The 112,201-nt window shown below is 55.7% G+C and carries 113 protein-coding genes, 1 tRNA gene, 1 other RNA gene and 1 pseudogene (1 of these 116 cut by a window edge); 46 read left to right on the top strand and 70 right to left on the bottom strand.

What is annotated here, in order from left to right:
- From addA to ahcY, 7 genes are all read right to left on the bottom strand, one after another.
- Positions 1-347 carry the beginning of a double-strand break repair helicase AddA gene (addA, locus tag ACIQZK_RS01240; RefSeq protein ID WP_397574547.1) on the bottom strand. Its footprint begins 3,088 nt before the window's first position, so the window shows 347 of its 3,435 coding nt (coding positions 1-347); its start codon is at positions 345-347; its stop codon lies off the left edge, out of view.
- Complete coding sequence (addB, locus tag ACIQZK_RS01235) at positions 344-3,316, bottom strand: double-strand break repair protein AddB (RefSeq protein ID WP_397574546.1); 2,973 nt, start codon at positions 3,314-3,316, stop codon at positions 344-346. The genes addA and addB overlap by 4 nt, the downstream gene beginning before the upstream one ends.
- Entirely contained in the window at positions 3,303-4,031 is a 729-nt protein-coding gene (locus tag ACIQZK_RS01230) for a nucleotidyltransferase family protein (RefSeq protein WP_397574545.1), read from the bottom strand. Before ACIQZK_RS01230 ends, addB begins: the two co-directional genes overlap by 14 nt.
- Positions 4,024-4,998: an aminoglycoside phosphotransferase family protein gene (locus ACIQZK_RS01225; RefSeq protein WP_397574564.1), complete on the bottom strand. Its 975-nt coding sequence runs from the start codon at positions 4,996-4,998 to the stop codon at positions 4,024-4,026. Before ACIQZK_RS01225 ends, ACIQZK_RS01230 begins: the two co-directional genes overlap by 8 nt.
- Position 4,999: 1 nt before the next feature.
- Positions 5,000-5,431: a tRNA (adenosine(37)-N6)-threonylcarbamoyltransferase complex ATPase subunit type 1 TsaE gene (tsaE, locus tag ACIQZK_RS01220; RefSeq protein ID WP_397574544.1), complete on the bottom strand. Its 432-nt coding sequence runs from the start codon at positions 5,429-5,431 to the stop codon at positions 5,000-5,002.
- Positions 5,428-7,788 carry a PAS-domain containing protein gene (locus ACIQZK_RS01215; protein ID WP_397574543.1) on the bottom strand — a complete coding sequence of 787 codons (2,361 nt, stop codon included), beginning with the start codon at positions 7,786-7,788 and terminating at the stop codon, positions 5,428-5,430. Before ACIQZK_RS01215 ends, tsaE begins: the two co-directional genes overlap by 4 nt.
- Positions 7,789-7,902: 114 nt before the next feature.
- Positions 7,903-9,297, bottom strand: coding sequence for an adenosylhomocysteinase (gene ahcY, locus ACIQZK_RS01210; RefSeq protein ID WP_397574542.1), 1,395 nt, complete (start codon positions 9,295-9,297; stop codon positions 7,903-7,905).
- Positions 9,298-9,506: 209 nt separating this feature from the next.
- Here ahcY and ACIQZK_RS01205 point away from each other — a divergent pair, with 209 nt between their 5' ends.
- From ACIQZK_RS01205 to ACIQZK_RS01195, 3 genes are all read left to right on the top strand, one after another.
- Positions 9,507-9,986 carry a peroxiredoxin gene (locus ACIQZK_RS01205; protein ID WP_397574541.1) on the top strand — a complete coding sequence of 160 codons (480 nt, stop codon included), beginning with the start codon at positions 9,507-9,509 and terminating at the stop codon, positions 9,984-9,986.
- Positions 9,987-10,079: 93 nt separating this feature from the next.
- A complete protein-coding gene (locus ACIQZK_RS01200) occupies positions 10,080-11,525 on the top strand; it encodes an AMP nucleosidase (RefSeq protein WP_397574540.1) in 1,446 nt (481 codons plus the stop codon).
- Between the two features lie 62 nt (positions 11,526-11,587).
- Positions 11,588-12,049 (top strand): hypothetical protein, encoded by a 462-nt coding sequence (locus ACIQZK_RS01195; RefSeq protein ID WP_397574539.1) that lies wholly within the window; start codon positions 11,588-11,590, stop codon positions 12,047-12,049.
- Positions 12,050-12,094: 45 nt separating this feature from the next.
- Here ACIQZK_RS01195 and ACIQZK_RS01190 read toward each other — a convergent pair whose 3' ends face one another.
- From ACIQZK_RS01190 to ACIQZK_RS01175, 4 genes are read right to left on the bottom strand one after another with little or no spacing between them, the layout of a single operon-like run.
- Positions 12,095-13,969, bottom strand: a complete 1,875-nt coding sequence (locus ACIQZK_RS01190; protein ID WP_397574538.1) for a M2 family metallopeptidase — start codon at positions 13,967-13,969, stop codon at positions 12,095-12,097.
- 54 nt (positions 13,970-14,023) lie between these two features.
- Entirely contained in the window at positions 14,024-14,551 is a 528-nt protein-coding gene (locus tag ACIQZK_RS01185) for a hypothetical protein (protein ID WP_397574537.1), read from the bottom strand.
- Positions 14,544-15,122 carry a GNAT family N-acetyltransferase gene (locus ACIQZK_RS01180; protein WP_397574536.1) on the bottom strand — a complete coding sequence of 193 codons (579 nt, stop codon included), beginning with the start codon at positions 15,120-15,122 and terminating at the stop codon, positions 14,544-14,546. The genes ACIQZK_RS01185 and ACIQZK_RS01180 overlap by 8 nt, the downstream gene beginning before the upstream one ends.
- Positions 15,116-15,871, bottom strand: coding sequence for an alpha/beta fold hydrolase (locus ACIQZK_RS01175; protein WP_397574535.1), 756 nt, complete (start codon positions 15,869-15,871; stop codon positions 15,116-15,118). The genes ACIQZK_RS01180 and ACIQZK_RS01175 overlap by 7 nt, the downstream gene beginning before the upstream one ends.
- A gap of 137 nt (positions 15,872-16,008) precedes the next feature.
- Between ACIQZK_RS01175 and ACIQZK_RS01170 the strand changes: the two genes are divergently transcribed.
- Genes ACIQZK_RS01170 through ACIQZK_RS01160 form a run of 3 tightly spaced genes read left to right on the top strand, consistent with a single transcriptional unit; the run spans position 16,009 to position 19,016 of the window.
- Positions 16,009-16,449: a MarR family winged helix-turn-helix transcriptional regulator gene (locus tag ACIQZK_RS01170; RefSeq protein ID WP_397574534.1), complete on the top strand. Its 441-nt coding sequence runs from the start codon at positions 16,009-16,011 to the stop codon at positions 16,447-16,449.
- A complete protein-coding gene (locus ACIQZK_RS01165) occupies positions 16,442-17,485 on the top strand; it encodes an HlyD family secretion protein (RefSeq protein ID WP_397574533.1) in 1,044 nt (347 codons plus the stop codon). The genes ACIQZK_RS01170 and ACIQZK_RS01165 overlap by 8 nt, the downstream gene beginning before the upstream one ends.
- Positions 17,460-19,016 carry a DHA2 family efflux MFS transporter permease subunit gene (locus ACIQZK_RS01160; protein ID WP_397574532.1) on the top strand — a complete coding sequence of 519 codons (1,557 nt, stop codon included), beginning with the start codon at positions 17,460-17,462 and terminating at the stop codon, positions 19,014-19,016. Before ACIQZK_RS01165 ends, ACIQZK_RS01160 begins: the two co-directional genes overlap by 26 nt.
- 9 nt (positions 19,017-19,025) lie before the next feature.
- On the opposite strand, the gene ACIQZK_RS01155 is transcribed toward ACIQZK_RS01160, so the two are convergent.
- The 7 genes from ACIQZK_RS01155 to ffh all read right to left on the bottom strand — a co-directional run bounded on the left by ACIQZK_RS01155 (position 19,026) and on the right by ffh (position 24,605).
- Positions 19,026-19,673 (bottom strand): 2-hydroxychromene-2-carboxylate isomerase, encoded by a 648-nt coding sequence (locus tag ACIQZK_RS01155; protein ID WP_397574531.1) that lies wholly within the window; start codon positions 19,671-19,673, stop codon positions 19,026-19,028.
- Positions 19,674-19,677: 4 nt separating this feature from the next.
- On the bottom strand, positions 19,678-20,703 hold the full coding sequence (locus ACIQZK_RS01150) for an aspartate-semialdehyde dehydrogenase (protein ID WP_397574530.1): 1,026 nt from the start codon (positions 20,701-20,703) through the stop codon (positions 19,678-19,680).
- A gap of 172 nt (positions 20,704-20,875) precedes the next feature.
- The gene (rplS, locus tag ACIQZK_RS01145; protein WP_125230085.1) at positions 20,876-21,268 is read right to left on the bottom strand and encodes a 50S ribosomal protein L19; all 393 of its coding nucleotides are present in this window, start codon (positions 21,266-21,268) and stop codon (positions 20,876-20,878) included.
- Between the two features lie 7 nt (positions 21,269-21,275).
- Entirely contained in the window at positions 21,276-22,016 is a 741-nt protein-coding gene (gene trmD / locus ACIQZK_RS01140) for a tRNA (guanosine(37)-N1)-methyltransferase TrmD (RefSeq protein ID WP_395637876.1), read from the bottom strand.
- Positions 22,013-22,519, bottom strand: a complete 507-nt coding sequence (gene rimM / locus ACIQZK_RS01135; protein ID WP_397574529.1) for a ribosome maturation factor RimM — start codon at positions 22,517-22,519, stop codon at positions 22,013-22,015. The genes trmD and rimM overlap by 4 nt, the downstream gene beginning before the upstream one ends.
- Positions 22,520-22,522: 3 nt before the next feature.
- Positions 22,523-23,062 (bottom strand): 30S ribosomal protein S16, encoded by a 540-nt coding sequence (gene rpsP, locus ACIQZK_RS01130; RefSeq protein WP_397574528.1) that lies wholly within the window; start codon positions 23,060-23,062, stop codon positions 22,523-22,525.
- Positions 23,063-23,108: 46 nt separating this feature from the next.
- A complete protein-coding gene (gene ffh, locus ACIQZK_RS01125; RefSeq protein ID WP_397574527.1) occupies positions 23,109-24,605 on the bottom strand; it encodes a signal recognition particle protein in 1,497 nt (498 codons plus the stop codon).
- A 52-nt stretch (positions 24,606-24,657) separates the two neighbouring features.
- Between ffh and ACIQZK_RS01120 the strand changes: the two genes are divergently transcribed.
- The 5 genes from ACIQZK_RS01120 (at position 24,658) to ACIQZK_RS01100 (ending at position 28,510) form a co-directional block, all read left to right on the top strand.
- Entirely contained in the window at positions 24,658-24,795 is a 138-nt protein-coding gene (locus ACIQZK_RS01120; protein ID WP_397574526.1) for a hypothetical protein, read from the top strand.
- A gap of 94 nt (positions 24,796-24,889) precedes the next feature.
- Complete coding sequence (dapF, locus tag ACIQZK_RS01115) at positions 24,890-25,696, top strand: diaminopimelate epimerase (RefSeq protein WP_397574525.1); 807 nt, start codon at positions 24,890-24,892, stop codon at positions 25,694-25,696.
- Positions 25,693-26,958, top strand: a complete 1,266-nt coding sequence (mtaB, locus tag ACIQZK_RS01110) for a tRNA (N(6)-L-threonylcarbamoyladenosine(37)-C(2))-methylthiotransferase MtaB (RefSeq protein WP_397574524.1) — start codon at positions 25,693-25,695, stop codon at positions 26,956-26,958. The genes dapF and mtaB overlap by 4 nt, the downstream gene beginning before the upstream one ends.
- On the top strand, positions 26,955-27,884 hold the full coding sequence (gene ftsY / locus ACIQZK_RS01105; protein WP_397574523.1) for a signal recognition particle-docking protein FtsY: 930 nt from the start codon (positions 26,955-26,957) through the stop codon (positions 27,882-27,884). Before mtaB ends, ftsY begins: the two co-directional genes overlap by 4 nt.
- Positions 27,881-28,510 carry an inner membrane-spanning protein YciB gene (locus tag ACIQZK_RS01100; protein WP_397574522.1) on the top strand — a complete coding sequence of 210 codons (630 nt, stop codon included), beginning with the start codon at positions 27,881-27,883 and terminating at the stop codon, positions 28,508-28,510. Before ftsY ends, ACIQZK_RS01100 begins: the two co-directional genes overlap by 4 nt.
- A 2-nt stretch (positions 28,511-28,512) precedes the next feature.
- Here the strand turns inward: ACIQZK_RS01100 and ACIQZK_RS01095 are convergent, their stop codons facing one another.
- Entirely contained in the window at positions 28,513-29,133 is a 621-nt protein-coding gene (locus ACIQZK_RS01095; RefSeq protein WP_397574521.1) for a superoxide dismutase, read from the bottom strand.
- Positions 29,134-29,299: 166 nt separating this feature from the next.
- Between ACIQZK_RS01095 and ACIQZK_RS01090 the strand changes: the two genes are divergently transcribed.
- Positions 29,300-29,863, top strand: a complete 564-nt coding sequence (locus ACIQZK_RS01090) for a urate hydroxylase PuuD (protein WP_397574520.1) — start codon at positions 29,300-29,302, stop codon at positions 29,861-29,863.
- 51 nt (positions 29,864-29,914) lie between these two features.
- Here ACIQZK_RS01090 and pspF read toward each other — a convergent pair whose 3' ends face one another.
- Positions 29,915-30,952, bottom strand: coding sequence for a phage shock protein operon transcriptional activator (gene pspF, locus ACIQZK_RS01085; RefSeq protein ID WP_397574519.1), 1,038 nt, complete (start codon positions 30,950-30,952; stop codon positions 29,915-29,917).
- 167 nt (positions 30,953-31,119) lie between these two features.
- Between pspF and ACIQZK_RS01080 the strand changes: the two genes are divergently transcribed.
- The 10 genes from ACIQZK_RS01080 (at position 31,120) to ACIQZK_RS01035 (ending at position 34,584) form a co-directional block, all read left to right on the top strand.
- Positions 31,120-31,308, top strand: a complete 189-nt coding sequence (locus ACIQZK_RS01080; RefSeq protein ID WP_397574518.1) for a hypothetical protein — start codon at positions 31,120-31,122, stop codon at positions 31,306-31,308.
- A gap of 107 nt (positions 31,309-31,415) precedes the next feature.
- The gene (gene pspA, locus ACIQZK_RS01075) at positions 31,416-32,099 is read left to right on the top strand and encodes a phage shock protein PspA (protein ID WP_324476826.1); all 684 of its coding nucleotides are present in this window, start codon (positions 31,416-31,418) and stop codon (positions 32,097-32,099) included.
- Positions 32,100-32,103: 4 nt separating this feature from the next.
- Entirely contained in the window at positions 32,104-32,391 is a 288-nt protein-coding gene (gene pspB / locus ACIQZK_RS01070) for an envelope stress response membrane protein PspB (protein WP_397574517.1), read from the top strand.
- 1 nt (position 32,392) lies between these two features.
- Positions 32,393-32,776, top strand: coding sequence for an envelope stress response membrane protein PspC (gene pspC / locus ACIQZK_RS01065; protein ID WP_395636121.1), 384 nt, complete (start codon positions 32,393-32,395; stop codon positions 32,774-32,776).
- 27 nt (positions 32,777-32,803) lie between these two features.
- Entirely contained in the window at positions 32,804-32,962 is a 159-nt protein-coding gene (locus tag ACIQZK_RS01060; protein WP_397574516.1) for a hypothetical protein, read from the top strand.
- Positions 32,959-33,258, top strand: coding sequence for a hypothetical protein (locus ACIQZK_RS01055; RefSeq protein WP_397574515.1), 300 nt, complete (start codon positions 32,959-32,961; stop codon positions 33,256-33,258). The genes ACIQZK_RS01060 and ACIQZK_RS01055 overlap by 4 nt, the downstream gene beginning before the upstream one ends.
- Positions 33,259-33,276: 18 nt before the next feature.
- Entirely contained in the window at positions 33,277-33,603 is a 327-nt protein-coding gene (locus ACIQZK_RS01050; protein WP_395636124.1) for a hypothetical protein, read from the top strand.
- A gap of 10 nt (positions 33,604-33,613) precedes the next feature.
- Entirely contained in the window at positions 33,614-33,886 is a 273-nt protein-coding gene (locus tag ACIQZK_RS01045; protein WP_397574514.1) for a hypothetical protein, read from the top strand.
- Positions 33,887-33,912: 26 nt separating this feature from the next.
- Positions 33,913-34,155 carry a hypothetical protein gene (locus tag ACIQZK_RS01040; RefSeq protein WP_183940990.1) on the top strand — a complete coding sequence of 81 codons (243 nt, stop codon included), beginning with the start codon at positions 33,913-33,915 and terminating at the stop codon, positions 34,153-34,155.
- A 24-nt stretch (positions 34,156-34,179) separates the two neighbouring features.
- On the top strand, positions 34,180-34,584 hold the full coding sequence (locus tag ACIQZK_RS01035; RefSeq protein ID WP_397574513.1) for a SufE family protein: 405 nt from the start codon (positions 34,180-34,182) through the stop codon (positions 34,582-34,584).
- Here the strand turns inward: ACIQZK_RS01035 and ACIQZK_RS01030 are convergent.
- The 14 genes from ACIQZK_RS01030 to ACIQZK_RS00965 all read right to left on the bottom strand — a co-directional run bounded on the left by ACIQZK_RS01030 (position 34,572) and on the right by ACIQZK_RS00965 (position 47,587).
- Positions 34,572-35,912, bottom strand: coding sequence for a PepSY-associated TM helix domain-containing protein (locus tag ACIQZK_RS01030; RefSeq protein WP_397574512.1), 1,341 nt, complete (start codon positions 35,910-35,912; stop codon positions 34,572-34,574). The two genes, ACIQZK_RS01035 and ACIQZK_RS01030, sit on opposite strands and share 13 nt — an antisense overlap.
- 10 nt (positions 35,913-35,922) lie before the next feature.
- On the bottom strand, positions 35,923-37,896 hold the full coding sequence (locus ACIQZK_RS01025; RefSeq protein WP_397574511.1) for a TonB-dependent receptor family protein: 1,974 nt from the start codon (positions 37,894-37,896) through the stop codon (positions 35,923-35,925).
- Between the two features lie 51 nt (positions 37,897-37,947).
- Positions 37,948-38,340, bottom strand: coding sequence for a hypothetical protein (locus ACIQZK_RS01020; protein WP_397574510.1), 393 nt, complete (start codon positions 38,338-38,340; stop codon positions 37,948-37,950).
- A 304-nt stretch (positions 38,341-38,644) separates the two neighbouring features.
- On the bottom strand, positions 38,645-39,178 hold the full coding sequence (locus ACIQZK_RS01015; RefSeq protein WP_397574509.1) for a J domain-containing protein: 534 nt from the start codon (positions 39,176-39,178) through the stop codon (positions 38,645-38,647).
- A 51-nt stretch (positions 39,179-39,229) separates the two neighbouring features.
- Positions 39,230-39,865, bottom strand: coding sequence for a Yip1 family protein (locus ACIQZK_RS01010; RefSeq protein WP_397574508.1), 636 nt, complete (start codon positions 39,863-39,865; stop codon positions 39,230-39,232).
- Positions 39,866-40,064: 199 nt separating this feature from the next.
- Positions 40,065-40,444, bottom strand: an RNA gene (gene rnpB, locus ACIQZK_RS01005) — RNase P RNA component class A.
- Between the two features lie 6 nt (positions 40,445-40,450).
- Complete coding sequence (locus ACIQZK_RS01000; protein ID WP_397574507.1) at positions 40,451-41,143, bottom strand: N-acetylmuramoyl-L-alanine amidase; 693 nt, start codon at positions 41,141-41,143, stop codon at positions 40,451-40,453.
- A 64-nt stretch (positions 41,144-41,207) separates the two neighbouring features.
- Positions 41,208-42,044: a CheR family methyltransferase gene (locus ACIQZK_RS00995; protein ID WP_397574506.1), complete on the bottom strand. Its 837-nt coding sequence runs from the start codon at positions 42,042-42,044 to the stop codon at positions 41,208-41,210.
- Positions 42,041-43,123: a chemotaxis-specific protein-glutamate methyltransferase CheB gene (gene cheB / locus ACIQZK_RS00990; RefSeq protein ID WP_397574505.1), complete on the bottom strand. Its 1,083-nt coding sequence runs from the start codon at positions 43,121-43,123 to the stop codon at positions 42,041-42,043. The genes ACIQZK_RS00995 and cheB overlap by 4 nt, the downstream gene beginning before the upstream one ends.
- Positions 43,124-43,132: 9 nt before the next feature.
- Positions 43,133-43,498, bottom strand: a complete 366-nt coding sequence (locus tag ACIQZK_RS00985; RefSeq protein ID WP_395636268.1) for a response regulator — start codon at positions 43,496-43,498, stop codon at positions 43,133-43,135.
- A gap of 88 nt (positions 43,499-43,586) precedes the next feature.
- Positions 43,587-44,024: a chemotaxis protein CheW gene (locus ACIQZK_RS00980; RefSeq protein WP_397574504.1), complete on the bottom strand. Its 438-nt coding sequence runs from the start codon at positions 44,022-44,024 to the stop codon at positions 43,587-43,589.
- Positions 44,021-46,399: a chemotaxis protein CheA gene (locus ACIQZK_RS00975; protein WP_397574503.1), complete on the bottom strand. Its 2,379-nt coding sequence runs from the start codon at positions 46,397-46,399 to the stop codon at positions 44,021-44,023. The genes ACIQZK_RS00980 and ACIQZK_RS00975 overlap by 4 nt, the downstream gene beginning before the upstream one ends.
- Positions 46,400-46,464: 65 nt before the next feature.
- A complete protein-coding gene (locus ACIQZK_RS00970; protein WP_397574502.1) occupies positions 46,465-47,115 on the bottom strand; it encodes a histidine phosphotransferase family protein in 651 nt (216 codons plus the stop codon).
- 64 nt (positions 47,116-47,179) lie between these two features.
- Positions 47,180-47,587 carry a Mov34/MPN/PAD-1 family protein gene (locus ACIQZK_RS00965; RefSeq protein ID WP_397574501.1) on the bottom strand — a complete coding sequence of 136 codons (408 nt, stop codon included), beginning with the start codon at positions 47,585-47,587 and terminating at the stop codon, positions 47,180-47,182.
- 16 nt (positions 47,588-47,603) lie between these two features.
- Here ACIQZK_RS00965 and ACIQZK_RS00960 point away from each other — a divergent pair, with 16 nt between their 5' ends.
- The 3 genes from ACIQZK_RS00960 to mtgA all read left to right on the top strand — a co-directional run bounded on the left by ACIQZK_RS00960 (position 47,604) and on the right by mtgA (position 50,276).
- Positions 47,604-48,545, top strand: a complete 942-nt coding sequence (locus ACIQZK_RS00960; RefSeq protein WP_397574500.1) for an RluA family pseudouridine synthase — start codon at positions 47,604-47,606, stop codon at positions 48,543-48,545.
- A gap of 72 nt (positions 48,546-48,617) precedes the next feature.
- On the top strand, positions 48,618-49,523 hold the full coding sequence (gene rpoH, locus ACIQZK_RS00955; protein WP_324476873.1) for an RNA polymerase sigma factor RpoH: 906 nt from the start codon (positions 48,618-48,620) through the stop codon (positions 49,521-49,523).
- Between the two features lie 105 nt (positions 49,524-49,628).
- A complete protein-coding gene (gene mtgA, locus ACIQZK_RS00950) occupies positions 49,629-50,276 on the top strand; it encodes a monofunctional biosynthetic peptidoglycan transglycosylase (RefSeq protein ID WP_397574499.1) in 648 nt (215 codons plus the stop codon).
- 51 nt (positions 50,277-50,327) lie between these two features.
- Here the strand turns inward: mtgA and ACIQZK_RS00945 are convergent, their stop codons facing one another.
- From ACIQZK_RS00945 to gatC, 8 genes are all read right to left on the bottom strand, one after another.
- Positions 50,328-52,967, bottom strand: coding sequence for a TonB-dependent receptor (locus ACIQZK_RS00945; RefSeq protein WP_397574498.1), 2,640 nt, complete (start codon positions 52,965-52,967; stop codon positions 50,328-50,330).
- Positions 52,968-53,229: 262 nt separating this feature from the next.
- Positions 53,230-54,501, bottom strand: coding sequence for an ATP-dependent Clp protease ATP-binding subunit ClpX (clpX, locus tag ACIQZK_RS00940; protein WP_397574497.1), 1,272 nt, complete (start codon positions 54,499-54,501; stop codon positions 53,230-53,232).
- A gap of 134 nt (positions 54,502-54,635) precedes the next feature.
- On the bottom strand, positions 54,636-55,268 hold the full coding sequence (locus ACIQZK_RS00935; RefSeq protein WP_395637218.1) for an ATP-dependent Clp protease proteolytic subunit: 633 nt from the start codon (positions 55,266-55,268) through the stop codon (positions 54,636-54,638).
- A gap of 265 nt (positions 55,269-55,533) precedes the next feature.
- A complete protein-coding gene (tig, locus tag ACIQZK_RS00930; RefSeq protein WP_397574496.1) occupies positions 55,534-57,039 on the bottom strand; it encodes a trigger factor in 1,506 nt (501 codons plus the stop codon).
- 94 nt (positions 57,040-57,133) lie between these two features.
- Positions 57,134-57,218, bottom strand: a tRNA-Leu gene (locus tag ACIQZK_RS00925).
- Positions 57,219-57,322: 104 nt separating this feature from the next.
- Positions 57,323-58,789, bottom strand: a complete 1,467-nt coding sequence (gatB, locus tag ACIQZK_RS00920) for an Asp-tRNA(Asn)/Glu-tRNA(Gln) amidotransferase subunit GatB (protein WP_397574495.1) — start codon at positions 58,787-58,789, stop codon at positions 57,323-57,325.
- Position 58,790: 1 nt separating this feature from the next.
- The gene (gene gatA, locus ACIQZK_RS00915; RefSeq protein WP_397574494.1) at positions 58,791-60,275 is read right to left on the bottom strand and encodes an Asp-tRNA(Asn)/Glu-tRNA(Gln) amidotransferase subunit GatA; all 1,485 of its coding nucleotides are present in this window, start codon (positions 60,273-60,275) and stop codon (positions 58,791-58,793) included.
- Positions 60,275-60,562 (bottom strand): Asp-tRNA(Asn)/Glu-tRNA(Gln) amidotransferase subunit GatC, encoded by a 288-nt coding sequence (gene gatC / locus ACIQZK_RS00910; RefSeq protein WP_395635784.1) that lies wholly within the window; start codon positions 60,560-60,562, stop codon positions 60,275-60,277. Before gatC ends, gatA begins: the two co-directional genes overlap by 1 nt.
- A gap of 127 nt (positions 60,563-60,689) precedes the next feature.
- Between gatC and ACIQZK_RS00905 the strand changes: the two genes are divergently transcribed.
- From ACIQZK_RS00905 to ACIQZK_RS00890, 4 genes are all read left to right on the top strand, one after another.
- Positions 60,690-61,799, top strand: a complete 1,110-nt coding sequence (locus tag ACIQZK_RS00905) for a DUF3089 domain-containing protein (protein WP_397574493.1) — start codon at positions 60,690-60,692, stop codon at positions 61,797-61,799.
- Entirely contained in the window at positions 61,796-62,257 is a 462-nt protein-coding gene (ruvX, locus tag ACIQZK_RS00900; protein ID WP_183941040.1) for a Holliday junction resolvase RuvX, read from the top strand. Before ACIQZK_RS00905 ends, ruvX begins: the two co-directional genes overlap by 4 nt.
- Before the next feature lie 76 nt (positions 62,258-62,333).
- Complete coding sequence (locus tag ACIQZK_RS00895; RefSeq protein WP_395635786.1) at positions 62,334-63,329, top strand: aspartate carbamoyltransferase catalytic subunit; 996 nt, start codon at positions 62,334-62,336, stop codon at positions 63,327-63,329.
- Complete coding sequence (locus tag ACIQZK_RS00890) at positions 63,326-64,543, top strand: dihydroorotase family protein (protein ID WP_397574492.1); 1,218 nt, start codon at positions 63,326-63,328, stop codon at positions 64,541-64,543. The genes ACIQZK_RS00895 and ACIQZK_RS00890 overlap by 4 nt, the downstream gene beginning before the upstream one ends.
- A gap of 35 nt (positions 64,544-64,578) precedes the next feature.
- On the opposite strand, the gene ACIQZK_RS00885 is transcribed toward ACIQZK_RS00890, so the two are convergent.
- From ACIQZK_RS00885 to hisI, 5 genes are all read right to left on the bottom strand, one after another.
- The gene (locus tag ACIQZK_RS00885; protein WP_397574491.1) at positions 64,579-65,931 is read right to left on the bottom strand and encodes a tetratricopeptide repeat protein; all 1,353 of its coding nucleotides are present in this window, start codon (positions 65,929-65,931) and stop codon (positions 64,579-64,581) included.
- Positions 65,932-65,962: 31 nt separating this feature from the next.
- On the bottom strand, positions 65,963-66,610 hold the full coding sequence (locus ACIQZK_RS00880) for a hypothetical protein (RefSeq protein ID WP_397574490.1): 648 nt from the start codon (positions 66,608-66,610) through the stop codon (positions 65,963-65,965).
- 21 nt (positions 66,611-66,631) lie between these two features.
- A complete protein-coding gene (locus tag ACIQZK_RS00875; RefSeq protein ID WP_395635790.1) occupies positions 66,632-67,348 on the bottom strand; it encodes an AAA family ATPase in 717 nt (238 codons plus the stop codon).
- 107 nt (positions 67,349-67,455) lie between these two features.
- Positions 67,456-67,980, bottom strand: coding sequence for a hypothetical protein (locus ACIQZK_RS00870; RefSeq protein ID WP_397574489.1), 525 nt, complete (start codon positions 67,978-67,980; stop codon positions 67,456-67,458).
- Complete coding sequence (hisI, locus tag ACIQZK_RS00865; RefSeq protein ID WP_397574488.1) at positions 67,977-68,336, bottom strand: phosphoribosyl-AMP cyclohydrolase; 360 nt, start codon at positions 68,334-68,336, stop codon at positions 67,977-67,979. The genes ACIQZK_RS00870 and hisI overlap by 4 nt, the downstream gene beginning before the upstream one ends.
- Before the next feature lie 128 nt (positions 68,337-68,464).
- On the opposite strand from hisI, the gene purF reads away from it, so the two are divergent.
- Together purF and ACIQZK_RS00855 are read left to right on the top strand one after the other, a co-directional pair.
- Positions 68,465-69,922 carry an amidophosphoribosyltransferase gene (gene purF / locus ACIQZK_RS00860; RefSeq protein ID WP_397574487.1) on the top strand — a complete coding sequence of 486 codons (1,458 nt, stop codon included), beginning with the start codon at positions 68,465-68,467 and terminating at the stop codon, positions 69,920-69,922.
- 3 nt (positions 69,923-69,925) lie between these two features.
- Complete coding sequence (locus ACIQZK_RS00855; RefSeq protein ID WP_397574486.1) at positions 69,926-70,636, top strand: SDR family NAD(P)-dependent oxidoreductase; 711 nt, start codon at positions 69,926-69,928, stop codon at positions 70,634-70,636.
- A gap of 119 nt (positions 70,637-70,755) precedes the next feature.
- Here the strand turns inward: ACIQZK_RS00855 and ACIQZK_RS00850 are convergent, their stop codons facing one another.
- The 4 genes from ACIQZK_RS00850 to ACIQZK_RS00835 form a co-directional block, all read right to left on the bottom strand.
- On the bottom strand, positions 70,756-72,153 hold the full coding sequence (locus ACIQZK_RS00850; protein ID WP_397574485.1) for a cryptochrome/photolyase family protein: 1,398 nt from the start codon (positions 72,151-72,153) through the stop codon (positions 70,756-70,758).
- Entirely contained in the window at positions 72,150-73,112 is a 963-nt protein-coding gene (locus ACIQZK_RS00845; RefSeq protein ID WP_397574484.1) for a metal-dependent hydrolase, read from the bottom strand. Before ACIQZK_RS00845 ends, ACIQZK_RS00850 begins: the two co-directional genes overlap by 4 nt.
- 139 nt (positions 73,113-73,251) lie before the next feature.
- The gene (locus tag ACIQZK_RS00840; protein WP_397574483.1) at positions 73,252-74,298 is read right to left on the bottom strand and encodes a 2-oxoacid:ferredoxin oxidoreductase subunit beta; all 1,047 of its coding nucleotides are present in this window, start codon (positions 74,296-74,298) and stop codon (positions 73,252-73,254) included.
- The gene (locus ACIQZK_RS00835) at positions 74,298-76,166 is read right to left on the bottom strand and encodes a 2-oxoacid:acceptor oxidoreductase subunit alpha (RefSeq protein ID WP_397574482.1); all 1,869 of its coding nucleotides are present in this window, start codon (positions 76,164-76,166) and stop codon (positions 74,298-74,300) included. The genes ACIQZK_RS00840 and ACIQZK_RS00835 overlap by 1 nt, the downstream gene beginning before the upstream one ends.
- A gap of 146 nt (positions 76,167-76,312) precedes the next feature.
- Between ACIQZK_RS00835 and ACIQZK_RS00830 the strand changes: the two genes are divergently transcribed.
- Both ACIQZK_RS00830 and ACIQZK_RS00825 read left to right on the top strand, forming a co-directional pair.
- Entirely contained in the window at positions 76,313-77,272 is a 960-nt protein-coding gene (locus ACIQZK_RS00830) for an alpha/beta hydrolase (protein WP_397574481.1), read from the top strand.
- The gene (locus ACIQZK_RS00825; RefSeq protein ID WP_397574480.1) at positions 77,269-77,754 is read left to right on the top strand and encodes an RNA pyrophosphohydrolase; all 486 of its coding nucleotides are present in this window, start codon (positions 77,269-77,271) and stop codon (positions 77,752-77,754) included. The genes ACIQZK_RS00830 and ACIQZK_RS00825 overlap by 4 nt, the downstream gene beginning before the upstream one ends.
- A gap of 32 nt (positions 77,755-77,786) precedes the next feature.
- Here the strand turns inward: ACIQZK_RS00825 and ACIQZK_RS00820 are convergent, their stop codons facing one another.
- From ACIQZK_RS00820 to ACIQZK_RS00800, 5 genes are read right to left on the bottom strand one after another with little or no spacing between them, the layout of a single operon-like run.
- Entirely contained in the window at positions 77,787-78,314 is a 528-nt protein-coding gene (locus ACIQZK_RS00820; protein WP_397574479.1) for a hypothetical protein, read from the bottom strand.
- A 35-nt stretch (positions 78,315-78,349) separates the two neighbouring features.
- A complete protein-coding gene (locus ACIQZK_RS00815; protein WP_397574478.1) occupies positions 78,350-79,531 on the bottom strand; it encodes an RsmB/NOP family class I SAM-dependent RNA methyltransferase in 1,182 nt (393 codons plus the stop codon).
- 3 nt (positions 79,532-79,534) lie between these two features.
- Positions 79,535-80,995: an IMP dehydrogenase gene (guaB, locus tag ACIQZK_RS00810; protein WP_397574477.1), complete on the bottom strand. Its 1,461-nt coding sequence runs from the start codon at positions 80,993-80,995 to the stop codon at positions 79,535-79,537.
- 54 nt (positions 80,996-81,049) lie between these two features.
- A complete protein-coding gene (locus tag ACIQZK_RS00805) occupies positions 81,050-82,534 on the bottom strand; it encodes a M28 family peptidase (RefSeq protein ID WP_397574476.1) in 1,485 nt (494 codons plus the stop codon).
- Between the two features lie 16 nt (positions 82,535-82,550).
- A complete protein-coding gene (locus ACIQZK_RS00800; RefSeq protein ID WP_397574475.1) occupies positions 82,551-83,378 on the bottom strand; it encodes an HpcH/HpaI aldolase/citrate lyase family protein in 828 nt (275 codons plus the stop codon).
- A gap of 136 nt (positions 83,379-83,514) precedes the next feature.
- Between ACIQZK_RS00800 and ACIQZK_RS00795 the strand changes: the two genes are divergently transcribed.
- Positions 83,515-84,429 carry an SPFH domain-containing protein gene (locus tag ACIQZK_RS00795; RefSeq protein ID WP_397574474.1) on the top strand — a complete coding sequence of 305 codons (915 nt, stop codon included), beginning with the start codon at positions 83,515-83,517 and terminating at the stop codon, positions 84,427-84,429.
- Positions 84,430-84,622: 193 nt separating this feature from the next.
- The gene (locus ACIQZK_RS00790) at positions 84,623-85,075 is read left to right on the top strand and encodes an NfeD family protein (protein WP_397574473.1); all 453 of its coding nucleotides are present in this window, start codon (positions 84,623-84,625) and stop codon (positions 85,073-85,075) included.
- Between the two features lie 43 nt (positions 85,076-85,118).
- On the opposite strand, the gene ACIQZK_RS00785 is transcribed toward ACIQZK_RS00790, so the two are convergent.
- A complete protein-coding gene (locus ACIQZK_RS00785; protein ID WP_397574472.1) occupies positions 85,119-85,571 on the bottom strand; it encodes a hypothetical protein in 453 nt (150 codons plus the stop codon).
- A gap of 39 nt (positions 85,572-85,610) precedes the next feature.
- Positions 85,611-87,212 (bottom strand): phosphoenolpyruvate carboxykinase, encoded by a 1,602-nt coding sequence (locus ACIQZK_RS00780; protein WP_397574471.1) that lies wholly within the window; start codon positions 87,210-87,212, stop codon positions 85,611-85,613.
- A 192-nt stretch (positions 87,213-87,404) separates the two neighbouring features.
- Between ACIQZK_RS00780 and ACIQZK_RS00775 the strand changes: the two genes are divergently transcribed.
- From ACIQZK_RS00775 to ACIQZK_RS00745, 7 genes are read left to right on the top strand one after another with little or no spacing between them, the layout of a single operon-like run.
- The gene (locus ACIQZK_RS00775; protein ID WP_397574470.1) at positions 87,405-88,112 is read left to right on the top strand and encodes a response regulator transcription factor; all 708 of its coding nucleotides are present in this window, start codon (positions 87,405-87,407) and stop codon (positions 88,110-88,112) included.
- Positions 88,093-89,661 (top strand): ATP-binding protein, encoded by a 1,569-nt coding sequence (locus ACIQZK_RS00770; RefSeq protein WP_397574563.1) that lies wholly within the window; start codon positions 88,093-88,095, stop codon positions 89,659-89,661. The genes ACIQZK_RS00775 and ACIQZK_RS00770 overlap by 20 nt, the downstream gene beginning before the upstream one ends.
- Positions 89,661-90,125, top strand: a complete 465-nt coding sequence (locus tag ACIQZK_RS00765; protein ID WP_397574469.1) for an HPr kinase/phosphorylase — start codon at positions 89,661-89,663, stop codon at positions 90,123-90,125. The genes ACIQZK_RS00770 and ACIQZK_RS00765 overlap by 1 nt, the downstream gene beginning before the upstream one ends.
- Entirely contained in the window at positions 90,092-91,087 is a 996-nt protein-coding gene (gene rapZ, locus ACIQZK_RS00760) for an RNase adapter RapZ (RefSeq protein WP_397574468.1), read from the top strand. The genes ACIQZK_RS00765 and rapZ overlap by 34 nt, the downstream gene beginning before the upstream one ends.
- The gene (locus tag ACIQZK_RS00755; RefSeq protein WP_397574467.1) at positions 91,084-91,488 is read left to right on the top strand and encodes a PTS sugar transporter subunit IIA; all 405 of its coding nucleotides are present in this window, start codon (positions 91,084-91,086) and stop codon (positions 91,486-91,488) included. The genes rapZ and ACIQZK_RS00755 overlap by 4 nt, the downstream gene beginning before the upstream one ends.
- A complete protein-coding gene (locus ACIQZK_RS00750) occupies positions 91,485-91,763 on the top strand; it encodes an HPr family phosphocarrier protein (RefSeq protein WP_183941099.1) in 279 nt (92 codons plus the stop codon). The genes ACIQZK_RS00755 and ACIQZK_RS00750 overlap by 4 nt, the downstream gene beginning before the upstream one ends.
- A complete protein-coding gene (locus tag ACIQZK_RS00745; protein WP_397574466.1) occupies positions 91,763-92,575 on the top strand; it encodes a TrmH family RNA methyltransferase in 813 nt (270 codons plus the stop codon). The genes ACIQZK_RS00750 and ACIQZK_RS00745 overlap by 1 nt, the downstream gene beginning before the upstream one ends.
- A gap of 12 nt (positions 92,576-92,587) precedes the next feature.
- Here the strand turns inward: ACIQZK_RS00745 and ACIQZK_RS00740 are convergent, their stop codons facing one another.
- The 3 genes from ACIQZK_RS00740 to ACIQZK_RS00730 are packed head-to-tail and all read right to left on the bottom strand — an operon-like array spanning position 92,588 to position 95,487.
- Entirely contained in the window at positions 92,588-93,931 is a 1,344-nt protein-coding gene (locus tag ACIQZK_RS00740) for a DNA recombination protein RmuC (RefSeq protein ID WP_397574465.1), read from the bottom strand.
- A gap of 54 nt (positions 93,932-93,985) precedes the next feature.
- Positions 93,986-94,753, bottom strand: coding sequence for a CDP-alcohol phosphatidyltransferase family protein (locus ACIQZK_RS00735; RefSeq protein ID WP_397574464.1), 768 nt, complete (start codon positions 94,751-94,753; stop codon positions 93,986-93,988).
- Complete coding sequence (locus tag ACIQZK_RS00730) at positions 94,753-95,487, bottom strand: phosphatidylserine decarboxylase (RefSeq protein WP_395637857.1); 735 nt, start codon at positions 95,485-95,487, stop codon at positions 94,753-94,755. Before ACIQZK_RS00730 ends, ACIQZK_RS00735 begins: the two co-directional genes overlap by 1 nt.
- Positions 95,488-95,638: 151 nt before the next feature.
- Between ACIQZK_RS00730 and ACIQZK_RS00725 the strand changes: the two genes are divergently transcribed.
- Positions 95,639-96,859, top strand: a complete 1,221-nt coding sequence (locus ACIQZK_RS00725; RefSeq protein ID WP_397574463.1) for an NADP-dependent isocitrate dehydrogenase — start codon at positions 95,639-95,641, stop codon at positions 96,857-96,859.
- A 102-nt stretch (positions 96,860-96,961) separates the two neighbouring features.
- Positions 96,962-98,722, top strand: a complete 1,761-nt coding sequence (locus tag ACIQZK_RS00720; RefSeq protein WP_397574462.1) for a cation:proton antiporter — start codon at positions 96,962-96,964, stop codon at positions 98,720-98,722.
- On the opposite strand, the gene alaS is transcribed toward ACIQZK_RS00720, so the two are convergent.
- The 8 genes from alaS to dapA all read right to left on the bottom strand — a co-directional run bounded on the left by alaS (position 98,719) and on the right by dapA (position 108,862).
- The gene (gene alaS / locus ACIQZK_RS00715; RefSeq protein ID WP_397574461.1) at positions 98,719-101,361 is read right to left on the bottom strand and encodes an alanine--tRNA ligase; all 2,643 of its coding nucleotides are present in this window, start codon (positions 101,359-101,361) and stop codon (positions 98,719-98,721) included. The genes ACIQZK_RS00720 and alaS overlap by 4 nt on opposite strands.
- A gap of 63 nt (positions 101,362-101,424) precedes the next feature.
- The gene (locus ACIQZK_RS00710) at positions 101,425-102,051 is read right to left on the bottom strand and encodes a glutathione S-transferase family protein (protein WP_397574460.1); all 627 of its coding nucleotides are present in this window, start codon (positions 102,049-102,051) and stop codon (positions 101,425-101,427) included.
- Between the two features lie 2 nt (positions 102,052-102,053).
- Positions 102,054-102,872, bottom strand: a complete 819-nt coding sequence (speB, locus tag ACIQZK_RS00705; RefSeq protein ID WP_397574459.1) for an agmatinase — start codon at positions 102,870-102,872, stop codon at positions 102,054-102,056.
- Between the two features lie 164 nt (positions 102,873-103,036).
- Complete coding sequence (gene recA / locus ACIQZK_RS00700; RefSeq protein ID WP_395637312.1) at positions 103,037-104,116, bottom strand: recombinase RecA; 1,080 nt, start codon at positions 104,114-104,116, stop codon at positions 103,037-103,039.
- A gap of 126 nt (positions 104,117-104,242) precedes the next feature.
- Entirely contained in the window at positions 104,243-106,651 is a 2,409-nt protein-coding gene (locus tag ACIQZK_RS00695) for a response regulator (protein WP_397574458.1), read from the bottom strand.
- A gap of 290 nt (positions 106,652-106,941) precedes the next feature.
- Positions 106,942-107,508 carry a DUF2062 domain-containing protein gene (locus ACIQZK_RS00690; RefSeq protein ID WP_397574457.1) on the bottom strand — a complete coding sequence of 189 codons (567 nt, stop codon included), beginning with the start codon at positions 107,506-107,508 and terminating at the stop codon, positions 106,942-106,944.
- The gene (smpB, locus tag ACIQZK_RS00685) at positions 107,505-107,987 is read right to left on the bottom strand and encodes an SsrA-binding protein SmpB (protein ID WP_125230014.1); all 483 of its coding nucleotides are present in this window, start codon (positions 107,985-107,987) and stop codon (positions 107,505-107,507) included. The genes ACIQZK_RS00690 and smpB overlap by 4 nt, the downstream gene beginning before the upstream one ends.
- Positions 107,987-108,862 carry a 4-hydroxy-tetrahydrodipicolinate synthase gene (gene dapA / locus ACIQZK_RS00680; protein ID WP_397574456.1) on the bottom strand — a complete coding sequence of 292 codons (876 nt, stop codon included), beginning with the start codon at positions 108,860-108,862 and terminating at the stop codon, positions 107,987-107,989. The genes smpB and dapA overlap by 1 nt, the downstream gene beginning before the upstream one ends.
- 87 nt (positions 108,863-108,949) lie before the next feature.
- On the opposite strand from dapA, the gene ACIQZK_RS00675 reads away from it, so the two are divergent.
- Together ACIQZK_RS00675 and ACIQZK_RS00670 are read left to right on the top strand one after the other, a co-directional pair.
- On the top strand, positions 108,950-110,980 hold the full coding sequence (locus ACIQZK_RS00675; RefSeq protein ID WP_397574455.1) for a lytic transglycosylase domain-containing protein: 2,031 nt from the start codon (positions 108,950-108,952) through the stop codon (positions 110,978-110,980).
- Between the two features lie 12 nt (positions 110,981-110,992).
- The gene (locus ACIQZK_RS00670) at positions 110,993-111,478 is read left to right on the top strand and encodes a GreA/GreB family elongation factor (RefSeq protein ID WP_395635603.1); all 486 of its coding nucleotides are present in this window, start codon (positions 110,993-110,995) and stop codon (positions 111,476-111,478) included.
- On the opposite strand, the pseudogene ACIQZK_RS00665 reads toward ACIQZK_RS00670, so the two are convergent.
- Positions 111,460-112,201 (bottom strand): annotated as a pseudogene (locus ACIQZK_RS00665) (polyphosphate kinase 2 family protein); the annotation flags it as partial. The gene ACIQZK_RS00670 and the pseudogene ACIQZK_RS00665 sit on opposite strands and share 19 nt — an antisense overlap.

The following is a 112,201-nucleotide window of genomic DNA, read 5'->3' as shown; positions in this document are numbered from 1 at the left end:
AACACCTTTGCAAAAAGCTGACGTGCGCGTTTTCGGGCATCTGGTCCCGCGTTCGCGCCAATGGCTTCAAGGTCGTGAAACAGCGCGCCATCTTCGCGCTGCACCCAAGACGCTAAAAGTTCATTAATTCGGTCCGCCATTTCGGACGCGCCAGCCTTGGTGAAGGTGATGCACAACAGATTTTCAGGTTCGACATCGCTTTCCAACAGCAACCGGATCACGCGCGCAGTTAAAACCTGCGTTTTGCCCGTTCCTGCAGATGCGCTCAGCCAGATGTTATCGCCAGGGATGACGGCGCTGCGTTGCGCCGGAATGAGTGGTTTCAGCGTCGATGATTCAGAGGTCATGCCTGCCCCTCCGAAATCGATTGTCGGCCGTTCCATTCCTGCAACCGCATCAATTGGTCATAGTCACCATAATGCGCAAATTCAGGATGCAGCTTTGCGGTGAAGGGCGCGTCGCCCAAAATCCATTGCGCGATAGCCTCTTCCGCTTGCGCGACGGCAAAGGCCACAAACTCCGTGCTTGCAGGCTTGTTATCGTTCGTCCGCGTGCTCGTCGGGAATGCGATATGTCCGAACTTCTGATTGTTTTTTGCAAGGCTCCAATATTCAAACTTCGTCGCCAATCCCGCCACACCTTTGATCGCCATCTGCTCGGCCATATAGCCGATGAGGCCAAGCTGGAGGGCAAAGCCCGCGTTCACTTGCTTGGTCGATGGTGGCATGCCGGTTTTGTAGTCAACGATCACCAAACTTCCGTCCGCAAGCCTATCAATCCGGTCGACGCGCCCATTCACCGTTATGCCCATGATGTCGATCTTGCCGGGTTGTTCGGCCACCGCGACAACGCGCCCATGGTCGTTCATTTGCCGCTTGGTTTCTTCGGCGACCCAGCGCAGGCCAGCGGCAATGCGGGGTTGCCACAAGGCACGTAACAACGGATCCGTTGCCTCTTGTGCCAGCAAGTCATCCACGCGCTCCACGAGCTTATCGACGGCGCAATCGTCTTGTTTGAACCACTGCTCCAACAAATCATGCACCAACGATCCGCGCCACGCGAAGCTGGGTTCAGCATCGACCTTTTCCAGCACACGGAGGCCGAGGATACGTTTCGCGTAAAAGGAATAAGGATCGGACTTTAGCTGATCGAAATCCGTGACGGACAGACTAACCAATCGCTGCTGTGCCGAGGGACGCGGCAATGGGCGACTTTCAAACGGAATCTTATTGGCGGGTTCATCCAGCTGTGCCGCCAACGCAAGTGACTGTTGGTCCTGCTCCATTTTGTCCGCCGTAAGCGCCTTAATCCGCAGCAGAAAGCGCGAGGCCACGGTTGGCCCGCCACGGTCACGCCGCGCGCGGGTTAACAGCACTTCGCGACCACCCAATGCGGTCGCAAGATCATGCGCCGACAGTCCGATATTCCGGTCCAATGTCGGCAGTTTCAAATGCCGCCGAATGGCGGGCGCGAGCCAAGGGTCCGGCTGCGCTATCTGCGGCCATGTGCCCTCATTCAACCCCGAACAGATGATGAGGTCCGCCTGCTGCAATCTTGCTTCCAACAGACCGTAAATGGCCACACGCGGATGACCGCCATATGGCGGACGCACCACCGCGCAGGAGAAGATTTCGTTAAACGTCGCCGCCAACCCTGTGGCATCGATACGGCCAAGCGTCGAAAGGTCACCGCCGCTTACTTCTTCCCACATCCGCCCAAGTTCGCGACCACTTGCCCCGCGCCACACTGCGCCATCGGTCAAATTCGTCGCAACATCGCGCAGTGCATCGATAATAAAGCTAAAGGGTTGCCCATCGACATTTTCGAGCGGCGCAAGAATTTGGACAAAGCTCTGCCACCATTCAACCAGCTCTGGCTTCACTTTGCGGCCATTTTCCAACCGCCGCGTGATGGCACCCAGCCCGACACCGTTGGCTGTTCCGCGTAATTCCAGATCTAACAACCGCACCTTATCCAGCCAATCGAGCCTGTCGGAACCTGCATGCACCAACGGATGCTTGGCAATCGCCAATACCGATGTACCGGAAAACCGGCTCGAAATCGCGTCAACCAAAGCGAGCGCCAGCGAGCCATTTGGCGTTTGCAAAAGCGGTATACCCGCACTGTCGTCGACATATATGTCCCAACGACGCAACTGCGCCGCAACGCGAACCGCCAGTTCACGATCCGGCGTAATCAATGCGATCCGTTTTTCGGCTTGCTCCAATTCCCCGCGAATACGCACCGCAATGGCCTTTGCTTCCAGCGCGCTATCATCGGCCTCAAACCATTGCGTATGTGATAGTGCCTTGCGCGACGGTGCCAGTTCTTGCCACCCGACGCTATGTTCCGGCAGGCAGAAAATTTCCGAAATGGTGTCGGCCACCCGTTCGACGCGTGCCGTTGGCAAGATATCGATTTCGCTTCGGTCGATCCCCATGAGGTCGAGCAAATGTTTCAGGTGGAATTGGGGATGCACCTCAAAATTCCGGCGGCGCGTTGGCACATTATCGGCTTCAACTGCGGCAGACAGACTGTCCCAGCAATCCTCAGCCAAGTCGAGGTCGACACCGGGCAGGATAACGCGGCCATTTGGAATGAGGGCAACACGGCGCAGCAATTTTGCGACCGCTTTTGCTGACGTGGTGATGCCAACCGCAACGATCGGCATGTCAAAACTGCTTTCAACCAGACGGCGCTCCAAGCTGGCCAGAAGCTTGTTTCGGCGCTCCGCAGGGCCCATCAATTTTCGCGCAGAAAGTTCGGCGCGATAGGCAGGCAAAATCGTCAAAAGCTGACCATAAGCACGTTGCCAATGCCCGGCGAGGTCAGCCTCAATTTTGATGTCTGACCATGCATCGAAATCGACCAAATCAACCTCAAGCTCATCAATGAGCTCGGCCAGTTTGCGCGCCAAGCGCAACGCTTCAGCAGACGATAGAAATGTGCCTTGCGGCCGATGTTCCTGCGCCAAACGCGCCAACAGCATGAGCCGGTCAAACGATCCAATGACGGGCCAGATGACGTCTTCTGACGATATGGGGTCCAGCAACGGCCCCAATGCCTCATCGAGTTGCATATCGCCCACCGCCACCATGCGCGGCAAAAGCAAACCCGGTGCAGCCTGCCGGACGAACGCCTCCGTCATGGCCTTAATGGCGCGGTTATTGGGCAACAGCAATATGGTGCTGCTAACCGTGAGCGGATCCTGTCCCGATGTCTGCAATATCCACTGCGCAGTTACGTCGCACAAATCATTCCCGAGCGGGACGTTAAACACGCGGACGCGTTGCGCAATAGGGTTATCCGACGCCATGCAGCCCCAAACGTTCTTCCGTGGCGGTAATTGCCGCGGGATAGCCGACGTCAAACCACATTCCCTCGTGCACCAACCCCATGCACCGGCCGTCTGCAATCGCGCGATCCCAAAAAACGTTGGTTGAAAAAACGTCTGACGGTGGGTCAACAATCAGCTTTTTGGAAAGCAGCTGAATACCGGTCCAGACATAAGGCGCAGGCGCGTCACCCACGCGACGCGACAGCCGGCCATCTGCATCCATGTTAAAGTCACCAATGCCCTGACTGTTATAGGCCGTCGCCAAAGGCACCAGCAGCATCAGCACATCCATGCGTGCAGCATCCCAATGCGCCATCAGGCGTGCAATCGCATTCTGCCCGTCATTGGTCCACCAATTGTCTGCGTTCACGCAGATGAACGGATCGTCGGAAATCATTGGCAATGCCTGAACTAGGCCGCCACCTGTATCGCGCAGCAAATCGCGTTCATCGGATATCGACACGTCAAAATCCGTCGCATGGGCGGCAAGATGCGCTTCAACCTGGTCAGCGAAATAATGTGCGTTAACGACAATCTTGCCAACACGGGCATCACGCAAATGATCCAGAACATGATCGAGCAAGGCAACGCCGCCGACCTCAACCAATGGCTTTGGGCGGTCAGCGGTCAACGGCATCATCCGCGTCCCCTTGCCCGCCGCCATAATCATTGCGGTGTTCACATGCTTAACCATGCGCGATGTCTAATGGGCTAAGGCTGCGCACTTCGGAGGGTATATGGGTGTCAAACCATTGCTTGACGTTCGCCAGCGCGGGGTGCGCCAAATCGCGTTCCAGCAAGCCCCACATCCGCGGCAGGAATGACAAATATCGCTCTTTACCATCGCGCTTCCACAGCCGCGTAAATATACCGATAATCTTGGTATTCCGCTGCGCACCCAGCAACGCGTAATGCGCGTCAAAGTCAGGCCCCGGATTGGCCGCCGTCAGATAATATGCCAGCATGTCTGCCTCAAGCTCTGGGCGGACATCGCGCCGCGCGTCTTGCAGCAATGATACCAAATCATATGCCGGATGCCCCACCAGCGCATCTTGAAAATCGATGATGCCTTGCTCCCCATCATCAAGCAGCATGATGTTTTCGGCATGATAATCCCGCAAGACAGTTACATTTTGGTAAGATGCCAATGGAGCCAGCGCATCAACCCACATCTGGTCAAATGCGTTCGCGTCACAGGAAAGCCCCATAGCCGGCATATACCATTCAGTAAGCAGCTGCACTTCGCGCAGATATGTGGCCATGTCATATGGTTGCGCATGCGCTGCAGGGGTGCCTGCCAATCGCACGATCGTATCAATAGCGGCGCGGTATATCTCGGCTTCATCCTCTGGGTGGTCATCCAGATGCTCGCGCATCCTGCGGTCGCCAAAATCTTCAAGCAACACGAGCCCACGCGTCAAGTCCGTGCCGTAAATCTCTGGCGCACGAAATTGATGCCCGGTCAAATATTGGGCAATGTCGAGAAAAGGCTGCGGGTCCTCATGTGGTGGCGGCGCGTCCATCAATATGGCTTTGCCGCGCGTAGCGGAATTGACGCGGAAATAGCGACGGAAGGACGCATCGCCCGCCACCGGGGATATGTTCGCATCATTCCAGCCATGGCGCGTTAAAAATTCGTCCAGTCCAGCGGGCGGGACCATATCAATTACGGGTGTCATCATTATCCATTTTCAAAGTCAAAATTCTGCTGCCGTCCGCTTGCGGAACGATATCGATTAAATGGCTGGGCCGCACATAGTCGCCGCCGAAGCGTTCGGCCCACTCCACCAGCGTGACGCGATCGCTCCGTTCGGCTATGAGCCCTAATTCGTCCAAGTCGTCGATATTGTCCAAGCGATACAAATCGACATGGGCAACGGCAACCAAAACCTCTGGCGGGTCATAGCTATGCACTATGGCATAGGATGGGCTCGCCACTTCGCCTTCAAATCCTAGGCCGGCCAATATGCCCGCGCACAATACGGTCTTTCCAGCGCCCAGCGGCCCGTTGATCGCGACCCAATCTGATGGCGACAATGTCTTCGCCAATCCGCGGCCATATTCCCGCATATCCAAATCGGTCGCGATGATCATGGCCGCGGCAACACCATGATAACCGTCGTGCCCTCGCCCGGTGCACAATGCAGTTGCAGCGTCCCCCCGTGCGATTCAATAATTTGACGCGCCAAAGGCAAGCCTAAACCCTGCGTGATTGAACCGTTGCTATCCAACCTCTTTGGAACCGCATTGTCCGACGAGACGCGCAGGACGTCGGTCTCGCGCATACCCGGCCCATTGTCTGACACGACGAGTTCAAGGGCATCGCCTTGCCAACGTGCAACCATTAAAACCTGCCCGCCGCTTTCGTTATACCGGATCGCATTGTCCAGAACCTGCACCACCGCTTGCGTAATCCGTTTCGGATCAAGCGCCATCTCTCCAGCGCCGTTGCCCAAATCGACTTGTAGATCGACCCCAGCCGCCTGTGCCATCGCCGCTTTACCGTCCACAATTTGCGCGACCAATTTTGGAACATCTGTTTGCTCGAGCGCAAGCGGCAACGCGCCGGCTTCAATCTGGCTATAATCCAGAACGGTGTTAATCTGTTCGGACAAGCGGTCAGCGGATTGCAGAATGGCATCCACATATTCCTTCGCCTGATCGCTAAGGTCGCCAGCAATGCCTGCCTTCAGCAAGTCGGCAAATCCGCTGATAGACGTAAGTGGCGTACGAAATTCGTAGCTCATATTTGCAAGGAATTTGCCCTTAATCGCATCAGCCTCCTGCAGTGCGCTATTCCGGTCGCGCAATGCTTGCTCGATTTTAAGGTTGTTCGACATATCCAACATGGTGAAAAGCGTATTGCCGTCGGGTAGCGGTATCGTCGCAATCTGGAACATACGTCCGTCGGCGAAGACCGCTTTGCTCTTGTGCCGTTCGCGGTTTGACGACGTCGTCCGGATGAGTTCATCCAAGATGCTAATCTGCAATGGCTTTTGCAAATGCCGCGCGAGCGAGGGCAATAGTTCATCCAAACGCGGATGTTGAAGCAGCAAGTCGTCGTTCAGTTCCCATGTTTCGGCAAATAAGCGGTTCCAGATGCTCAGCCGGCCATCCGCCGAAAACACCGCAATCGCTTCAAAAAAATTGTCAAAGGTCGCGGTCCGCACGCGCAGCAATATGTCCCGCGCGCTGGCCAGTTGCGCCTGTTCGGTGCGGTCTTCAAAAATCATCAACAGGCCGCCGTCAGGAATTGGCTGCGCAAGCACCCGCAAATGCGTTCCGTCCGGCAGCAGCCAGTTCTCTTCGGTGGGATCGGAGGATCTAAACCAATCTTCACGCTCTTGACGCCAGGCCGGGAAGTCCCGGACCTCCGGCACTTTCCCGTTTTCGCGCATACGGTCCAGCACACGCGCGAATTCTGGCTTTTCAGACAGCCATTGGTCCCGGAAAGTGAAGAGGCTTTGGAAGGGCAAATTTGCGAAGCTCAACCCATGGCGCGCGTCAAACTGGGCAACGCCGGCGGACATCATGTTCAAAAGGCCGCGCTGTGCTTCCGAAAGTTCCCGCACCTCCGACCGAGCATCAATCAAATCCTGAACATCGATTGCCAGCCCTGCAACACCCGATTGACCCAAGGGAATATCAAACACGCGCAACTGGCGCCTTTCCCCATTCAAGGTAGCGGAAACAACCCGCTCGCGACGGACGTCCGCAGCGGCGGCTTCAGCGGCCCAGTCAGATGGACTTTTACCGTTTTCAGGTTCCAGTAATTCAAGACCTTCTTCAACCACGTGAAGGCCATCGTTTGCGCCGACCGCATTAACATATGCATGGTTGACGAAGTGCAGGCGCATATCCGGGCGTCGATGCCACATCGGAAGCGGCGCGGCTTCGATTAAGCCCGCCAGTGCAGCAAATGCAGCGCGGGCCTCTTCCGATTCCTGCGTCCGCTTCTCAAGCTCTCGCAAACTATCGGTGGAATCGAAAAACCATAACAAAGCTGCGCCATTGGGAAAGACAGCAACATCGGCGATATTTCCGACAACCGTCAAACGCCGTTCGGACCCTTTAATGGCCAACGCAAGGACAAAGGATTTTCCCGTCCGCTGGGTCTCGCGCACTTTTGCCTCAAGTGCCGTCGCATCATCTATGGTAAGGCCAACATCCTCATGACCGCCCAAATCCGAAAGCGTTGTCGCTGGCGTCATCAGCCCAAGCAATCTCGAAAATCGGTCTGGCGCCTCAATTCGCCCGTCGCCCTTCACCACGACCGGAAATGCCGGAGCGGCTTCCAGCAGCCTTCTGAGCCGCGACATCTGAACTAAAATTTTGCGCGATTTATTGCGCAGGGACAGCCCAATCCAGATAGCGACTATGGCTCCTACCAGCCACAGCGCCATTAAAACCCCGATCAGTGCAATTGGCAGGCCGGTGCCTGTCATCGTCATGAAGCCCTTTAATTTACCCAGAACAAGCTAATGCCCAAATGCTTGCGCCGCGCAACGAAAAAAGCCCGCCACGTTTCCGCAGCGGGCTTTTCTTAAGTCTCGAAAGACCACGAATTAATAACGATAATGGTCTGGCTTGAATGGCCCTTCGGTCGATACGCCGATGTAACGCGCCTGCTTGTCGGTCAGCTTGGTCAGCTTAACGCCAAGCTTTTCGAGGTGCAGCGTCGCAACCTTCTCGTCCAAATGCTTCGGTAAAACATAGACTTGGTTCTTATAGTTCGCACCGTTGGTCCAAAGCTCTATTTGCGCGAGCACCTGATTGGTGAAGCTTGCCGACATGACAAAGCTGGGATGGCCGGTTGCACAGCCGAGGTTGACTAAGCGGCCCTTTGCAAGAACGATGATCTGCTTACCGTCTGGAAATTCAACCAAATCCGTGCCGGGCTTAACTTCATTCCAATTGTAGTTCGACAACGCCGCAACCTGAATTTCGCTGTCAAAGTGACCGATGTTGCACACGATGCTCATGGGCTTCATGTTCATCATATGCTCGGCCGTGATCACGTCGGCGTTGCCCGTGGCGGTGCAGAAAATGTCCGCGCGCTGCACGGCCTCTTCCATCGTGACGACCTCAAAACCTTCCATCGCGGCCTGCAATGCGCAGATCGGGTCAATTTCAGTGACCATAACGCGGGCGCCACCATTGCGAAGCGACTGGGCAGAACCCTTGCCGACATCACCAAAGCCAGCAACACATGCAACCTTACCGGCCAACATGACATCGGTGGCACGGCGGATGGCGTCTACAAGCGATTCCTTGCAGCCATAAAGATTGTCGAACTTCGACTTGGTAACGCTGTCGTTTACGTTGATCGCAGGGAACGGCAGCTCGCCCTTCTTCGCGATTTCGTAAAGGCGATGCACGCCAGTTGTTGTTTCTTCCGAAACACCCTTCAAGTTCTTAACGGTTTGAGTCAAATAACCCGGCTTCTTGGCAACAAATTCCTTCAGCGCGCGCTGGAATTCGACTTCTTCTTCATTTTCAGGCTCGCCAAAGCTTTCGCCGCGCTCAAGCTTTGCACCCCAAAGCGCAAACATTGTCGCGTCGCCGCCGTCGTCGAGGATGATGTTCGCCGTGGTGTCGTCACCCCAATCGAAGATGCGACCGACATAGTCCCAATAATCGGCAAGGCTTTCGCCCTTAACCGCGAACACAGGAATGTTTTGCGCGGCAATTGCCGCAGCGGCGTGATCCTGCGTCGAGAAGATGTTGCATGTTGCCCAACGGACATCTGCGCCAAGCGCGGTGAGCGTTTCGATTAGCACAGCAGTCTGAATGGTCATGTGCAGCGAGCCGACAATCCGCGCACCCTTCAATGGCTGCGATGCGCCGAATTCTTCGCGCAGCGCCATAAGGCCGGGCATTTCCGTTTCGGCAATGTTTATTTCTTTGCGACCGAAATCGGCCTCGTTGATATCGGCAATGACATAATCGTTGAAAGCCACAGGCTTGGTCTCCGGGAGGTTTTTGACGCCCCTGCCCTTAGCCCTAGCTTTCAACGAAATCAAATATAAAGATTGCTTTATATGGCAATGGAGATGGCTATTTCGTGATTTGAGGAACGCAATTTACGACTGAAGAGGAACCGCTACTTGACTTGCCCGAGCGGGTCCCGGAATATGCAACCAACCCCACTTTTAAAAGGAATCCAAATATGAGCATCTCCGTTGGCGACAAAATCCCTGACGTTAAGTTGGTAAAAGCGACTGCCGAAGGCCCGCAGCCTGTCCAGTCCGCAGAATATTTCGCTGGCCGCCGCGTTGCCCTGTTTTCGGTTCCCGGCGCATTTACGCCAACTTGCTCTGCCCGTCACCTTCCCGGCTTTGTTGAAAAGTCCGCTGAGCTTGCAGCCAAGGGCATTGATGAAATCGCCTGCACCGCAGTGAACGACGCCTTCGTCCTTGGCGCATGGAACAAGTCTGGCGGATCAGACGCGATCACCATGTTGGCAGATGGCAATGGCGATTTCGCCGCTGCACTTGGCCTTGAGATGGACGGAACGGCATTTGGCATGGGCAAGCGCGGTCAGCGTTTCTCGCTCGTGGTTAACGACGGCGTAGTCGAACATGTGAATGTCGAAGCGCCCGGTGACTTCAACGTCAGCTCGGCTGAATATATGCTCGGTCAGCTTTAAGTTTACGAAATCTTGCCCTTTTGGGTATTTAAAGGGAGGGGCAACCCTCCCTTTTTTTGTTGCGAAAATTGGAAATTTCGGTGATGTGTATCCATGCCTAGTGAACAAGCTCAAAACATCATTAATCAACTCGTTACCGAATATGACGCCTCGGTAAAACGCTTACAAACCGCACTCGCACATTATCTGAAGGACCGAACGCCGCCTTCGGCCGATCAACGCGCCAGCAATGATTTCTGTTATCCCGAATTGGTCATAACCTACGCCGGTAAACAGCGTGAGACGCAGTCGAACCTTGCATTTGGTAAGCTTGAAAAAGTTGGAACATTCCGGACGACATTTACCAAGCCGGATTTGTTTGCCGACTATATCGGTGAGCAACTCGATCTGCTGATGGAACAATATGAGCTGGAGATTTCCGTTGGCCGCAGCAAACAGGAAATTCCCTTCCCTTATGTTCTCGACGGATCGGCGGATTTGGAACTGGGTACGGTCAGCCCCAATGAGCTCGCACGCCATTTCCCCACGACCGAACTTGCCGACATTGGCGATGAAATCGCCGATGGATTGCTGCGTATCAAGGGCAATGCCAGCGCGCCACTTGCTTTGTTTGACGGCCTGCGCACAGATTTTTCGCTCGCGCGCCTTCGCCATTATACCGGCGCGCCCGCCGAGGATGTTCAGCATTATATCCTGTTCACCAACTACCACCGTTATGTAGATGAGTTTGTCAGTTGGGCATGCACACAGGTTGGCAATGGCCGCTACACTGCCTTGTCGGGCGCGGGTGGCCTGTATGTGGACAAACCTACCGACAACGCAGCGCAGCTGGTTGCCGACAGCACATGGCGGAGGCACCAGATGCCTGCCTACCATCTCATCGCGCCAGACAGGTCGGGGATTACCCTTGTGAATATCGGCGTTGGTCCGTCGAACGCCAAGACCATCTGCGACCATTTGGCGGTGCTACGCCCCGAAGCATGGCTGATGATTGGCCATTGCGGTGGCCTTCGTGAAACGCAGCGAATTGGCGATTATGTCCTGGCGCATGCCTATCTGCGCGACGACCATATCTTGGATGACGTACTGCCACCCGAAATTCCCATTCCACCAATCGCCGAAGTGCAGCAGGCACTGGCAAGCGCGGCAGAGCATGTTTCGGGGACCAGCGGCGCCAATCTGAAACGCCGCATGCGCACCGGCACGGTTGTCACGACAGACGACCGCAATTGGGAGCTGCGTTATTCGGCATCGGCCCTGCGCTTTTCACAAAGCCGTGCGATTGCTATCGACATGGAATCCGCGACCATCGCGGCCCAAGGATATCGCTTCCGCGTACCTTATGGCACATTGTTGTGCGTGTCTGACAAGCCGCTGCACGGTGAAATCAAGCTACCGGGGCAAGCCAACCGTTTTTATGAAGAAGCTATCGCCGCCCATTTGCAAATCGGCATCCAAACATGCGAACTGCTTCGGGAGGCGGGAAATAGCCTGCACAGTCGCAAACTTCGCGCCTTTAACGAACCACCCTTTAGATAGGGTCAGGAACGAAAACTGAACCAACTGATTATCCCTAAAATCTAACCAAGGAGGTACGGCCCATGCCGAAGAAACCCGAAAACACCGGACCGCTCAACAAGTTGTTGAATGCATTCCGCGCATTCGCCGACGGTTTGACAGGTAGCGCGCGTTCGGTCGCGCAATCCGCGTCGACAACGGCAAAATCCGCAGTCGATCAAGCGTCTACCGCAGCTGCGACCGCTGGATCCGTGATCAAGGAAAACCCCGGCAAAACTGCTGCCGTCGCAGGTGCAGTCATCGCAACTGCCGCTGCCGCCGTTGCGGGCAAAAAGGTTTATGATCGCAAAGCAGGCGCAAAAAAGGCTCCGGCAAAGAAGCCAGCAGCCAAAACACCCATCGCCAAAAAACTTGCGGTAAAGAAGCCCGCTCCGAAAGCTGCAGCGAAACCGGCAGCAGCAAAGACATCTAAGCCCGCCGCAGCCGCAAAGCCTGCAGCTAAAAAGGCAGCACCCGCTAAAACCCCACCGAAGACCGCAGCTTAATCAAAAACCAAATGGCCCCGCCTATGACGGCAGGGCCTATTTTGATTACCAGCCCTTCTTAGCGCCCTTGTTCTGCGCTTTGAGCCATTTCATGAGTGGGGCGAAATATTCCAGCATGGGCTTGCCTGACATTTCGCGTGTTCCCGTGAATGCTTGCAACGCATCTGGCCAAGGCTTTGACGCGCCCATTTCCAGCATTGCATTCAATCGCGAACCCACTTCTTTATTCCCATAGAATGAGCAACGATGAAGAGGGCCTTTCCAGCCCGAAATGTCGCACGCAGCCTTGTAGAATTGGAACTGCAAAATCCGCGCGAGGAAGTAGCGGGTATATGGCGTGTTGCCGGGAATATGATATTTCGCACCGGCGTCGAAACGGTCCGCTGGGCGCTCCACGGGCGGTACAATGCCCTGATATTGCAAACGCAAGTCGGTCCAGCCCTTGTTGTAATTAGCTGGCATGATGGAGCCATTGAAAACACCCCAGCGCCATTTGTCGATCAGCAGTCCAAATGGCAGGAACGCGACCTTGTCCATGGCTTGGCGCAGCAATAGTCCATTGTCCTTATCCGCCCCGGGAACCTTGCTGGCATCCAACAGGCCGATCTGCACCAGATAATTTGGCGTAATGGACAAAGCGACGGCGTCACCGATCGCTTCATGGAAACCATCATTCGCGCCATTCAAATATAAATATGACTGCTTGTTATATGCACGCTGGTAATAATTATGCCCAAGCTCGTGATGGATAGTCACGAAGTCATCGGATTTAACCTTGATGCACATCTTAATACGCAGATCGTCAACATTATCGATATTCCATGCAGAGGCATGGCAGACAACTTCGCGGTCTGCTGGCTTGATAAACTGCGCGCGATCCCAAAAGGTTTTGGGCAGCGGGGCAAAGCCAAGCGACGAGAAAAAGCCTTCGCCGACCTTGACCATGTCCTTTTCCGCCTTACCGCGATTGGCGCTGAAATCCCCGGCTTCGGTTTGTTTATAACCCTTGGCAACCAGCAACGCGCCAATATCATAACCGATATCGCCAGCGCCGGGAGGCGCGACGACGTCATAAATGTTGCCCCATTCCTGCGCCCACATATTGCCCAACAGATCGGCGCGAATGGGCCCTGTCTTCGATTGGACCGCATCACCATATTTCTTGTTCAACTGCGTGCGCACATAGGTGTGCAATTCGTCATAGAGCGGCTTCACCTCAAGCCACAATTTGTCCGTCAGCTTGGCAAAATCATCGGCTGGCATATCATAGCCTGAACGCCACATCGCGCCGACATCTGCATAGCCCAGCTCGGCCGCGCCTTGATTGGCGATTGCGACCATCCGGGCATAATCCTTGCCCATGGGCGCGCCGACATTGTCATGCCAGCTCACCCACATTTCTTTCAGTTCTTCAGGGTTGCGACTTGAACCCATCGCAGCCTCAATATCGGAACCGTTGATTTCCTTGCCATTAAGCGTGCCACGCCCTTTGCCATAAGCCGACTGCAGCTTGGTGGTGATGGTCGCAAGTTCAGCCGCTGCACCCGCTGTTGTCGGTGCGGGCAGCACGATTCCACCGCGTAAGATATCAAGCTTGCGCTTGGTGTCATATGATAGGCCAGGAAGCGCCTGATACTTCGCCGCGTCCAACGCGTACCGGACTGCTTTCTCGGTTCCAATTTCGCCATAGCGCGCCGCCAGAGCATCGGTGTCGTCGGTAATATGGGTGGAGTTAATCCACGCAACACGCCCCGCCTCAATCGAAAAATCAAACAGATCCTTTTCCGCAGCGGCGACGAAGGCATCTGCCTCAGCCACTGTCGGTGCAGATGACGCCGTGGCGGAATCCTGTGCCATGACGACGGTTGGAGTGGAAAGTGAGGCAAATGCCAGTGCGGCAATCGATACAAGATTCTTCATGAAGGGTTCCCAGAAAACAATATGTTCCGTTGGTGAAACTTTCATGCAGCGGCGTCAACCCGTGCGGCGCGTTGTTCGTCGAATGTATAACGCCATCAGCAGACCAAAAAACGTCACGAGAAATGCTATGGTTTTAACCGGCTGCGCAGTGGCTGCGACTCCAGCCAAAAGATCGCTGCCTTTAAGCATCATTATCTGCGCAAATTGGCATGATGTTTCGATGACGTCAGCCGCGCCGCCGATAATGGCTGCCGCAACAATGACCCAACCCAGCCGCCGCAACACTGGCTTTGGTGATTGGGAAAATAGCCGCCCACCGCAATAGGCCCCGAACGCATAAATCGCGATGTAGACCAGGTCGGTGGCCATGCCAAATCTCGCCAGATTCAAAACTCCGGTTGCTTGCCAAGCCCATTGAATGGCATCCACCCGCAGAGCAGTTCCTGCGGTTTGATGGTCCCGCATTCCCAATGGCGAAATCTCGTTCGAGAATGCTGGATCCATGGCGATCATCAGTGCAAGCAGCAACAGACCACTCAACCAGAACCGCCAGAAGCGGCGTTCCAATTTGCTTTCAGCCATTGTGCTGCGATTCCAAAAGCATGTCCGCCGCTTCGGCCTCAGCGCGGCTTATACGGTAAATGACATGCGGCACTGGCGGCACACCATTGATCGCTTCTGGCACATATTCACCATCCAGACGGGCGCCGATTTTCTCAATGGCGCGGCGCGAGCGCACATTTGTTGCACCAATATTGAACCGAACGCTGTCGAAAAATTGAAATGCGTGGAAAAGCATGAGCGACTTCATCTCACGGTTATAGGCTCCGCCCCAATATGTGCGCGCAAGAAAGCTCCAACCAATTTCAATCTCATTGCGATCAGGTGCGTAATTGCCATATCGGCTGCCGCCAATGATGCTGTTGGTCGCGCGGTCGATCACGGCCAACGCTCCGCGCGATGCCATCGCGCCCACAAAATATTCACGAAACACCGGTTCTTTATATCGATCCCATGCGGGGTGGACTTCCCACACCAACGGGTCAGACGCCACCGCATACATCGCGTCCCAGTCGTTTTCGGTCAGTGGACGCAGCAATAGTTTGTCGCCAACCAATATTGGTTGCAAATCGGCGTGGTCGGGCATCACCATGTCGTCGTCAACGCCGCTACAAACGCCTGACCAAGTTCAGGCTTGGTGACTGCGCTCATGTGGTTGCCGGGGACGGCGAACAACTTCCCGTGCCGCAGGAGCGCAGCAAGAGCCGCGGCAGACCCGTTGTCATCATCTTGCTCGCCACACACTATGCCCACCGGCAGCTCCCAGCTGGCAATCTCGGCTTCGCTGGTGTCGACAAAGGTCTCCAATATATTGCGCAACGCCAATGGATCGCCGCCCGTTGTCTTCAGAAATGCCTCGGCCATCCACGCTGCCGTCCCTTTTTCATGATGCCCCAAATTGTCGAAGACCTCACGAAAATGCGCGCCGCGATTTCCGGTTTGCGTAAGCCCTTGTAGACCCATTCCGGAAATGATTGCCTTCCCGGGCTGCGCGCCGCGCGCCAACATCCGCGCCACGGTTCGCCCGCCCAATGAATAACCGCCAAGGTCATAATCTTCGATCCCCAAATGCGCGAGTAATGCGAATTGGTCATCGGCGAGGATATCGGCGGGGTAACAGCTTGGCGCATGCGGCTTACCGCTGAGGCCATGGGCACGCAGGTCAGGCATGATAACGCGATACCCTGCGTCCGCCAAAGCTGCCGCATGGCCATATTTGATCCAATTGGTGCCGGCCTCGGACATGAACCCATGGATGAGCAATAAGGGCCGCCCCTGCCCCATCTCACGCCAGGCGATTTCAATACCGTCGTCTGTATGGAAGCTATTGGATTCAATCATATGTTGGGTCGTTCTTCTGTCGTCAGTGGATGCCGCTGGTTTGGCACGCGCTGACTAATCGGGAAAGTGTTTTCCATATGATGTGCGCCCACCCCAAAATCATTGCACATAATAAGCATAGCTACTATATCAACGGCATGAGCGATGATTTAGGCTTTCTATTGGGTGATGCGGCGCGTTTGCTGCGGCGTTCTTTCGATGAGCGTGCCCGCGCCGTTGGCGTGACACGGCCCCAATGGCGGGTGCTGGCGCTGCTGAAGCGCTTCGACGGAAGCGCGCAGGTTACCATGGCCGATATGCTTGATGTCGAACCGATCACGCTTGGAAGAATGGTGGATCGCCTTCAGGACGCCGGGCTCGTCGAACGCCGCGCGGACCCCAATGACCGCCGCACGTGGCGGCTGCACTTAACGGCCGAAGGCGAACAGAAAATTGAAGCTCTGCGACCGACGGCCCTTGCATTGTTTGATGATGCATTAGCCGGCTTGGACGCACCGCAACGGATAGAATTGGAAGCGATGTTGAACGTCATTCGTGCAAACTTAACCCGTAAACCGCTTGAGGTGTCGCATGGCTGAGGCTGATCCAAAAATTGATGCTGTAACAACGAAGACAAAGTCGCGGCGCTTTGGCCGATTGGCGTTGATGGCTTCTGTCCCGTTGGTGCTCGTTGGCGGGGCGACCGCATATTATATTGCCAACGACCATTATGTGTCGACCGACAATGCCTATGTCCAACAAGACAAGGTATCCATTTCAGCTGAAGTGGGCGGACGCATCATCGATGCTGCTGTCCGTGAAAATGACGTGGTGAACGAAGGCGATCTTTTGTTTCGGATCGATCCAGAGCCTTATCGTATTGCGATTGAGCAGGCTAACGCGGCCATTGCCGCTGCCCAAGTCCGCGTTTCGGCGCTCGAGACCGAATTTCAAACCACGGGTATCGATATAGACAGCGCACGTGAAGATGTCGCTTTTTATGAAAAGGAATATCAGCGGCAATCCTCTCTGATGCAGGCTGGCTTTACCACGCGTGCAAGGTTGCAGGCCGCAGAGCATGCCTTGTCCAATGCGCGCAGCCGCGTTGCTTCTGCTCAGGCTGGTGCGACCAAAGCGCGCGCCGCACTCGCCACAGGATCAGCAGCACCGGGGATAAATCCAGCCATTAAGGCAGGCCAAGCACAACGCGATCAAGCGATGCTTAACCTTTCACGCACGGAAGTGCGCGCGCCTGTCTCCGGCATCGTAAGTCAGGCCGATCGTTTGCAGCCTGGCCAAATGATGGTGCAGGGATTACCCGGTGTGACGATTGTCGCCAGCAACAAAAGCTGGATTGAAGCCAATTTCAAGGAGACCGACCTTGCGCATATGCGCGTTGGCCAACCTGCAGAGATAACCTTCGACGCCTATCCCGACCTAAAGGTCCGCGGTAAGGTATCAAGCATTGGCGCCGGCACGGGGTCAGAATTTTCGGTCCTTCCCGCGCAAAATGCCAATGGCAATTGGGTCAAGGTAACGCAGCGCGTCCCTGTACGGATATCGATTACCGACAAGCCGAAGCGTGCAATGATTGCAGGATTGTCGGCCCATGTCCGCATCGACACCAATAAGTAATCCGCTCGATCAAGCCGCTTATACGGTCAAGAACAAGGCGCTGCTGACGCTTGCCGTCATGGGCGCGACGATTATCCAAATTCTGGATTCGACAATTGCCAATGTCGCTATCCCGCACATGCAGACCAGCCTTGGCGCGACGATGGATACCATCACGTGGGTCCTGACGAGTTACATCGTCGCCAGCGCAGTGGCCATGCCCATCACGGGTTGGCTTGCCGACAGGATCGGTTCACGCAATCTGTTTCTCGGCGCTGTTGCCGGGTTCATTTTCGCATCTATGCTGTGCGGCATTGCGACAAGCCTGACCGAGATGGTCGCTTTCCGTATTTTCCAAGGTGTGTGCGCCGCATTCATTGGGCCGCTTTCCCAAACGATCATGCTGGATATTAATAAGCCGTCGGAGGCACCGCGGGCGATGTCCATCTGGGGCATGGGCATCATGATTGCGCCCATATTGGGCCCGATGATTGGCGGCTGGCTGACCGAGAATTACAACTGGCGCTGGGTGTTCTACATTAACCTGCCCATCGGCATTCCGACGCTGGCCCTATTATGGTGGTTACTGCCTTCACGCCCCATAAATCGCCGAGAACTAGATCGTTTCGGCTTTGCAATGCTCGCCATCGGCCTAGCAACGTTACAACTGCTGTTGGATCGCGGCCAACAGGAAGATTGGTTGCAAAGTTGGGAAATTATCATCGAGCTGTTGGTTGTCGTGGCTGCGCTCTGGATGTTTGCGATGCATCAATTAACAACCAATCGCCCGATGTTCGAACGGCTTTTGGTCACGGATCGGAACTTTTTCATCTCGCTGAACATGATGCTGTTGGTTGGCATGATGATGTTCGGCATCTTTGCATTGTTGCCCCCAATGCTACAGAATCTCTATGGCTATTCGGTATATGATACCGGCATATTGTTGGCACCCAGAGGTGTCGGCATCGTGTTCGCAATGTTCATCGCGGCGAAAATTGGCAGCAAGGTGGATCCGCGCATCGTTGTTTTTACCGGCTTTTTAATGACCGCGGCATCGATGTGGGTCATGACGCGCTGGTCTTTGAATATGGACTGGCACTGGATTGTGTACACGGGCTTGTTTCAGGGTTTTGGTATGGGCCTTGTCTTCATTCCGCTTAATGGCGTCGCGTTTTCGACATTGCCGATGCGCCTGCGGACAGATGGCTCCAGCCTGCTGTATCTCTTCCGCAGTCTGGGCGGCAGCTTTGGCATCTCGATCATGACGACCATGTTGGCGCGCAACATGCAGACGAGCCATGAAGACCTGGCATCGCACGTCACATCTTCGTCTATAAGCGCAATTGACCCCGCGAGCGCCGACCGCCTTGGCGGGATCGGAGAGGCTGCCTTGCAAGTGATGAACCTTGAAATCAACCGGCAGGCCGCGATGATTGCCTATCTCGATGATTTCAAACTGATGATGATATTGCTGATCGTCATCAGCCCGCTGATCTTCTTTTTGAAGCCGGGCACAGCCGCCCCCGGACAGCAACCCGCTATGGCCGACTAACGATAAGGCTTATCGCGCAACAAGACCCTTTTGCTGCATCCGCCATACCGCCATATCAATGCGGTCCTGTCCAAAAAACGGCTCGCCATCGAATACCAAAGTCGGGACACCCCAATGCCCCGATGCTTCGAGAGACGCTTGATTGGCTGCAATCTCGGCGTCGAGCGTATCGGCATCGCTGAGGGCCTCAGCATCCAGTTCAGCCAAATCGAGCCCAGCGCGCGTCGCTGCGCCGGCCAGATGGTCCCCTTCATGCCAGTTTTCAGCACCACCCCAGATCAGGCGTGATACCTCGTCACAAAATGCCAGACTCTGACCACGCCGCGCCGCCGCCTGCCCCAACCGAGTCAGGCGGAAGATATAAGGCTGCTCGTCCGCAATTTTACGGGTCAGCACGTCTTGTACAATGGGGTCGGGTCGCGGCGGTCCAAACGGAATGCCATGAAACTGAGCAACGCGGAACATATCGGTAAAGGTATAGCGCAACCAATTCGGGTGGCTGCGTTCAAAAAAGTCCGGTTCGCGGATCGCCAAAGGATAGACCGGACGCAAATTGATCGTCAGGTCATATTGTTCCGCAAGCGCACGATAACGGCGCGTCGCCAGATAGCTATAGGGGCTGCGAAACGACCAAAAAACATCGGCTTGCAGCCCCATATATTTATCCCTTTTTCAAATGCCGCCGTCCAAGAAGTTCGGCAATTTGCACCGCATTCAGCGCGGCTCCCTTGCGCAAGTTATCGGAGACGCACCAGAACGCAAGACCATTGTCTACGGTCGGATCTTCGCGCACGCGGCTTACATAAGTCGCATCGTCACCAGCGGCTTCGACGGGCGTGGTGTAGCCGCCATCTTCACGCTTATCGATGAGCATGATGCCAGGCGCTTCACGCAGGATGTTCTGCGCAGTCTCTGCAGACATTTCGCGCTCATATTCGATATTGACCGCTTCGCTGTGGCCAACAAAGACAGGAACGCGCACGCAGGTCGCGGTAAGCTTGATTTTGGGATCGAGGATTTTCTTCACCTCGACCATCATCTTCCACTCTTCCTTGGTATAGCCGTCGTCGAGGAAGCTATCGATGTGCGGAATGACGTTAAACGCGATCTGCTTTGTGAACTTCTTGGCGTCTGCGCTGTCACCGACAAAGATGTTGCGGCTCTGCTCGAACAATTCATCCATGCCCTCTTTGCCAGCGCCAGAGACGGACTGATATGTCGAGACAACGACGCGCGTGATTTTGGCATAATCGTGCAGCGGCTTGAGCGCGACGACGAGCTGGGCTGTCGAGCAGTTCGGGTTCGCAATGATATTCTTGCGCGTGTACGTGTCGATCGCGTCTGGGTTAACCTCAGGCACGATCAAAGGAATATCGGGGTCCATGCGATGGAGCGAGCTGTTGTCGATCACAACACAGCCAGCAGCCGCAGCAATGGGTGCATATTTCTTTGTCGCTTCTGAACCAATGGCAAAAATCGCCATGTCCCATCCTGACCAATCGAAATTCTCGATATTTTGGACCTTCAGCATCTTTTCGGTATCGCCATATTCGATTTCGATGCCCTGGCTGCGCGATGACGCCAGCACAGCCACTTCATCGGCAGGGAATGCGCGCTCGGCCAGAATATTGACGACCTCTCGGCCAACATTGCCCGTCGCGCCTGCAACTACGATACGATAACCCATGTTAACTTCCTTTTTGTGTTCCCCAGCGAAGGCTGGGGTCCAGCTATTGCTGGAGGACTATGCCAAAGTCTGGACCCCGGCCTGCGCCGGGGCACACACAATAAAAAAGGCCGGGCTCTTTGTGGGAGCCCGGCCTTTTGTGTTTGGTTAGAAACGCAACGCGGCTCCTGCCTTATTCGGCAGCCTCGGTGGTTTTAATAGGACGCGGGTCGCGGCGTTCGGCAATACGTGCCTTCTTACCGGTCAAGCCACGCAGATAGTAAAGCTTCGCACGACGTACGACGCCCTTACGGACAACTTCAATGCTGTCGATATTTGGGCTGTACAGTGGGAATACGCGCTCAACACCTTCGCCGAACGACATTTTGCGTACGGTGAAGTTGGAGCCCATGCCCTTGTTCGAACGTGCGATGCATACACCTTCGTAATTCTGAATACGCGTGCGCTCACCTTCGATGACCTTCACGCCCACCTTGACGGTGTCACCTGCACGGAATGCAGGAATTTTTTTGTTTTCTGACAAAGCTGCAATAGCTTCGGCTTCGAGTGTTTGGATGAGGTTCATGCCCCATTTAATCCTTATTCTTTTGTCGCACGTCAGAGGCAGGCTGAACCCGGGCATCTTTGTAACGCCCCCAAAGGTCCGGTCTGCGTAACCGAGTATCTTCCTCCGCCCTTTGTTTCCGCCAGGTGGCTATTTTCGCATGATCCCCCGATCGCAACACTTCAGGGATCATTCGCCCTTCCCAATCATTGGGTCGGGTATAGTGCGGATATTCAAGCAACCCTTGTTCAAAGGACTCCTCATCACCGCTGGAAGTCGCGCCCATTACGCCGGGAAGCAGCCGAATGCAAGCATCTAACAGCATTAAAGCGCCAATTTCGCCGCCCGAAAGGACGATGTCGCCCATCGAAACCTGTTCAATATGGGGTCTGGCATCAAAAATACGCTCGTCAAAGCCCTCAAAGCGGCCACAAAGCACAGTAACGCCGGGGCCTGCAGCAAGTTCGCGGATACGGCTTTGGGTAATCGTCTTGCCACGCGGCGTCATCGCCAAAACGGGTACATTTGGTTGCGCAGCAGACGCGTGATCGACCGCTGCGGCGAGTATGTCCGCGCGCAGTACCATCCCTGCCCCGCCGCCAGCTGGCGTGTCGTCAACGGTCCGATGCTTGTCGGTCGCAAAGTCACGGATGTGGATGGGCGCACATGACCATTTGCCCTCTTCAAGTGCGCGGCCAGCCAATGATATTCCCAGAGGACCGGGAAACATTTCGGGATAAAGCGTCAGGATTTGGGCGGCGAACGTCATATAACGAAGTCCGCATCGATGACTATGCGTCCGCCCGCTTGTGCGCCCCATTCCGGCACAGCCTCGGCGGTCATTGGAACCATGAACTTTTTGCCGGGCTTGCCATCCGCAGACGGCATCTGGATTTCCAGAACGTCGCTGGCGCCAAAATTTTCAACGGATATGCAACTGCCAAGGTCAGTGCCATCGGTTGAAACGCACGGAAGCCCGAGAAGGTCGCTGTAATAATATTCGCCCTCACCCAGTTCAGGCAAGGCATCGCGTGGCACGGTTAACAATGTGCTGCGCAGTTTTTCCGCTGCATTGCGGTCATTTATTTCGGCAAAACGGGCAATCGCGCCGTCTTTGGTTGGGCGGAGGGACTTAACCGTCAACGCACCATCATTAAAACTTTTGTAGCGTTTCAAGCTGTCTACATTTTCTGCAAACAGCTTGAGACGAACTTCACCCGTCACGCCGTGCGCACCGGAAACGGCGGCAAGCGTGACGGTTGAGTCAGCCAAGGCTTAGCCCTCGGCCTTTTCTTCGGTTGCTTCTTCAGCTGCAGGTGCAGCTTCCTCAGCAGCAGGTGCTTCTTCAGCAGCAGCTTCAGCAGGCGCAGCTTCTTCAGCGGCAGGCGCAGCTTCTTCAGCGGCTACTTCTTCAACAACTTCGGGCTCAGGCTCAGGCGCTGGAGCGGCTGCAGCTGCTGCTGCGGCTTCTTCGGCTTCTGCAAGCTTTGTTGCCTTGTCTTCAGCGCGATCCTTGGCTTTCTGGCCTGGCTCGCCCTTGTTGGGGTTGTTCTTAACCTTACGCTCTTTAACGCCAGCCGCGTCGAGGAAGCGTGCAACGCGGTCCGACGGCTGGGCACCAGCGGCAAGCCAATGCTTCGCACGCTCGGTGTCGAGGATCATACGCTCTGCGCTGTCCTTAGGAAGCTGTGGGTTGTAGCTGCCGATACGCTCAATGAACTTACCGTCGCGTGGTGCGCGGGCGTCGGCTACGACGATTTTATAATAAGGACGCTTTTTCGAACCGCCCCGTGACAAACGCATGGATAATGCCATAAAACTAACTCACCTTTCTGAAATATTCTTAAATTAAATGTGATACTTATTTCTTTTTACTAAGAAGTCTTGCGAGGTCTGGCGGCATTCCGCCGCCACCGCCCAATCCGGGCAGACCGCCGAAACCGGGTGGCAAAGCGCCGGGGGGAAGCCCGTGCATTCCCTCCATCGCGCCACCCAAGTCGTCGCCGCCCATGCCACCTTTGCCGCCGCCGAACATGGCGGCGAGGCCTTTGAGACCGCCCATCTTGCGAATGCGTTTCATGGCACTGGCCATTTCCTGATGCATTTTGATCAGCTTGTTGACGTCCTGCACGGTCATGCCCGAACCCTTGGCAATCCGGATCTTGCGCTTGGCGTTCAACAATTCAGGCTTCGCGCGCTCTTTTGGCGTCATGGAACCAATGATGGCGTCCATATGCACGAGCAATTTGTCGTTCATGCCGCCGGCGTCCATCGCCTGCTTGGCCTTTTTCATGCCCGGGATCATACCCGCAAGCGCGCCGAGGCCGCCCATTTTGGACATTTGGCGGAACTGCATGCGCAGGTCTTCCATGTCGAACTGGCCCTTGGCCATTTTGGCCGCGAGCTTATCCGCATCCTCTTTCTCGACCATTTCGGTCGCGCGCTCGACAAGACCGACAACGTCGCCCATGCCCAATATGCGACCAGCAACACGGCTTGGGTTAAACGCCTCGATTGCATCGAGCTTTTCACCGACACCTGCAAATTTGATTGGCTTGCCGGTAATCGCGCGCATCGACAGCGCGGCACCACCGCGTGCATCACCGTCCATACGGGTCAGCACGATACCGGTCACATTGACGCGCTCACCGAAGCTTTTGGCGACATTGACGGCGTCTTGACCCGTGAGCGAGTCGACCACGAGCAAGATTTCCTGCGGAACGGAGACCTTTGCCACCGCGTGCATTTCGTCCATCAACTGCTGATCAACATGCAAGCGACCAGCGGTGTCGAGGATCAGGACATCAAAGCCCTGCAACTTTGCAGCCTGCATCGCACGCTTGGCAATATCGACGGGCTGCTGCCCCTGCATAATGGGAAGCGTCGCAACTTCGGTCTGCGTACCAAGGGTCGCCAACTGCTCTTGTGCAGCAGGACGATTGACGTCCAGCGAAGCCATCAGGACTTTCTTGCCCTGCTTGGCCTTCAGCATCTTCGCAATCTTGGCGGTCGTTGTTGTTTTACCGGAGCCCTGCAGACCGACCATCATAATGATCGCGGGCGGCGTTACTGCGAGATTAAGGTCGCTTTGTTCCGCGCCAAGCATTTCGACAAGCGCGTCATTGACGATTTTGACGACTTGCTGGCCGGGCGTTACCGACTTCAGAACCTGCGCGCCAACAGCCTGCTCGGTGACCTTCTCAACAAAGTCACGAACGACGGGCAGTGCAACGTCAGCTTCAAGCAAAGCCACACGGACTTCGCGCATCGCTTCACGAACGTCAGCTTCGTTTAACGCACCGCGACCGCGCAGGCGATCAAACACCCCTCCTAACCGGTCGCTCAGCTTGTCAAACATCGACATTCCTTACCAACATGCCCCGTTCGAGGCATAAACGAACAAAAAGCCGGTGAGCGAATCTTCGCCGACCAGCTTGGAAACAACGGATTTCCAACAAATTATGAAAGGCAATATGCTCGCCTTGGACGCGCCGATACCCGCCTTGGCTTCGCAAATCAAGTTTTTCCGTTGGTTGGAGCGGCTGTGACCTGTGCCCAATCACGGCGGCTCCGTAAACAGCAGGTTGGCCATATTCGGCATCAACGGTGGACTTGATGCGCCGCTGCCCCTAAATCGCCGCCATGGCGAACGGCGAATTTCACAAGATGCATGGGCTGGGCAATGACTTTGTCATTATCGACGCACGCGTTCAATCCATAGAAATGTCCCCTGCCCGCGCGCAAATGATCGCGGATCGCAAGTTCGGGATTGGCTGTGACCAGCTTATCCTCCTGCTTCCTTCAGACATCGCTGATGTGCGCATGCGGATATTCAATCCCGACGGCAGCGAGGTTGAGGCATGTGGCAACGCGTCACGCTGTGTGGTTGCGCTGTTGAACCAAGACCTCAACATCGAAACCTTGGGCGGCATCATTTCAGGAAAGCTGTCGGGCAATGATGTTGAAGTGTCGATGGGCGACGCGACTTTCGGATGGCAGGACATACCGCTTGCTTTCCCCATGAACACTGACGCGATGCCAGTGGCGTGGGACAATCTCGCCGCGCCGATGGCCATCAATATGGGCAACCCACATGCTGTGTTTTTTGTCGATGATGTTGATGCCATCGACTTGCGCCAGCTGGGCCCGACAATCGAAAATGATTCCGTGTTTCCCGAGCGTGTAAACGTAAATGTCGCGTCGATTGCCGGGAATGAAATCCACCTAAATGTTTGGGAACGCGGGGCTGGCTTGACGGGCGCTTGCGGAACCGGGGCCTGTGCCACCGCCGTTGCGGCGATCCGTCAGGGCAAGGCGACATCCCCGGTTACAGTCCACCAATCGGGCGGAACCCTGACGATCGAATGGAGCCCGGGACAGCCCGTCATCATGACCGGCAGCGCGACGTATGTATTCAAAGGTCAGGCCGACTGGGATGCATTTGGATGAACGCGCCCGTCAAAAAGCCTGAAGTCATTAGCATGGGTTGCCGCCTAAATTTGGCAGAGAGCAACGCGCTGGCTGAACAACTCGCGGGCCGTGATGACATTGTCATCATAAACAGCTGCGCGGTGACCAATGAGTCCGTCCGGCAAACACGGCAAGCCATCCGTCAGGCGCATCGGCGTCGCCCGGACGCGTCTGTGTGGGTCACAGGCTGCGCTGCGCAGGTGGAGCCCGAAACATTTCGGGCCATGCCAGAGGTCGCGGGCGTCTTTGGCAATCATGAGAAACAAGACGCGACCTTGTTACGCGAATTGATGGATCGTCCCGACAGGCCGGTCATTGTCTCGGACATCATGACCATTGCGCAAACCGCGCCGCATCTGGTCACCGCCTATTCCGGCAAAACCCGCGCTTTTGTCGAAGTTCAAAATGGCTGTGATCACCGCTGCACATTTTGCATCATACCCTATGGCCGCGGCAACAGCCGCTCTGTGCCCGCTGGCAGTGTCATTGAGCATATCCAAAAGCTTGTCGATACCGGCTTTAAAGAGGTGGTGCTGACCGGCGTTGACGTCACCAGCTATGGCCATGATCTTCCGGGCAGCCCCAATTTAGGATCATTGGTCGAACGGATATTGAAACTCGTTCCCGATTTGGCGCGCCTTCGGCTGTCGTCGATTGATGGTGTCGAGATTGACGACCGGCTTTTTGATTTGCTCACGGGCGAGACGCGCGTGATGCCGCATGTTCATCTGTCACTGCAGGCAGGCGACAATATGATCCTGAAGCGGATGAAACGACGCCATAGCCGCGAGCTCGCGATCGATTTGGTGGCGCGGCTTAAAGCAAAGCGACCCGAGATCGCCATTGGCGCGGATATCATTGCGGGCTTCCCGACCGAAGACGATGCGATGTTTGCCAACAGCATGGACCTCGTTGCACAATGCAGGATCGTGCACGGGCATATATTCCCATATTCGCCCAAGAAGGGCACTCCAGCCGCGCGCATGCCGCAACTACCCCATCCCGTGATAAAGGCGCGTGCCAAGGCGTTGCGCGAAGCTGTAGCCGCAGAAAAATCCCGCTGGTTGGATGGGCTTTTAGGGTCGATACAGAATGTCGCGGTCGAAAATGGCGGCAGGGGTGGCCATGCGGAAAATTTCGCGTATCTGCAGCTCGATAAAGTCGTGTCCGAAGGCAGCATTGTCGCCGCGCGGGTTTTGCGGTCAACAGACGGAATATTGCAGGCAGAGGTTGTAGAATGAGCGAGAATGCTGGGTGGAAAGACCGACTTTTTGGCGGCCTGAAGAAAACATCAGGAAAGCTGACGGAGAATATCGCCGGGCTTGTCACCAAGGCGAAGCTGGAAGCGCGCGACCTCGACGAAATTGAAGATGCGTTGATTGCTTCGGACCTTGGCCCAGCCATGGCAGCGCAAATCCGCGACAAGATTGCTGCTGGACGTTTTGACAAAGGTATTGATGCCGAGGGTATTCGGCAGATTGTCGAGGACGAAGTGGCGGCCGTGTTGGCACCGGTCGCATCGCCGCTCGAAATTGACGCATTCCCGCGTCCCCAGGTCATATTGGTCATCGGCGTAAATGGGTCTGGCAAAACGACGACGATTGCAAAGCTGGCCAATCTTTTCCTTGAACAGGATTATGGCGTCATGCTGGCCGCGGGCGACACGTTCCGTGCCGCAGCGATTAGGCAGTTGAAGGTTTGGGCGGAACGCCTTGGCGTACCCATTGTGACTGGCCCCGAAGGCGGCGACGCTGCCGGCGTCGTGTTTGATGCGGTCAAAAAGGCGACTGCCGAAGGCATCGACGTGCTGATCGTCGACACCGCTGGACGGCTTCAGAACAAGCGCGAGCTCATGGATGAATTGGCTAAAATCCGCCGCGTTCTTGGGCGTCTCAATCCTGCCGCGCCGCACAATGTGGTGTTGGTTCTGGACGCAACGACGGGGCAGAATGCCCTATCGCAAATCGAAACTTTTAAAGAAGTCGCTGACGTAACGGGACTTGTGATGACGAAACTGGACGGCAGCGCGCGTGGCGGGATCTTGGTCGCAGCGGCCAAGCAGTTCGGCCTGCCCATTCACGCCATTGGCGTCGGTGAGACCATCGATGATCTGCGCCCCTTCAACGCGCAAGATGTTGCCCGTGCCATCAGCGGCGGTTCGTTGTGAGCGACACAACCACGCCAAAAAAGACGTCGGGCACATTAAACTTCATTCTCGATTTTGGACCGCTGCTGCTGTTTTTTGTGGCGTCAAAATTTGGCAGTTCGGACACCGATCCGAAACAAGGCGCGATTGTCGGGACCGCAACGTTCATGACCGCGATTGTTATTGCGGTCATTGTCTCCAAGGTGAAACTGGGCAAAATTTCGCCGATGCTGAAGCTCACTGCCGCTTTAGGTGTGTTTTTCGGCGCGCTGACGATCTGGTTTCATGACGAACGCTTCATCCAGATTAAGCCGACCATCATCTATGCCTTTTTCGCCCTTCTGCTGCTGGGTGGATGGGTCCGCGGCAAAGCGATGCTCAAATATGTTCTGGAACATGCCTATCAAGGTCTCGACGAAACTGGCTGGTTAAAGCTGTCATTAAGCTGGGGCGTGTTTTTCCTCGTTCTCGCCGGAGTGAACGAGATTTTTCGGCGGCCCGAATGGTTCTCTTTCGATACCTGGCTATCCATCAAGGTGTGGGGGGTCACGGCGTGCACATTCCTGTTCGCGCTTGCCAATATCCCGATGCTGATGCGGCACGGACTAAAGCTGGGCGATGATAGCGAGACACCGCCCAACGCGTGAGTTCAGGACTGGTCAGCGCGTGAGAGGCCTTGTCCATCAAGATTTTCGGCGACAAATTCCCAATTAATCGCATTGGCGAGTAACGCATCGACATAGTCAGGGCGGGCATTGCGATAGTCGATGTAATAGGCATGTTCCCACACATCGATTGTGAGCAACGGCTTCATATCATGTACCAAGGGTGTGTCGGCGTCATGTAACCACGTGATCTTCAATGTGCCGCCATCGACAATGAGCCACGCCCAACCGCTTGCAAAGTGCGCAACAGCTTCTTCTTTGAACTTCGCCAGCAGTTTTTCGACACTACCGAAACTTTCATCAATCATTGTCTTTAACTGGCCGTCAGGCACCTGTTTTTCAGGTGTCAGACACTGCCAATAAAAACTGTGGTTCCAAATTTGCGCGGCATTTTTGAACAGTTGTGTGTTACCCTTCGTCTTGGCAACCGTGATAACTTTGCTCAATGGCGCGCCTGACAAGGCCACATCGTTGGCGACCAAAGCGTTGGTTTTATCGACATATGCCTTGTGATGCTTGCCATGATGAAAGTCGAACGTTTCCGCAGAAATGAGGCCGCCGAAGGAAATTTCGTCGTAAGGAAGTTCGGGGAGAATGAAGGGCATGTTGCATGTTTCCTTTTGAGAAGTCCGCAACGCAAACCAACGGGCGCAGCGCCCGTTCCGTCGCGCGCACGCAAATTACGCAGAAATTATGTGACAAAAGCGGCCCACAAAGATAGGCAGGAACGCATCAGGGGCAAAATCACCTGAATGCCTACAGGAGGAAAAAATGGCGAAATTTTTTGGAAATCTACATCTGGTGCTGGTCGCCGGTCTTGTGCTGTCATTGGCACTTATGTTCGGTTTGCACGGCGACGCATTGACGGCGCAGTCTGTCACACGTTGGCTGCATACATTCTTTGGGATCGTCTGGATTGGGCTGTTGTATTATTTCAACTTCGTTCAAATTCCGACCATGCCGAAAATTCCCGCAGAGCTTAAGCCAGCGGTGTCGAAGCATATCGCACCATCTGCGCTGTTTTTCTTCCGCTGGGCCGCGGCGTTGACCGTGTTGCTGGGACTGATCATTGCGGTTCAGTCCGGTTACGCCCATGAGGCATTCACGCTGCAAGATCCTTACCAACTGATCGGTGTTGGCATGTGGCTTGCGGTTATCATGGCATTCAACGTTTGGTTCATCATCTGGCCTAACCAGAAGAAAGCCCTTGGCATTGTTGAAGCCGATGATGCGACAAAGGCAAAGGCAGCAACGACAGCGATGATGACATCACGTTTGAACACATTGCTCTCGATCCCAATGCTCTACACGATGGTCAGCTTTAACGGCGGCTAATCGTAACGTTCTTCGTAAAGATAAAAGGGGTGGCCGAGGCTGCCCCTTTTTTTATCCCAAAAGATCATGCTTTTTTAGCGTATGGCGCAATTGGTCGTAGCTCAGGTTCAGCGCTTTGGCGGTTTGCCGCTGATTATACCGACACTTCGCCAATGCCTGCTCGAGCACCGCTTTTTCATATTTTTCGGTCGCTTCTCTAAAGTCGGTCACATCGACGGCCTGACTTAAGTCATTGCCGAGCCGTGGTTCGGCACTAGCGGCCTGATTGTCGGACTGCACCTGCGCAGGCGATGACGCAGCTACTCCGCCGCGCCATGGGCTATCGAACGGATCAAACTGGATATAATCGACCGGCTGTGCAGGGTCAGCCCAGCGATATACGGCACGTTCGACCACATTGCGCAATTCGCGCACATTGCCCGGCCATAAATGGTTTTCAAGCGCCCGGGTCGCCACTTCGCCGAAACCCGGCCACCCTGCCCACCCCAATTCGGCCGCCATCCGGCGCCCATAATATTCAGATAGAACCTCAATATCGCCCTCACGAACGCGCAATGGCGGCAAGGTGATCACCTCAAAGCACAGCCGGTCGAGCAAGTCCGCACGAAAGCGCCCCTTATCCACCATGTTGGGCAGATGCTCATTGGTGGCGGCGACAATACGGACATCGACACGCATCGGCCGCGATGAACCAATACGCGTGACCTCTCCATATTCGACCGCGCGCAATAGCCGTTCCTGCGCGCCCATGCTCAACGTGCCCAGTTCGTCGAGGAACAGCGTGCCGCCGTCCGCTTCTTCAAACCGCCCCTCGCGTGCACGGGTGGCTCCGGTGAAAGCGCCCGCTTCATGGCCAAACAGTTCGGCCTCAATCAAAGTCTCAGGCAACGCCGCGCAGTTAATCGTGACCAAAGGGCCGTCCCAACGTGCACTCAGGCGATGGAGGCGTTCCGCGATCAGTTCCTTGCCGGTTCCGCGTTCCCCCACAACCAGCACTGGCCGATTGAGCGGTGCGGCGCGGCTTGCGCGCTCAACGGCATCAAGAAAAGCGGACGATTGTCCAATGAATTGATGACTATCGCGTTCCATTTTCAAATATTGGCATATTTCACCATAGTGTGGCAATAATTACCAGCGACCGAATGTCACATTTTTTCACAAATGGCGGAAATCCGACAATTTTTCAAATTGGCACGCTCCCTGCAATACGTCTTGCAAGCCGGAACATCACCGGCATGCAAAAGGGAAGACACAAGATGCGTAACGATATCGAAACCAGCGACAAGGCAAAGGCAAGCGAAAGCCGTCTATGGCTGGCCGTCGCCCTGTCCGTGTCCATGATCTTCACCAGCTATGCCGTTTCGGTTCTCAACCATTATGACGATATTGACATGAACGCCCCAAATTACACCCACCGGCCAATCGTTGTCAGCTATCTTGCCTGACGACGACAGCCCGCGACCGGCGTACCCCGGCTCCCCCTACCTCCTAAAGGTACCCGGTCGCCCCCTTTTTTAGTACGCAAATAAACAGTTTTAACCGGAGTTACCCAATGGGCATATTTTCAAGAACCCGCGATATCATCGCCGCCAACGTCACGGACTTGCTCGACAAGTCGCAGGACCCGGCAAAGATGATCCGTATGATCATTCTGGAGATGGAAGAAACCTTGGTTGAAGTCCGCGCTTCCGCAGCCCGGACGATTGCTGACCAGAAAGAACTGCGCCGGCACATCGACAAGCTGAACACGCTTGAAGCTGACTGGACCGACAAGGCACATCTCGCGCTGTCAAAAGATCGCGAAGACCTTGCCAAGGCTGCATTGGTCGAAAAGCGCAAGGCGACCGACATGAAGGACCAGCTGACGGCGGAAGTCGACGTTCTCAACGATGCTTTGAAAGCTTCGGAGCAGGATATTCACAAGCTGCAGAAAAAGCTCGCCGACGCCCGTAGCCGTCAGAACGCGTTGATGACGCGTCTTGAAAGCGCCGAGAATCAGGTCAAGCTGCGCACGATGTATAATGGCGACAAGGTTCGCGAGGCTTTCTCACGCTTTGACGTGCTCGAACGCCGCGTGGATGAAGCGCAGGGATATGCGGACTCGCTGTCCATCGGTTCAGACGCTCCACGCAGCTTGGGCGACGAAATCGCCGCGCTTGAGTCCTTCGACGTTGTCGATGCTGAGCTGGAAGCGATGAAAAAAGCCATGAAACAAGACGCACAGAAGGAAGGTTGATCCGATGGAAGATACGCTCATCCCCGTTTTCGTCGTTGGCATATTGTTTATTGGTTTGCCTTGGCTGATCCTACATTATGTCACCCGCTGGAAAACCGCGGCAACGCTTACCTATGATGACGAGCGGATGCTCGGCGACATGAACGAACTTGCCCGTCGCCTCGAAGAGCGTCTCGATACCGTCGAGCGTCTGGTCGCGCAGGAAAATCCTGAATGGCAGCCACGTCGCATCGACCATGAAACAAAAGCTTTCGACCCCGAAAATGCCCACAGGCTGGAAAGGAACCGCTAAAATGGCTGGCACACATACCAAATTCTATCTGGATAAGCAGAATGCCAAATGGAAAGGCGTTTGCGCAGGGATTGCCGACTATACCGGCGTTGATGTTCTCTGGGTCCGGCTTGGCACGGTGATGCTCACCCTGATGGGCGGATTTCCGTGGACGCTCATTGCTTATGTCATCACAGCTTGGATGGCCAACCCAAAGCCCGTGCATCTGTATACCGACGATCGGCAAGACCAGAAATTCTGGCAAGGCGTGCGTCAGTCACCTGCCCGCACAACACGCGATATTCGTTCGCGTTTCCGGGAAATCGACCACCGGCTGGCTGAAATGGAAACCTATTATGTCAGCAATAACAAGCAGCTGGCGGACGAAATCGAGAGCCTGCGATAAACGGCAGCATAATGGAGGGAATATTTCATGTTCACACTCATCATTCTCGGGCTGATTGCGTGGTTTGCATATCGCCACTTCGCACAGAAAAAACGCAAAGCGGATCGCCGCAACTGGAGCGTTGATTTCCGCGACAGCCCCATCCGGCCCGTCACACGCCGTCTGCCATGGAGGGAATTCAAATGAGCTTTGCAGGCCCCAATTTCATCATTGCGATTGTGGTAGTGATGACAGTCGGTTGGCTCATCAACAACTGGATCCGCGCCAAACATGGCTACCCATTGGAAGATGAATGGGGTGGAAAATCAGCGCTGACCGATGGCGACTATCCCGAAGCAGAGCGCAAAATCATGCTGCTCAGCAATGAAAATGAAACGCTGAATGGCAAGGTTGGTCGTCTGGAAGAACGGGTCGCTGTCTTGGAGCGGATCGTCACGGACAAGGCCGGGCGCCTTTCCGAAGAAATTGAAAAACTACGCTGAAGCGCATTGGAGGAAGCTATGGACCCTGACAAGCTAGCAATGATTACGGCCATCGGCCCCATGATAGGTATTGGCGTTGTCGCAATTTCGGTTGGATGGGTGCTCACCACATGGATGCGCATCAAAAATGGCTACCCGCTTGATGGTGCATGGGGTCAGGCAGTCTATCCCAAAACCGACCAGGAGGCCGTCGAACGCGTAAAATTGTTGAGCCAAGAAAACGCGCAACTGCGTGCGGAGCTTGGATCGATAAAGGACCGCCTCGCCAATGTGGAAAAAATCATCGTCGATGACAGTCACCGGTTAACATCTGAAATAGAGGCCCTTCGCGGGCCGTCGAATTGAGGAGCCATTAATGGACCCGTTTCAAATGGTCGTCGCAATCATTGCCATCATCACGATCGGCAGGATTATCCAGACGAAGCAAAAGGCAAAGCATGGGATCGTTGAGGATCAAGACTTTATGGGCACCAAAACCCACCGTCTTTTGAACAATGCGGATACGCAGCAGATGCAGGACGAAATTCGGGCCTTGAAGGAACGCATTCAGGTTTTGGAGCGCATCGCGACAGAAAACAATAGCGCGAGCGACATCAACCGTCAGATTGAGGAACTGCGCAGCCGGTAACGGCGCGCGGACGGAAAGGAAGGACCATGCAACAGGATCCCAACTTCTACATCATCATCGGCGCCTTTGCGGTGCTGTGTGTCGGCATCGTGTCGTCACTAAGCCTGCGTGGCTGGCGCGACTGGATTGCGCTTAAGCATGCCGAACTTGAAACCATGCGGCACGGCAATGATGCACCGGTGCCCTCGGCAACATCGCGTATTGAAGTCGCCGATCTGAAAGAGCGCGTAAAAAGGCTTGAAGCCATAGCGGCAGGGATTGATATCTAAGCACCGCGGCCATATGCGCAGTGCATGACAACATTTGCCGACATTACAGAAGAATATGCATTTCTTGAGGCCGATGACCGCTATCGGTTGCTTATCGACCTCGGCCGCGAATTACCCGAAATGCCCGCCGCGTTGAAAACCGATGCGACGTTGGTTCGGGGATGTTCAGCAAGCGTATGGGTCTATCCCGTGACCGCAGATAGCACGCTGACCTTTTTGGCCGACAGCAACGCCGCGATTACCAAAGGCATCATCGCGCTGGTCCTGAAAACGGTTGAGCATAAAAATGCGGCCGAAATTCTGAAGACCGATATTGAGAGTGCCCTTGCGCCGTTCGACCTCAAAAATCAGTTAAGTTCGAACCGGACACAGGGCATTCCCAATATGATCTCGCTTATCCGCGAGACGGCTGCGCGTTACGCCGGCTGAGCCGGACGCAACCCAAGCCACATAGCGAGCGCCGGCAGTCGGGGCAGCAACAGCCGGTCGAACAACCATAAAGCCAGCAATGACATCGCGAGCAATGGCAACAATATGGCCATTACAGCGATGATCACCGCCACGCCGCGCATTTTCGGTGGCAGCGCAGCAACCGGCGGTGCGCCGAGCGCATCATCGGGTTTGCGCCGTCGCCACATCAGGAAACCCGACACCACCAATGTGATCAGGCCAACCGCCGTAAGCACGCCGACAAGCTGATTGAACCAGCCAAAAAGCTGGCCCTCATGCCATGCAATTCCATAATTGACGGCCTGATCAATGACATGCTTGTCGGCAAAGCCTGTGCGCGACATCTCCTTGCCCGTCGCAACATCAAATGTGATGCTGCGGTTCAATGGCCGGTTCTGCGCCTCCGACTTAATGGTCCAGGCCATCGGCGCGGGAGGGCCGAAACGCTCAGGCGCGCCTGGTGCTTTCACCAACGCCGGGTGCGGCAGTCGTTCGGCTTTCGCTTTGGCGACCATGTCCGCCAAGCCAACCAGTGGAATTCCGGCAGCCTGCATTTTCATCATCGCATCATGGTCATGCTCGGCATGCGGGGCGGCACTGCCTGTTTTCCAGTCTTGCGCGCCTTGAACGAGGCCCAATTCAGCGCGGGCAATACGGAAAGCATCGCCCCAGACGCTCGCCCAAGGCAGTCCTGTTGTCAGCAAAACAAGCGCCAGCCCTGAAACCCAGAAGCCCGTGACCGCATGCAGGTCACGCAGGAACACGCGATTGCCTTTACCCAAACGGGGCCACACGACACCGGCAAAGCGCTGCCCGCGCGGCCACCACATATAGAGACCGGTCAGGATCATGACGATCGCCCAGCACGCCGCCAGTTCAACAATCCAGTCACCCATTTTGCCGATCAGCAGCGAACCATGTATCCGCGACACCGTGGCGGATATCCGGCTTTCCGGATCGATGCTGCCCAACACTTTACCCTGCGGAGACACATAGACGTCACGCATGGATTGGCCGTCGGCGAGGCCGATATGTATCATGGCGGCATCGCCTGCGCGTTCGGGCAAGCGATAGCTTTGGAACTGCGCACCCGGATTGGCCGCCATTACGGCGGCCAACTGCACATTGGGTGACACTGGCTGTTCAGTCGGCAGGTTCGTGAATGCACGCTCTTCCCACCGGTCCAATTGCGGCTTGAACAGGTAAATTGCCCCAGTTGTCGCAAGAATGAGAATGAATGGCATGACGAAGAGCGAGGCATAGAAATGCCAGCGCCAGATCGTGCGGTAGAAAGACGTATTTTCCATTTCTGGCCTCCTAAAACCGCGCACGGACGCCGCCGTAAATGGCACGGCGTTCAACCGGGTAGTAAATAGCGGATGCGGCGGAGGCAAGGATCGCGGCCGACACGTCGCCAATGGCTTTCTCTCCGGTCAGGTTCCGCGCATCAAGAAATAGATCGACCCCCGCCATAACGCGCGCGCCGGCAGATAAGCCGAACAGGGTATAGCCTGTCGTGCGTGTCGTGTTTCGATAGTCTGCCCATGCACCCTGCGGCACCCACTCAACATTTGGGGCAATATGCAAATCGTCGTTCCCAAGTCGAAGTTCCGACCGCAGGACATGCTTTGGCACCACAGGCAGCCGGTTGTTGCCATATTGGGCATCAGCGACAAAGCGGAAGTCGGAATATTGCCAGATTTGGCGGAAGCGCAGCCAATCGGTCGGCGATGCGCTAAACGCTGCTTCGACACCCTGATGCCGGGTTTTATCGGCGTTGAACGTTGTCGCGGGAATGTCCCGCCCTACCGTAAATTGCAGCATTTCGCGTTTTATGTTGGCGCGGTACAGGGCAACATCCCAGCTCGCCCATCCCAGTTTTCCGCGCGTTCCGATTTCTGCTGTCCATGCTGTTTGTTCCTTTACAGGAACGAACGCCGCAATTTGCGCGAGCTCAACGAAGGTCGGGAATTCTGTGGATTTGCTATAATTCGCAAAAATCTGGACGTCTTCGGACGGTTCCCAAAGGACGCCAAATTTGGGCGAGAAAGCGTCGAACGACGCTGCACCCGTTGCGGCAGACGGAAGGATTTGAACCTGCTTTCGGAAACCATCGGCATATATTCCGCCAGCGATCACCGTGAAGCCAGGAACCGGCGTGGCGCGTACTTCGCCATATATGTTCGAGGTGCGCGCGGTTTGATCGGCATCGAAGGTAAGCGCTCCACGCTTGCCGTTCACATTGATAAAGCGCTTTGCGTCAATGGTTCCCCAACGGGACTCTCCGCCGACAGTAACGCTCCAGTCGTCTCCCTCGCGATCATAACGGGCGAACACGCCGCGATCGGTCGATACCTGATCAATAACTTGGAAAATCGGGTGATATAATTCTTTGGCGTTCAAGAACGCGCCAACATCCAGACGGCTATTGCCCCATTCAAAACGGGTCCGGTTCTGGATGCGAACCGAATTGATATCGCGTGCCTGATCCCCAACAAAATTGCCGGTTCGCGGTGCAGTCAAGGCAATCGCGCGGGTCAAGGCGCCAGGTAGTTCCTGATTAAGTGTCGTCGCACTTACGTAAAATCGCGTCGACACGACATCCGAAATCCTAAGCCCAACATTACCGTTAAAGCGCAATGAGTCCCGCTGGGCGTGTTGGCGATCCCCCTTGTGGCTATCGGCGCTGATCGCTGCCCAAGCATTGGCGTCGCCGTCACCCACTCCAAAAGATGCCAAGCCGCGATAAAAATCAGAGCTGCCAACATCACCGCGAAGGTAAAGACCCGCAGCATTGTCGCCTGTGGGCGTAACACCGTTGATTGCGCCGCCCAATGTGCCGGAACCGAACCTCAACGCGTTCGCGCCGCGATACACCTCTAAATGGTCGAAAAATGTGGGTTCAAGTTCTTGAAAGTCGCCATTGTCGTCGGCCAGATTGATGGGGACCCCATCCTGCAACAATGTCAGTCCGCGCATGTGGAAGCCACGCGAAAGGCCCGAACCGCGAATGGAAATGCGGACCTCCTGCCCAAAGCGCGGCTGGGTATACACGCCTGGCGAAAAGGCCAAAGTGTCACGCAAAGACACAACAGTCTTATCTGCATAATCTTCGTGGCTCACGACATCAGTGCCGCCTGCGGTTTTGTTTGCCGATATTTCGGCTTCATCAGCGGCGACGCGGCCGGTGACAATAATCGTGGTGTCAGCAGCCTCTTCAGCGGCGGCGGGGGTAATGATGGCAATGAAGCTGCACGCAGCAGACGCGCGCAAAATGGACAAAAATTTCATGATATTTTCCTAAATCTAAACAAGAGATAGGCCGCAAAGCAGCCCTGTAGTTTAGACGTAAGAAGGTGGCCCTATGGCTGGCGGTGGCGGGGCAGCGAGGCCAGATCCAATCGATACTTCGCGCTTTGCAAAAACCGGAATGGCACGCGCAACAGGCGCCATTGCAACTTGGAAATCAGCGGCAACCATGTCCGCCGCCATCGCCGTTCCCGCAAAGGCACAAGGCTGATGTTCAACCGATTTGCCTTTTGACGGGTCTTCTTTGTGCAGCTTGCCCGATTTGTCCATCCAGACGGTCTGGGTGTCCATTCCTGTACAGATGGTGAGCGCAAAACCACGCTCCGACGACGGCATAAAGCCGGACGGGATGATGACGCGCAAAGCCAGCGCAAGCAATATCAGTGCTGCAGCTATATTCCGGAAAGGCGAAGATGCGCGAATCACGCGCGCCCTATGCGCTCACAATTGCGTCCGCGCAAGAACCTAGGGTCAGGACCACTTAAATGCACCTTCGCGGTTTGAGGCCATATTGTTCAGTGCAAGGCGGTAAGCGCGGGACTTAGTGGTTCTAAGTCCAAGCTTGCCAACGCAGCAATGGACAATATGGGTCAAATCCGAAGGACGCCAAAATGGCTTCGATCTCAAAGCAAAATGCCCTTGCAGGCAGAATAACTGCCTGCGGCGGACATTTTACTTCGATATCTTCGCCATTTTGACGCCGCGATGGTGCATTTAAGTGGTCCTGACCCTAGCCCTTCCACGCGCGGCGTTCTTCCGCAACGCGCAGAACGTCATAAGCCGCCTGCCCGGCCTGAAACGCTTTAGCAGCGTCGGCGTTGCCGGGGTTTACGTCAGGGTGTGTTTCTTTGGCGATTTTGCGCCAGGCCTTTTTGGCGTCATCAAAAGTGGAGTCGCTTTCAAGGCCCAGAATATCGAGCGCATGCATTTCATCACGGCTTCGGCTGCCATCGCCGGACCCCGCCCAGCCATAATGGGCGGATTCCTTGTAGCCTGATGAATCCCGACGCTCATTGGCCTCGCGTTCGTCGGCTTCTTCTTTGGTCAGACCTTCGAAATAGTCCCAACCACGGTTATACTCGCCAGCATGTTCTTCGCAGAACATCCAACGGTCCGGGCTATTGGGCGATTTCGGCGCGGGGCAGTTTCCCGCTTTCGTGCAACCATAGCGGTCGCACAGACGCACCTGTTGCGCTTCGGTGCTGCTGCCATAGCCGCGCCAGCGGGGAAAACCCCAGTCATTTCGTCGAGTGGTACGCACCATGCCGCCGACTTAGCGACGGCACGCGCATTTTGCTAGTGGCGTAAACGCAATTTATGCGCCGGACAGAGCGCCACCCATCATGTCGCTGCCGAACAAGGTCGAAAAGGCGATGCCGATCAGAATACCGGAAATAATGACAGTCAGAACAACATAAATGAGCACGATGACCACGGTGAAGCCCGCGACCTTTTCCTTAGGGACACCGAGCACAGGGTGAAGCCCGAGATAGATCAGGTAGACAACATACGCGATGGCCGCGAACGAAATTAGACCGCCCAATATAGGGATCCAGCTAACCAGCCCCGCAACCCAAACTGGGGTTGATGCATATGTCATAAGCTTTGTCGACTGAACCATGTCGGATTTGCCGTTAAAGCTGGGCGAAACGGCGTTGACGAGGAATGACATCACAAAAAGCGTGACGAGGGAAAACACATATCCCACCACCGCCATTCCCGCGATGGCGCCAAAGCCCATTTCCATGGCCCCGCCGTCCATGCCACCAAGGCTAGCGGCATTTATGCCCAAGGCGCCTGTAAATATTATGCCGGCTGCCAAAGGAATGGCTGCCAAGATCATCGCATATCCGGTGAATAGGCCGCCGACCGTTGCTGGTTCGTTCGCAATGACGTTCCATTCATCTGCCGGTTTCAAAATGATATTCTTCGCGCGAGCAACAATCGACATTGACTTATCCCTCTGGAAATCATGTTTCTTGGCAGAACAAACGATAATGGCGCGAACATGTAAATATTGACGTTCGCGTAAACGGAGGGATCATGCATATCATGTTGCGGATGTTGGTGGCCAATTTGCGGGCATCAGCGCCCTCACCTTATTCGCCGCTGCCCTCCCAATTGGGCGTCGCTGTTTGGGCATGGGGTAAAAAGCCAGAGGGTCTGTAAGCCGGGTTCTGTCCTCCGCTGCGGCCGAGGCGTAAGCGGATGTGCGACCATTCATCTAGGCGACGCATTGCTGCGGCACTCATGCAACCAACCCGGGCGACTGGCAGGAGGATGCCATGTGCCGCCCCTATTCGGTTTTGCTCCCGGTGGGGTTTGCCTTGCCGCTTTTGTTACCAAAAGCGCGGTGCGCTCTTACCGCACCGTTTCGACCTGGCCGCATCGAAATGCGGTGGACTATTTTCTGTGGCACTTTCCCTAAAATTGCTTCCGCCGGACGTTATCCGGCACCGTTCCTCGCTGGAGCCCGGACTTTCCTCCCCATAGCAGTTACCCACTAAGCGGCGGTCGCCCAACCCTCTGGCATGGCTTAGATAGCAGGTCCGCCCTCATACTCCAAGAGCAAGCTCAGCAATATCGCCCGGCATTCTCCGTCGATCACGCCTCCAATATTTTCGGGGCGAAAACGACGTTGGAATGCGACGGTAGCTGCACGGCCATCTGATATGCTGTACCCATAACGCTCTAACGCCAACAGAAACGCTGCGTCCGGCCAACCGGGATCGACCAGCTTTTCCCGTGGACGCGGGACAGCAAGCCCAAGCTTTGCCAAACGTTCCCAGTCAAATAGCTCACCCGGATCTTCTTTACGTGTTGGTGCGACGTCGCTGTGACCGACGACGTTTCGTGGATCAATTCCGTACGTGCGGACAATTCCGGCGATCAATCGCGTCACGGTGTCCATTTGCGCTTCGGGAAACGGGCGATAACCAAATTCATGCCCGGGATTGACGATCTCAATGCCAATGCTGGCGCTGTTGCAGTCCGTCACACCGCGCCAATAAGAAAGCCCGGCATGCTGCGCCCTTTGTTCCTCGCGCACCATGTGCACCAGTTGCCCGTCTTCATCGACGACATAATGCGCCGACACTTTGGAAGCGGGGTTGGCGAGCCAATCAATGGCGGCGGCACCCGACTTCATGCCAGTATAATGCAAGACAAGCATTGTGATCGGCAAGCTGCGCTCGCCAAAATTGGGTGATGGGTTCCAGATCATGGTCATAAGCCGACCATAGGTAAGTCGGCGGTTGCACGCAATATCAGCCGGTGGGAGAAACTTTTGCTGGTTACGCGCCTTGCCGGTTGGGCGCCAACTCGTAAAAACCGCGAAACGCTTTGCTGGCGCGAAATTTCTGCGTTTGCCCAATGACGGTTTCGGCGGCACCGAGCATTAGGAGTCCGCCCTCTTCCATGGATGGCGCAATCGCTTCCAAAACATGTGTGCGCTTATCGTCGCTAAGATACATCAGCACGTTTCGGCACAAAATAACGTCAAAACGGCCAAAATGGCGCACGGGCGTCAGCATATTATGCTCCGTAAACGTCACCATTTTACGCAATGAATCTTTGGCTACCCATTCTTCGCCCTGTTGCTCAAAATGGCGGAGCATGTGTGTTACGGAAAGTCCACGCTGAATCTCAAACTGCGAATACCGCCCTTCCCGCGCCTGTGCCAAGGCCGTTGCAGATATATCGGAACCCAATATTTGAATTGTCCAACCGCGCCATTTTTCGGCGTTCTCCAATATTGTAATGGCCAGAGAATAGGCCTCTTGACCCGTCGAGCAGGCAGCCGACCAGATCCGCAGCCTTTTTGTATGCGAACGCAATTCGCGAATGTGATCGAGCACGGGCCCAGCCAGCAGCGCAAAGTTGGGCTGATCCCGGAAAAAAGAAGTTTCGTTGTTCACCATTGCCTCCACGCACGCGCGCGTCAATTTGGGGTCCGTATCCATCTCGATCAACGCAGCCAGCGTTTGTAAGTCCGGCACAGAGTTAGCCCGCATCAATGGCTTCAGCGCCATATCAATGCGCCAATGCCGGTTTGCCGGAACCGTTTGCCCGGTATGTCTTTCCAGCGCCGCGGATAGCGCCCTGTACGCTCTGGCTTCAGCGATGCTCATGATGATGTCGCAATGCGTGAAAGCATGTCGGTCATGTCGGCTGGTGTCATAATCGCGGTCGCCAAGCCTTCCTTCACAATTGCACCCGGCATACCCCAGACGACAGAACTTTGCATATCTTGAACGACAACGGGCGCTGCCCATGCGTTAAAGGCGCGCGCGCCAACAAGCCCATCATTACCCATGCCGCTGAAAACAAGCGCCAATGCATCGCGTCCATAGGCCCGCGCCACCGATGCAAGCATGGCATCGACAGACGGGCAATAACGGCTTGCGCTATAGCGCGATTGATGGCCGATGATGACATCGTTGCCGTCCCTATGGCACACCAGATGGGCGCGCCCCGGTGCGAGGTAGACATGATTGTTTTTTACGCACTCGCCGGCTTCAGCAACCTTCACAGTTCGCTTTGTAAGACCAGCGAGTTGCCCCGCAAAAAAGGGCATGAATGCTGCGGGCAGATGCTGCGTGATAAAGATAGGACAGTCGAGCGAGTCATCCAAATTCCTTAATATGTGCTGGATTGCGGGAATGCCGCCCGTCGATGATCCAATCGCGATACAGCTTGGCTTCGATAATGCGCGATAATCCGGAAGCGGTCTGGCCGTATATTTGCTGTCGGTACGCTCCAGCGCCGACCGACCCAATCGCAATACTTTTTCGATCAAAATTTCTGAAAAGCGTCCCGAGAAACCCGTGCGGCCCGGCTTGGCTAAAGTGTCACATGCACCCAGCGAAAGCGCCTGAACGGCGGCGGGGCCATTTTCTTCCGCAAATGCCGACACGACCAACACCCTTGCGCCATTCGCCTTTGCGAGAATATCGGGAAGCGCATCCAATCCCGAACGCTTCGGCATTTCAATATCCAGCAATATGATATCGACTTCATTTTCTTCGAGACTTGCAACGGCAGCGTCCCCATCCGATGCTTCGCAAATGATTTCGATGCCGTCGCAATTGCCGAGCACGCGTGCAAAAATCGAACGCGCGACAACACTATCGTCGACAAGCATAACCCTAATCGGGGTTGCCGTCGCTTGTGGCCAACTGCCACCCGATGCTGCCGATATGCTCCGCATTCTGGTGCTTCAGATACAGCCGAGGATTTGCAGCTTTGACTCAAGCGTTTCGCGGTCAAACGGCTTCATGACATATTCGTCTGCGCCTGCGTCAATCGCCGCTTGAATGTGCCCAATGCCATTTTCCGTTGTGCAGAAAATCACCTTGGCGGATGGCACAGCGTTCATCGAGCGATAGGCAAGCAAAAAATCCATTCCGCTCATGATCGGCATGTTCCAATCCAGCAGAATCACGTCGGGCGTCGCCTGCGCAACATGGTCCAACGCTTCCTTACCATCGGCCGCCTCAGCAACTTCGAATTGCATCGTTTCCAGAATATGACGGGCAACTTTGCGAATGACCTTGCTGTCGTCGACAATCAAACAGGATTTCATGTGACCTAACCCCCTTTTTCCGACCAGAATGGAGACTGTATCTCCGCGGTCTTATCGACACGTTAATTTGCCCAGCGAACTGGCAAAATTAGGTCGCCGGAACCATTTGCCCTGAAACCAACGTGTCGGTGTTTAATATCATCACCAGTTCGCCTTCATGCGTGGCGATGTGATCGACATATCGGCTCCACGCGGCCGGTGGCCGGATGTTTGAATCGGCTTGCTCGAACGCGATTGGAACAACGTCATGAACCTTGTCGACGAGCAGCCCATATTGATGCCCCGCGATTTCTGTGACGACAGCCAAAGTGCCCTTTTGGACCATTTGCTGCATGCCCGTAATGTAGAACTGGGTATCGATGAGCGTGAGAACGCGGCTTCTCAGCGCAAAAATTCCAGCAATGGACGGGTCGCACTTGGGCACGGGCACGATGTCCGGCACATGCACGACGGATTCGACTTGGCTGCTTTCAATCGCAACCCGCGACCCTGCCAAATCCGCAATCAGATATAAGGTATAGGTCATGCGCGCCTCGCCAATTTTTCTTCGATCGCGGATATCAACCCGACGCCATCGTAACGGTAAATGCTGGTTACCGTCTCGGCAGGGCTGTGGTTAGAATCGCGCAGGTGGAGCGTTCGTGGGTCAGTTGCCCGTTCGCGCGCCTTGGCGACATCACGCTGTAATATGATGGCGGCGCGGGGTTGATCATGTTCATCAAAACTTACCGCGTAGCCCGATGCTGTTAGCAACGGCGCCAATATCGTCCGTTCCCATTGGGAATCTTCCGCGCAGTCAATGAAGCATAAGGCTTCAGAACCATGATTTCGGCGGCTGCGATCATATGTTTCGAAAAACGCGAACATGTTGCGCAGTTCGACTGGCTCGCCAAAGGCATAGACAACGCCTTCATGCTGTTCCGGCTGTGCGCTGGGCATAATGTCGCCTGATATGCTAAAAATGTCCAAGACGTCGCTGACGGCAAGATAGCAAGTGCTGTCACCATCGCTAAGTCTCAGCACTTTCACCAAACCATCGTCGGGTGCAGATTCATATTCCCATAAATCATACAAGCCGCCGTCGGCAGAGACCCGTGTTCTTCCGCCAACATGCTGAATCTGGGAAATTTCGATATCTTCCATCCGCTCAATTGCGGACAAACGAATGGCTTGTTTGCGGCCATCGGTGGCAATGAACAGCAGGGCAGATGGGCCATTATTTTTGGTGTCAGCATCCGCACCGCTGTCAGCGTCTCGATCATCCCTATTGGTGGCAGACAGCCCCATAGCATTGCCGAGTCCACTCGCGTCGAGCAACAGCATAGGCCGGCCATTGTCGGGCAGAGAGGTTCCAGCAAACAGGCCGCTGCCCATCACCAATGGCGCCCCGGGCTTCACGACAAGCTCTTCATTGTCGATAACGGCGGCAACTTCCAAAACGAAATTGGCGCCCACCGCCGGACGCATCACGATGAGTGTGCGGCTCTCTCCGGGCATATCCGCACCTTGGGCAATGCCTAATATGTCTTCGAGCGATTTGAAGGGATAGCGAATGTTGCGGATGCTAACGATTTTGCGCCCGCCCAGTTCTTCGAATTTGACGTTGGGGTTGGATGTCGAAACCATTTCAACCACCGAACTGCGCGCGATGCCGAAAATCTGCGACCCAGCACGCACCGAAAGCCCTGCGATAATTGAAAGCGTGAGCGGCAAACGCAACGTTATTTTTAGCCCATGACCTTCATAATTCTCCAACTCAATCGTGCCGCCGATGGCTTGCAAATTGTTGCGCACAACGTCCATGCCGACACCGCGACCCGATATCGACGTAACGCTATCCGCGGTCGACAGGCCGGGCGTAAAAATGGTGTTCAGCCGCGCGCGCGGTGACATTGTCTGCCATTCGCCAACCGTCGTCACATTGGCGGCTATTGCGCGAATACCTAACTTGTCGACATTGATCCCGCGCCCATCATCCGCAATTTCAATGATGATCTGATTGCCCGACTGACGGGCCGAGACATGAATATGGCCTACAGGGTCTTTCCCAGCAGCGCGCCGTTCGGCGGTGCTTTCAATTCCGTGGTCGGCTGCATTGCGCAGAATGTGCGTTAGGGGATCGCGCAACGCTTCGACCATTTCGCGGTCAACTTCGACTTCGCTTCCGTCGATACGCAATTCTATGTCTTTGCCAAGCTCTATGGCTATGTCGCGAACGAGCCTTGGCAAAGCCGAGAACAATTTATCGATATGCTGCATACGCATCATGCCCACGGCATCGCGTAGCTCGGCCACAGTGGAAGACAAACGCGCAAATGACACATCGAGATCGGCGTTCGAGCTAACCTTGCGAAGCTGACGCGACACTTCGTTTCGGGCGAGTACCATATCCGAAACACCGCTCATCAAATTGTCGAGCAGGCTAAGCGACACTCGCACAGTTCGCGTTTTACCGGGCAATATGGTGTCTTCATGTGCCAGTGTGTAGCCAGATACATCTAGTTGGCCAGTGACCATGTCGGCCGGTTTATCGCGCAAAAATGTGCGTAAGGCGTCGGTCAAGATGTCATCGTCATCATAGACAGATGCGCCGGTCTCAAGTGCCTCGGTGAGAATAGCGACGCGGTCGATAACAGCGAGCACCGCGGTAACGAGATCGGCCGAGACCTCAACCTCACCATCGCGTGCAGCGCTCAGCACGTCCTCGGCCGCATGGCTCAGACGGAGCAGCCTTGGGAGTGACAGGAAGCCGCAGCTTCCTTTTACCGTGTGCACAAAGCGGAAAACGCTGTCGAGCAAAGCGCGATCATTTGGCCGGCGCTCCCACTCGACCAACTGACTTGTCAGCGCCTCAAGCGTCTCGCGCGTTTCAGCAATAAAGTCTTCTATTAAGTCGTCCATGTCTGCCGATCCGATTTACCGGACACGACATGTGGCATCAGATGGTTAAAAAGATGTTTAGAATGCTAGACCGTCGTAGTGCGCACAAGTGCGCCGATCACGAGATGCTCGGCATCGGGCTCAGCGAGCTGGATCATCCCGCCGCCCTGTAACGCCAGCGTGTGCGCCATCCAGGCCGCAGCGGTGCGGGAATCCACCATCGCGGCATCAAGCTTTCCGGTCAGCGCGTCACGCACCGCAGGATCCATGACTATTTTCGGACCACTCGCCCGAATGACAATTTCCTGTTCGTTCGACCCTGCTTCAGCGCCCACGAATAAAGTGCCGCCACGCACCAGTGCTTCGTTCGCCAGCAGCACGAGGTTCAATAGGATTTTGACCGCCCTTTTTGGCATCATCTGCGCAGGAACGGCCCATTCCAATAGCGTTCGACCGTTTGCAGTCACCATCGGTTCAATAACGATCCGCGCTTCCTTGGGGTCTACTTCTGAACCGAAGCCACCGGCAGCACCAAAGGCGAGGCGGAAAAATTTCAGCTTATCTGCGGCAGCCTTGGCGCTTTCCGCCAGCAAGTCCATGCACCGTTGCCGCATTTCTGGATCATGCTCGTCCGCCAGCAACTCAAGGCCGTTATTCATGGCTCCAACGGGGCTCAAAAGGTCATGACACAGGCGCGAGCAAAGCAGGCTGGCAAATTCGATTTCCGTGTCGGACATTAAAAATGGTTCCTTGGGCTGGCTGGCATGTTGATGGCGCACATGGACTGTGTTTTCAAGCGATTCAACCCTCCACGATCAGCGGCACGGGGGTAAATCCTGTAACGTGAGCGCCAATAGCGATGGGTTGCCATGCCGTAACCGCTCCCCCCGCAATGATGAGCCATATCAGGCCATCGGGTGCGGCCTGCGCAATGTCAGACGCCGAAGGCCGCGCCAAGCCATTCGGGTGCGAATGAAAATAGCCCAAAAGCGGCACGCCGCCTGTTCTGGCATCCTTATGCACCGCGATGAGTGCGGCAGGATCGATTTCAAAATTCCGTGACGGATCGGCGGAAACATTCGCCACCCATTGCACGGCAATGACCTTGCCGTCCGTGCCACGCAACACACCACAGCATTCATTTTGGCCGGCATCCGCCGCCCAATGCAAAAGTTGTTTCTGGTCATTGCTTGATAAATGCAGGGCCATAACCCATGTGTATGCGATGGTTGGAGAAAATGCCACATTTACAGGTATTTTGGGCGAAGGAAGGCTCGATAGCGCGCTTGCAGCAGCGCTGCCGCAATTTTCGCGCGCACGTATTCAGGCACTGATCGCAGAAGCAGCGCTTCGCATTAACGGACAAAGCTTCGCTGACCCTGCCAGCAAGAAAATGTCCGGGCAGCATTTTGAATTACATGTGCCTGCCCCAAAGCCAGACAAAGCTATCCCGCAAGATATTCAGCTGGAAGTGGTTTACGAAGATGACCATCTGATCATCGTCAATAAACCCGCTGGCTTGGTGGTGCACCCTGCCGCCGGGCATAGCGATGGCACATTGGTCAATGCGCTGCTGCACCATTGTCAGGGCAAGTTGTCGGGCATTGGCGGCGTACAGCGTCCGGGCATTGTCCACAGAATCGATAAAGACACATCGGGGCTGTTGGTCGTGGCCAAAAGCAACGCCGCGCATGAGGGCCTCGCAAAATTGTTCGCCGCGCATGACATCGAACGCAAATATATCGCGATCGTCAGTGGCGTCCCTGCCCCACCTGCCGGGACGGTGCGCACACAAATTGGCCGGTCAACGACCAACCGTAAAAAAATGGCGGTTCTGCCCGATTCCAAGGGCAAGCATGCGGTCACGCATTTTCGCATGACGGAGGCATTTTCCAAAACCGCGGTCGTCGAATGCACATTGGAAACGGGCCGGACCCATCAGGTCCGCGTCCATATGGCCCACATCGGCCATCCTCTTATTGGCGACAGCGTTTATTCTAATCGACAAAACCCCTACAGAATCGGACCAGATCAGGCTCCGTTCGACCGACAAGCATTGCATGCTGCCTCATTGGGGTTTATTCATCCGATATCCGACGAAACTTTACGGTTCGAATGCGGTATACCAGAAGATATGCAGCTTCTGTTAAGCCAATTGCGAATATAGAGTTTCAAAGGGAACGCTTTGCTAGCGGGTGCTTGATGAGGCCCGGTGGGAAGCACAATGAAAGAGGAAAACATGTCTGAGAAAAAGAATGTTCCGGCTACAATACCTGCCCTTGGGGGGGACGCGAGCCTAAACCGTTACCTAAGCGAAATCCGGAAGTTTCCGGTTTTGAAGCCTGAGCAAGAATATATGCTCGCCAAACGCTTTCAAGAACATGGCGATACCAAAGCTGCCGAGCAGCTGGTTACGTCACATCTTCGACTCGTATCAAAAATTGCCATGGGCTATCGCGGCTACGGCCTGCCGGTGTCCGAGCTTATTTCCGAAGGCAATATCGGATTGATGCAAGGTGTGAAGAAATTCGATCCCGACCGCGGTTTCCGCCTCGCGACATACGCGATGTGGTGGATTCGCGCGTCGATGCAGGAATTCATTCTGCGCAGCTGGAGCCTGGTCAAAATCGGCACAACTGCCGCGCAGAAAAAGCTGTTCTTCAACCTGCGCCGGATGAAAAACAACCTTCAGGCGTTTGAAGATGGCGATCTGAACCAAGAAGCGTTGCGTAAAATTGCCACCGACCTTGGTGTGTCCGAGGAAGAAGTGAACAATATGAACCGCCGCATGGCGATGGGTGGTGACACGTCACTGAACGTCCCAATGCGCGAGGATGGCGATGGCCAATGGCAGGATTGGTTGGTCGATGACACGCCATTGCAGGACGAGCGCGTTGCAGACGCACAAGAAGGCGATATGCGTCACGCCCTGCTTTCCGAAGCGATGGACAGCCTGAATGAGCGCGAGAAGCATATTCTGACGCAGCGCAGGCTGATTGAAGAACCGCAAACGCTCGAAGAGCTGAGCCAGACGTACAGCGTTAGCCGTGAGCGCGTGCGCCAGATTGAGGTGCGGGCATTTGAAAAGCTTCAAAAAGCAATGCTGCGGATCGCCGGCGAAAAGCGGTTACTGCTCACCATTTAACCCTATGTAAAAATAGATGACGGGCGGAGAACGCTGCGCTAGCTTTTCATTATGAAAAAACCGAAGCGCTCGTTTTCCGCCCGTATCTTTCGTTCCAGCCTGAAAATGGCTATATATGCTACCGGCGGGACGGTCGCGTTGACGGCCATATACGCCGTTGTTCCCGTGCCCACGACTCTCACCATGTTGTTCGACAGCCATGGTGCAAAGCGCGACTGGACGCCGCTTTCCGACATCTCACCAAATCTGGTCCGCGCCGTCATTGCCGCCGAGGATGGCAAATTTTGCAGCCATGACGGTTTTGACCGGGAGGCGATTGAAAAGGCGCTTAAACGTAATCAACAGGGCGGAAAAATACGCGGTGGCTCAACCATCAGCCAGCAAACCGCGAAAAACGTGTTTCTCTGGCAGGGGTCCGGTTGGACGCGTTACCTGCGCAAAGTGCCCGAAGTCTATTTCACATTCCTGATCGAAAAAATCTGGGGCAAGCGCCGGATTATGGAAGTGTATCTCAATGTCGCGGAAACGGGCATTGGCACCTATGGCGCCGAAGAAGGTGCGCAGCGTTACTTCAACAAATCTGCGAAAGACCTTACACGCACCGAAGCCGCACGATTGGCTGCTATTCTGCCATTACCCAAAAAGCGCGCGGTAAATGGCGTCGGAGGTTTCACCCGCCGCTATGGGAACAGCATCGCCGCCCGCATTCGCGTCGTCAAACGCGACGGCCTCGACAGCTGCATTTACCCATAAAAAAAGGGCGAAGCCGAAGCCCCGCCCTTTTTAATCTTCTAGTTCAATGACTTAGAATACGAACGTAATCGTTCCGCTCACAGTGCGTGGTGCACCGATTTGAACGAAGCCAGGACCACCGTAAGTCGCAACACCGGTAGTGCGATTATATGACGCGCTCTGCGCCAAGCCACCGCCAAAACCGCCGACATAGAATTGGTCGAACAGGTTGTAGACGTTGAGCTGGAAGCGGGTCTTGTCGCTCACACCCAAGAAGCCAAGGTTGACGCTCGCATCAAGGTTGACCATCCAATATGCAGGCGCCGCTGCACCAAAGATTTCGGACCGCGATACTGTGCCCAAAGTGCCGCTTGGTACAGCGCCAGTTGGAATGAACGAACCTGTGTAGGTTGCTGCGCCCGTATCGAAGATGTTCCGTGGGCCAGTGCGCTTTGCAGTAATGCCAAGTTCAACTGGTCCAACGTCACCGCGTACAGTTCCACCGAACGAATATTTCGGCGAACCACCTTCACGCTGGCCCGCAGTCGCAGCAAAAACGGGCGTACCGTCGGCGTTTTCACCGATAGCAACGTTGTTCTTGATTTCCGACTTCATGTACGAACCGAATACATACAACGCCAATTCTGGAATTGGCTGATATGAAATCGAACCATCGATACCATATTTGTCGACATTGCCGAGGTTACGATAAACGTTCTGGTCCAGTTCTGGATCGTAAGCCGAAGCCAAACGGTTCTGGAACTTCGTCAACCAACCCGAAAGCTGAGCCTGGATGTTACCTGAACGGTAACGAACGCCAAGGTCAACGCTGTCTGTCGTTTCTGGAGCAGGACGCGCACGTGCGGTCGTGATCGGGAAGAAGAACGCGTTGTACAAGCTATCTGTACCTGGAACCGAAAGGCCCTGTGCAAAGCTTGCGAACATGCTGAATTCAGGCGTGAACTTGTAGTTCAGGCCTAGGTTTGGCAAAATCTTGTCATATTTGAAGACGCGATTTTGTGGGCCAGCCTGTGTTGGGTTGAGCGTTGCGTTCAGAGCGTTCTGGGTTGCATCGCCGAAGCACTCAACAAAGCCGCCAGCTGAGCTGGTGAAGCAATAGTTGGTCAGGTCGCGCTTGAAGAACGGTGCACGAACACCGGCGGTCACGACCAGATTGTTGTCCAGATATTCACCGCGATATTCGCCCGAAACCTGCTGCAAAATTGCATAGGACAGACGGTTACGCTTTTGAAGCGTTACGCCGTTGGCAGCAATTTGCGGGCCGTTTACTGGGAAAACGTCCAATGGCTCGCCATTGACGTCCAACAAGCCAACTTCGCCTGTCTGACGGTGACGTGCACGGTCAAAGGTGTACGCAAGACGAACCGAATGCGCATCGTTGATTTCATAACGCAGCGAGCTGATGACACCATAACGATGCGTTTGGGTCTGGCTTGGTGCGATCATGGTAACCCGGTCGAGGATATCGCCGTCGCCGTTGAGATCCTTACCAAAGAATGGCGAACCCGAGAGATATCCAGCCTGGCAGTTTACGCCAGCGCCGCTTACCACGGTGGTGCAGTTTGCTACGCCGCCAGTCGGATCGATGTCGCGACGTGCTTCGTTCGCATTAACGGTGCCACCACCATTTGCCTTTACGTACTGATAGCTTGGATCGACGGTCAACGTCAGCTTTTCACCGAAAGTGAATTTTGACGCACCACGGATACTGCCAGTGTTTGACGGGTTATAACGACGGTCGAATTCGGTACCGCACGTTGTTGGCGACTGAGCAACTCCATTAACTGCCGTTACTGCTGTCGTGCAAGGGAAGTTGATCAGATATTCCCGCTCATCATTGTTCGCTGGGAAACGGTTGGTCGAAGCGGCACCAACAACACGGCCTGCATCGTTGCGCAATGGCAGCGAACCGAAGAAGTTGTTGCGGTTTTCATTGTAGCTACCAGAAATCGCAATGAAGTCCCCATCGCTGCCGATCGGCTGATAGATTTTTGCGTTATATTGCTGCTTGTCGACGACGCCGTAATTGTTGAACGGGTTATCGTTAGTCGCCTTTGAAGCCGAGAAGAACGCACGCGTTCCGAACGACGTCAGGTTACCGGTGTTGATCATGCCAAACAGGCGCTCGAAGTTAAAGTCGCCGAGCGAGGCAGAGACCTTAACGCCGAAATCTTCAGTCGGGGTCATTGTGCGGTAGTTGACGGTACCACCAACAGCCGATGCTGTAGGGCTGTCGACGTCAGTCGTACCAAGGTTAACATTGACCTGTTCAATCAATTCAGGGTCAAGCTGTTGGTTCGAATAGATGGCGTAGTTGCCGGAGTCATTCAACGGGATACCGTCAAACGTTAGCGAGATGCGCGACGAGTCAAAACCACGGATGTTCAGCGTACCGCCCGACGAGCCATACGCATCGTTGTTCTGGAAGCTTACGCCTGGAATGACGTTGATGGTGTCGAGGATTGTCTGACCTGGGTTCTGACGTTCGATCAGCTCTTGCGTAAGAACTGCTTTTGCCTTGGTCGAGTCAGGTGCCTGAATTCCAGCAACGTCCTGCGAACGCGAACCGGAAACGACGATTACTTCTTCTTCAAAGTCGACTGAACCAGTCGACTGCGCGAAGGCAGCGCTTGAAAAGCTGCAGATGGTAAGTGCAACCGCACTCGCCGCAAGCTGATAACGAATTTTCATTTCTAAAACCCCTTTGGTTTTCACATGCCAATTCACTGGCAACCAAGCATTTCGCTCGAATCATCCATATGAATTGAACCGCGCCATCCCCTTGGGGCTGGAGAATGACAGTAAAATGACACCCCGCCCCGCAGATGATTCGCCCTTAACCGACCGCGCCGGTCAGGCAAACTATTGCAGTGCAGCAAGCTGTGTAAATTGGGCTAATTAAACATTTTGTTAAGACTTGTGGCGCGTTTGCCACAGTCAGTGAAAAATGCGCTTAAGCAGCATCCTCTTTGGTCGATTTCGCCGATTTTGCGTACACGAGGACAGGCGTCTTGCGACCTTCAACCACATCCTTGTCCACGACGACCTCATCGACACCGTCAAATGTCGGAAGATCAAACATCGTATCCAGCAATATCGCTTCCAGGATCGACCGCAGTCCGCGGGCGCCGGTTTTGCGTTCAATCGCTTTCTTCGCGACCGCTTCCAACGCTTCATCGGTAAAGCTCAGGCCGACATCTTCCATCTCGAACAGTTTGCGATACTGCTTCACGAGCGCGTTTTTCGGTTCCGACAGGATCTTCACAAGCGCGGGGATATCGAGATCTTCCAGCGTCGCAGTGACCGGCAAACGACCGACGAATTCAGGAATCAAGCCATATTTCAGCAAATCTTCGGGCTCGACCTGCTTGAGGATTTCACCCGTTCCGCGCTCATCAGGATCAGCGACATGCGCGCCAAAACCAATCGACTTGCCTTCAAGGCGGTTGGCAATGATCTTTTCCAGCCCGGCAAACGCGCCGCCACAGATGAACAAGATGTTCGTTGTATCAACCTGCAGGAATTCCTGCTGCGGATGCTTGCGGCCACCCTGCGGAGGAACACTTGCGGTTGTGCCTTCCATAAGCTTTAGCAAAGCCTGCTGAACGCCCTCACCGCTGACGTCGCGGGTAATGGACGGGTTTTCGGCCTTACGGCTGATTTTGTCGATTTCATCGATATACACGATGCCGCGCTGCGCCTTTTCGACATTATAGTCCGACGCCTGCAGCAGCTTGAGAATGATGTTTTCAACATCTTCGCCGACATAGCCGGCTTCGGTCAAAGTTGTCGCATCGGCCATGGTGAATGGCACGTCAAACGTCTTGGCCAAAGTCTGCGCAAGCAAGGTCTTTCCGCAACCGGTTGGGCCAACCAACAAGATGTTCGACTTGGCCAGCTCAACTTCGGCCCCTTTGGCGCCATGGTTGAGCCGCTTATAATGGTTGTGAACAGCAACCGACAGGACACGCTTTGCCTGCGGTTGACCAATGACATAGTCGTCGAGAACCTCGCATATTTCACGCGGTGTAGGAACTTCGCCTTCCTTGCGGCCGGTCAGCGTTCCCTTGGTTTCTTCACGAATGATGTCGTTGCAAAGCTCGACACACTCATCACAGATGAAAACGGTCGGGCCAGCGATCAATTTGCGGACTTCGTGCTGTGACTTTCCACAGAATGAGCAATATAATGTGCTCTTAGTGTCGGATCCGCTTAACTTCGTCATAATATGTCCTGCTACCACGCCGAAACGGGTCGTACTTTATTGAACCAACATCCTAAAGATGCGTTCCGATTTGGCAATAGCCCAAAACGGGCTGTGCCATCTTGGCAAAGGCGTGAACGCGATTGCTAACGCAATCAGTCCGCACCTGCCTCAGAATTAAGCGGACGCTTATCAAACACTTCGTCCACCAGACCAAATGCCTTGGCTTCTTCCGCTTCCAAGAAGGTGTCGCGATCCATGGCTTTTTCAATGTCCTTCAACGGCTTGCCGGTATATTTGGCGTACAAGTCGTTCATACGTTTGCGAATGCGCAGGATTTCATTCGCCTGAATTTGAATGTCCGACGCCATACCACGCGCACCGCCCGAAGGCTGGTGGACCATGATACGCGAATTGGTCAGCGCCACGCGCATGCCGGGCTCACCCGCAGCCAAAAGGAAGCTGCCCATCGATGCGGCTTGTCCGATGCACACTGTCCCGACCTTTGGGCGGATATATTGCATCGTGTCGTGGATCGCCATGCCAGCGGTAACAACGCCGCCCGGCGAGTTGATGTACATCCAAATGTCTTTCTTTGGATTGTCCGACTCAAGGAACAACAGCTGCGCGGTGATAACCGAGGCCATGTTATCCTCGACTTCACCCGTCACAAAAATGATCCGCTCGCGCAAAAGGCGCGAAAAGATGTCCCAGCTCCGCTCTCCGCGGTTCGATTGCTCGATAACGACGGGAACTAGGGCTTGTACCGGATCAAATGGGACGTGCATGAAATACCTCTGGGCTGTTCTGTTTTTACGCTGATGCCTACATCGGCGCGGGCAGACAAAGTTTCAAGCAGGAAAAGGTTAAGTTGGCGCGCAATCCACAGAGAGTTGAACAAAATTGCGCTGCGTATTAGATGGTAAAAACGATTAGTTTTGAGATTCTGAACGCTCTGGCCGATTAAAAGCCAAATATGATGCGCATCAGCGCGACCGAAACAAAAAAGGCCCCGGAATCCCGAGGCCTTTTCGTTTGTCCAAAGTTGGACGATTATTTCTTAGGGGCAGCCTTTTTGGCAGGAGCCTTCTTGGCCGCTGGCTTAGCTTCGTCCGCATCCTTCTTAGGAGCAGCCTTCTTTGCAGCAGGCTTCGCTTCCTTTGCAGGCGCCTCTTCCTTTGCTGCAGCTTTTTTCGCAGGAGCCTTCTTCTTGGCCGCTGGCTTTGCGTCTGGCTCAGCTTCAATCGCCGCTTCAAGAACGTCCTTAGTTACGGTCTTTTCGGTGATCGTCGCCTTGTCGAACAAGAAATCGACAACCTTGTCTTCAAACATTGGCGCACGCAGCTGGGCCGCTGCCATCGGGTTTTCTTGCAGATATTGCACGAAACGCTGACGGTCTTCAGGGCGATATTGCTGCGCAGCTTGCTGTACCAGCATGTTCATTTCCTGTTGGCTGACTTCAACGCCATTTGCCTGACCGATTTCGGAAAGCAACAGACCAAGGCGAACGCGGCGGACGGCGATATCGCGATACTCTTCGCGCTCTGCTTCCATTTCCTTCTTCGCAGCTTCGGGATCTTCTTCGCGGGCAGCTTCCTGCTCCAACTGCGCCCAAATCTGTTCGAATTCTGCTTCAACCATCGATGGCGGCACGTCAAAGTCATGATCCGAAGCAAGCTGATCAAGCAGTTGACGTTTCATGTAGGTGCGGGTCAGACCGTTATGTTCTTGCTCAACCTGAACCTTCATCAGTTCACGCAGCTTGTCGATACCGTCGAGGCCGAACATCTTGGCAAGATTGTCATCCGCTTTCGCTTCGACAGGCTTGCGGACTTCGGTGACGACGATGTCAAAAGTCGCGGCTTTGCCCTTTAGGTTTTCGGCATTGTAATCTTCGGGGAAGGTTACGTTCAGAACCTTCTCGTCATTGGCTTTGACGCCAACGAGCTGGTCTTCGAAACCGGGGATCAACTGACCTGAGCCAAGCTCAACCGCCATGCCTTCGCCCTTGCCGCCCTCAAATGGTACGCCGTCGACTTTGCCTTCAAAGTCAATAACGACGCTGTCGCCCATCTTTGCGGCATATTTCTTGTCAGCCGCTTCAAAGCTCTTTTGGCCGGCAGCAAGCTTCAGGATCGATTCGTCTACCTGTGCGTCGCTGACTTCAACCGTCAGGCGCTCCAGCGTAATGCCATCGATCGACGGCGCGGTAATGGCGGGCAGGACTTCGAGATGGAAATCAACAACCGCGTCTTTGCCGGGCTCGTACCCATTATCGAGATGCACGTGCGGCTGAGTCGCAGGACGCAGCTTGTTGTCCGAAATCGTCTTTTGGACGCCTTCTTGGATCGAACTGTTTAGCGCGTCCTGAAGCAGCGAATCCTTATGCATTTTCTTGACCAGATTGGCTGGAACCTTACCAGCGCGGAAACCGGGCATACGCACCTGTGGCGCGATTCTCTTTACCTCGGCATCGATGCGTGATTCGACGTCTTTCGCGGTAATCGTCATACGATATGCGCGCTTCAGGCCTTCATTCTGTGTCTCGACGGTTTGCATAATATCTTCTCTATCTGCAGGCAAAGCGGCTGGCCTCACCTTAAACGTTAAATGGCTTTCGGGCTCAACGACAGCCGGGAACTTCCCTATTTCGTGGTGCGGGCGAAGGGACTCGAACCCCCACACCTTGCGATGCCAGAACCTAAATCTGGTGCGTCTACCAATTCCGCCACGCCCGCTTACGAAAAGCTGCCGTTTCACAAACGACGGGAGCCTCTAACGGGAAAGCCCCGCTAGGGCAAGGGCAGATGCGGCAAAACCGCCGCTGCGCCCTTATCGTCTGTTAACCAAGGGCCTTTTTCAGCAAGTCGTTGATGATTTGCGGATTGGCCTTGCCCTGCATCGCCTTCATCGTTTGGCCCACGAAGAAACCAAACAATTTGTCTTTGCCGGAGCGGTATTCGCTGACCTTATCTTCATTGGCGGCCATGATCTTGGCAATCTCTGCCTCAATCGCGCCCGTGTCATTGGTCTGTTTCAGGCCTTTTTCTTCGACAATCGCAGATGCACCCTGCCCCGTCTCAAGCATGATTTCAAAGACCTGCTTGGCGATGCTGCCGCTGATCGTGCCATCGGCAACAAGGCCCAAAAGCTCGGCCGCTTGCTTTGGATTGACCGGGCTTTCGTCCAAGGTTTTGCCCAGCTTGTTTAGCGCACCGAACAATTCGGACATCAGCCAGTTGGACGCCTGCTTGGCATCGACGCCTTCGGCCAACAAATCTTCAAACCAAAACGCCGTTTCGGCTTCGGCCGTCAGAACAGCCGCATTGTAAGCGGTTAGGCCCAATGCTTCATAACGGGCACGCTTCGCGTCGGGAAGTTCTGGTAAGGACGCACGGCATTCCTCCAGAAACGCGTCGTCGAGCTCGACCGGCAGCAAATCGGGATCGGGAAAATAGCGATAATCATGCGCGTCTTCTTTCGACCGCATCGACCGCGTCTCCATCTTGTTCGGGTCGAACAAGCGGGTTTCCTGAACCACTGCGCCGCCGCTTTCGATCAGATCCACCTGACGCTGCGCTTCATACTCAATCGCCTGCATCATGAAGCGGATGGAGTTGACGTTCTTGGTCTCTGTACGTGTGCCCAGTTCACCACCGGGCTTGCGGACAGACACGTTGACGTCAGCGCGCATGGAACCCTGTTCCATATTACCGTCGCACGACCCAACATAGCGCAGGATGGAGCGGAGTTTCTTGAGATACGCTCCTGCCTCTTGCGGGCTGCTAATGTCAGGACGCGAAACGATTTCCATCAGCGCAACGCCCGAGCGGTTCAAATCGACAAAAGACATGGTTGGATGCTGGTCATGCATCAATTTGCCTGCGTCTTGCTCAACATGGATGCGCTCGATACCAATTTTCTTGGTCGGGCTATCCGGGTCTTTTTCATTGAGCGTGACTTCAATCTCGCCCTCCCCCACGATCGGGTGGTAGAGCTGCGAAATCTGGTAGCCTTGCGGCAAATCGGCGTAGAAATAATTTTTACGGTCAAAGCGCGACCAGCGGTTGATCTGCGCATTGATCGCCATGCCAGTGCGTACAGCCTGACGCAGGCATTCGCGGTTAGGCACAGGCAACATGCCGGGCATCGCTGCGTCGACAAGGCTGACATGGCTGTTCGGTTCGGCGCCAAAGCCGGTGGATGACCCCGAAAAGAGCTTGGACTCGCTGGTGATCTGCGCATGGACCTCAAGGCCAATTACGACCTCCCATTCACCGGTGTTTCCCTGGATGCGGTATTCGCTCATATTACCACCACTCTCCGGCTTCCGCCGTAAATCCTGAACGCTGCTCAATCGCGAGGCCGGCGTTAAGCACAGCCTGTTCGTCAAGCGCTTTACCGATAATCTGCAGACCCAAAGGTAGGCCTTGCTTGTCGAGGCCACCCGGAACCGACATTGCAGGCAGGCCAGCCAATGAGGCAGGCACCGCGAACACGTCGTTCAAATACATCGACAATGGGTCGGCGTTCTTCTCACCCAAACCAAAGGCCGCGCTAGGTGCGGTTGGCGCGAGGATGAGGTCACAGCTTGCCCACGCATTTTCAAAATCGCGTGCAATCAACGCACGGACCTTTTGCGCCTGCGTATAATATGCGTCGTAGAAACCAGCACTGAGCACATAGGTGCCGATCATGATGCGACGGCGCACTTCTTCGCCAAAACCGGCAGCACGCGTTGCGGCATACATGTCTTGCAGGCCAGCGCCCTCAGGCAAGTCGCGCAAACCGAAGCGCACGCCGTCATAGCGCGCAAGGTTGGATGACGCTTCAGCAGGGGCGATGATATAGTATGCAGGCAACGCATATTTGGTATGCGGCAGGCTGATGTCGACGATTTCCGCGCCAGCATCCTTCAGCCATGCGATGCCATTATCCCACATCTTGGCAATATCTTCGTCGATACCATCAAGACGATATTCGCGCGGGATGCCAATACGCTTGCCCTTCAGATCGCTGTTCAGACCCGCTTCCCATGCAGGCACAGGCAAATCGAGCGACGTCGAATCCTTCGGATCAAACCCTGCCATGGCTTCCAACATGATCGCGCAATCGCGGACGTCGCGCGCCATTGGGCCAGCTTGGTCTAGCGAACTGGCAAACGCCACAACGCCCCAGCGCGAGCAGCGGCCATAGGTTGGCTTGATGCCGCTAATGCCAACAAACGCAGCAGGTTGGCGGATCGAACCACCGGTGTCGGTCCCTGTCGCAGCGGGGCACAGCCGTGCGGCGATTGCAGAGGACGAGCCGCCCGATGAACCACCCGGCGCAAGTGCGGCGTTGCCACCATCATTGCGACGCCAAGGCGAAATGACATTACCGAAATAGCTGGTTTCGTTCGACGAACCCATGGCGAATTGGTCAAGGTTGAGCTTGCCCAACATCCCTGCGCCAGCCTTCCAAAGATTGGCGGAGACGGTCGACTCATATGTCGGCACGAAGCCTTCCAGCATATGGCTTGCAGCGGTCGTCTGCACGCCTTCGGTGCAGAACAAATCCTTCATGCCAATTGGCACGCCGGCCATTTTGCCAAGTGGCTTGCCAGCAGCGCGATCGGCATCAACCGCTTGCGCAGCCGCAACGGCCATTTCGGGTGTTTCAACGATAAACGCGTTCAGTGCCTTTGCCGCAGCAACGCGCGTATTGAGTGCTTCAGCAACCTCAACGGCTTTGAATTCCCCGTTGGCCACGCCATCACGGATGACAGCTACGCCCAGTCTCGAAAAATCAGTCATTATTCAATCACCTTGGGCACGCCAAAGAAGCTGCCTTCCCTCGCTGGCGCATTGGCAAGCACCTTGTCGCGGACATCGCCATCGGTGACGACGTCATCGCGCAGGCGCAGCTTATTGGAGATGACAGCCGTCATCGGCTCAACGCCAGTGACGTCGACCTCACCCAATTGCTCCACCCAGGCAAGAATGCCATTGAGTTCGCCGACCATCTTGTCAGCCTCTGCATCGCTAATCGCGATGCGCGAAAGCCGTGCGATTTTGTTCACGGTATCTTTATCTACAGACATGCGCCAGCCGCTAGCATTGCACCTGCCCCGCTTCAACGGAAAAGCTTAATCTTTCAGGCTCTATTCAATTTTCCGATGCTATTTCCGTCCAATCGGCTAAATCGCATCAAAATTTCAGGACATAAACTTGGCTCGTAAATTCATTTATATCGTCGCAGCGCTCATCGTTCTCGTCATCGCGGGCGGTTTCGTTATCCGCATTTATGAGGCGGAGCTTACCGAACTGGCATTTGTACCAACGGCGAAATTCGAAAAGCAGGCGGCATTTGAACCAACAAAATACGCCAGCAACGATATGTGGTTTGCGCGCCCGGGCAAGGCCGGGAATCCAGCCGACTGGTTGCCTGTCGGCGCGGCTAAGCCAGAAGTGCGGGGACCAGCGGCGATATTTTTCATTCATCCGACATCCTATATTGGCCGGGACCATTGGAATGCCCCGCTGAACGACGCAGAATCGCAGGATCGCGCCAGATTGTTCCTACGCGGCTTGGCGTCGCCATTTGCCAGCACGGGTGAAATGTGGGCGCCCCGCTATCGTCAGGCGGCGATAGGATCGTTCCTGACCACCAAGCCCGAGGGTCAACAGGCGTTGGACGCCGCATATCAGGACGTTCTTTTGGCGTTCGACGAATTTGTTGCGAAAGTGCAAAAAGACCGGCCGATTATATTGGCTGGCCACAGCCAAGGCGCGCTGCATCTTACGCATCTGCTAAAAGATCGCGTTGCAGGCAAACCAATCGCCAAACGAATCGTCGCTGCTTATATTGTCGGCTGGCCAATTTCAGCGGCCAATGATGTCGCTGCGATGGGCCTGCCCGCATGTTCGGGTCCGGATCAAACGGGATGCATCATGGCGTGGCAGAGCTTCGCCGAGCCGGCCGAGTATGACCGCATATCAAAAATCTATGACGCAACGACGGGCTTCAACGGCAAAAGCCGCAAAGGCACCGCAATGTTGTGCACCAATCCGCTGAACGGTGGTGCAGCAGCTGCGGCAGACATGAAGGCCAATTTGGGCACATTAAAACCAGATGCGTCTATGGAAGCCGGCGAGTTGGTCGTTGGTGCCGTACCCGCACGATGCGATCCAAAGGGCTTTTTGTTGATCGGTGATCCACCCGAAGTTGGTCCTTATGTCCTACCCGGCAACAATTACCATGTGTATGATTTCCCGCTGTTCTGGGCGAATGTGCGGGCGGATGCCACGTTGCGACTGCGGAGGTTTCTTCAGAAATGATTTTTGACGCCGTCGCTGACTTTCTGGAACAACTGCCCGAAGGCGGCGTGTTGATTGGGCTCGATATCGGTACCAAAACAATTGGCACGGCGTTTTGCGACGCTGGCTGGACATTCGCGTCCCCCGCCGATTTGATCCGCAGAAGCAAGTTTTCCAAAGACAAGGCGTTGCTCAGCGCCGCGATTGCGACGCGCCCCACGCGCGGAATCGTCATTGGCTTGCCGCTCAATATGGATGGCAGCGAAAGCCCCAGAAGCCAATCAAGCCGTGCTTTTGCCCGCAACATCGCTGATCTTGGCTTGCCTATTTTGTTGCGCGACGAACGTTGGTCGACGCAAGCGGTTGAGCGCGACATGATTGCCGCCGATATGAGCCGTGCAAAACGGGCCGAAAAAATCGACAGCGGCGCAGCGGCATTCATTCTGCAAGGCGCAATCGATGCGCTGACCATTGGGTGACGGTTTTTGCTCGGCGAAGACATAGCCGACAAAATGATTGAGTATTGCCCCCCTTCCCTTTAAGGGCATCGCTTTAATGACATGGACACAGCCTTTTGCAGCCGACAGCTTTCCAAGCGGGTCGGGCGCTTTTCCGCACAAGCATTTGCTTGGTATCGCTGGACTTCAGAAATGGGAAATTCTCTACATCCTGAAAGAGGCTGAACAATGGGTGGCGTTGAACCGCTCCGGCCCTGCGAAGCATGATGGCCGATTGTCCGGTCTCACGATTATCAATGCCTTTTTCGAAAACTCGACACGCACATTGCTGTCGTTCGAAATTGCTGGAAAACGGCTTGGCGCAGATGTCGTGAATATGCACGCGGCGCAATCGAGCGTCAAAAAGGGCGAAACGCTTATCGACACGGCGATGACACTGAACGCCATGCGCGCCGATGCCATTGTCATCCGCCACGGCAGTTCCGGCGCGGTGCAGCTGATTTCAAGCAAAGTCGATTGCCCTGTGATCAATGCAGGCGACGGAAGCCACGAACATCCAACGCAGGCTTTGCTCGATTCGCTGACCATCATGCGCCGCAAAGGGCGTGTCGAAGGCCAAACCGTCGTCATCTGCGGCGATGTGCTGCACAGCCGCGTTGCGCGCTCAAATCTGTTCTGCCTCAAAACATTGGGCGCCGAAGTCCGCGTCGTTGCGCCCCCTGCGTTGATGCCAAGCGGTATCGAGGCATTTGGTGCGCAGACCTTCACCAATTTTGATGCCGCATTGGATGGCGCAGATGTCGTGATGATGCTGCGGCTTCAGAATGAGCGCATGCAGGGGGATTTTATCCCCTCGCCCCGCGAATATTTCCATCTATATGGCCTCGATGAACGCCGGCTAGCCTTGGCCAAGCCCGATGCGCTCGTCATGCACCCGGGTCCAATGAACCGCGGCGTAGAGATTGCGAGCAATGTCGCCGACCATGTTGAACGCTCCGCCATTACCGAACAAGTAGAAATGGGTGTCGCCGTTCGCATGGCGTGCCTCGACATACTCACCCGAAAAGCACGCGGTCAGGAGGGTTGGTTATGACCGGAATCAGCATCCTGAACGGCCACGCCATTTTGCCCGGCGCGGACAAGGCCGAGCCGCTGAATGTGCATATCGAAAATGGCAAAATTGCCTCGGTTGGAAAATCCGCCCCGATAGCGAACCAGTTGGACGCAAGCGATCTCATCATCGCGCCGGGTATCATTGATCTGGGCGTATTTAAGACCGACAAGCCCGCTTTCCGCTTTGGCGGCATCACGCGCGCCGCATTAATGCCTGACCAGTCGCCTGTGCACGACGACCCCGCAACGGTGCGCTTTGCCGCGCTAAAAGGAAAACCCGATCTGTGGGTGCACCCGCTCGCGGCAGCAACGCAGGGCCTGAACGGGCTGCAGATGGCCGAAATCGCACTGATGAAAGAAGCAGGCGCGGTAGGCGTTGCCACAGGACGCAAATGGATCGCCGATAGCGGCATATTGCTGCGCATCATGCGCTACTGCCATGCGCTCGACCTGCCCGTGTTTGTACATAGCGAAGATGCAGGCCTATCGGGCAACGCGGTTGCAACGGCCGGGGAAACAGCGACGTTGCTGGGCCTATCCAGCGCATCCCCCATCACCGAAGCGCTTGCCATCGCCCGCGACCTATTGCTCGCGGAGGAAAGCGGCGCGCATGTGCATTTCCGTCAAGTGACGACGCAGCGCGGGCTGGACCTTATTCGCGCAGCGAAGGCAAAGGGCTTGCGCATCACATGCGGCATTACGCCAGGGCATCTGTTCCTGTCCGACAATGCCGTTTCTGATTTCCGGACGTTTGCCCATTTGTCGCCGCCCTTGCGTTCGGAAAGCGACAGACTGGCCTGTATCGCCGCAGTTGCCGATGGCACGATTGACGTCATTGCATCTGGGCACGACCCACGCGGACCAGAGGACAAGCGCCTGCCTTATTCCGAAAGCGCGCCGGGCATGGCGGGGGCGGAAACGCTTCTCGCGCTGTCGCTTAACCTCGTGCGGGACAATGTGATTTCGACCGGACGGTTGTTCGAACTGCTGGCATCAAATCCAGCGAAGATCCTGGGCCTAAATGCAGGTCAAATAGCAGAAGGGTATGAGGCAGACCTCATTCTCGTCGACCCGGATGCGCCTTGGCAAGTCGATGGCGACCGCATGGCCGCGCTTGCGGGCAATACGCCATTCGACCGTTTGCCGGTGCAAGGCCGCGTGCGCCATATGCTAAAGGGCGGCAAGGTCATTTAGACCCGCCGCCCCCTTAGCGGTTCAAAACTATCAACTTATCGTGCCGCGATCTTGCGCCCGGCGGCATTCGCCATGCGGATGTTTTGGGGGCCACCATTTGTGCGCACGAAGCAATCGCCGCCTTGCGACTTGATCATCTTGCAAGTTGCCCGTGCGCTTGCTGCGTCCCCGAAACCCATTGCAGCCAGACGAACAAGTTTCTTGCCATTGACTGTTACGGTCGAGCTAGCGGATGCAAAGCCGTTCAATGCGCGGTAGCGTTTGGCATATTTGTTCCAAGCCGCTTGCGCACTGGCCGCAGACGAAAACGCGCCCAGCTGAACCAAGTGGCTTCCCGCAGTCGCTGGCGTTTTTGTCGCTGGGATGTCTGATACCGCAAGCTTAACCGGCGCGGTCACAAACGACTTTACAGGGATTTCCGACGCTTTGATAAGCGGCGCTTCATACGCAGGCTGGCTCGGCGCGGCCTCGACAGCCCTCATATAATTCTCAACAGCCGCAAAACCTGCACTGTCCGGTACAGGTGCCGGACCCACCGCAGCCAGCTCCACTGCTGCTGCGGGCACAGACGAAACATCTGCAAATTCTGGTGCAGCCGTTGGCGCGACATCAGCCTGCGCAAACCCAACGGCATTAATGCTGCTTAGCGCGAGGCGCAGCGGCTGCCCCGTATCCGACATGTCAGGCTGAACCTTCAACAGCCCTGCTACGCGGGACGTATAAGCGCCGGGGCGCGCGAGCTGCGCCCATTCGGCGATCCGTTCGTTTACACGCTCCTGCGGCATATCTTGCGAAGCCATGATCCGCGCATCGCGCCAGCGGCCGTCAAGCGCATAGGCCAATGCCAGATTCTGGCGTGTGCGCGATGTGGCAGTGTCGGCGCGCACGGCATCGGTCAGGATTTTGACGGCATCCGCCGAACGACCCGCCAAAGCCAAAGTCAACGCATAGTCGCTGACAGGCAGAATGGATCGGTTCGAATCGACAAGCAAAACGGCAGACTCGGTGTTGCCCAAGGCGATACGCGCCAAAGCGAGGCTGATCACCGTACGCGAGTCGGCTTGGCCAAGCTCCATAACGTCCATCAACGTCCGTTCTGCGGAAGCAAAACGTCCCTTCGCCATGTACACACGCGCCAGCAACCCACGATAATCGCGGTTTTGCATGTCGGCCTGAACCGCACGCTCTGCAAAGGCCAATGCCTTATCGGCATTGCCTTTGGCTAGCGCGCGTTCGGCTTTCTTTGCCCAGGAAAATGCTTTTTGCGGCGATGCCATATTGACGGAAGCATTGGCCGTGCTGCCCGCTCCGGCCGCTGACGCAGTCATTGCCGGAACCGCGACGCACGCAATCGACAAGGCCAGCTTTATGACAAAATGGCTACTCATGACATCACCTCAAAAAAGCTAAATATAGGCATTAGTGTTTTTTCGCAGGAACATGCGACACGAGGTCATCAATATCCGGCATGGATTCGAGAAGCGCATCAAGCGCATCCGTCACAAGCTGTTGCGCCGACTGGTGGCGCACCGCGCATGCCAGACGCAATTTCAAATGCCGTTCGCTATCAAGACGCAAGGTGAAGGCTGCTTTCTCTTTCAAGCCAGGCTTTGAGCGGGCACGCGAACGTGGCGCATCGGTGCTACCACGACGCAAAAGGAGCGGTGTTACAGGCTCCGGCGTGACGGTAATCGATGTCGGTGCATCGGCGAGCGATTCCGGCTCCTCGTCAAAGTTGTCAAAGCCAACCTGCGGTTCGTCGTCAAAGCCAACCTGCGGTTCAAAGTCAGAGAAAAGTGCGTCTGCGAGACGATCTTGCTGATGCTTCACTTCGGGAACAGCCGCGGCAAGCGGGTTAGACCCGTGAAAGCCGTGGTCATAATCCATCGGGGTCGTGGGATCGGGATCGACATCATATCCCATATCGTTCCAACCCAGATCCTCTTGCGACATTGCCGCGTTGCCATTGGTCGAAAGCATTGTTGGACGACGCATAGCGGGACGTGCCAGACCTTTGCGTGCCAGCAATATGCCCGACAGCGAAGCGATTGGTTTAGGTTCACCCATTTTTTTATGCCCTTCCTTCGCTTAACCTACGACCCGGCGGCCGAAGCCACCCATGGGACGCGCGGTGGATATTTGATGGCTTACGGCCGCCGGCGCACTGAAAACGGTGCGGCGGAAATTCTTTTCGAGACGGTCCGAAATATATGTCCAAAGCTGGATAACCTCTTGTGATGACCGACCATTGGGGTCGATTTCCATCACGGTGCGGCCATCAATCATGGATGCAGCAAAATCGGTGCGATGATGCAGCGTAGTCGGCGCGACGGTGCCGTGCTGCGACAGTGCCACCGCGGCTTCCGAAGTAATCCGGGCCTTTGGCGTCGCTCCGTTGACAACGAAGATGAGCGGCTTGCCCGCGCGCTCACACAGGTCAACGGTGGCACCCACAGCGCGCAAGTCATGCGGGCTTGGCCGCGTCGGCACGACGATCAGCTCTGATACCGAAATAACACTCTGGATAGCCATGGTAATGGCGGGCGGCGTATCAATCACCGCCAGCTTAAAACCTTGCTGCCTTAATACGGCAAGGTCGGAGGCGAGGCGGGACACCGTTGTCTGCGCAAACGCAGGAAGGTCGGCTTCACGTTCATTCCACCAATCGGCCAAAGACCCCTGGGGATCGATATCGATAAGGACAACCGGCCCCGCGCCTGCTAGCTGCGCCTGAACCGCCAAATGGCCGGATAGGGTCGTTTTGCCCGACCCGCCCTTCTGTGATGCTAATGCGAGTACCCTCACATCATTCCCCTTTTGCAAATGTTTGAAATGGGGATGTGACAGAACAGCGCTAAAAATTGGTTAACATGGAACGGGATGTCGGATTTCGCCGTTCGGATGCACCGGCCTTAACCGCAGAGACGTTCGATTTCGCGGCCAAGAGTATTGCGGGCCGCGCTATCGCCGGGTTCAATCATGAAATAATGCGTGCCCGAAAGGCTTGCCCTTTCTGAGCAATAGCGTGCGCACCCGCTTTCAACTGCACCCGCAAAGCGCAGTTCAATGCCGTCATAGCGGGCCGCAAAAGTGCAAGCGCCCTTTCCGTTCAATGCGATTTCGACCTTATCGCCTTGAACGGAAGCGGTTCCGGTTCCTTCGCATTTGCTTTCGGGCCCGAAGACCGCGAGAAAACCGATATTGAATCGGTTAGCGCCGGTGTTCACCGCACAAAATTTGTCGATGCCAAGATCGCTGCGCGTTTCAAAACGGCCCGCAAATTCGATTTTATCCGGGTTCGGAAGAACACCCGTCTCCACCGCGCGTGCATCAAGCGTTGCGCCAGCGTCCGACCCAAGGCTTGACGTGAGCGCGCCATCACCGCACCCCGCCAACAGCGCGCATGACGCGACGATTGGAAATGCCCTGCGCGTCACACTGGCTCCAATCCGTCCTTCGTTACCCTGCGATAAAAGCAGCTGCGCGCGCCCGTATGGCAACTCGGGCCTTGTGGCTTTGCGATTATCCAAATGGCGTCCTGATCACAGTCAATGCGCATGTCGACAATGTGCAGAACATTGCCGCTGCTTTCGCCCTTTTGCCAAAGCCGCTGCCGGCTGCGCGAATAAAACACCGCAGTGCGACTCTCGATGCTTTTGGCGAGTGCCTCCGCGTTCATATGCGCCACCATCAATATGGCACCGTCCGCGGCATCGGTGACCACAGCAGTCAGCAATCCATTGGCGTCAAATTTGGGTGTGAGGGCAAGCCCTGTCTCAATGTCATCGGTCATGTCCAAGGCCTAACGCAAGGGCAAGTGGCCCGCCAACATTTTCTTTGTTACATTAGCACGACAAGGGGGAGACAATCGATGACGCGTTGCCTATAGGCCAGCCAGCGACGCGCAGCGGGATTCGAATTATGCTGACCACCGATCCATTTGATGACGACAAACTTCGCGAGGAGTGCGGTATTTTCGGTGTCTACGACGCCGAAGGTGCTTCGGCGATGGTTGCGCTTGGCCTCCATGCGCTTCAGCATCGTGGCCAGGAAGCCGCCGGCATCACCAGTTACGACGACCATGAATTTCACACGCACCGTGCCATGGGCCATGTTGCGGGCAATTTCGACCGCGATGAAATCATCAACGGCCTTGTCGGGCGCAGCGCCATTGGCCATGTCCGCTATTCAACGACGGGCGAAACATCGCTGCGTAATGTGCAGCCCTTATATGCTGACCTTGCCACCGGTGGATTTGCGGTCGCGCACAACGGTAATATTTCAAACGCGGTTGCATTGCGCCGTGACCTTGTCCGCCGTGGTTCGATATTCCAGTCATCATCTGACACCGAAGTCATCATTCATTTGGTCGCGACGTCTGGGTACCGGACGTTACTGGACCGCCTGATTGATGCGCTGAAACGTGTTGAAGGCGCCTATTCGCTCATCTGCCTGACCACCGAGGGCATGATCGCATGCCGCGATCCGTTGGGCATCCGTCCGTTGGTCATGGGTAAGCTTGGCGATACAATAATCTTCGCATCGGAAACCGTTGGGCTCGATATTGTTGGCGCGGAATTCATCCGTTCGGTTGAACCGGGCGAATTGGTTGTGGTGCATGGTAGTGAAATTCATTCGCACAAGCCGTTCATCCCCGTTTCGCAACGCCCCTGCATTTTCGAGCATGTGTATTTCTCACGGCCCGATTCCATTGTTGAAGGCATCAGCGTCTATTCGGTCCGCAAGGCCATTGGCGCGGAACTCGCGCGCGAAAATGGCGTTGATGTCGATTATGTCATTCCCGTGCCCGACAGCGGCACCCCTGCAGCGATTGGCTATGCCGAGGCGGCAAAGATTCCGTTCGAGCTGGGTATCATCCGGTCACATTATGTCGGCCGTACCTTCATTCAGCCGGGCGATGGCGTTCGCCATTTGGGCGTAAAGCTGAAGCATAATGCGAACCGCAATCTGGTTGCGGGCAAAAAGATCGTCCTGATTGACGACTCCATTGTTCGTGGCACGACCTCGCTCAAGATCGTTCAGATGATGCGCGAAGCGGGCGCTGCGGAAGTGCATATGCGTATTGCAAGCCCGCCAACGATGAACAGCTGCTTTTATGGCGTCGATACGCCGGAACGCTCCAAATTGCTCGCGAGCCGTATGGACGTGGAAGAAATGCGGCAATTTATTCAAGCCGACAGCCTCGCGTTTCTCTCCATCGATGGGCTGTACCGCGCGTTGGGGGAAGATTCGCGCAATAAAAACCAACCGCAATATTGCGATGCGTGCTTCACCGGCGACTATCCCACCACCCTCACCGACCATGATGAGCATGAATCAGGTGATCTCATGATGTTGGGCGAACGGAAGTCTGCATAAATCATGACGAAGCTATTTGAAGGCAAAGTGGCGCTGGTAACCGGCGCAAGCCGCGGGATTGGAGCGGCAACGGCAAAGGCACTCGCGGCGCAAGGTGCACATGTCATCATCACAGCGCGCACCGCCAAAGACTTAGAAGCCGTTGAAGACGCGATATTCAACGCAGGTGGCAATGCAACAATTGCGCCTTTGGACCTCACCGATGGCGACAGCATCGCTCGGCTTGCCACAGCAGTGACCGAGCGTTGGGGTAAGCTCGATGTCTTGGTATTGAATGCCGCAATGCTCGGCACGCTCGCGCCGGTTCCAGCCATTGATGGCGCAGAATTCGCCCGTTTGTTCACGCTAAACGTAACCGCGCAGCAGGTTCTAATTGCGTCATTCGATGCCTTGTTGCGCAAATCGGATGCCGGTCGCCTCGTCGCGCTGACATCCTCGGTCGGTGCAGCACCGCGCGCATTCTGGGGCGCTTATGGCGCATCAAAGGCCGCGCTCGAAACGCTCGTGGCCAGCTATGGCGAGGAAGTGAAGAACCTGTCCGCCGTACGCACTGCAATCGTGGATCCGGGCCGTACGCGCACCCAAATGCGGGCAAAGGCCTATCCGGGCGAAGACCCGGCGACGGTGAAGGAACCATCGGTTGTGGCCGATGCGATCGTCGCCATGCTGACGACCGAGTTTGAGACCGGCCATCGCTTGGTTGTCGAAGGCTAGAAGTATTGCCGTCACCCTGAACTTGTTTCAGGGTCTTAATCAAAACAACCTTGGAAAAGTAAGATCCTGAAACAAGTTCAGGATGACGATGTCGCGTGGATAACGGGTATCTTTTTGGTTTACCCTTTAACCACCTCATGCGCCTTTAACGCACGCTCACGCGCGGCTTTGTGCCCGATGATTTTGCGTGGATAGCTTTTCGGGCGTGCGCCATATTCATCGGGGTCGTGAATATATGGCTCTTGCAGGCCAGCAAGCTCTGGCACCCATTCGCGGATATAGCGTGCGGCGTCGAATTTCTCTGACTGCGACAATGGCGCCATGATGCGGACGAACATATTGCTGTCCACGCCCGTCCCCGCAGTCCATTGCCAATTGACGCTGTTGCTGCCGTAATCGGCATCGACCAGCGTATCCCAGAACCATTTCTCGCCCTCGCGCCAATCAATCAGCAGATGTTTGACCAGGAACGATGCCGCAATCATCCGCACGCGGTTGTGCATCCACCCGGTCGCCCATAATTGCCGCATCCCGGCATCGACAATTGGGTAACCCGTCCGCCCCTTGGTCCATGCCACGAAATCAGCCTTTACCGCTGGATCGGATAGGTCACGCCACGGCAGCCTGTCGAACGCATCGCGGGCATTTTTCGCGCCATATTCTGGCATCTGGACGATCACATTCTGCGCATAGTCCCGCCACACCAGTTCCTTCAGGAACACATCAACCGACCCGCCCGCATGCATTGTTGCGTGCCAGCACGCCGCCGGTGAAATCTCGCCAAAGTGCAGATGCGGTGACAGGAATGACGAACCCGCTACCGATGGCAAGTTGCGTTTCTCGTCATAAAATTTGGCCTTGTCGGCAAAAGCATCAAGCCGATCCCGCGCGCCAGCCTCACCCGGGGTCCACATATCGACCATAGCGCCGGACCAATCGGGCTTAGTTGGCAACAGGGCCCAATCATCGATATTGTCGCTCTCTGGCCATGTCTGGGGTGCAGTGCACTGCGTGGGGGCTGCCAGTGGCACGGGCGGCGGCATATGCTGCCAGAGCGCGCGCATGAACGGCGTATAGATCTTGTATTGACCGCCGCTGCCTGTTGTGACGCTTCCGGCGGGCAACAGATAGTTGCCGTCGTGGCATACAAATGCGCAACCTGTGCTCAGTCCACTTGCAACGGCTTTTTCCGCATTCCGCCACCATGGTTCGTAATGCCGCATGCAATGAATGGCCGACGCGTCGGTTTCTTCAGCGAGCGCACATAAAACCTCATGGGATTTTCCGGCGCGCAAAATCAATCGCGACCCCAATGCCCGCAAATCTGCGTCGAGCGCGGTCAGGCTATGGTGTAACCACCAGCGCGAAGCCGCGCCCATCTTACGATGCTTTGGCGTGTCGTCATCCAGGATGTAGACGGGGATAACCGGCGCGTCACTTGCCACTGCGGCTGCAAATGCAGCTTGGTCCGCAAGACGCAGATCACGGCGCAGCCAGACGATAACCGGGGCCGTCATTTGCTTTCAACTCCAATAGGAAAGAACATGCTAAATCGGTCGCCAACCAGCGGGTCAGAAAAACGCTGGTCGGAAACCTTCAACGTCCTTTCCGTGCCTTCGCCGACAATCTCGGCAACCGGCATACGTGACCACAACAACAGGGGCGAACCGCGAACGATATGTGTCTCAAAAGACTTAGCGTCTTCGCGTCCCATATAATGGGCGCGCACAACGTCATCGATGCGCGCGCCATTGAACGGCGTGTAAGCGCCCTGCCCATAATGGCGGTCGTCGCGCCAAAGCATTTCACGTTTCCAAAATTGCACGGGCACAGGATTGGCAACAACCAGATTCGGCATAATCTTATGCTGTTTCTGAACGGCTTGGGCGGTCAATTGCTCCGCCCTGCCCGTGATCATTCCATTGGCTAAGATATACGCGCAAATGGCGGCAAAACTGGCCAAAGCCGGTGCGCGCCAGTTTGCGCCTCCCTTATGTTCGCGGCGACGCGAAACCCAAACGCCGCATATCAACGCAGCCCACAGCCAGATATCGATGATGAATAACGTATCGCCATAAAACCATTGGCTCGAAAATGGCTCAAGCAAGCGGATCCCGTAACTATTGAACCAGTCGAACAGCGGATGGCTCAAGCATCCGATATAAGCTAAGGCCAATAACCAGCCCTTATGCACCGGCAACCTTGTCACAGGCCGCTTGCCGCGTCTTTCTTGCCAGCGATCAAAGCACAGCATGATAGCCCACAGAATCAGCGGCAATAACAGCATCGCGATTGGCCCGTGCGTCAGGCCACGTCGGATCGCCAAATGCTGTTGCCCACCCAGCAAAGTTGCCACGGCGTCAATATCGGGGATATTCGCAGCAATAATCAGCGTGGGCATCGCGAGACCCGTTTTGCGCTTCAGGCCCATCTGCCCAATAAGCGCGCCAACAAGGCTGTGTGTGAGATTATCCATGCCGGTTAGCTGGCGTAGCGAAGCCCAAATGGCAATACGGCGTTATCGCCATAAAGCATTTTGTTCACGCAGAGGCGCAGAGTCCGCAGAGATTTAAAATTTCTGCTCTGCGAACTCTGCGCCTCTGCGTGAAAATCAATTAAGTCTCGGGATGCCCCTCGGCCACGGTCCAGGTTTGTCCCTTTGCCAGCAGCTTGCCGAGATCAGGCGCTTTACCTGCACTGGCCGACTCGTTCTGGGCAATGACGGCGTCGTTAAAGGTCGGGCGTGGATCGTCGTATAGGACGCCCAGTGCCATGGGGAATTCGCCAAATGGCATTTCCACAAGCATGTGCGCGAGCGAACGGTTGGTCACGTCATGGACGATGACGCCCGTACTCTGCCAATCGCCATCGACCACATCGACAACCTTCAACGTCAAGTCAACATTGTCGAGCGCAATGCCTTTGGTCCCGCCAGACTTCTCGCTGCCGAACAACATCGGCTCGCCATCACGCAGCCACAATTGGTGGCCGTCGGCACCCTTTGGCGCGGCGAAGTCTTCAAACACGTCCTTGTTATAGACAATGCAGTTCTGGAAGATTTCGATGAACGCCGCACCGTGATGGGCGTGCGCCGCCTTCAGAACTTCTGGCAGATTCTTCGAAACGTCAAAACCGCGCGCAACAAACCGCGCGCCTGAACCAAGCGCAAACGCACATGGCGTGGCTGGACGGTCAACCGAGCCATAAGGCGTCGATGGGCTGTTCGTACCGACGCGCGATGTTGGCGAATATTGGCCCTTGGTCAGGCCGTAAATCTCATTGTTGAACAGCATGATCTGGCAATCGAGATTGCGGCGCAGCAAATGCATCGTATGGTTGCCGCCGATCGATAGCGCATCGCCATCGCCCGTGATAATCCACACATCGAGATCGGGATTGGCGAGCTTTACACCCGTCGCAACCGCAGGCGCGCGGCCGTGAATGGTATGAAAGCCATATGTTTCCATATAATATGGGAAGCGCGAAGAGCAGCCGATACCGCTGATGAACACAGTGTTTTCTGGGGTGCCACCGATTTCAGGCATGGTGCGCTGCACCGCCTTCAAAATCGCATAGTCACCACAGCCGGGGCACCAGCGAACTTCTTGGTCGGTTTCCCAATCCTTGGGCGTTGTCGCTTTCACGGGGGTCATATCGTTCATTATAAAGCACTCCCAATCGCGGCTTCAATTTCGGCGATAGTAAATGGCTGGCCGGACACTTTGTTCACGGGCTGCGCATCCACAAGGAACTGATCACGCAATATGGTCTTCAACTGCCCCGTGTTCATTTCGGGCACGATGACCTTGTCAAAGCTCTTCAACAACTCGGCCATGTTTTTGGGCATGGGCCAGATATGGCGAATGTGGACATGCGCGACGTCAACACCCTCGGCACGCTTGCGACGCACAGCTTGCTTGATGGGACCATAGGTTGATCCCCAGCCAACGACAGCCAGCTTCGCGCCTGCTGCACCCTGCTCAACGATCTGGTCGGGAATGCTGTCGGCGACGCCATTTACCTTGGCCGAACGAATGTCGGTCATCGCCTGGTGGTTGGCAGGTGCATAGTTGATGTGGCCGGTGTCGACTTCTTTTTCGATACCACCAATGCGGTGCAGCAATCCGGGCGTGCCGGGCTTGACCCATGGACGCTTCAATTTATGGTCGCGCGAATAGGGCTTGAAGCCATCTTCGGGCACGCTTTCCAGAAACTCGACCGGGAACGGCTTATACTCTTCGAGATCGGGCACCAGCCACGGCTCAGCCGCGTTTGCGATATAGCCATCGGTGAGCAGCATGACGGGCGTCATATATTCAACCGCAATCCGCACAGCTTCCACCGCGCAGTCGAAGCAATCAACCGGCGAGCGCGCTGCGATCACGGGCATCGGCGCATCACCGTTGCGGCCATATACCGCTTGATACAGATCGGACTGCTCGGTCTTGGTTGGCAGGCCCGTCGAAGGGCCGCCACGCTGGCTGTTGACGATCACCAAAGGAAGCTCGGTCATGATGGCAAGGCCCATAGCCTCACCCTTCAGCGCGATGCCGGGACCTGACGAGCTGGTAACGCCCAACTGACCCGCGTAGCTTGCGCCGATGGCCGAACAAATCGCGGCAATTTCATCTTCGGCCTGGAATGTGGTGATCCCATATTCTTTTAATCGGCTGAGGTGGTGCAGAATCGCCGATGCTGGCGTGATGGGGTATCCGCCGAAGAACATCTTGAGGCCAGCCAGCTGCGCGCCTGCAACCAAACCAAATGAGATAGACTCAGCGCCCGTCACCGTCCGGTACAGACCCGCAGGCGCAGGCGCGGCATCGACATGATATTGCTTGAGCGGTCCAGCCAGTTCAGCTGTCTCGCCATAAGCGTGACCAGCATTCAGCGCCGCGATATTGGCGTCGGCCAAAACCTGATTCTTGGCGAATTTTGCGTTCAGCCAGTCGATGATAGGCTGACGATCACGATCGAACATCCACAAAGCAAGACCAAGCGTCCACATATTCTTACAACGCAACGCATCCTTGTTGCCCATGCCAAACGGCTTGACGGCTTCCAGCGTCAGCGCGCTGATGTCGAACGCCAGCACTTGCCATTTCGCAAGGCTGCCATCTTCAAACGGGTTGGAAGTGTATTTGGCCTTATCGAGGTTGCGCTGGTTAAACTCACCGGTGTCCGCGATAATCAAACCGCCTTCGCGCAAAGACCCGACATTGGTTTTCAACGCAGCGGGGTTCATCGCAATCAGCACGTCCGGCTGGTCGCCAGCGGTGTCGATTGCCGACGAACCGAAGTTAATCTGAAACGCCGAAACACCGAAAAGCGTACCGATTGGTGCACGGATTTCTGCAGGAAAATCAGGGAATGTCGCAAAGTCATTGCCCGCCAGTGCCGACGACAGCGTAAACTGCCCCCCGGTCAACTGCATACCGTCGCCGCTGTCTCCGGCAAAGCGCACAACGACTGCGTCGCTGTGCACTGGAGTATGTCCGCTCGTCTGTTCGTCTTTGAATGCCGTAGCCATGCGTTCTAGCCCGTCTTTAATTGCAACTTTATTGCCTTTTCGCCTAATCCCATTCGCGGCACACTGCAATGTTAGAAAAACTATCGGTGGATATGCTGGACGCATTGCCAAAGCCTCCCTAGGAAGCGGCAGAAATGGAGAACGCGATGACCGATACCCCCCCTTATGTACGCCCCGACGTGGCATTGTTTCTGCAATTTCTGAACGCGGTACCCGGCCCGAAATTTTGGGAAGTGCCCGCCGATGATGCACGCGCGATGACGACTGCCATGCGCGACGTTGCGGATGCACCCGTTGGCGAACTGGCCGTTATGCGCGATCTTTCGATTCCCGGCCCCGCCGGAGCCATCCCCGCACGATTGTATGACAGCCGCGAAGAGCGCGAGGCCGGCCCTGTCATGGTGTTTTACCATGGCGGCGGTTTCGTTATCGGCAGCCTGTATACCTATGATCCCTATTGCGCTGAAGTTGCGCGCCTTCTCGATTTACCAGTCATCTCTATCGATTATCGACTGTCCCCCGAACATCCATTCCCTGCCCCTGCCGAAGATTGTGAAGCCGCAACCCGCTGGATTGCAACAAGCCCTGCGGAGCTTGGACGCCAAGTCACTGGACTGATTACGTCAGGCGACAGTGCTGGCGGCAACCTAACAATTGTGACCACAATGGCGCTTCGCGACCGTCCGGCGGCCGTGCCTGTGTTGGTGCAGCATCCGATTTACCCCGTCGTCACGCTCGATACTGACTGGCCAAGCATGCGCGAATTTTCCAAAGGCTATTTGCTAACCGAAGAAGCAATGGCCTATTTCGGCGAAGGCCACGCAGCAACGCCCGGAGATTACCGGTCCGAGCCGTTGAATTTCAGCCAGCAGGGCATGCCGCCAAGCCTTGTTACCACCGCAAGCCTTGATCCGTTGCGCGACCAAGGCATGGCTTATGTTGAAAAGCTGAAGCAGGACGGCGTGCGCGTTGAACATCGCAGTGCCGAGGGCAATATTCACGGGCATATCAACATCCGCCAAGGCATCCCTTCCGCCCAATCGGACATTGAGGGCAATATCGCCGCACTGAAAAACCTTCTGGCAGACGTGACGGCAACAGCATGAGAATAGCTTTGGAAGATTTACCCTATCGTCCCTGCGCCGGCATCATGCTGGCGAACATGCAGGGGAAAATATTTGTCGGGCAACGCTTGGATAGCCCCGTCGGAACCGATGCATGGCAAATGCCCCAAGGTGGCATCGACGATGGCGAGGATGCAGAGACTGCGGCGCTGCGCGAGTTGTTTGAAGAAACTGGCGTGCGCGCCGATTTGGTCGATATTCTCGCCCGCAGCCGCGATGAACATTTCTACGACTTACCTGATGATATGATTGGCCGCATTTGGAAGGGCAAATATCGCGGGCAACGCCAGCATTGGTTTTTGATGCGCTTCAAAGGCACAGATGCCGATATCAACATTGAAACGTCGCATCAGGAATTTAGCAAGTGGCAGTGGATCGATGCACAGCAACTGCCGCAACTGATCGTCCCGTTCAAAAAGCGTCTGTACGAGAATATTCTCGCGGAGTTTGCGGAACTGATTTGACGTTGTTCAGGGTGCTGAACGCATCCGCGCCCTTAATTGGGTTGCGGAGCCGGCACGCTAGCCACGCTTGGTTTCGTATCCGCTGCACTTGCCTGCATTTGCTGCTTTTCGGTCGCCTTGCTGGATGCAAGCGAAAGCCGCTCAACAGCGCTGCAATCCGCACGACATAATGTTTTCAGCCGCGCGATATTCTTGCCCGCCTGCTCAATTGCGCCCTTGGCAATCATGGCATCTGCCTGCTCAGCCAATGCAACTTGATCATTGGGCTCAAGCTCCAACGCTTCTGTGTAAAAGCGGATCGCTTTACCATTCAGTCCTTGGGCCTTCACCGCGCGGGCCATCGCAATATACGCCGCGCGATTGCGGGGATCGACCGCGAGTGCGGATTCATACCAGCTGATGGCATTGTCAAACCGCCCGGCATCCGACTCCTGATCGCCTGTGTGCATCAGCGCAATAGAACGCGCATCGATGTCATCATCCGCGCGTCCGCCGATGCTGGCGCTCGACATGACCGCTAACGTGAACGACAGCGCAATGGCCGCGGGAGAAAAACGCATAAACAATTTCCATATCTTGTTCGAACGTGACGCTATCACAGCTTTTGCAGCCTCGCGAAGAAAAATCCGTCGCTGCCATCATGATGCGGGGTCAACAGCACGCCATCACCATCGGCACGGCCCATCGACACCCCAGTATCAGCAGCACGCCAACCCGAATGCGATTTTAAGAACGCAGCGACTTGGGCCTTGCCCTCACTCTCAATGAGCGAGCACACGGCATAAACAAGATAACCGCCGCGCACGACCATGTCGGCGCCAATGTCCAAAAGCTTCGCCTGTTCATCAACAACGCGCTTCAACCGCGCCGCATCCAAGCGCCAGCGCGTCTCTGGATTGCGCCGCCATGTGCCGCTTCCCGAGCAAGGTGCATCAATGAGGACAAGGTCGCAGCCACCGATAAATTCGGACAGCATCTCTTTTTCCTTGCCGGGATTGAGCAAGCGCGTTTCGATATTGGTGGCACCCGACCGGTTGGCCCGCGGCTTCAATTGGTCCAGCCGGTTTCGGTTTGTGTCTGTTGCAATCAACCGTCCCTGATTTCGCATAGCGGCGGCGAGTGCGAGGGTTTTACCGCCAGCACCAGCACAGAGGTCAAGCACAGTGCCGGCACCCTTTGCCTGACATGCCTCAACGATCATCTGGCTTCCAAGGTCCTGAATTTCAACCTGACCGTCTTCTACCGCGGGGTGGCTGTCAATTGCGGTCCCGCCCGGCAGGCGGAGCGCATATTCAAGGTGCGGAAGGACTTCAGCGTCGGGAAACACTGCCGATACTTCAGCGCGGCTTACCTTCAACGCATTCACGCGCAAGTCCATGGGGGCGCGGTCAAGCAGGCTTGCATGCTCGGCCTCATCAACATGGGCGGACAACAAAGGCTTGATCCATTTGGGCAGTCCGCCACCTGTCGATCGCGCTTCGCCGGGTTCGATGGCTGCTGGACCATAATCGGTCCCGTCGAACAATGCCGCCAGTTCCGGATCGGCATCCGCCATTGCCACAAAGGCAGACCGTGCTGTCACCGGCCTTTTCCCAAAGCGGCGGATGGCGCCCCAAGCCAAATCGCGGACAGCACGGCGGTCTTTCGAACCGGCATAACGCCGCTCGGCAAAAAAGCGCTTCGCAAGCTGGTCAGCAGAAGCGCCGCCATCACGTGCGGAAAGGATGATTTGGTCAACCAATTCAATGGCTGACTGCAGGCGAGCAGCAGGTCTCATGCCTCAACGCGTCGGATAATTTGGTGCTTCCCGCGTGATTGTAACGTCATGTACATGGCTTTCCCGTAATCCGGCATTGGTGATGCGCACAAACTGCGCGCGTTCCTGAAGGTCCGCAATGGTGCGCGAACCGGTATAACCCATAGCTGCTTTGACGCCGCCGACAAGTTGGTGGATGACATCGCGTGCGGGGCCTTTGAAAGGCACCTGCCCTTCAATGCCTTCCGGAACCAGTTTAAGCTGGTCCTTAATATCCTGCTGGAAATAACGGTCCGCAGAACCACGCGCCATTGCGCCAACGCTGCCCATGCCGCGATAGCTTTTATACGCACGGCCCTGATACAGGAATGTTTCGCCCGGTGCTTCCTCGGTGCCCGCCAATAACGAGCCGACCATCACCGAAGATGCCCCAGCCGCAAGCGCTTTCGCCACGTCGCCAGACGTCCGCAATCCGCCATCGGCGATGATTGGGATGCCCGACTTTGCAGCTTCTGCCGCTGATTCCATAACGGCAGTCAATTGCGGAACGCCAACGCCAGCCACAACGCGGGTGGTACAAATGGAGCCTGGGCCGATACCAACCTTAATACCATCCGCACCCGCATCAATCAGCGCACGTGTCGCCGCCGCAGTCGCGACATTTCCGGCAACAACCTGAACTTCAGGCGCCATGCGCTTAATCTCGGCAACCGCAGCCGCAACCATCGCACTATGACCATGCGCCGTGTCGACGACGATGAGGTCACACTCTGCATCAATCAACGCCTTGGTATAGGCCATGCCCTTTTCGCCGACAGTCGTCGCCGCAGCGACGCGCAGGCGTCCTGTGCCGTCCTTTGTTGCATTGGGGTACAAAACAGCCTTCTCGATATCCTTTACGGTAATCAGGCCGATGCAATGATAAGCATCATCGACGACCAAAAGCTTTTCGATGCGCCGTTGATGCAGCAAACGCCGCGCTTCTTCCTGCGTGACGGATGATGCAACCGTCGCCAGATTTTCATGCGTCATCAACTCGGACACAGGCTGCGCCGGATTTTCGGCAAAGCGCACGTCACGATTGGTCAATATGCCAGCGAGTTTACCGCTCGCCTCAACAACCGGAATGCCGGAGATCGCATGCGCCAGCATCAATGCTTGCGCTTCCGCCAAGGTCGCTTCGGGTGCGATGGTGATGGGGTTCACCACCATGCCGCTTTCAAAACGCTTCACCTGACGCACGGCAGCGCACTGTTCTTCAATGCTCAGGTTGCGGTGCAGAACGCCGATGCCGCCCAGCTGCGCCATGACGATCGCCATGCGCGCTTCGGTGACGGTGTCCATTGCCGACGATAGCACTGGAATGTTCAGTGATATGCTTTTGGTCAGTTGCGTGCGGGTGTCGGCCTGGCTTGGCAAAATGTCAGATGCCCCGGGCTGCAACAGCACGTCGTCAAATGTAAGTCCGAGGGAAATTTCTTTCATTGTGCCACCGCTTTAAGCTTTGATTCGTGGCGGCCCATGTAAACAGTAAGCGCCTTATTCGCCAGCCTTGTTGGATTTATATTTTCTGGCGTCCGCAAAGTAACGGCCAAGCGCAATGTGCAGGTCAGCATCATCCGCCGCGCCGCCAAGCTCCGTTTTATCCGTAAGCTCATCATTCGGGCCGTGATAATCGCTGCCCAGAAACTTTTGCATCAGCTCAAGATCGGCGAACGAACCGCCTACCATGAGCGCAGGCACGCCCTTTTGCGTGAGTGCCCAGCCGTCCTGCCGTTGGAGAAACGCATTTGCATCGGTCGAACTTTCAATCGCTCGGCCCGTCTTTTTCGCCACCGCCTCGACCGTGGCATCCAATGGGGTGGTGCCGCGACCAATAATGGCAACCTTTGAGCCGCGCGGCGCAATGGCGATTGTGTCGACGTTTAGCGAAATCACGATCTGATCAAGCGGCAAAGCTGGCTTGTCGGCGAAAGCATAAGCACCCAATAGGCCGCTCTCTTCCGCGGTTGTCGCTACAAAATAGATATCGCGATCATGCTTTTTCTTCGCCAAGCTCTTCGCGATTTCGTTCAGCACGGCAATTCCGCTGGCATTGTCCACGGCACCATTACAAATCCGGTCCGGCGCACCCTCTGGCGCGCAAATACCCAAATGGTCCCAATGCCCCATGAACAAAACAGCGCCGCTGCCCTTTTTCCGACCAGCAATCTTGCCAACAACGTTGGAGCTGTTGAAACGGTAAATGTCCGTCGTGACTTTGAAATCTGCGTCAATACCAAGCGGCTCGCCCGCATAATCGCTGGCCTTGGCATGTGCGCGCAATTTGTCCCAATCTTGCCCCGCGGCGGTTATCATGGCGACCGCAAACTCGGCGCTCATCGCCCCTTCCAACGGTGCGCGCTTTTCGCGGCTCTCCAGTGCGATAGGACGCGACAGCAACGAACGCCGCAGTGATGGCCAACTCCCTTGCTCGTCGCCGATGAAGATTACCGCCTCCGCCCCCGCAGCGATAAGCGCTTCGCGCCGCGCGCGGGGTGACTTCATATTGTTTGGCACATTTTCCGCATCAAACAGCACAAGCGCGGCTTTTCCCGCAACATCTGCAGCCACCGAACCATCGGCCTTTACGCCTGCACCGGTAAAGATAAGCGGCAAATCATTGCGCGCATAATCGACCTGCTTACCAATCAGGATGATTTCTTGAGACGCGATGCGCAGTTTGCGATCCTTGGCCGTAAATGTATAATCCGCACTGCCCTGCCCGCGCTGGATCAAGGGAACGGCATCAAACCAACTGCCGTTGGTCGCCGCTGGTTTTAACCCCGATCTCGCCCATTGCTCGGCAATATACTGAACCGTTTTTGCCTCGCCCTCCGTGCCGGGTTTACGACCTTCAAACGCATCACTAGCCAAAATTTCGATATGTGCGCGCAGGTCCGCTTCGCGCACGGCCTTGGCGTGCACCGAACCCGCGGATATTGCTGCAACGCTGACAAACACTGCAAAATGGGCAAGACGCATGTATGATCGCTCCAGACTACGAAGGAGCGGGCCCTGTCGTATGTCGGGAACGCTCTATCGTTAATTTCGCTTCATCTACATGCATCGATTCAATCATGCGACCCTTAAATCGCTGCGCGCCCCCTCGGCTCGCCGCAATTAATTCCTCCGCCTCGGCCACTGCAGCGGCATCCGCGCCAAAGGCCTGATTGGCGATCGCAACCTGGTTTGGATGAATGAGCGTTTTCCCAGTAAAACCGTAAGTTGCGCCTTGGCTGCATTCGGCATCAAACCCGTCCATGTCATCCAGCCGGTTGCAAACGCCATCAAATCGCGGCTTGGCCGATGCGGATGCCGCCAGCACGATTGTCTGCAGCGCGAGTTCCAGCCCTTCGCGCAATGGGCCGGGCCGAATACCGGTTTCCGCCGCAATGTCATTTGTGCCCGCAATCAATCCCGCAACCATGGGGTGCGCCGCAATCTCGCGCGCGGCATATAATCCCGTTGGCGTTTCGATCATCGCCAATATGGGCTTGCCAGCATCGGGTATGTCGTCAGGACTTTCGACCTTAGGTACCACAATGAAGTTCGCGCGGCTTTGCGCCAAAGCGGCGATGTCGTCTGCATGATATACACTGTCCGCGCCGTTGGCCCTTATGGCGATTATTTTGCCTGCGACGCCGTCTGCGGCATATTGCACCGCTGCCGCCCGGGCATCCGCCTTTAACCCAGGCGGGACGGCATCTTCCAAATCAATGATCAGCATATCTGCATCTAATGACCGCGCCTTTTCCAACGCGCGTGCATTGGACGCGGGCATATAGAGCGCCGACCGCGTAAATTTCAGTTGCTGCAAGATATCCATTTTCGCTCCCCTTCCATCGGCCGGCTTATGCTCACTGTGTAACTTAGGGTAAATCGTAAACCCCCTCGATCGTTTTCATGAAACTATTTGTTAAACCCACAGAATTACAGCTCACTTTTAAAAGGGAGGACGTTCTATGGAATATTTTTTCGGTTTACTCGCGCTGATCGTCATCATTTTTGTGATGATGGGCGTGACCGTTGTGCAGCAAGGCTTTGTTTTCACAATTGAGCGGTTCGGTCGTTATACCTATTCCGCGCAGCCCGGGCTGACCGTCATCATCCCGTTCTTTGACCGCGTTGGCCGCAAGGTGAATGTGATGGAGCAAGTCCTCGATATTCCGGGGCAAGAAATCATCACCAAGGATAACGCCATGGTTGGCGTTGACGCCGTGGTCTTCTTTCAAGTGCTCGACGCAGCCAAAGCCGCATATGAAGTGTCCGACCTATATGTCGCCATCATGCAAATCACGACAACCAACCTGCGTACCGTGATGGGCAGCATGGACCTTGATGAAACCTTGTCGAAACGCGACGATATCAATGGCCGTCTACTGTCGGTGGTGGACCACGCCACGAGCCCATGGGGTGTCAAAATCACGCGTGTTGAGGTGAAAGATATTCGCCCGCCGGCTGATATCTCCAACGCAATGGCGCGGCAGATGAAGGCCGAGCGTGAAAAACGTGCACAAATCCTTGAAGCAGAAGGCATGCGTGCCGCAGACATCCTGCGCGCTGAAGGCGAAAAGCAGAGCGCAATCCTTCAGGCTGAGGGCCGCAAGGAAGCGGCATTCCGTGACGCCGAAGCGCGCGAGCGTGAAGCAGAGGCGGAGGCAAAGGCAACGGTCATGGTTTCCGATTCCATCGCGACATCGGGCACGCAGGCGCTGAATTACTTCATCGCGCAGAAATATACTGAAGCCATCAGCCAGTTCGCCACATCACCCAATGCAAAGACGATCTTGTTCCCTGTAGAAGCCACGCAGTTGATTGGGACGCTGGGCGGAATTGGCGAATTGGCCAAGGAAGCGCTTGCAACTAAAGAAAAGTGAGGCGTGCGGGCGGAGATAAAGCCCGTAGTCCTGAGCAACAATCGCAAGGCGATTGTGCCCGTCGAAGGACGCCTGTAAGACAGACGTTGCGCTCCACCGGCATACGCCCTTCGACCTTCGTCAGCGCCACGCTGACGGCTCAGGGCTTCGGTAAGATCTGCAGTTTGGACATCGAGATTACGGAGTAACAAAAATGGCAGAATGGCTCGACACAATTTCAACCCACTGGTTCTGGCTCTCGCTGGGGCTGCTGCTCGGCGTTGCCGAATTGGTCGCGCCGGGCTTCTTCCTGATGTGGCTTGGTCTTGCCGCGTTGATTGTCGGGGGGCTGGATTATTTCCTCCCCATCACCGTCGCATATCAAGTCGCGATGTTTGCCATATTGTCGGTGTTGACGGTCTTTGCGGGCAAGAAATTCCTACACGACAACCCAATCGAGACCGAAGACGCAAAGTTGAACGATCGCGGGGCGCGGCTAACGGGTGAAATCGTGACCGTGGTCGAAGCGATCACAAACGGCCACGGCCGCGTCAAGGTAGGCGACAGCGTCTGGTCCGCCCGCGGCGTCGATGCCGCAATAGGATCCCGCGTGCGCGTCACAGGCGCCGACGGAGCGGTGTTGCTGGTCGAAGGCGGCCTCGACTGATCGAAGGACACAATCGGTCCGTCTTTTCTGGGTCCAGCGCGCGCTAAATGAGATCAAGGCTCGCACGGTCGGGTTCGATAAAGCCCCGCCGCGCGTGCACGGAAAACAGCCGTTCTTTCGAATAAAACTGAAGCGGAAGGTCCCGGCGTCCTCGGCTGGATAGCAGCAGTGCGTTCACGGCCGCGTGCAACGGCAGCGCCATCCCGACCTCTGCCAGATGCGCCTTCACGCCAGCGATATACACCTGCGTAATCGTTTCATGATAGCCTTGCGTATCGTCATTCACACCGCCAACGGCTTCGTTATAGGCTGAAATGATGGCGGGCAGATCACGCTCAATCGCGATATCTGGCCGATCGCGCACCAGCCAAGTACATGCCGCCAGATGCGCTTCATGCGTCCAGTGCGCGCGCGGCAAGGTCCGCGCGAGCAGCCCTTCGCCGATCGCGACGATCGCAGCGTCATCTTCAAACAGGCGAATGGCATATTCGGACATGATCGGACCTTTTGCGTTGTCCGATATTGTCCGGACGGGTTAAGCGACCTTTGGTGCCGACTGCCTTACACCTTCATCGACATGATCTGCAAATTGCGCAAAGTTGTCGATGAACTGCTGCGCAAGTCCGCGTGCCGTCACATCATATTCCGCCTTGTCCGCCCAAGCTTCGCGCGGATCAAGGATGCCGCTATCGACACCTGGAACTGCGATCGGAAATTCAAAACCAAAATTCTGATCCTTACGGAATTCTGCATTGTTCAGGCTTCCGTCCAGCGCAGCGTTGAGCAAGGCCCGTGTGGCCTTGATTGGCATACGGCTGATGCCGGGCATCGTTGCTTTGCCGCCCGTCCAGCCGGTGTTGACCAACCAGCATTGTACCGCACCCTTGGCGATCCGCTCTTTCAGCAAATTGCCATAGATGCTTGGGTGACGCGGCATGAATGGCGCGCCAAAGCAGGTGGAGAATGTCGCTTCAGGCTCGGTCACGCCGATTTCTGTGCCAGCGACACGCGCCGTGTAACCCGACAGGAAGTGGAACATGGCCTGATCCGGCGTAAGGCGCGCGATCGGAGGCAAAACGCCGTAAGCGTCTGCCGTTAGGAAGATGATCGTCTTGGGAACTGGGCCCATATTCTTTTCAGACGCGTTCGGAATGAACTCAATCGGATAGGAACCACGGCTGTTTTCGGCGAGGCTATTGTCGTCGAAATCCAGCTCACGTGTTTCTCGATCGATAACGACATTTTCAAGCACCGTTCCGAAGCGCTTTGTCGTCGCAAAGATTTCCGGCTCGGCTTCTTCCGAGAGACGAATCATTTTTGCGTAGCAACCGCCTTCAAAGTTAAACACCGCAGTGTCCGACCAACCATGTTCATCATCGCCGATCAGTGTGCGGCTGGCGTCTGCAGACAAGGTCGTCTTGCCAGTGCCTGACAGGCCAAAGAATACGGCGGTGTCCCCGTCCGGGCCGATATTGGCGGAGCAATGCATGGGCATAACGCCCTTCACTGGCAACAGATAGTTGAGGATGCCGAAAACCGACTTCTTCATTTCACCGGCATAAGCAGTGCCACCGATAAGAATAAGCTTTTCGGTGAAGTTCACGGCGATAACAGTCTCGCTGCGGCAGCCATGACGCGCAGGATCCGCGCGGAAGCTGGGCAAATCGATAATGGTGTATTCCGGCACAAAGCTGGTCAGCTCTTCCTGCGTCGGGCGCACCAGCAAGGTGCGGATAAACAGATTGTGCCATGCCAATTCGTTGATCACGCGCACGTTGACGCGGTGCTCTGGCTGCGAACCACCGAACAGGTCAGCAACGTACAATTTGTCCTTGCCACCAAGCGCGGCAATGAAATCTTCTTTCAGCGCAGCAAAATGCGCAGGGTCCATCGGGACGTTGGTTTTACCCCACCAAATGCTGTTTTCGGTTTCGGCGTCGCGCACGATAAACTTGTCTTTGGCAGAGCGCCCTGTGTGCGCACCCGTCTTAACCACGAGCGGGCCGTTTTTGGCCAAAATGCCTTCATCATTCGCCAGCGCGGCTTCTACCAGCGGCGCGGTGCCAAGATTGCAATGCAACGCTGCCTTTGTGTCAAAACCTTGTTGCGAAAGCGAGATGTTTAAAGGTGTCGACATTGGCTACTCCGGCGAAAGCTGCGAATCTGCGGCATACGTATGCACTGTGAAGCTGGAGCCGGTATACGATGGAGCCAACAAGGTCAAATGTGGTTCATTGTTTAGCCGCAACAGAGCATATGTAACCCATCACATCAGCACCAAGAGAGCAAGTGATTGAACCTAAGCCATTGCCCCCCTATAGATTGGCCCATGAGTGCAACAATCGCCTTGGTCGATGACGACCGAAACATCCTGACGTCTGTATCCATCGCTATGCAAGCGGAGGGCTATGTCACCCGGATTTATTCGGACGGCGAAACAGCATTAAAGGCGATGCTGGAAAACCCCGCTGATCTTGGCATTTTCGATATCAAAATGCCGCGCATGGATGGCCTCGAATTGCTCCGGCGGTTGCGCGAAAAAAGCGATATGCCGGTCATTTTTCTGACATCGAAAGATGAAGAGTTGGATGAAGCACTTGGCCTTGCCATGGGTGCCGACGATTATATCACCAAGCCTTTTTCGCAGCGCCTGCTGGTGGCCCGCGTAAAGGCCATATTGCGCCGTGCGACCTATGATCGCAGCGTGAGCAGCGGCGACGCTGAGCCCGAGCTTGAGCCAATGGTGCGCGGCAAGCTGCAGATGGACCCAGCGCGGCACCATGTGAAATGGGATGGCAAGTCGCTTACACTAACGGTCACGGAATTCATGATTTTGGAGGCGCTCGCCAATCGGCCGGGCGTTGTGCGTACGCGTGATCAGCTCATGGACGCGGCATATCAGGATGACGTATATGTCGATGATCGCACCATCGACAGCCACATCAAACGGCTGCGGCGCAAGTTTCGTGAGGTCGATCCGGAATTTGCAGCCATAGATACGCTTTACGGTGCAGGATATCGCTTTGCAGACAGCTGAGCCCGCTGATCTTCAGCTGGGATGGAGCCGGGGGCTATCGCTCACCGCCCGCATCCTTGCTGTAAATCTCTTTGTTTTGGCGCTGCTGGGCGCGGGGCTGTTTTTCCTCGACAGCTATCGTGTGCGCCTGATTGCGGAACGCGAAGATGCTGCTCGGCTTCAAGCGACGTTCCTTGCCGAAAGCCTGTCGTTGGTCGCTCCCGAAAAGCGGGCCGCGTACATCTACGAATTTGGCCAAGAGCATCAATCGCGGATTCGGGTCTATGCGCAAAATGGCGCAAAAATCTTGGACAGCTTCGCCGGCCGTCCGCCGACATATGTCTTCCGCGATCCTGACAAGGAACCGATGCGCAAAGTCATTGCGCGCGGCATTGATAAGATGTTCGACTTTTTGGTTGGTGCCGCGGTGCTGCAGCCATTTGCGGAACCGCGCGTAGATACGGCCGATGCTTGGCAACACGTAATCACGTCAAAGCCGGCGGATGCCGCGTCTTCCGTAGCTTTCGCCCCTGACCTCACACATGTGATCAGCGCCGGTTCGCGGTCACGCGATGGCCGCTTTGCGGTTCTGACCACATCCAATGAACGTGATATTCGCCTATTTGTTAGGGCTGAGCGATTCAATGTCGGGATGTTTTTTGTCATCGCCCTTGGCATCGGCATAATGCTTTCCGTGTTCCTCGCCCGAACCATCGTTCGTCCGCTTCGCCATTTGTCGCGCGCGGCGGTGAAAGTGCGGCTTGGCCGCGCTCAGGAAGTGACCGTTCCCCGCCTGCCTTCGCGCCGTGATGAAATCGGCATGCTTGCACGCGCACTTTCCGACATGAGCATTGCCCTTCGGCAGCGTATTGACGCCACAGAAGCATTTGCGGCGGATGTCGCGCATGAGATTAAGAACCCGCTGGCTTCCTTGCGGTCGGCCCTTGATGGTGCAGAGCGCATTCAAGACCCGGCGCTGCGCAAACAGCTTATGGATGTCGCAAAGGCCGATGTGCAGCGCATGGACCGTTTGATTAGCGATATTTCAGACGCAAGCCGCGTGGATTCGCAACTGGCCAAGGCAAAGTTCGAACCGATCGATTTGGGCGATATGATTGAACAATTGCTTCAGGCGCGCGAGCACCGGGGCAGCGATAAGGATGTCAACATCGCCTTCGCACGGCCACGACGGACAATCGCCACGGTCATGGGGGAAGATGTCCGCCTCGAACGCATGCTCACCAATCTGATCGACAACGCGGTGTCCTTTTCCCCACCGGGCGCAGTCGTTGAAATATCGGCCACGCTGGCCGACGAGGAAGTGATTATTCGCATCAGCGACGAAGGCCCCGGCGTTCCTCCGCAGGAACGAGAAGCCATCTTCCGCCGGTTCCACAGTGAACGCCCGCCAACAGAGAATTTCGGCAAACATAGCGGGCTGGGGCTGGCCATTGCGCGCACAATTGTTGAAGGCCACCATGGCCGCATCAATGTGCGCGATCGCGTTGATGGCAAAGGCGGGGCCTGTTTTGAAATCGCCCTTCCCTGCGCAGCGGTGGCGACCCGCTAATGCGACAGATGCTCCATGGCACAGCGATATCCATCGGTGGCCATGCTGTGTTGATTATGGGCGAATCGGGCAGCGGAAAATCCGATCTCGCGCTCCGGCTGATTGATCGGGGTGCCATTTTGATCAGCGATGATGTCGTCTTTTTGGAAACCCGTGACAACGCCCCAATACTTACCGTCGCTCCCAATATCGTCGGGAAAATTGAAGTACGCGGCGTCGGCATCTTTGATGTCGATTTCATAGCGTCTGCGCCGCTTCGCCTCGTTGTAGAGTTCGTAGATGCACCAGACAGATTACCTGAAGACATTGCGCACAGCGCCATTGGTGGTTACGTCGTTCCCGTGTCCAAGCTAAATCCGTTTGAACACAGCAGCGCAATCAAGGTCGAATATGCGTTGCGGGCAGTTCTCGATAGTGGCGTCCTGCCCGAATGTGTATCCGTCAAAGAAAGCTTGCCATCGTGAACGCCAAAACAGCCTCTATCCCGCAAACAATATTGATTGTGACGGGCGTTTCTGGCGCAGGTAAAACCACCGTTCTGAAGGCGCTTGAGGACTTAGGCTGGGAAGCGGTCGACAATTTTCCGATCCGCCTTGCCGGCCAGTTACTGGAAATACCCGTCACCGGTCGTCAGGCGAGCCCCGATATCCCCATCGCCCTTGGCTTTGACAGCCGGACCCGCGGCTTTGACGCCCAAACGCTTATTCAGCAGATCAAACAGCTGCAGAACCAGCCTAACCTGACCATCAGGACGCTGTTTCTCGATTGTGCAGGCGTTGAAATTGAACGCCGTTATGCAGAGACGCGTCGCCGCCACCCCGCCGCCCCTGACCGCCCGGCTATGGACGGCATCGCGATTGAACGCACGTTGATGGAGCCATTTCGTCGGTGGGCGGAGACGGTCATCGATACCAGCAAGCTGTCCGCATATGACCTCCAACAAGCGATCCGCGAACAGTTCAACAACGAAACATCGCCACATTCCGTCATTACCATCACCAGCTTTGGCTATTCACGTGGCATTCCGCACAATGCCGATCTGGTTTTTGACCTGCGCTTTTTGCGCAATCCGCATTGGGACAATATACTTCGGCCGCTTACGGGCTTGGATGAAGCTGTATCGCATTATGTCGAAGCTGACCCGGCCTATGACGCGGCAATGGGAAAGATACGCGACCTGCTCCGCTATCTTTTGCCGCTCTATGACGCGCAAGGTAAGGCCTATGTTAACATAGCCTTTGGCTGCACCGGCGGACGCCACAGGTCCGTCCATGTTGCCGAACAATTTGGGCGTTGGTTGCGCGAAGATGGCTTTGCTCCCGCGGTCAACCATCGCAATCTGACCTCAAGACCGATTGACGCAATTGAAGAGCCTGCTAACGGCGCAAATAAGAATAGCGCTCCTCAGGGTAACGACATCACATGATCGGTTTGATTTTAGTCACACATGGCAAGCTTGCGGACGAATTTCTCGTCGCGCTCGAGCATGTTGTTGGCCCCCAAAAAAACATCGCCACCATTTGCATTGGTCCGCATGATGACATGGAGGCCCGCCGCAATGAAATAGCGGCGGCCATTAAGCAGGTTGATTCAGGCAAAGGCGCGATAATCCTCTCCGATCTTTTTGGCGGAACGCCCTCAAATCTGGCCATCTCGCTGCTAGAAAGCGGCCGTGTCGAAGTCATCGCTGGCGTAAACCTGCCCATGCTGATCCGCCTCGATAGCGCCCGCAAAAACCTGGATGTGAAAGAGGCTGTCGCCGCTGCGCGTGAAGCGGGCCGGAAATATATCAGCGTAGCGTCGGAAGTGCTCGAGGCATCGAAATGACCCGCCTCAGCCGGTCTGCAACAATCGTGAATGTGAAAGGGCTGCATGCCCGCGCCAGTGCGAAATTTGTCACCTTTGTCAGCCGGTTGCCCGAGGGCATTAAGGTTGAAGTCGAAAAAGACGGTCAGCTCGTCACAGGCACATCCATCATGGGCCTGATGATGCTCGGCGCGGCAAAAGGCAGTGAAATTACCATTCACGTCGAAGGTGACCAAGCAGAGCCCGCCATTGAAAAACTCATCGGGCTGGTTGTCGACGGCTTTGGCGAAGACTGATGCGCCGTGAGATTACCGGATTTTCCAATCCCCTTCTGAAGGAAATCCGCGGACTGCGCGAAAAGAAATTGCGGAAACGCGCCGGGCTATTTCTTGCCGAGGGCCTCCGCATCATGACGGAAGCGCGCGAAGCGGGCTTTCTCCCCGAAATGCTGTTCCGGGTCAAAGACCGGCCAGTCCACGCGCTGGAAATCGCGCTTGAGGACGAGGTCCTACGCAATGGCGGGGACGTCATTGAAACCAGCGCCGAAATCATGGCCAAACTGTCCGGCAAAGATAACGCACAGGCCGTCGTCGGTGTTTATCGTGACCATGGCACCGCGCTTGCCGATATAGATCGGGCGACCGCGCCAATCTGGCTCGTGGCGCAAGCGATGCGCGACCCGGGCAATTTGGGGACAATGTTGCGGACGGGCGATGCTGTCGGCGCCGGCGGGCTTATCCTCATTGATGACTGCACGGACCCGTTTTCGGTTGAGGCCGTCCGCGCGAGCATGGGCGCGGTTTTCACGCAAAAGATCGTTCAGTGCCGATGGGACGAGTTTATGACGTGGTTGCGCGCGGGCGATGGTCAGCTGGTCGGCACAAGCCTGCAAACCGACACGGATTATCAGGCTGCGCACTACAGTAGCCCTTGCTTCATCCTGACGGGCAACGAAGCACAGGGTCTACCCGACGATTATGAAGGTCAGTGCGACCTGCTCGTCAAAATGCCGATGCATGGCAAGGCAGACAGCTTAAACGCGGCGGTGGCCACGGCGGTCATGGCGTATGAAGTGCTGAACCAGTTTCGCCGTCCAGCGCGCGGCTGACGTTCGCTAAAGCTATTGCTCGGCGGCCTCGCGTCCGTCGGCAATTTGCGCGTTCACTTCGTCATCACCATAACGCGGTAGCGCCTCAACCGACGGAATATCTTCCAATTCGCGCTTGCCGGTTTCGACATTGAGCTCTGCAAATTTCCGGCCCGTCGACATGACGTTGCGTTCAAAACTGCCCACGAACTTATTATAATTATTCACCGCGGAGGACAGGCCACTGCCCACCGATTTTAGATGCTGCGCGGCAACGGCAATGCGGTCGTACATTTCCTTGCCAAGCGCACCAATCTGCTTGGCTTCGCGCGCAAGGCCCTCTTGCCGCCACACGCTGGCCACGGTGCGCGCAATCGCAACCAGATTGGTCGGCGTCGCCAACAGCACCTTCTTATCAAAGGCAAAGTCCCACAATTGCGGTTCATGTTCGAGCGCAGCCGCCAGAAAATGTTCACCCGGGACAAACATAATCACATAATCGGGCGCGTCCTCAAACTGGTCCCAATAGGCTTTGCGCGAAAGGCCATCGATATGATTCTTCATCGACTGTGTGTGCCGCGTCATTGCGACGGCGCGGACTTCGTCATCCACGGAGGCAAATGCGTCTTGATAATCGTTCAGTGACACCTTGGCATCGATAACCAACGTCCGCCCGCCCGGGACATGAATGATCGCGTCAGGCCGCAGGCGAAGGCCATCGCCCGCATCAATGCTGGTTTCCAGGTCAAAATCGACATGTTCAGATAAGCCGCAGCTTTCCAAAACATTCTTCAACTGCTGCTCGCCCCAGCGGCCCCGCGCTTTCGGCGCATTGCGCAATGAGTTCATCAGGCCAGAGGCAACGTTCGAAACGCGCTCCTGCCCAAGCCGCATTTCGCCAATCAATCCCTTCAGATCGCCATAAGCTTCCGTGCGGTCTTTTTCAATTTTGCCGACTTGCTCTTCATACGCTTTCAGCTTGTCACCCACCGGTCCCAAAAGTTGCTTCAGCCGCTCTTCATTCTTTTCACCGGCCTGATGAAAGCGTTCATCGGCGCGTTGAAGAAACGCCGCTTGCGCCTCGCCCAACAGTTTTTGGCCAATCTCGCCAAACTGCGCCGACAAGGTTTCTTTTGCCTGACCCAGCACGGCGATTTGTTCGTCAAAGCCGCGCTCACGTTCTTCTAGGCTGGTTTCCAGACGCGCCAAACGGTCCTTTGCGCTGTCACGCTCCACCACGACCTGATCGAGCATGGACCGCAGTTGCGCGGTGGTTTCCTGCCCTGCCCGGCTTTCACGCCCGCCTGCAAACCAGCCGAGGACAAGCCCGACCAACAAAGTAACCACAACGATGACGATGACGACTAACGGCTCCAACACAGCACTCCAAATATAGAACGAATGCGGAACATAGCCTATGGCAGGCTTAGGTCAAGCGGCTTCGGTTTGCGTCCGCCGTGCCTTTTTTACGCGCGCATAGCTTATGGCGCTAAACGGCAGCAGCCCTGCATAAATTATAGTCGCCCCGATCATCGCAACCCAAGGGGCAGCAACCAAGGTCGCGGTAAACAATCCAACAAAAGCGAGTGCCATAAAGCGCAGGCTGCGACGAACCTTGATCGATGACCAGCTGTAGGTGGCCACGTTGGAAACCATCAAGACCGCGCACAGGAGCAACCACGGCCCAAGAAAGCGATAGTCACGCACCCATTCTGCACCGGTTTCGAACCAAATCATCATCGGCAGCAAGGCCATCGCTGCGCCGGGCGGCGATGGGACGCCGGTGTTAAATCCCGCCAATTTATGCGGCTGGTTTTCGGTGTCGATGCGCGCATTGAAACGTGCAAGCCGAAGCGCAGCACACAACACGAAAAATACAGAGATGGTCCAACCGAAGCGCGGCATATCCTGCAGCACCCACATGTACATGACCAGCGCCGGGGTCGCGCCGAAAGCAATGACATCCGACAGCGAATCCAGCTCTGCGCCAAAACGGCTTTCGCCTTTCAACATCCGGGCGACGCGGCCATCCATGACGTCAAGCACACCAGCAATAACCATGGCGGCGACAGCGTTTTCCCAGCGGCCCTGCATCGCAAACCATGCCCCCGAAAGGCCAGTGCACAAAGCAAGCGCGGTGATCGCATTTGGTGCGAGCGCCCGCAAAGGAATACCGGGGCGGGATGAAAACTCGTTCATTAGTGTGCGACGGCAATCAAATCTTGGTCAACGCCCAAGTCCGCGATAACCGTTTCGCCCGCAACGCAACGCTGCCCCTTAATGACGCGCGACGATGTCCCATGCGGCAAATATACATCCACGCGGCTGCCAAAGCGGATAAGGCCAATACGTTGGCCATTGGCCACGCTGTCGCCTTCTTTCACAAAGGCAACGATACGACGGGCGACAAGGCCAGCGATTTGCGTAAAGCCGATACGCACGCCGTCGCTGCGTTCCACGAGGAAGTGCTGACGTTCATTTTCTTCGCTCGCTTTATCCAAGTCAGCGTTCAAAAACTTGCCCGCAATGTACACAACGCGTTTGATCGTGCCGCGGATAGGCGTCCGGTTAATATGCACGTCAAACACGCTCATAAAGATGGAAACCCGCGTCATCGGCTGATCACCCAGACCGTCTGGCCCGCGCAATTCTGCCGGTGGCAGGACTTGTTCGATCAAGGTTACAAGGCCATCGGCTGGCGAAACCACAAAGCGGTCGTCAATGGGTGTTGCACGGACGGGATCCCGAAAGAAAGCGAGTGTCCATATGGTCACTGCGCCCATGGGCCACGCGAGCGTTTCCCATGCCATAAATGCAAAAAACAGGGTGATGCCAGCCGCGATCAGGGCAAATTTACGGCCTTCGGGGTGAACAGGTGGAAACGACCATTTCGCGACCCCGGTGCCCCGGTTTGTCAGTTCTTGTCTACTCATAGACTTTAGCTAGGGGATGACGGTGCATATGACAACCTTTGATGCCGTTTCGGGCAATTTCCGACAATTACGCTAGCCAGTTGAACATATGGTAGACTTTGCTATGGCACCGTTCAACATCAAGACTCCCCAATGGAAAGTGCTTTCTGACATGGCAAAAATTAAGGTCAAAAATCCGGTTGTCGAACTCGATGGCGACGAAATGACGCGCATCATCTGGGAATGGATCAGGGAACGTCTCATCCTGCCCTATCTGGATATTGACCTGAAATATTATGACCTTGGCATGGAATATCGCGACAAGACCAATGACAAGGTCACGGTTGATTCCGCAAACGCAATCCGCGAATTCGGTGTCGGCGTAAAATGCGCGACGATCACACCAGACGAAGCGCGCGTGGAAGAGTTTGGCCTTCAGAAAATGTGGAAGTCACCAAACGGCACGATCCGCAACATTTTGGGCGGCGTTGTTTTCCGTGAACCTATCGTGATCGAAAACGTCCCACGCCTCATTCCGGGCTGGACAGACCCAATCGTGATCGGCCGCCATGCCTTTGGTGACCAGTATCGCGCGACCGATTTCCTCGTTCCTGGACCAGGCACATTGCGCCTTGTGTGGGACGGCGACGATGGCCAAAAAATTGACGAAGAAGTGTTCCGTTATCCATCGCCGGGCGTCGCCCTTGCGATGTACAATCTCGACGACTCGATCCGTGACTTTGCGCGCGCGTCGCTGAACTATGGCGTGACCCGCGAATGGCCAGTGTATCTGTCGACGAAGAACACCATCCTGAAATATTATGATGGCCGCTTTAAGGACCTGTTCCAAGAAGTGTACGAAGCCGAATTTGCTGATAAGTTCAAAGAGCTCGGCATTGTGTATGAGCATCGCTTGATCGATGACATGGTCGCGTCTGCGCTGAAGTGGTCGGGCAAGTTCATCTGGGCGTGCAAAAACTATGATGGCGATGTGCAGTCTGACCAAGTCGCACAAGGATTTGGTTCGCTTGGATTGATGACGTCGATTCTGATGACACCAGACGGTAAGACCGTTGAGGCCGAAGCGGCACATGGTACCGTAACGCGCCATTACCGCCAGCATCAGCAGGGCAAGGCAACATCGACCAACCCAATTGCGTCGATTTTTGCATGGACCGGCGGCCTGAAATTCCGTGGCAAGTTTGACGAAACACCTGAAGTGACGCGCTTTGCGGAAACGCTCGAAGAAGTGTGCATCCAGACGGTTGAAGACGGCCACATGACAAAGGATCTCGCCATCCTCATTGGTCCAGACCAAGCGTGGATGACGACCGAGCAGTTCTTTGAACAGGTTCGCGCCAACCTCGAAATCAAAATGGGCAGCTGGCAGTAACGCCAAACCCATAAGTACATCAAAGCGCGGGGGGCGACCTCCGCGCTTTTTTTTATTGCCCTGCCCTTCCCTTATCATGCTGCATGTGGGTAAAAGGTGCACATGGCAGGCGAACTACACGGCGAAAGCATCAGCGATCTGCTCGTCATTCTGGGCGCAGCCGGAATCGTCATCCCGGCTTTCGCCCGTTTTCGCATCACGCCTATTATCGGCTTCATCTTGGTCGGGATATTGGTCGGCCCTATGGGCCTCGGCACGTTGGTCGAACGCTATCCATTGCTTGAATGGGTCACCATCACCAATCCAGAGGCCATTGGACCCATTGGCGAATATGGCATTATCTTATTGCTGTTCACGATAGGGCTTGAACTGTCCTTTCGGCGATTGTGGAAGATGCGGCGTCTGGTTTTTGGCGTGGGCGCGTCGCAATTGTTCGGCGCGGGTATCATCATTGCCGCGGGGCTTTTGCTATTTGGCTATAATCTGACGGCGGCTATTGGCATCGGCATTGCACTCGCGCTTTCATCGACTGCGCTCGTGCTGCCCATATCGGGCACGCATTCGGCCGTTGGCAAATCGGCGCTTGCGATGTTGCTGTTCGAAGATCTTGCCATCGTCCCGATCATCTTTGTCTTGGGCGCGCTGGCGCCGCAAGCCGGTTCGGGTTCGTGGGAGGGCATGGTTACGGTGCTCTGGCAGGGCACATTGGTGATTGTCGGCATGCTTGTGCTTGGCCGCTTCTTCCTGCCCCGCCTGTTCGGACAGGCAGCGCGTACCAAAAGCCCTGAGCTTTTTGTGTCGGTCAGCCTGCTGGTCGTGATCGTAGCAAGCCTCGCGACTGGTGCGGTCGGCCTTTCGCCCATCGTCGGCGCAATGATCGCGGGCTTGTTAATCGCCGAGACGGACTATCAAACGGAAGTCGCCGTCATGACCGCGCCGTTCAAGGGACTGGCGCTGGGTGTGTTTCTGATCAGCATCGGCATGCAGGTCGATCTGCGCTTCGTCGCGGCCAATTGGGCTGCACTGGTCGGCGCGGTTGCCAGCGTCGTTCTGATAAAGGCCGCGGTTACCGCAGGTCTGCTGAAGTTGAACGGTGCACGCACGGGGACGGCCACCGAGACCGGCGTTCTTATGGGAAGCCCATCCGAAACCACGCTCATTGTGCTGGGCGCAGCCGGCGCGGCGCAGATCATTGACGCTGCGACCATCAATTTCTGGCAAGTCGCAACGGCGATTGGCTTAACCATCACACCGATATTGGCGCGCATCGGCCACGACATGGCGCGCCGAATTGAGCTGCGCGAGACCGACGACGAGATATATGAACAAGACCCGGCGCAAGAACCGCGCACGGTCGTTATCGGCTTTGGCCGGGTCGGTCATTTGGTGGCCGACATGCTCATAATGCATGGGCAGCCTTATGTCGCGGTTGAATCCAATGTGGATGCTGTCATGGCGGCGCGGCGCGGTGGGTATAAAGTGATCTTCGGCGACATCTCACGTCCCGAAACATTGGACAAGCTGAGCCTTGGCCACGCAAAGGCGCTTATCCTGACCATGGATCAACCGGTGCTGGCCGAACATATCGTCAAGCGCGTCCGCCAATGGTTGCCGGATATTACCATCGTCGCGCGTGCACGCGATGCAGACCATGCGGCACGCCTGTATCAAGCAGGCGCAACCGATGCCGTTCCAGAAACGCTGGAAAGCTCGCTACAGCTATCGGAAGCGGTGCTTGTCGACCTCGGCGTGGCCATGGGCCCCGTGATCGCGTCGATCCACGAAAAGCGCGACGAATTCCGGCGGCAGATCAAAGAAGCAGGCGGCCTCGACGAGGCCCCCAAGCTCAAGCTTACCTCTTAACCCGCAATCTTTGCTTTGATGGCATCCAACGCCGCCTGCGCCAACTCAGCGCCGGCTGGGCCGCCACCTTGCGCCATGTCGGGGCGTCCACCGCCACCTTGCGCGCCCATCGCCTCAGTCGCCGCGCGAACAAGGTCTGGAGCGGTCAACGTAGCGTGGAGTGCGGGTGAAACCGCAACGACGACGGTGTTGCTGTTCTCGTTCGCCGCGATGATGGCGACGATGCCGCTACCAATGGTTTTCATCTGGTCATCGGCCAAACCGCGCAGGGCCTTTGGCTCGATACCATTGATGACCTGCCCCATGAATGTCACGTCGCCGATGGTTTCGGCTTCAGCCTTGGGACCACTGCCACCGGACAATGCGAGCGCCGTCTTGGCTTCGGAGAGTTCTTTCTCCATCCGCTTGCGGTCGTTCATCAATGTTTCAATGCGCGCGCCGACTTCATCAGGCGCGGTTTTCAGCATCGCGGCGACGTTCTTCAACTGTGTTTCGCGGCCAACGAGCCACAGACGCGCAGCTTCTCCGGTCAATGCTTCGATACGGCGGATGCCGCTTGCGACCGCGCCTTCAGAAATGATCGTGAACAAGGCAATGTCACCCAATGCGTTGACATGCGTGCCACCGCACAGTTCGAGCGAATAATGCGTGTCATCTCTTTTGCCCATGGTGAGCACGCGGACTTCCTCGCCATATTTCTCGCCAAACAAAGCAAGCGCACCCGCCGCGACCGCGTCATCGGGGGTCATCAAACGCGTGGTGACGGCCTGATTCCCGCGAATTTGCGCGTTCACATCGGCTTCAATCATCGCAATTTCATCAGCGGTTACCGCCTGATTATGCGAGAAGTCGAACCGCAGACGATCAGGCGCCACAAGGCTGCCCTTTTGCGTGACATGACCGCCCAGTCTTTCACGCAATGATTCGTGAAGCAAATGGGTTGCGCTATGGTTGGCGCGCAAAGAGTCACGGCGGGTTGTATCGATCTTCAGGGTTACAAAATCGCCGACCTTGATCTCGCCTGTTCCAATCGTCACCTGATGCGCATGCAAACGTCCAAGCGGCTTTGCAGTGTCCGTCACTTCACCGCGCATGTTCGTGCTCGAAATAACGCCAGCGTCGCCCATCTGGCCGCCGCTTTCGCCGTAAAATGGCGTCTGGTTGGTGATGACGGTTACGCTGTCGTTTGCCACAGCAGACTGCACTTCAACGCCATCGTTAACGAGGGCAACGACTTGCCCCTCGCCTTCATTGGCTGTGTACCCTGTGAACTCGGTCGAACCAACGCGTTCGGCGATGTCGAACCAGACGTCGTCCGATGCCTTGGCGCCGGAACCTTTCCATGCGGCACGCGCCATAGCCTTTTGGTTGTTCATGGCGGTTTCAAAACCGGCCTGATCAATGCCAAAGCCCTGCGCACGCAACGCGTCTTCGGTCAGGTCATATGGAAAGCCATATGTGTCATAAAGCTTAAACGCGGTATCGCCGGCAAGGACATCGCCGGGCTGCATACCCGTGGTGGCTTCATCCAGCAGCTTGATACCCTTGTCCAGCGTTCGGCGGAATTGGGTTTCTTCCTGCTTTAACGTCGCTTCGATCATCGGCTGCGCACGCAGCAATTCGGGATAAGCCGCGCCCATTTCGGCGGCGAGGCTGCCCACCAAACGGTGCATCAACGGCTCTTTCGCGCCAAGGATGTGCGCATGGCGCATGGCGCGGCGCATGATGCGGCGCAGAACATAGCCGCGCCCTTCGTTCGACGGCATGACGCCATCGGCCAACAGGAAGCTGGTCGAGCGCAAATGGTCGGCAATCACGCGGTGGCTGGCCATTTGGTCGCCCTGCGCCTTGGTGCCGGTCAGCTCTTCCGACGCATTAATCAGCGCCTTGAACGTGTCCGTATCGTAATTGTCGTGCACGCCCTGCATGACCGCAGCGATGCGCTCAAGCCCCATGCCGGTATCGATCGACGGCTTTGGCAAAGGCACATCGGTGCCGTCATCCTGCCGCTCAAACTGCATGAACACGAGGTTCCAGATTTCGACAAAACGGTCGCCATCTTCGTCCGGGCTTCCGGGAGGGCCACCAAAGATATGGTCGCCATGGTCATAGAAAATTTCGCTGCACGGACCGCATGGCCCCGTGTCGCCCATCGACCAGAAATTATCGTTGGTCGCGATACGGATGATACGCTCTTCGGGCAGTCCCGCAATCTTGCGCCAAAGGTCAAACGCCTCATCATCGGTATGATAAACCGTTGTCGTCAGGCGCGATGGATCAAGGCCCCATTCCTTGGTCAGCAACGTCCACGCATGGGTAATCGCCTGCTCTTTGAAATAATCGCCGAACGAGAAATTGCCGAGCATTTCAAAGAATGTGTGGTGGCGCGCCGTGTATCCGACATTGTCCAAATCATTATGCTTACCGCCCGCCCGCACGCATTTCTGGCTGGAAGCTGCACGCGGCGTTTCGCGGCTTTCCAAGCCCGTAAATACGTTTTTGAACGGCACCATGCCGGCATTGACGAACATCAATGTCGGGTCATTGTACGGCACGAGTGGCGCGGACGAGACTATGTCGTGCTGAGCAGCACCGAAATAATCAAGGAACCCGCGGCGAATATCATTGGTCGATGTCATAACGAAAGCGACTTAGGGAACGACTCGCCGCCCTGCAAGCCGGATATGCATTTTGCTGCTCCATCAGGCATAAGCGTAGGGTCCGCCCTTTTCGAGCGCGCGCTGATATGCCGGCCGCGCGTGGATTGTTTCCACAAATTTGGTGAGGTTCGGGCGGTTGGCGGCACGGCCCATTTTAACGGCGGCCTCCGCTGGAAAACTCAACATAATGTCGGCGCCGCTTAGCGTATCGCCCACAAACCATCCGCTGGCTTTCAAGCCATCCTCCATGAACTGGAAATGGCTTTCCAATTGCTGGTCAATACGCGGATGCAGCGGCGCAGCCGCTTCGCCCAGACGGGCCGTGTACAGGTTGAGCAAAATCGGTGTCATCGCCGAACCTTCGGCAAAATGCAGCCACTCAAGGTAACGGACATGTTGGTCTGTCCCGCGTGGCGGCACCAGATGCGCGCCATTATGACGTTCACACAGATACTCGACAATGGCCCCTGATTCAAAAACGATATTGCCGGCGTCTTCTATCATCGGTGACTTACCCAAAGGATGTATTTTCAATAGCGCCTCGGGCGCAAGATTGGTCACCGCATCGCGCTGGTGGTGCACAATTTCATACGGCACGTTCAATTCTTCCAGGAGCCACAATATCCGTTGCGACCGCGAATTGTTCAAATGGTGCACTGTGATGGTCATGGTTATTCTCCTGAATGATTTTGATAGATACGCGCGGCGATTTCCCGCACCAGCTTGGCCCCGACGATTGCCGTAACATCGTTCACGTCGCGGTCGGGATTAAGTTCAACAACATCCGCGCCGACAATTACTGCATTTTGTTTGGCCAATATCGAAAGGACTTCGCGTACCGTCAGGCCACCCGGCTCGGGATGCGCCACACCCGGCGCCTCCGACGGGTCAAGGCCATCGAGATCAAAGCTGATGTAGAGCGGCCCTTCAAGAATAGGAACATGCTCGGGCGAGAAGTTCAGCATCGGGAGGATTTCAACGCCATAACGCTCCGCCTGTTCGCGGCAGTGGCGGTTCAGCGTCCGGATACCGACTTGAACAATGCGCTTGGCATGGCCAGCTTCCAATATGCGGGCAAATGGCGACGCATGACTGCGCGGGTTGCCTTCAAAATCGGCATAAATGTCGGGATGCGCATCGAAATGCAAAATGTTGAGCGGACCATGACGCGCGGCCAGAGCCGCAACCACCGGATATGTTACCGCATGATCGCCGCCCAGCAGCAGAGGAACAGCGCCTGCGTCCATCGCGTCAGCCACCGTCTTTATGATAAGCGCGTCATCAGCCGCAGTATCAACGTCCAAAAGCGGCACATCGCCGCGATCGATCAGCGCGATGTCACTTCCGATTTCAAGGCCGCACTCGGTCGATAGGTTACCCCGGTCGCTAAACAACGCATGGCGAATTGCCGCCGGTGCCGCCGCTGCGCCACGTTCGAACGAACTGTTTTGATCTGTGGGCAAGCCAATCAGGTGAATCTGCAATGTCATGGATGCAGTTGTGCCTTAGCCACCCTGCCTGTCAAGAAGTCAGCGGCCCGCGCGCGACTCTTCATATATCTGTGCGCGACAAAACAAAGTGACCCGCCCCGGGGTGGACCAGGACGGGTCGAAAGCAGCGGCCTCAGGCAAGGCCGCGCTTGTTCGCATATATCTTAAACGTCGTCTTCCGCGTCAGGCCCTGTCATCAGGACTTCAGCGACTTCTTCAGTCTTGCCCCGAATGGCGGCTTCCAACCGTGCCGCGACTTCAGGATTTTCCGTGAGATAGGTTTTTGAATTCTCACGACCCTGCCCAATACGGATCGAGTCATAGCTGAACCAGCTGCCGGACTTTTCGACAAGTCCCGCCTTCACGCCCAGATCCAACAGTTCGCCGGTCTTGGAAATACCTTCGCCATACATGATGTCGAATTCGACTTGCTTGAAAGGTGGAGCTACCTTGTTTTTCACAACCTTCACGCGGGTTGTGTTGCCCACAATATCTTCACCAGACTTAATCTGACCCGTGCGACGGATATCCAAACGGACCGACGCATAGAATTTCAACGCATTACCGCCCGTGGTGGTTTCGGGCGAACCATACATCACACCGATTTTCATGCGGATCTGGTTGATGAAGATCACCATGCAGTTTGACCGGCTGATCGAACCTGTAATTTTGCGAAGCGCCTGGCTCATTAAACGGGCCTGCAAGCCGACATGGCTGTCGCCCATTTCACCTTCGATTTCGGCGCGCGGCACAAGTGCAGCAACCGAGTCGATAACCAAAATGTCGACTGCGTTAGACCGCACCAGCGTATCTGCAATCTCAAGTGCTTGCTCACCCGTGTCAGGCTGCGACACGATGAGGTTATCAATATCGACACCCAATTTCTTCGCATAGCCCGGATCCAGCGCATGCTCTGCATCGATAAATGCCGCCGTACCGCCTGCCTTCTGCGCCTCTGCAATTGCATGCAAGGTCAGCGTGGTCTTACCCGAGCTTTCTGGACCGTAAATTTCGATCACGCGCCCCTTGGGTAGACCGCCGATGCCGAGCGCAATATCCAAACCAAGCGAGCCTGTGGACACTGCATCAATAGCAATCGCCTCACGGCTACCCAGCTTCATCGCCGAGCCTTTACCAAAAGCGCGATCAATCTGCGCCAGCGCCGCTTCTAACGCCTTTTCACGTTCCGAACTTTTCATACCGTTTGCCTGATTCCCATCGACCATTTTAAGACTTGCTGCCATTTTTCCACTCCTTCAGCGTCATGCCTGTTCCAGATCATCATCCGGAATATCCATTATGTACACCTTCTGTTCCAAAAGAACAAGAGCGGAACAAAATTATTTATGCGTTTATTTTCAATACCTAAACTAATTAGCCTTCACGAGAGCATCGTGGACCGCTTCCGCAATTTGCTGAACTGAAAATGGCTTAGCAAGGAACGACACATTGTCGAGGCTGATCGTCTCGCGCAACTGCTCCTCTGCGTAACCGGACATGAACAACAGGCGGATGTCCCCATATGTCGCACGCAAATTGCGTGCCATTGTCGGGCCATCCATATTGGGCATGACCACGTCCGAAACGACGAGGTCATATCGCTTACCTTCCGCAAAAAGTTCAAGTGCTTGCTCGCCATCGCTTGCGGTTTCCACAACATAGCCCTGCCGCACCAACGCGCGCTCTGCAACCGCGCGCACCATGTCTTCGTCTTCAACAATCAAGACGCGGCCGCTGCCCCACAAATCCTTGGGCTTGTACAATTCCTTTTTGCCCGTCCCGGCAACAGGCACGTCCCCTTGATGAACCGGCAAGAATATGTCGAAGCGCGTGCCTTGACCGACTTTTGACTCGGCAAAAATGAACCCGCCCGATTGTTTAACAATACCATAGACAGTGGAGAGACCAAGCCCGGTCCCATTGCCAAGTTCCTTGGTCGTGAAGAACGGTTCGAATATCTTCGACAGATTTTCCTTGGAAATGCCGACACCGCTGTCCTCGACGGATAATTTCACATAGTCGCCGATGGGCAAAAACTCGCTACCCATCGCGGCGACTTCCTGATGACTCACCGCCAATGTGCTGATGTGCACCACACCGCCCTTGGGCATTGCGTCGCGCGCATTCACGCCCAAGTTGATGATCACCTGCTCCAGTTGCCCCGGGTCAGCGCGCACGGCGCCTACCCCGCGCCCGTGATGGACCTCAAGCCGGACGGTCTCGCCAAGCAATCGCTTCAGCAAGCTGGATACGTCGGCCACAACATTCGCCAGTTGTAATATCTGCGGACGCAATGTCTGCTGACGCGAGAAGGCAAGCAACTGGCGGGTCAGGCTGGCTGCACGATTTGAATTGTTCTTGATCTGCTGAATATCATCATAATCGCCATCGCCGGGCTGATGCCGCAGCAGCATGAGGTCGCAATATCCGATAATCGCGGTCAGGATGTTGTTGAAATCATGCGCAACACCGCCCGCCAGCTGCCCAATCGATTCCATCTTCGTTTGTTGGGCGAGCTGCCGCTTCAGGGTTATCTCTTCGCTATTATCCTTAAGTCCAAGCAGAACCGCAGCGCCGCCAAGCCCGCGCACGCCAGCGATAGAGAGCGCAATGACTTCATCGGGTCGCTCTTTCAAGCGAATGGCGATGTCGCCTGATGTCATGGGCCCGCTGCCATAACGGCGAATGCTATCCAAGACCACGCCCTTGTCTTCAGAAATGACCAGATCACCCGGATATGGAGGCAATTTGGTCGGTTCTACATCCAGCACGCGCGCAAATGCGTCATTAGCAAACAGGAACCGGCCATCGCGATCAACAAGCGCCAGCCCCAAAGGCAGTGTGGAGAGCAATTGCTCAACATGTGCAAGCGCGAGGCCGCGGTCGACCTTTGCGCTGTCCTCGTCCACCGCGAGCAGCAAAGCGGAGCCTTCCACATCATGTGCGTTCAACGGCACGTGCAAAAGCCGGATAGGCAAGCCGCGACGTCCTTCGCGTTCAAAAAAGACGCTGCCCTTGTCATCCAACCGCACAAAATCTACGAATGAACGGCCCGTGAGGGGATATTGATCCGTGCCCGTTGCGCGCAGCGCAAAAGCAGCGTTTGCCGCACGAACGCAGCCGTCGGGACCAACGGAGACAGCCATGACGCCGCTGCCGGACATGGCACGCCCGATACGTCCGGTAATCAGCTCAATCGCAAGGCTTTCAATGGCAATCCGCTCAATGGGCGCGAGTCTCCATAATAGATATTCGTCAGAAGCGCCCGCGCGTGCCACCTTCACGCTATAGGCGCGGTGGTCCTTCGTTATAGTATCGATCTGGGCACTGCCGTCGCGCCATGCGGCACGACTTGCCGCGACCATTAAAGATTGGCTCACTTCATCCAACCCCAGATCCGGTGGCGCTTTGAGTCCGGGAAACGCTTTGGTGAATTGATCATTTGCGCATACCAGCAGACCAGCGCGGTCACTGATGGCGATTGCAGCGTCGTTCAACTGCGTGGCAGCGTGCGCGATAGACCAGTCAGGCGGCGAGACATTGACAGCAACCTCGACCGAGCCCGCATGACGGAAAAAGTGAATGAGCGCGCCGGCTGCAATGATGACGGCGGCGCAGGAACCAACAAGAATGATGTTGCCCGTCGAAAACCACAATATCGCCAGCGACAAAAAGGTTGCGAGAGCCAACACCGCCAACTGACGCACATCCAGCTTGGCGGACTGGTCCATATCCCCGCCAAATATCTGGAATTGAGTCGGCGGGGATATTTTTTTCAAAACCATTCCTTACCAGATGCGAACGCGGTCCTCAGGCTTGAGGTACAATTTTCCGTCTGCTTTTGGCTGGAACGCATCGTACCATTTGTCAAGATTGCGAACGATCCAGTTACGTGCCGTCTTTAGCGGGCGGTTGCGTGGCGTCAGATTGGCTTTGCGCAAATGCTGGTGTGGCGAGCGATGCCGCCGACACCGATGCGGCCAATGCGCTTTTAAGTGGGAATTTCATTTATATGCTCCCGAAATATCGTGGGGAGAATAGAGGCTGGCAGGCCAAAGGCTACAAAAGCTTATCCACGAGACGCGATTGCCTTCGACCGGCGTCGCCATTTGGCGCTTATCCGCCAGCGCCAGAACCAAGCCGAGAGCACATAACCGATGACAGCCGCCGCAATGGATATGATCGCGAGCCCTGCAACGCCTTGCACCAACGCCAAAGGCGCTTCGTTCCAGACATAATCACCCCACGCCGAAAGCGGTGCCGATGTCTCGATAAGTTGATAGAAGTGGCCTGAGCCATTGTTCAACCGCAGCACCGATTCACCGACATACACCGACCCAAGCAAAATGAATGGCGTTGTCGCCGGCATACTCAGGAACGTCATGGCCGCGCCGATGGGAATATTTGCCCGGAATGGCAGCGCAAGCAGTGCAACACCAGCGATCTGGACACCTGGTATCAAAAGGAAAATCCCGACCAACAGGCCAAGAGCTACACCCCGCGGGACGGAGCGCCGTGTAAAACGCCAGAGGGCTGGATGAAACACGCGCTGCGCAAACGGCCGCAGAAAGCGGCTGCGTTCAAAGCTGTCGCGTGTGGGGGCCTGCCTGTGCAACCAGGAGTCAAACTTACTCATCCACGATCACGCATAATGCGTCCTTGCTCACGCTTCCAATCCCGTTCTTTCTCGGTCGCACGCTTATCGGGCGCCTTTTTGCCCTTTGCCAACGCCAATTCCACTTTCGCCCTGCCGCGTCCATTGAAATAAATCGACAGAGGCACGAGCGTCATGCCCTGCCGCATCACCGCGCCATGCAGCTTGTTTATTTCACGTTCGTTCAACAGCAACTTTCTGGGCCGTTTCGGTTCATGGTTAAAGCGGTTCCCGTGGCTGAATTCGGGGATGTTCGCGTTAATCAACCAAATCTGGTCATCGCGCACTTCGGCATAGCTCTCGGCGATCGAACCTTCACCAAAGCGCAAAGATTTCACTTCGGTTCCGGTCAGGACAATACCGGCCTCATATTTGTCATCGATATGAAAATCATAACGGGCACGCCGGTTTTCCGCGACCGTTTTGACTTTGTTGAATGCTTCGGGCTTTGGACGCGTCATTAAATAAGCCCTGCATTCTCCAAGGCGGCATCAACCTGACGACGGCTCGCCTCACTTGGCGGGGTCATTGGCAAGCGCAACTCGGTCGGGAAACCTTCGATGACGCGCGACAGCGCATATTTAATCGGCCCCGGCGATGCATCAGAAAACAACGCCAAATGAAGCGGATACAGCTTATCATTTAGATCACGTGCCAAGTTATAATCACCCGATGCACATGCCGCCTGAAATTCGGCGCATAATTTCGGCGCAACATTTGCGGTAACGGAAATGCACCCGCGCCCGCCTGCGGCATTGAACGCAAGCGACTGTTCGTCGACGCCCGACAACAGGCAGAAATCCGGTCCGCAGGCCAACCGATGGTCCGTTACGCGCGGCATATCACCGCTGGCATCCTTGATGCCAATCACCGTCGGCAACTGCGCAAGGCGCGCAACCGTTTCCGGCTTGATGTCGGTCACGGTACGCGCGGGAACATTGTACAGCACGATAGGCAGGTCGTTCTTCTTGGTCATCGCCTCGAAGTGGGCATAAATGCCCTCTTGGTTGGGGCGATTATAATAAGGGGCGACAACCAGCCCGGCAGCCGCACCGCTTTTCTTTGAAAAGTTAAGATGGAGAATGGCGTTATTGGTGTCATTCGACCCACAGCCCGCAATCACGGGCACGCGCCCAGCGGCTTGCTCGATACACACTTCGATTACGCGATGATGCTCCGCATTCGACAGCGTTGATGCCTCACCGGTCGTTCCCGCAGGTACCAGCGCGCTTGATCCTTGGTCGATTTGCCAATCGATCAACGCACGAAAATGCTTTTCGCTAAACGCTCCGTCGCAAAAAGGAGTCACTAGAGCCGGTATCGATCCCGAAAACATAGCATTACACTTTCAATCTGCGCCATATAGGCCGCTAAGGGCTATATAGTCGTTCGTTCAGCACCTGATAAGGATGGGGCACATAATATGTCCAGCATGGTAAAGCATCTCATTTCGGCATCGATGCTAATAATTCCGTTTTCGACGGCCGTGGCGGCCCAACAAAGTGATGGCATAGTTTGGCAGCGCGGTACGGGGGAAGCCCCTGCTGCGGCGCCCACTGCGCAAATGCCGCAGGCCCCGGCCGTGCAATATGACCCAAGCGAGGGCCAAGTCCCGGCCGCGTTGCAGCGTTGGAAAATGCTAAGCGCGTCCGGCAATTTCAGCTTTGGCGAATATGCTTCATTTCTGATGCGCTATCCCGATTGGCCAAATAGCGATGAGATGCGCAAGAACGCAGAACAGGCGATCAATCCTTTGTCCTTGTCGCCCAGTCAGGTTGTGGCCTTCTTTGACCGTTTGCCTCCGCTCACCAACGCGGGACGCGCCCGGTTCGCAATTGCGCTCCACGCGTCGGGCGACACATCGCGCGCTGAAGAACAAGCGCGCGCGGCATGGCGCGGTGGTGCCCTTAACGATGACGACGAAGCACGTATGTTCCGCATCGCCGGCAACCGTTTTACGTCCGCTGACCATGACGCCCGCGTTGATCGCTTGTTATGGTCGGGCTCAACTCGTGGCGCAGAACGCTGGATAGCCTACACCTCTCCGCAACGTCGCCCTGCGTTTATTGCGGCGCTCGCCACCCGCCTGAAGGCCGCTGACGCCGATCAAAAGGTTCAGGACGCCGGAGCTCTAGCCAATAGTGAAGCGACCCTAATCGCCGCCAGAGCAGACTTCATGCGGTCCACAGGCAACAGCATCGGTGCGCGCGAATTGCTAGCGAACCGCGCCAATCTTGCTGCGCCGGTACCTGTTCTGAAGGACTGGTATCAATTGCTGCTGACGCATGCGCAGGCAGCCGCGAAGAACGGTCAATATGACGTCGCGTACCGCATAGCGTCACGCGTGGACGACGCAACGCCGCCCGGCCTTGTCATGATCGATCAAGATATCGCCACACGCGATCGCTATACCAGCCTGACATGGCTTGCGGGCATGACGGCGATGGAAAGGCTTGGCCGCCCCGATGACGCTGTTGTTATGTTCGAACGCTATGCGTCCGCTGCAAAATCGGCGCAAACCCGATCAAAAGGCTTGCACTTTGCGGGCAAAGCTGCGGCGAAGGCCGGAGACCAAGCGTCGGCCACGCGCTATCATGAACAAGCCGCGGCGTATTATGAAAGCTTTTTTGGCCAGTTGTCGCTTGAACAGTTGCGACGCCCCCTGCCCCCAGTACCGCGCATCACCCCCGCCGCACCCGTATTGGCGGAAGGCGATGTTCCGGCCGTCTATTTGGCCGCAGCCCTCGCCCCCAAATATGGGAGTTGGAAGGACCAAAGCAATTTCTTCAGGGCCATTGCGCGAAACGCCAAGGATACGGATGATTTTGCCACAGCCATTGGCCTTTCGCAAAAACTGGGCCGTCCCGATCTCGCTGTGATGGCGGGTCGCAGCGCCCGATCGGCCGGTATTCCCGAACTTTTGGGAAACAGCTACCCAACGGTCAATGTTCCCGCGGCGCATCACCAGACATGGACGCTTGCCCATGCAATCATGCGGCAGGAAAGCCAGTTTGACCGGGCAGCCGTCAGCCACGCAGGCGCACGCGGCCTTATGCAGCTGATGCCAGGCACAGCCCGCGAAACATCAGGCAAAATCGCAATGGCATATCGCCCCGAAGCGCTAACGGTCGATACAGATTATAACATCGCCCTTGGCGCCACATATATCGAACGCATGCTCGATTATTTCGACGGAAGCTACCCGCTCGCAATTGCCGCGTATAATGGCGGTCCCGGCAATGTGAACAAGTGGCTGAAGGCTTATGGTGACCCGCGGACAGGTGCCATCGACATGATGGAATGGATCGAAAAAATCCCGCTGAGCGAGACACGTGATTATGTTTACCGCGTGCTGGAAAATGCGGTGATGTACGATCATCTCCACCCCGAACGGGCGCGCGTGCGGTCGGCAACGCCGCTCAGCACATATCTGGGCAAATCAAGCCCGGGGTGACATAGAGGCGCTATGGAGCGCACGAACCCTATTACCCCGGCCGGATTCGCAGCCTTGCGCGCGCGGTATGAACAATTGTTCGCTGTCGAACGGCCAGCGGTTGTTGAAATCGTCCACTGGGCGGCGGGCAATGGCGACCGAAGCGAGAATGGCGACTATATCTACGGCCGGCAGAAGCTGCGCGCAATTGACCGTGAACTCGGCCAGCTTTCCAAGAAAATGAAAGTTGCAAAGGTACTCGACCCATCCAAGCAGGAAGACCGAGATCGCGTATTTTTCGGCGCGACGGTTACCTTGGCGGATATCGACGATGTGGAGCGGGTCATTACATTGGTCGGCGATGACGAGGCAGATGCTGGCCATGGCCGCATCGGATGGAACGCACCGCTGGCGCGTGCCCTGCGTGGTGCGCGCGTCGGCGATGTCAAAACGGTAACGTTACCAACGGGGCCCAAGGAATGGGAAGTCGTCGCAATCGCCTATCCAACAGGGGAATAGCCGAATGTCTTTTCGGCTAGCGCCACAATCTCTGGTTTAGCATCACGAAAATCCTGCGGAACGCTTGCCTCAAGCGACTCCACAACATGCTTTAATGCAGCGATCCGTGCCGCTTTCTGGTTATTGCCGTCGATAACGGTCCATGGGGCCCAGCGCGTGTCGGTGCGCTTAAACATGTCCGCCAGCGCATCCATATACTCGCTACGCCGTTCGCGGTTTCGAAAGTCCTCTGCGGTCACTTTCCAGCGCTTGGCGGGATCTCCGAGCCGCTCCATCAGCACCTTATCCTACGTTTCCTGCGTTACATGGAAAAACAGCTTAATGATTTTCGTGCCGATTTCGCCCTGTCGCGACTCAAACTCATTAATCTCGTCATATCCACGCCGCCATTCTGCCTCGCTGCAGAATTTTTCGACGCGTTCGACCAGCACACGGCCATAATGGCTTCGGTCCCATATGCTGATTTCCCGGCTGCCGGGCAGCTTGTTCCAAAAGCGCCAAAGGAAATGCTTGTCCTTTTCTTCCTCAGTGGGCGCTGAAACGGGATAGACATGATAATAACGCGGATCGAGCGTCGCGGTCATGCGCTTGATTGCGCCACCCTTGCCAGCCGCATCCCAACCTTCAATCACGATCAACGTGCGCGCTTCGTGCAATATGTGCAGCGACTGCAGCCGCGAAAGGCGGTCCTGCAGCGCTTTCAGGTCCTCATCGTAGGTACCT

The sequence above is a fragment of the Sphingorhabdus sp. genome, assembly GCF_044338195.1.
Classification (GTDB): Bacteria; Pseudomonadota; Alphaproteobacteria; order Sphingomonadales; family Sphingomonadaceae; genus Sphingorhabdus_B.
Note: the sequence above shows the minus strand (reverse complement) of the source record. Positions and strands in the feature narration are given on the sequence as shown.

What these genes read in the sequence shown, in the direction of transcription:
- ACIQZK_RS00840 (WP_397574483.1), bottom strand. Translation starts at nt 74,298, where the DNA reads ATGAACGATATGACCCCCGTGAAAGCGACAACGCCCAAGGATTGGGAA.
- ACIQZK_RS00765 (WP_397574469.1), top strand. Translation starts at nt 89,661, where the DNA reads ATGCGACAGATGCTCCATGGCACAGCGATATCCATCGGTGGCCATGCT.
- ACIQZK_RS01055 (WP_397574515.1), top strand. Translation starts at nt 32,959, where the DNA reads ATGAGCTTTGCAGGCCCCAATTTCATCATTGCGATTGTGGTAGTGATG.
- ACIQZK_RS01180 (WP_397574536.1), bottom strand. Translation starts at nt 15,122, where the DNA reads ATGGTGATGCCCGACCACGCCGATTTGCAACCAATATTGGTTGGCGAC.
- cheB (WP_397574505.1), bottom strand. Translation starts at nt 43,123, where the DNA reads ATGCGGAGCATATCGGCAGCATCGGGTGGCAGTTGGCCACAAGCGACG.
- ffh (WP_397574527.1), bottom strand. Translation starts at nt 24,605, where the DNA reads ATGTTTGACAAGCTGAGCGACCGGTTAGGAGGGGTGTTTGATCGCCTG.
- ACIQZK_RS00885 (WP_397574491.1), bottom strand. Translation starts at nt 65,931, where the DNA reads ATGAGTAGCCATTTTGTCATAAAGCTGGCCTTGTCGATTGCGTGCGTC.
- dapA (WP_397574456.1), bottom strand. Translation starts at nt 108,862, where the DNA reads ATGTTTTCGGGATCGATACCGGCTCTAGTGACTCCTTTTTGCGACGGA.
- gatA (WP_397574494.1), bottom strand. Translation starts at nt 60,275, where the DNA reads ATGACTGATTTTTCGAGACTGGGCGTAGCTGTCATCCGTGATGGCGTG.
- guaB (WP_397574477.1), bottom strand. Translation starts at nt 80,995, where the DNA reads ATGAAAGAAATTTCCCTCGGACTTACATTTGACGACGTGCTGTTGCAG.
- ACIQZK_RS01215 (WP_397574543.1), bottom strand. Translation starts at nt 7,788, where the DNA reads ATGACGATGACAGGCACCGGCCTGCCAATTGCACTGATCGGGGTTTTA.
- mtgA (WP_397574499.1), top strand. Translation starts at nt 49,629, where the DNA reads ATGGCTATATATGCTACCGGCGGGACGGTCGCGTTGACGGCCATATAC.
- ACIQZK_RS00730 (WP_395637857.1), bottom strand. Translation starts at nt 95,487, where the DNA reads ATGAGTAGACAAGAACTGACAAACCGGGGCACCGGGGTCGCGAAATGG.
- ACIQZK_RS00815 (WP_397574478.1), bottom strand. Translation starts at nt 79,531, where the DNA reads ATGAGACCTGCTGCTCGCCTGCAGTCAGCCATTGAATTGGTTGACCAA.
- ACIQZK_RS01000 (WP_397574507.1), bottom strand. Translation starts at nt 41,143, where the DNA reads ATGACCATGATCTGGAACCCATCACCCAATTTTGGCGAGCGCAGCTTG.
- ACIQZK_RS00725 (WP_397574463.1), top strand. Translation starts at nt 95,639, where the DNA reads ATGGCAAAAATTAAGGTCAAAAATCCGGTTGTCGAACTCGATGGCGAC.
- ACIQZK_RS00745 (WP_397574466.1), top strand. Translation starts at nt 91,763, where the DNA reads ATGCGCCGTGAGATTACCGGATTTTCCAATCCCCTTCTGAAGGAAATC.
- ACIQZK_RS01030 (WP_397574512.1), bottom strand. Translation starts at nt 35,912, where the DNA reads ATGGAAAATACGTCTTTCTACCGCACGATCTGGCGCTGGCATTTCTAT.
- ACIQZK_RS01160 (WP_397574532.1), top strand. Translation starts at nt 17,460, where the DNA reads ATGTCCGCATCGACACCAATAAGTAATCCGCTCGATCAAGCCGCTTAT.
- ACIQZK_RS00720 (WP_397574462.1), top strand. Translation starts at nt 96,962, where the DNA reads ATGGCAGGCGAACTACACGGCGAAAGCATCAGCGATCTGCTCGTCATT.
- ACIQZK_RS00945 (WP_397574498.1), bottom strand. Translation starts at nt 52,967, where the DNA reads ATGAAAATTCGTTATCAGCTTGCGGCGAGTGCGGTTGCACTTACCATC.
- clpX (WP_397574497.1), bottom strand. Translation starts at nt 54,501, where the DNA reads ATGACGAAGTTAAGCGGATCCGACACTAAGAGCACATTATATTGCTCA.
- rpsP (WP_397574528.1), bottom strand. Translation starts at nt 23,062, where the DNA reads ATGGCATTATCCATGCGTTTGTCACGGGGCGGTTCGAAAAAGCGTCCT.
- pspC (WP_395636121.1), top strand. Translation starts at nt 32,393, where the DNA reads ATGGCTGGCACACATACCAAATTCTATCTGGATAAGCAGAATGCCAAA.
- purF (WP_397574487.1), top strand. Translation starts at nt 68,465, where the DNA reads ATGCTGACCACCGATCCATTTGATGACGACAAACTTCGCGAGGAGTGC.
- smpB (WP_125230014.1), bottom strand. Translation starts at nt 107,987, where the DNA reads ATGACGCGTCCAAAGCCCGAAGCATTCAACAAAGTCAAAACGGTCGCG.
- ACIQZK_RS00800 (WP_397574475.1), bottom strand. Translation starts at nt 83,378, where the DNA reads ATGGATATCTTGCAGCAACTGAAATTTACGCGGTCGGCGCTCTATATG.
- ACIQZK_RS00855 (WP_397574486.1), top strand. Translation starts at nt 69,926, where the DNA reads ATGACGAAGCTATTTGAAGGCAAAGTGGCGCTGGTAACCGGCGCAAGC.
- ACIQZK_RS00775 (WP_397574470.1), top strand. Translation starts at nt 87,405, where the DNA reads ATGAGTGCAACAATCGCCTTGGTCGATGACGACCGAAACATCCTGACG.
- ACIQZK_RS00825 (WP_397574480.1), top strand. Translation starts at nt 77,269, where the DNA reads ATGAGAATAGCTTTGGAAGATTTACCCTATCGTCCCTGCGCCGGCATC.
- ACIQZK_RS01050 (WP_395636124.1), top strand. Translation starts at nt 33,277, where the DNA reads ATGGACCCTGACAAGCTAGCAATGATTACGGCCATCGGCCCCATGATA.
- ACIQZK_RS00890 (WP_397574492.1), top strand. Translation starts at nt 63,326, where the DNA reads ATGACCGGAATCAGCATCCTGAACGGCCACGCCATTTTGCCCGGCGCG.
- ACIQZK_RS01090 (WP_397574520.1), top strand. Translation starts at nt 29,300, where the DNA reads ATGGCGAAATTTTTTGGAAATCTACATCTGGTGCTGGTCGCCGGTCTT.
- ACIQZK_RS01015 (WP_397574509.1), bottom strand. Translation starts at nt 39,178, where the DNA reads ATGGTGCGTACCACTCGACGAAATGACTGGGGTTTTCCCCGCTGGCGC.
- ACIQZK_RS00995 (WP_397574506.1), bottom strand. Translation starts at nt 42,044, where the DNA reads ATGAGCATCGCTGAAGCCAGAGCGTACAGGGCGCTATCCGCGGCGCTG.
- speB (WP_397574459.1), bottom strand. Translation starts at nt 102,872, where the DNA reads ATGACATTGCAGATTCACCTGATTGGCTTGCCCACAGATCAAAACAGT.
- ACIQZK_RS00820 (WP_397574479.1), bottom strand. Translation starts at nt 78,314, where the DNA reads ATGCGTTTTTCTCCCGCGGCCATTGCGCTGTCGTTCACGTTAGCGGTC.
- ACIQZK_RS00790 (WP_397574473.1), top strand. Translation starts at nt 84,623, where the DNA reads ATGGCAGAATGGCTCGACACAATTTCAACCCACTGGTTCTGGCTCTCG.
- ACIQZK_RS01040 (WP_183940990.1), top strand. Translation starts at nt 33,913, where the DNA reads ATGCAACAGGATCCCAACTTCTACATCATCATCGGCGCCTTTGCGGTG.
- ACIQZK_RS01200 (WP_397574540.1), top strand. Translation starts at nt 10,080, where the DNA reads ATGCCTAGTGAACAAGCTCAAAACATCATTAATCAACTCGTTACCGAA.
- ACIQZK_RS00975 (WP_397574503.1), bottom strand. Translation starts at nt 46,399, where the DNA reads ATGGACGACTTAATAGAAGACTTTATTGCTGAAACGCGCGAGACGCTT.
- ACIQZK_RS01025 (WP_397574511.1), bottom strand. Translation starts at nt 37,896, where the DNA reads ATGAAATTTTTGTCCATTTTGCGCGCGTCTGCTGCGTGCAGCTTCATT.
- pspB (WP_397574517.1), top strand. Translation starts at nt 32,104, where the DNA reads ATGGAAGATACGCTCATCCCCGTTTTCGTCGTTGGCATATTGTTTATT.
- recA (WP_395637312.1), bottom strand. Translation starts at nt 104,116, where the DNA reads ATGGCAGCAAGTCTTAAAATGGTCGATGGGAATCAGGCAAACGGTATG.
- rplS (WP_125230085.1), bottom strand. Translation starts at nt 21,268, where the DNA reads ATGAACCTCATCCAAACACTCGAAGCCGAAGCTATTGCAGCTTTGTCA.
- ACIQZK_RS01035 (WP_397574513.1), top strand. Translation starts at nt 34,180, where the DNA reads ATGACAACATTTGCCGACATTACAGAAGAATATGCATTTCTTGAGGCC.
- ACIQZK_RS01095 (WP_397574521.1), bottom strand. Translation starts at nt 29,133, where the DNA reads ATGCCCTTCATTCTCCCCGAACTTCCTTACGACGAAATTTCCTTCGGC.
- ACIQZK_RS01225 (WP_397574564.1), bottom strand. Translation starts at nt 4,998, where the DNA reads ATGGTCCCGCCCGCTGGACTGGACGAATTTTTAACGCGCCATGGCTGG.
- ACIQZK_RS00755 (WP_397574467.1), top strand. Translation starts at nt 91,084, where the DNA reads ATGATCGGTTTGATTTTAGTCACACATGGCAAGCTTGCGGACGAATTT.
- ACIQZK_RS00780 (WP_397574471.1), bottom strand. Translation starts at nt 87,212, where the DNA reads ATGTCGACACCTTTAAACATCTCGCTTTCGCAACAAGGTTTTGACACA.
- ACIQZK_RS00835 (WP_397574482.1), bottom strand. Translation starts at nt 76,166, where the DNA reads ATGGCTACGGCATTCAAAGACGAACAGACGAGCGGACATACTCCAGTG.
- ACIQZK_RS01170 (WP_397574534.1), top strand. Translation starts at nt 16,009, where the DNA reads ATGAGCGATGATTTAGGCTTTCTATTGGGTGATGCGGCGCGTTTGCTG.
- trmD (WP_395637876.1), bottom strand. Translation starts at nt 22,016, where the DNA reads ATGACGTTCGCCGCCCAAATCCTGACGCTTTATCCCGAAATGTTTCCC.
- tsaE (WP_397574544.1), bottom strand. Translation starts at nt 5,431, where the DNA reads ATGATCATCGCGACCGATTTGGATATGCGGGAATATGGCCGCGGATTG.
- ACIQZK_RS00960 (WP_397574500.1), top strand. Translation starts at nt 47,604, where the DNA reads ATGGTTGGAGAAAATGCCACATTTACAGGTATTTTGGGCGAAGGAAGG.
- ACIQZK_RS00970 (WP_397574502.1), bottom strand. Translation starts at nt 47,115, where the DNA reads ATGTCCGACACGGAAATCGAATTTGCCAGCCTGCTTTGCTCGCGCCTG.
- mtaB (WP_397574524.1), top strand. Translation starts at nt 25,693, where the DNA reads ATGAACGCGCCCGTCAAAAAGCCTGAAGTCATTAGCATGGGTTGCCGC.
- ACIQZK_RS00965 (WP_397574501.1), bottom strand. Translation starts at nt 47,587, where the DNA reads ATGGCCCTGCATTTATCAAGCAATGACCAGAAACAACTTTTGCATTGG.
- ACIQZK_RS01150 (WP_397574530.1), bottom strand. Translation starts at nt 20,703, where the DNA reads ATGGGTTATCGTATCGTAGTTGCAGGCGCGACGGGCAATGTTGGCCGA.
- ACIQZK_RS00880 (WP_397574490.1), bottom strand. Translation starts at nt 66,610, where the DNA reads ATGGGTGAACCTAAACCAATCGCTTCGCTGTCGGGCATATTGCTGGCA.
- ACIQZK_RS00750 (WP_183941099.1), top strand. Translation starts at nt 91,485, where the DNA reads ATGACCCGCCTCAGCCGGTCTGCAACAATCGTGAATGTGAAAGGGCTG.
- ACIQZK_RS00735 (WP_397574464.1), bottom strand. Translation starts at nt 94,753, where the DNA reads ATGAACGAGTTTTCATCCCGCCCCGGTATTCCTTTGCGGGCGCTCGCA.
- ACIQZK_RS01080 (WP_397574518.1), top strand. Translation starts at nt 31,120, where the DNA reads ATGCGTAACGATATCGAAACCAGCGACAAGGCAAAGGCAAGCGAAAGC.
- ACIQZK_RS00710 (WP_397574460.1), bottom strand. Translation starts at nt 102,051, where the DNA reads ATGACCATCACAGTGCACCATTTGAACAATTCGCGGTCGCAACGGATA.
- ACIQZK_RS00895 (WP_395635786.1), top strand. Translation starts at nt 62,334, where the DNA reads ATGACATGGACACAGCCTTTTGCAGCCGACAGCTTTCCAAGCGGGTCG.
- ACIQZK_RS01060 (WP_397574516.1), top strand. Translation starts at nt 32,804, where the DNA reads ATGTTCACACTCATCATTCTCGGGCTGATTGCGTGGTTTGCATATCGC.
- ACIQZK_RS01165 (WP_397574533.1), top strand. Translation starts at nt 16,442, where the DNA reads ATGGCTGAGGCTGATCCAAAAATTGATGCTGTAACAACGAAGACAAAG.
- ACIQZK_RS01155 (WP_397574531.1), bottom strand. Translation starts at nt 19,673, where the DNA reads ATGGGGCTGCAAGCCGATGTTTTTTGGTCGTTTCGCAGCCCCTATAGC.
- alaS (WP_397574461.1), bottom strand. Translation starts at nt 101,361, where the DNA reads ATGACATCGACCAATGATATTCGCCGCGGGTTCCTTGATTATTTCGGT.
- addB (WP_397574546.1), bottom strand. Translation starts at nt 3,316, where the DNA reads ATGGCGTCGGATAACCCTATTGCGCAACGCGTCCGCGTGTTTAACGTC.
- ACIQZK_RS00935 (WP_395637218.1), bottom strand. Translation starts at nt 55,268, where the DNA reads ATGCACGTCCCATTTGATCCGGTACAAGCCCTAGTTCCCGTCGTTATC.
- ACIQZK_RS00670 (WP_395635603.1), top strand. Translation starts at nt 110,993, where the DNA reads ATGGAGCGCACGAACCCTATTACCCCGGCCGGATTCGCAGCCTTGCGC.
- ACIQZK_RS01175 (WP_397574535.1), bottom strand. Translation starts at nt 15,871, where the DNA reads ATGATTGAATCCAATAGCTTCCATACAGACGACGGTATTGAAATCGCC.
- ACIQZK_RS01010 (WP_397574508.1), bottom strand. Translation starts at nt 39,865, where the DNA reads ATGTCGATTGTTGCTCGCGCGAAGAATATCATTTTGAAACCGGCAGAT.
- ACIQZK_RS01190 (WP_397574538.1), bottom strand. Translation starts at nt 13,969, where the DNA reads ATGAAGAATCTTGTATCGATTGCCGCACTGGCATTTGCCTCACTTTCC.
- ACIQZK_RS00795 (WP_397574474.1), top strand. Translation starts at nt 83,515, where the DNA reads ATGGAATATTTTTTCGGTTTACTCGCGCTGATCGTCATCATTTTTGTG.
- ACIQZK_RS00805 (WP_397574476.1), bottom strand. Translation starts at nt 82,534, where the DNA reads ATGCGTCTTGCCCATTTTGCAGTGTTTGTCAGCGTTGCAGCAATATCC.
- tig (WP_397574496.1), bottom strand. Translation starts at nt 57,039, where the DNA reads ATGCAAACCGTCGAGACACAGAATGAAGGCCTGAAGCGCGCATATCGT.
- ACIQZK_RS00985 (WP_395636268.1), bottom strand. Translation starts at nt 43,498, where the DNA reads ATGAAATCCTGTTTGATTGTCGACGACAGCAAGGTCATTCGCAAAGTT.
- pspF (WP_397574519.1), bottom strand. Translation starts at nt 30,952, where the DNA reads ATGGAACGCGATAGTCATCAATTCATTGGACAATCGTCCGCTTTTCTT.
- ACIQZK_RS01205 (WP_397574541.1), top strand. Translation starts at nt 9,507, where the DNA reads ATGAGCATCTCCGTTGGCGACAAAATCCCTGACGTTAAGTTGGTAAAA.
- ACIQZK_RS01195 (WP_397574539.1), top strand. Translation starts at nt 11,588, where the DNA reads ATGCCGAAGAAACCCGAAAACACCGGACCGCTCAACAAGTTGTTGAAT.
- ruvX (WP_183941040.1), top strand. Translation starts at nt 61,796, where the DNA reads ATGATTTTTGACGCCGTCGCTGACTTTCTGGAACAACTGCCCGAAGGC.
- ACIQZK_RS00785 (WP_397574472.1), bottom strand. Translation starts at nt 85,571, where the DNA reads ATGTCCGAATATGCCATTCGCCTGTTTGAAGATGACGCTGCGATCGTC.
- ACIQZK_RS01185 (WP_397574537.1), bottom strand. Translation starts at nt 14,551, where the DNA reads ATGGCTGAAAGCAAATTGGAACGCCGCTTCTGGCGGTTCTGGTTGAGT.
- pspA (WP_324476826.1), top strand. Translation starts at nt 31,416, where the DNA reads ATGGGCATATTTTCAAGAACCCGCGATATCATCGCCGCCAACGTCACG.
- gatC (WP_395635784.1), bottom strand. Translation starts at nt 60,562, where the DNA reads ATGTCTGTAGATAAAGATACCGTGAACAAAATCGCACGGCTTTCGCGC.
- rapZ (WP_397574468.1), top strand. Translation starts at nt 90,092, where the DNA reads ATGTGTATCCGTCAAAGAAAGCTTGCCATCGTGAACGCCAAAACAGCC.
- hisI (WP_397574488.1), bottom strand. Translation starts at nt 68,336, where the DNA reads ATGACCGATGACATTGAGACAGGGCTTGCCCTCACACCCAAATTTGAC.
- ACIQZK_RS00850 (WP_397574485.1), bottom strand. Translation starts at nt 72,153, where the DNA reads ATGACGGCCCCGGTTATCGTCTGGCTGCGCCGTGATCTGCGTCTTGCG.
- dapF (WP_397574525.1), top strand. Translation starts at nt 24,890, where the DNA reads ATGGCGAACGGCGAATTTCACAAGATGCATGGGCTGGGCAATGACTTT.
- ACIQZK_RS00980 (WP_397574504.1), bottom strand. Translation starts at nt 44,024, where the DNA reads ATGACCTATACCTTATATCTGATTGCGGATTTGGCAGGGTCGCGGGTT.
- ACIQZK_RS00845 (WP_397574484.1), bottom strand. Translation starts at nt 73,112, where the DNA reads ATGGATAATCTCACACACAGCCTTGTTGGCGCGCTTATTGGGCAGATG.
- ftsY (WP_397574523.1), top strand. Translation starts at nt 26,955, where the DNA reads ATGAGCGAGAATGCTGGGTGGAAAGACCGACTTTTTGGCGGCCTGAAG.
- ACIQZK_RS00830 (WP_397574481.1), top strand. Translation starts at nt 76,313, where the DNA reads ATGACCGATACCCCCCCTTATGTACGCCCCGACGTGGCATTGTTTCTG.
- ACIQZK_RS00690 (WP_397574457.1), bottom strand. Translation starts at nt 107,508, where the DNA reads ATGAGTAAGTTTGACTCCTGGTTGCACAGGCAGGCCCCCACACGCGAC.
- ACIQZK_RS01230 (WP_397574545.1), bottom strand. Translation starts at nt 4,031, where the DNA reads ATGGTTAAGCATGTGAACACCGCAATGATTATGGCGGCGGGCAAGGGG.
- ACIQZK_RS01045 (WP_397574514.1), top strand. Translation starts at nt 33,614, where the DNA reads ATGGACCCGTTTCAAATGGTCGTCGCAATCATTGCCATCATCACGATC.
- ACIQZK_RS00675 (WP_397574455.1), top strand. Translation starts at nt 108,950, where the DNA reads ATGTCCAGCATGGTAAAGCATCTCATTTCGGCATCGATGCTAATAATT.
- gatB (WP_397574495.1), bottom strand. Translation starts at nt 58,789, where the DNA reads ATGAGCGAATACCGCATCCAGGGAAACACCGGTGAATGGGAGGTCGTA.
- rpoH (WP_324476873.1), top strand. Translation starts at nt 48,618, where the DNA reads ATGTCTGAGAAAAAGAATGTTCCGGCTACAATACCTGCCCTTGGGGGG.